Source organism: Arachidicoccus sp. BS20 (genome assembly GCF_001659705.1).
Taxonomy (GTDB): Bacteria; Bacteroidota; Bacteroidia; order Chitinophagales; family Chitinophagaceae; genus Arachidicoccus.
This window is the reverse complement of the sequence record NZ_CP015971.1, coordinates 1,669,851-1,785,193: the sequence shown is the minus strand read 5'-3', so window position 1 is coordinate 1,785,193 and position 115,343 is coordinate 1,669,851. Positions and strand designations below refer to the sequence as shown.

Annotated in this window: 99 protein-coding genes and 1 tRNA gene (2 of these 100 cut by a window edge); 66 read left to right on the top strand and 34 right to left on the bottom strand. The window is 39.2% G+C overall.

The window, feature by feature from the left end; genetic code table 11:
* A protein-coding gene (locus tag A9P82_RS07990) for an ATP-dependent helicase (RefSeq protein ID WP_066206447.1) crosses the window boundary here: on the top strand, positions 1 to 2,318 show its 3' portion. The gene continues 61 nt to the left of window position 1, outside the view; the window shows 2,318 of its 2,379 coding nt (coding positions 62-2,379); the start codon falls outside the window, past its left edge; it ends in the stop codon at positions 2,316 to 2,318.
* 7 nt (positions 2,319 to 2,325) lie between these two features.
* On the opposite strand, the gene A9P82_RS07985 is transcribed toward A9P82_RS07990, so the two are convergent.
* Positions 2,326 to 4,485, bottom strand: coding sequence for a hypothetical protein (locus A9P82_RS07985; protein WP_066206444.1), 2,160 nt, complete (start codon positions 4,483 to 4,485; stop codon positions 2,326 to 2,328).
* A 101-nt stretch (positions 4,486 to 4,586) separates the two neighbouring features.
* Positions 4,587 to 7,502 (bottom strand): triple tyrosine motif-containing protein, encoded by a 2,916-nt coding sequence (locus tag A9P82_RS07980; RefSeq protein ID WP_066209731.1) that lies wholly within the window; start codon positions 7,500 to 7,502, stop codon positions 4,587 to 4,589.
* 272 nt (positions 7,503 to 7,774) lie between these two features.
* Between A9P82_RS07980 and bglX the strand changes: the two genes are divergently transcribed.
* The 8 genes from bglX to A9P82_RS07940 all read left to right on the top strand — a co-directional run bounded on the left by bglX (position 7,775) and on the right by A9P82_RS07940 (position 21,397).
* The gene (bglX, locus tag A9P82_RS07975; protein WP_066206442.1) at positions 7,775 to 10,063 is read left to right on the top strand and encodes a beta-glucosidase BglX; all 2,289 of its coding nucleotides are present in this window, start codon (positions 7,775 to 7,777) and stop codon (positions 10,061 to 10,063) included.
* A gap of 85 nt (positions 10,064 to 10,148) precedes the next feature.
* Positions 10,149 to 13,379: a SusC/RagA family TonB-linked outer membrane protein gene (locus tag A9P82_RS07970; protein ID WP_082915276.1), complete on the top strand. Its 3,231-nt coding sequence runs from the start codon at positions 10,149 to 10,151 to the stop codon at positions 13,377 to 13,379.
* A gap of 27 nt (positions 13,380 to 13,406) precedes the next feature.
* Positions 13,407 to 14,966: a RagB/SusD family nutrient uptake outer membrane protein gene (locus A9P82_RS07965; RefSeq protein ID WP_066206439.1), complete on the top strand. Its 1,560-nt coding sequence runs from the start codon at positions 13,407 to 13,409 to the stop codon at positions 14,964 to 14,966.
* A gap of 49 nt (positions 14,967 to 15,015) precedes the next feature.
* Positions 15,016 to 16,068, top strand: a complete 1,053-nt coding sequence (locus A9P82_RS07960) for a hypothetical protein (RefSeq protein ID WP_066206436.1) — start codon at positions 15,016 to 15,018, stop codon at positions 16,066 to 16,068.
* Between the two features lie 188 nt (positions 16,069 to 16,256).
* Positions 16,257 to 17,639, top strand: a complete 1,383-nt coding sequence (locus A9P82_RS07955) for a hypothetical protein (protein ID WP_066206433.1) — start codon at positions 16,257 to 16,259, stop codon at positions 17,637 to 17,639.
* 30 nt (positions 17,640 to 17,669) lie between these two features.
* A complete protein-coding gene (locus A9P82_RS07950; protein WP_066206430.1) occupies positions 17,670 to 18,791 on the top strand; it encodes a glycoside hydrolase family 16 protein in 1,122 nt (373 codons plus the stop codon).
* A 25-nt stretch (positions 18,792 to 18,816) separates the two neighbouring features.
* Positions 18,817 to 20,565, top strand: a complete 1,749-nt coding sequence (locus tag A9P82_RS07945) for a glycoside hydrolase family 30 protein (protein WP_066206428.1) — start codon at positions 18,817 to 18,819, stop codon at positions 20,563 to 20,565.
* Positions 20,566 to 20,578: 13 nt separating this feature from the next.
* Positions 20,579 to 21,397 carry a glycoside hydrolase family 16 protein gene (locus tag A9P82_RS07940; protein ID WP_066206425.1) on the top strand — a complete coding sequence of 273 codons (819 nt, stop codon included), beginning with the start codon at positions 20,579 to 20,581 and terminating at the stop codon, positions 21,395 to 21,397.
* A gap of 78 nt (positions 21,398 to 21,475) precedes the next feature.
* Here the strand turns inward: A9P82_RS07940 and A9P82_RS07935 are convergent, their stop codons facing one another.
* Positions 21,476 to 24,025 carry a zinc-dependent metalloprotease gene (locus A9P82_RS07935; RefSeq protein WP_066206422.1) on the bottom strand — a complete coding sequence of 850 codons (2,550 nt, stop codon included), beginning with the start codon at positions 24,023 to 24,025 and terminating at the stop codon, positions 21,476 to 21,478.
* Positions 24,026 to 24,360: 335 nt separating this feature from the next.
* On the opposite strand from A9P82_RS07935, the gene A9P82_RS07930 reads away from it, so the two are divergent.
* From A9P82_RS07930 to A9P82_RS07895, 7 genes are all read left to right on the top strand, one after another.
* The gene (locus tag A9P82_RS07930; RefSeq protein ID WP_066209728.1) at positions 24,361 to 25,224 is read left to right on the top strand and encodes a MotA/TolQ/ExbB proton channel family protein; all 864 of its coding nucleotides are present in this window, start codon (positions 24,361 to 24,363) and stop codon (positions 25,222 to 25,224) included.
* A 114-nt stretch (positions 25,225 to 25,338) separates the two neighbouring features.
* Complete coding sequence (locus A9P82_RS07920) at positions 25,339 to 26,040, top strand: ExbD/TolR family protein (RefSeq protein WP_082915275.1); 702 nt, start codon at positions 25,339 to 25,341, stop codon at positions 26,038 to 26,040.
* Between the two features lie 34 nt (positions 26,041 to 26,074).
* Positions 26,075 to 26,620, top strand: a complete 546-nt coding sequence (locus tag A9P82_RS07915) for an ExbD/TolR family protein (RefSeq protein WP_066206410.1) — start codon at positions 26,075 to 26,077, stop codon at positions 26,618 to 26,620.
* 27 nt (positions 26,621 to 26,647) lie between these two features.
* On the top strand, positions 26,648 to 27,496 hold the full coding sequence (locus A9P82_RS07910; protein WP_066206408.1) for an energy transducer TonB: 849 nt from the start codon (positions 26,648 to 26,650) through the stop codon (positions 27,494 to 27,496).
* A 95-nt stretch (positions 27,497 to 27,591) separates the two neighbouring features.
* Positions 27,592 to 28,788, top strand: a complete 1,197-nt coding sequence (locus A9P82_RS07905; RefSeq protein WP_066206406.1) for a hypothetical protein — start codon at positions 27,592 to 27,594, stop codon at positions 28,786 to 28,788.
* A gap of 142 nt (positions 28,789 to 28,930) precedes the next feature.
* Positions 28,931 to 32,734, top strand: coding sequence for a DNA-directed RNA polymerase subunit beta (gene rpoB, locus A9P82_RS07900; protein ID WP_066206404.1), 3,804 nt, complete (start codon positions 28,931 to 28,933; stop codon positions 32,732 to 32,734).
* Between the two features lie 190 nt (positions 32,735 to 32,924).
* Positions 32,925 to 34,763: a glycoside hydrolase family 35 protein gene (locus A9P82_RS07895; RefSeq protein ID WP_231891123.1), complete on the top strand. Its 1,839-nt coding sequence runs from the start codon at positions 32,925 to 32,927 to the stop codon at positions 34,761 to 34,763.
* Between the two features lie 129 nt (positions 34,764 to 34,892).
* Here A9P82_RS07895 and A9P82_RS07890 read toward each other — a convergent pair.
* Positions 34,893 to 34,964 (bottom strand) — tRNA-Glu (locus tag A9P82_RS07890).
* A 189-nt stretch (positions 34,965 to 35,153) separates the two neighbouring features.
* On the opposite strand from A9P82_RS07890, the gene gap reads away from it, so the two are divergent.
* The 5 genes from gap (at position 35,154) to A9P82_RS07865 (ending at position 40,318) form a co-directional block, all read left to right on the top strand.
* Complete coding sequence (gap, locus tag A9P82_RS07885) at positions 35,154 to 36,167, top strand: type I glyceraldehyde-3-phosphate dehydrogenase (RefSeq protein ID WP_066206398.1); 1,014 nt, start codon at positions 35,154 to 35,156, stop codon at positions 36,165 to 36,167.
* A 165-nt stretch (positions 36,168 to 36,332) separates the two neighbouring features.
* Positions 36,333 to 37,181 (top strand): transketolase, encoded by an 849-nt coding sequence (locus tag A9P82_RS07880; RefSeq protein WP_066206395.1) that lies wholly within the window; start codon positions 36,333 to 36,335, stop codon positions 37,179 to 37,181.
* A 295-nt stretch (positions 37,182 to 37,476) separates the two neighbouring features.
* Positions 37,477 to 38,688 carry an S-adenosylmethionine:tRNA ribosyltransferase-isomerase gene (locus tag A9P82_RS07875; RefSeq protein WP_066206392.1) on the top strand — a complete coding sequence of 404 codons (1,212 nt, stop codon included), beginning with the start codon at positions 37,477 to 37,479 and terminating at the stop codon, positions 38,686 to 38,688.
* A gap of 90 nt (positions 38,689 to 38,778) precedes the next feature.
* A complete protein-coding gene (locus A9P82_RS07870) occupies positions 38,779 to 39,249 on the top strand; it encodes a hypothetical protein (RefSeq protein ID WP_066206390.1) in 471 nt (156 codons plus the stop codon).
* A gap of 73 nt (positions 39,250 to 39,322) precedes the next feature.
* Positions 39,323 to 40,318, top strand: a complete 996-nt coding sequence (locus A9P82_RS07865) for an endonuclease/exonuclease/phosphatase family protein (RefSeq protein WP_156522628.1) — start codon at positions 39,323 to 39,325, stop codon at positions 40,316 to 40,318.
* Between the two features lie 288 nt (positions 40,319 to 40,606).
* Here the strand turns inward: A9P82_RS07865 and A9P82_RS07860 are convergent, their stop codons facing one another.
* The gene (locus tag A9P82_RS07860) at positions 40,607 to 41,719 is read right to left on the bottom strand and encodes a TlpA disulfide reductase family protein (RefSeq protein WP_066206387.1); all 1,113 of its coding nucleotides are present in this window, start codon (positions 41,717 to 41,719) and stop codon (positions 40,607 to 40,609) included.
* Between the two features lie 126 nt (positions 41,720 to 41,845).
* Positions 41,846 to 42,406 carry a crossover junction endodeoxyribonuclease RuvC gene (gene ruvC / locus A9P82_RS07855; protein ID WP_066206384.1) on the bottom strand — a complete coding sequence of 187 codons (561 nt, stop codon included), beginning with the start codon at positions 42,404 to 42,406 and terminating at the stop codon, positions 41,846 to 41,848.
* 115 nt (positions 42,407 to 42,521) lie between these two features.
* On the opposite strand from ruvC, the gene A9P82_RS07850 reads away from it, so the two are divergent.
* Together A9P82_RS07850 and A9P82_RS07845 are read left to right on the top strand one after the other, a co-directional pair.
* Positions 42,522 to 42,914: an HIT family protein gene (locus A9P82_RS07850; protein WP_066206382.1), complete on the top strand. Its 393-nt coding sequence runs from the start codon at positions 42,522 to 42,524 to the stop codon at positions 42,912 to 42,914.
* Positions 42,915 to 42,919: 5 nt separating this feature from the next.
* Entirely contained in the window at positions 42,920 to 43,861 is a 942-nt protein-coding gene (locus A9P82_RS07845; protein ID WP_066206378.1) for an aldose 1-epimerase, read from the top strand.
* A 160-nt stretch (positions 43,862 to 44,021) separates the two neighbouring features.
* Here the strand turns inward: A9P82_RS07845 and A9P82_RS07840 are convergent, their stop codons facing one another.
* The 3 genes from A9P82_RS07840 to folP form a co-directional block, all read right to left on the bottom strand.
* On the bottom strand, positions 44,022 to 44,462 hold the full coding sequence (locus A9P82_RS07840; RefSeq protein ID WP_066206376.1) for a carboxymuconolactone decarboxylase family protein: 441 nt from the start codon (positions 44,460 to 44,462) through the stop codon (positions 44,022 to 44,024).
* A gap of 65 nt (positions 44,463 to 44,527) precedes the next feature.
* Positions 44,528 to 45,100 (bottom strand): Crp/Fnr family transcriptional regulator, encoded by a 573-nt coding sequence (locus A9P82_RS07835; RefSeq protein ID WP_066206373.1) that lies wholly within the window; start codon positions 45,098 to 45,100, stop codon positions 44,528 to 44,530.
* Positions 45,101 to 45,113: 13 nt separating this feature from the next.
* Positions 45,114 to 45,944: a dihydropteroate synthase gene (gene folP / locus A9P82_RS07830; RefSeq protein WP_066206367.1), complete on the bottom strand. Its 831-nt coding sequence runs from the start codon at positions 45,942 to 45,944 to the stop codon at positions 45,114 to 45,116.
* A 40-nt stretch (positions 45,945 to 45,984) separates the two neighbouring features.
* Between folP and A9P82_RS07825 the strand changes: the two genes are divergently transcribed.
* From A9P82_RS07825 to A9P82_RS07815, 3 genes are all read left to right on the top strand, one after another.
* The gene (locus A9P82_RS07825; RefSeq protein ID WP_066206365.1) at positions 45,985 to 46,521 is read left to right on the top strand and encodes a DUF1599 domain-containing protein; all 537 of its coding nucleotides are present in this window, start codon (positions 45,985 to 45,987) and stop codon (positions 46,519 to 46,521) included.
* A gap of 242 nt (positions 46,522 to 46,763) precedes the next feature.
* The gene (locus A9P82_RS07820) at positions 46,764 to 47,867 is read left to right on the top strand and encodes a BT_3928 family protein (RefSeq protein ID WP_066206362.1); all 1,104 of its coding nucleotides are present in this window, start codon (positions 46,764 to 46,766) and stop codon (positions 47,865 to 47,867) included.
* On the top strand, positions 47,867 to 48,277 hold the full coding sequence (locus A9P82_RS07815) for a thiol-disulfide oxidoreductase DCC family protein (RefSeq protein ID WP_066206359.1): 411 nt from the start codon (positions 47,867 to 47,869) through the stop codon (positions 48,275 to 48,277). The genes A9P82_RS07820 and A9P82_RS07815 overlap by 1 nt, the downstream gene beginning before the upstream one ends.
* Here the strand turns inward: A9P82_RS07815 and A9P82_RS07810 are convergent.
* From A9P82_RS07810 to A9P82_RS07790, 5 genes are read right to left on the bottom strand one after another with little or no spacing between them, the layout of a single operon-like run.
* Positions 48,274 to 48,831, bottom strand: a complete 558-nt coding sequence (locus tag A9P82_RS07810) for a hypothetical protein (RefSeq protein ID WP_066206356.1) — start codon at positions 48,829 to 48,831, stop codon at positions 48,274 to 48,276. The two genes, A9P82_RS07815 and A9P82_RS07810, sit on opposite strands and share 4 nt — an antisense overlap.
* Before the next feature lie 10 nt (positions 48,832 to 48,841).
* Entirely contained in the window at positions 48,842 to 49,633 is a 792-nt protein-coding gene (locus A9P82_RS07805; RefSeq protein WP_066206353.1) for a DUF3108 domain-containing protein, read from the bottom strand.
* Positions 49,634 to 49,650: 17 nt separating this feature from the next.
* Entirely contained in the window at positions 49,651 to 50,646 is a 996-nt protein-coding gene (locus A9P82_RS07800; protein ID WP_066206351.1) for a lysylphosphatidylglycerol synthase domain-containing protein, read from the bottom strand.
* 48 nt (positions 50,647 to 50,694) lie between these two features.
* Positions 50,695 to 51,921 (bottom strand): ABC transporter permease family protein, encoded by a 1,227-nt coding sequence (locus tag A9P82_RS07795; protein ID WP_066206349.1) that lies wholly within the window; start codon positions 51,919 to 51,921, stop codon positions 50,695 to 50,697.
* A 3-nt stretch (positions 51,922 to 51,924) separates the two neighbouring features.
* Positions 51,925 to 52,614 carry an ATP-binding cassette domain-containing protein gene (locus A9P82_RS07790; protein WP_156522627.1) on the bottom strand — a complete coding sequence of 230 codons (690 nt, stop codon included), beginning with the start codon at positions 52,612 to 52,614 and terminating at the stop codon, positions 51,925 to 51,927.
* A gap of 126 nt (positions 52,615 to 52,740) precedes the next feature.
* Here A9P82_RS07790 and A9P82_RS07785 point away from each other — a divergent pair, with 126 nt between their 5' ends.
* Both A9P82_RS07785 and A9P82_RS07780 read left to right on the top strand, forming a co-directional pair.
* Positions 52,741 to 53,790, top strand: a complete 1,050-nt coding sequence (locus A9P82_RS07785) for a DUF4271 domain-containing protein (protein WP_066206345.1) — start codon at positions 52,741 to 52,743, stop codon at positions 53,788 to 53,790.
* Positions 53,791 to 53,829: 39 nt separating this feature from the next.
* The gene (locus tag A9P82_RS07780; protein WP_066206343.1) at positions 53,830 to 54,648 is read left to right on the top strand and encodes a uroporphyrinogen-III synthase; all 819 of its coding nucleotides are present in this window, start codon (positions 53,830 to 53,832) and stop codon (positions 54,646 to 54,648) included.
* 68 nt (positions 54,649 to 54,716) lie between these two features.
* On the opposite strand, the gene A9P82_RS07775 is transcribed toward A9P82_RS07780, so the two are convergent.
* Entirely contained in the window at positions 54,717 to 55,667 is a 951-nt protein-coding gene (locus A9P82_RS07775; protein WP_066206340.1) for a class I SAM-dependent methyltransferase, read from the bottom strand.
* A gap of 62 nt (positions 55,668 to 55,729) precedes the next feature.
* On the opposite strand from A9P82_RS07775, the gene prmA reads away from it, so the two are divergent.
* From prmA to A9P82_RS07755, 4 genes are all read left to right on the top strand, one after another.
* Complete coding sequence (prmA, locus tag A9P82_RS07770) at positions 55,730 to 56,551, top strand: 50S ribosomal protein L11 methyltransferase (RefSeq protein ID WP_066206337.1); 822 nt, start codon at positions 55,730 to 55,732, stop codon at positions 56,549 to 56,551.
* A 78-nt stretch (positions 56,552 to 56,629) separates the two neighbouring features.
* Positions 56,630 to 57,295: a glycerol-3-phosphate 1-O-acyltransferase PlsY gene (plsY, locus tag A9P82_RS07765; RefSeq protein ID WP_066206334.1), complete on the top strand. Its 666-nt coding sequence runs from the start codon at positions 56,630 to 56,632 to the stop codon at positions 57,293 to 57,295.
* Between the two features lie 212 nt (positions 57,296 to 57,507).
* A complete protein-coding gene (locus A9P82_RS07760) occupies positions 57,508 to 58,185 on the top strand; it encodes a YdeI/OmpD-associated family protein (RefSeq protein ID WP_066206331.1) in 678 nt (225 codons plus the stop codon).
* A gap of 87 nt (positions 58,186 to 58,272) precedes the next feature.
* A complete protein-coding gene (locus A9P82_RS07755; protein WP_066206329.1) occupies positions 58,273 to 58,764 on the top strand; it encodes a SixA phosphatase family protein in 492 nt (163 codons plus the stop codon).
* 61 nt (positions 58,765 to 58,825) lie between these two features.
* On the opposite strand, the gene A9P82_RS07750 is transcribed toward A9P82_RS07755, so the two are convergent.
* The 6 genes from A9P82_RS07750 to A9P82_RS15635 all read right to left on the bottom strand — a co-directional run bounded on the left by A9P82_RS07750 (position 58,826) and on the right by A9P82_RS15635 (position 64,501).
* Positions 58,826 to 60,241: a TlpA family protein disulfide reductase gene (locus tag A9P82_RS07750; protein WP_197492272.1), complete on the bottom strand. Its 1,416-nt coding sequence runs from the start codon at positions 60,239 to 60,241 to the stop codon at positions 58,826 to 58,828.
* Positions 60,242 to 60,497: 256 nt separating this feature from the next.
* Positions 60,498 to 60,761 (bottom strand): hypothetical protein, encoded by a 264-nt coding sequence (locus A9P82_RS07745; protein ID WP_066206324.1) that lies wholly within the window; start codon positions 60,759 to 60,761, stop codon positions 60,498 to 60,500.
* Positions 60,762 to 60,905: 144 nt separating this feature from the next.
* Complete coding sequence (locus tag A9P82_RS07740; RefSeq protein WP_066206319.1) at positions 60,906 to 61,325, bottom strand: hypothetical protein; 420 nt, start codon at positions 61,323 to 61,325, stop codon at positions 60,906 to 60,908.
* Between the two features lie 136 nt (positions 61,326 to 61,461).
* Positions 61,462 to 63,711: a RelA/SpoT family protein gene (locus A9P82_RS07735; RefSeq protein WP_197492271.1), complete on the bottom strand. Its 2,250-nt coding sequence runs from the start codon at positions 63,709 to 63,711 to the stop codon at positions 61,462 to 61,464.
* A gap of 157 nt (positions 63,712 to 63,868) precedes the next feature.
* Entirely contained in the window at positions 63,869 to 64,276 is a 408-nt protein-coding gene (locus A9P82_RS15640) for a YdeI/OmpD-associated family protein (protein WP_197492270.1), read from the bottom strand.
* A gap of 39 nt (positions 64,277 to 64,315) precedes the next feature.
* Positions 64,316 to 64,501, bottom strand: a complete 186-nt coding sequence (locus A9P82_RS15635; RefSeq protein ID WP_197492269.1) for a DUF1801 domain-containing protein — start codon at positions 64,499 to 64,501, stop codon at positions 64,316 to 64,318.
* A 164-nt stretch (positions 64,502 to 64,665) separates the two neighbouring features.
* Between A9P82_RS15635 and A9P82_RS07725 the strand changes: the two genes are divergently transcribed.
* The 3 genes from A9P82_RS07725 to A9P82_RS07715 all read left to right on the top strand — a co-directional run bounded on the left by A9P82_RS07725 (position 64,666) and on the right by A9P82_RS07715 (position 67,861).
* Entirely contained in the window at positions 64,666 to 65,538 is an 873-nt protein-coding gene (locus A9P82_RS07725; protein ID WP_156522626.1) for a hypothetical protein, read from the top strand.
* Between the two features lie 85 nt (positions 65,539 to 65,623).
* Positions 65,624 to 66,454 carry a hypothetical protein gene (locus A9P82_RS07720; protein WP_066206314.1) on the top strand — a complete coding sequence of 277 codons (831 nt, stop codon included), beginning with the start codon at positions 65,624 to 65,626 and terminating at the stop codon, positions 66,452 to 66,454.
* Between the two features lie 117 nt (positions 66,455 to 66,571).
* On the top strand, positions 66,572 to 67,861 hold the full coding sequence (locus A9P82_RS07715; RefSeq protein ID WP_066206312.1) for a bifunctional folylpolyglutamate synthase/dihydrofolate synthase: 1,290 nt from the start codon (positions 66,572 to 66,574) through the stop codon (positions 67,859 to 67,861).
* A gap of 92 nt (positions 67,862 to 67,953) precedes the next feature.
* Here the strand turns inward: A9P82_RS07715 and tyrS are convergent, their stop codons facing one another.
* Entirely contained in the window at positions 67,954 to 69,225 is a 1,272-nt protein-coding gene (tyrS, locus tag A9P82_RS07710; RefSeq protein ID WP_066206305.1) for a tyrosine--tRNA ligase, read from the bottom strand.
* A gap of 120 nt (positions 69,226 to 69,345) precedes the next feature.
* Here tyrS and A9P82_RS07705 point away from each other — a divergent pair, with 120 nt between their 5' ends.
* The 9 genes from A9P82_RS07705 to A9P82_RS07660 all read left to right on the top strand — a co-directional run bounded on the left by A9P82_RS07705 (position 69,346) and on the right by A9P82_RS07660 (position 80,628).
* Positions 69,346 to 70,650, top strand: a complete 1,305-nt coding sequence (locus tag A9P82_RS07705) for a TolC family protein (protein WP_066206302.1) — start codon at positions 69,346 to 69,348, stop codon at positions 70,648 to 70,650.
* A 212-nt stretch (positions 70,651 to 70,862) separates the two neighbouring features.
* Entirely contained in the window at positions 70,863 to 71,951 is a 1,089-nt protein-coding gene (locus tag A9P82_RS07700) for an efflux RND transporter periplasmic adaptor subunit (RefSeq protein ID WP_066206300.1), read from the top strand.
* Between the two features lie 145 nt (positions 71,952 to 72,096).
* Positions 72,097 to 75,384, top strand: coding sequence for an efflux RND transporter permease subunit (locus A9P82_RS07695; protein WP_066206298.1), 3,288 nt, complete (start codon positions 72,097 to 72,099; stop codon positions 75,382 to 75,384).
* Positions 75,381 to 75,698 carry a hypothetical protein gene (locus tag A9P82_RS07690; protein WP_066206295.1) on the top strand — a complete coding sequence of 106 codons (318 nt, stop codon included), beginning with the start codon at positions 75,381 to 75,383 and terminating at the stop codon, positions 75,696 to 75,698. The genes A9P82_RS07695 and A9P82_RS07690 overlap by 4 nt, the downstream gene beginning before the upstream one ends.
* A 105-nt stretch (positions 75,699 to 75,803) precedes the next feature.
* Entirely contained in the window at positions 75,804 to 76,013 is a 210-nt protein-coding gene (locus tag A9P82_RS07685; RefSeq protein WP_066206293.1) for a YgaP family membrane protein, read from the top strand.
* Positions 76,014 to 76,702: 689 nt separating this feature from the next.
* A complete protein-coding gene (locus A9P82_RS07675; RefSeq protein WP_066206286.1) occupies positions 76,703 to 77,266 on the top strand; it encodes a TlpA family protein disulfide reductase in 564 nt (187 codons plus the stop codon).
* Positions 77,267 to 77,420: 154 nt separating this feature from the next.
* Positions 77,421 to 77,897, top strand: a complete 477-nt coding sequence (locus A9P82_RS07670) for a TlpA family protein disulfide reductase (RefSeq protein ID WP_082915272.1) — start codon at positions 77,421 to 77,423, stop codon at positions 77,895 to 77,897.
* 161 nt (positions 77,898 to 78,058) lie between these two features.
* Positions 78,059 to 78,697 (top strand): Crp/Fnr family transcriptional regulator, encoded by a 639-nt coding sequence (locus tag A9P82_RS07665; protein ID WP_066206282.1) that lies wholly within the window; start codon positions 78,059 to 78,061, stop codon positions 78,695 to 78,697.
* Between the two features lie 125 nt (positions 78,698 to 78,822).
* On the top strand, positions 78,823 to 80,628 hold the full coding sequence (locus A9P82_RS07660; protein ID WP_066206279.1) for a cytochrome c oxidase subunit I: 1,806 nt from the start codon (positions 78,823 to 78,825) through the stop codon (positions 80,626 to 80,628).
* A gap of 148 nt (positions 80,629 to 80,776) precedes the next feature.
* On the opposite strand, the gene A9P82_RS07655 is transcribed toward A9P82_RS07660, so the two are convergent.
* A complete protein-coding gene (locus A9P82_RS07655; RefSeq protein ID WP_066206276.1) occupies positions 80,777 to 81,655 on the bottom strand; it encodes a LysR family transcriptional regulator in 879 nt (292 codons plus the stop codon).
* 225 nt (positions 81,656 to 81,880) lie between these two features.
* Between A9P82_RS07655 and A9P82_RS07650 the strand changes: the two genes are divergently transcribed.
* From A9P82_RS07650 to A9P82_RS07640, 3 genes are read left to right on the top strand one after another with little or no spacing between them, the layout of a single operon-like run.
* Positions 81,881 to 83,068, top strand: coding sequence for a YbfB/YjiJ family MFS transporter (locus A9P82_RS07650; RefSeq protein WP_066206273.1), 1,188 nt, complete (start codon positions 81,881 to 81,883; stop codon positions 83,066 to 83,068).
* 40 nt (positions 83,069 to 83,108) lie between these two features.
* Positions 83,109 to 83,408, top strand: a complete 300-nt coding sequence (locus tag A9P82_RS07645; RefSeq protein WP_066206271.1) for a DUF4286 family protein — start codon at positions 83,109 to 83,111, stop codon at positions 83,406 to 83,408.
* 41 nt (positions 83,409 to 83,449) lie between these two features.
* Positions 83,450 to 84,415 carry an alpha/beta fold hydrolase gene (locus tag A9P82_RS07640; protein WP_156522625.1) on the top strand — a complete coding sequence of 322 codons (966 nt, stop codon included), beginning with the start codon at positions 83,450 to 83,452 and terminating at the stop codon, positions 84,413 to 84,415.
* A 78-nt stretch (positions 84,416 to 84,493) separates the two neighbouring features.
* Here the strand turns inward: A9P82_RS07640 and A9P82_RS07635 are convergent, their stop codons facing one another.
* The 3 genes from A9P82_RS07635 to atpD all read right to left on the bottom strand — a co-directional run bounded on the left by A9P82_RS07635 (position 84,494) and on the right by atpD (position 87,086).
* The gene (locus A9P82_RS07635; protein WP_066206268.1) at positions 84,494 to 85,138 is read right to left on the bottom strand and encodes a Crp/Fnr family transcriptional regulator; all 645 of its coding nucleotides are present in this window, start codon (positions 85,136 to 85,138) and stop codon (positions 84,494 to 84,496) included.
* Positions 85,139 to 85,229: 91 nt separating this feature from the next.
* Positions 85,230 to 85,487 (bottom strand): ATP synthase F1 subunit epsilon, encoded by a 258-nt coding sequence (gene atpC, locus A9P82_RS07630; RefSeq protein ID WP_066206266.1) that lies wholly within the window; start codon positions 85,485 to 85,487, stop codon positions 85,230 to 85,232.
* A gap of 93 nt (positions 85,488 to 85,580) precedes the next feature.
* Positions 85,581 to 87,086 carry a F0F1 ATP synthase subunit beta gene (atpD, locus tag A9P82_RS07625; RefSeq protein ID WP_066206263.1) on the bottom strand — a complete coding sequence of 502 codons (1,506 nt, stop codon included), beginning with the start codon at positions 87,084 to 87,086 and terminating at the stop codon, positions 85,581 to 85,583.
* 123 nt (positions 87,087 to 87,209) lie between these two features.
* Here atpD and A9P82_RS07620 point away from each other — a divergent pair, with 123 nt between their 5' ends.
* Genes A9P82_RS07620 through A9P82_RS07610 form a run of 3 tightly spaced genes read left to right on the top strand, consistent with a single transcriptional unit; the run spans position 87,210 to position 90,122 of the window.
* Positions 87,210 to 87,533: a hypothetical protein gene (locus A9P82_RS07620; protein ID WP_156522624.1), complete on the top strand. Its 324-nt coding sequence runs from the start codon at positions 87,210 to 87,212 to the stop codon at positions 87,531 to 87,533.
* Positions 87,534 to 88,190 carry an ATP-binding cassette domain-containing protein gene (locus tag A9P82_RS07615; protein ID WP_066206258.1) on the top strand — a complete coding sequence of 219 codons (657 nt, stop codon included), beginning with the start codon at positions 87,534 to 87,536 and terminating at the stop codon, positions 88,188 to 88,190. It abuts the gene before it with no gap.
* Between the two features lie 27 nt (positions 88,191 to 88,217).
* A complete protein-coding gene (locus A9P82_RS07610) occupies positions 88,218 to 90,122 on the top strand; it encodes a RecQ family ATP-dependent DNA helicase (protein ID WP_066206256.1) in 1,905 nt (634 codons plus the stop codon).
* Here the strand turns inward: A9P82_RS07610 and holA are convergent.
* Positions 90,119 to 91,114, bottom strand: a complete 996-nt coding sequence (gene holA / locus A9P82_RS07605; RefSeq protein WP_066206253.1) for a DNA polymerase III subunit delta — start codon at positions 91,112 to 91,114, stop codon at positions 90,119 to 90,121. The two genes, A9P82_RS07610 and holA, sit on opposite strands and share 4 nt — an antisense overlap.
* A gap of 120 nt (positions 91,115 to 91,234) precedes the next feature.
* Here holA and A9P82_RS07600 point away from each other — a divergent pair, with 120 nt between their 5' ends.
* The 6 genes from A9P82_RS07600 to A9P82_RS07575 all read left to right on the top strand — a co-directional run bounded on the left by A9P82_RS07600 (position 91,235) and on the right by A9P82_RS07575 (position 96,823).
* Complete coding sequence (locus A9P82_RS07600) at positions 91,235 to 91,852, top strand: DUF4294 domain-containing protein (RefSeq protein WP_066206250.1); 618 nt, start codon at positions 91,235 to 91,237, stop codon at positions 91,850 to 91,852.
* A gap of 117 nt (positions 91,853 to 91,969) precedes the next feature.
* The gene (bshB1, locus tag A9P82_RS07595; protein WP_066206247.1) at positions 91,970 to 92,689 is read left to right on the top strand and encodes a bacillithiol biosynthesis deacetylase BshB1; all 720 of its coding nucleotides are present in this window, start codon (positions 91,970 to 91,972) and stop codon (positions 92,687 to 92,689) included.
* A gap of 32 nt (positions 92,690 to 92,721) precedes the next feature.
* Positions 92,722 to 93,795, top strand: coding sequence for a fatty acid desaturase family protein (locus tag A9P82_RS07590; RefSeq protein WP_066206245.1), 1,074 nt, complete (start codon positions 92,722 to 92,724; stop codon positions 93,793 to 93,795).
* A 41-nt stretch (positions 93,796 to 93,836) separates the two neighbouring features.
* Positions 93,837 to 94,076 carry a Sec-independent protein translocase subunit TatA/TatB gene (locus A9P82_RS07585; RefSeq protein ID WP_066206242.1) on the top strand — a complete coding sequence of 80 codons (240 nt, stop codon included), beginning with the start codon at positions 93,837 to 93,839 and terminating at the stop codon, positions 94,074 to 94,076.
* Positions 94,077 to 94,110: 34 nt separating this feature from the next.
* On the top strand, positions 94,111 to 95,559 hold the full coding sequence (gene gatA / locus A9P82_RS07580) for an Asp-tRNA(Asn)/Glu-tRNA(Gln) amidotransferase subunit GatA (protein WP_066206239.1): 1,449 nt from the start codon (positions 94,111 to 94,113) through the stop codon (positions 95,557 to 95,559).
* 91 nt (positions 95,560 to 95,650) lie between these two features.
* Entirely contained in the window at positions 95,651 to 96,823 is a 1,173-nt protein-coding gene (locus tag A9P82_RS07575; RefSeq protein ID WP_066206237.1) for a lytic transglycosylase domain-containing protein, read from the top strand.
* A gap of 60 nt (positions 96,824 to 96,883) precedes the next feature.
* Here A9P82_RS07575 and A9P82_RS07570 read toward each other — a convergent pair whose 3' ends face one another.
* Genes A9P82_RS07570 through A9P82_RS07560 form a run of 3 tightly spaced genes read right to left on the bottom strand, consistent with a single transcriptional unit; the run spans position 96,884 to position 100,132 of the window.
* The gene (locus tag A9P82_RS07570; protein WP_066206233.1) at positions 96,884 to 98,740 is read right to left on the bottom strand and encodes a M1 family metallopeptidase; all 1,857 of its coding nucleotides are present in this window, start codon (positions 98,738 to 98,740) and stop codon (positions 96,884 to 96,886) included.
* Between the two features lie 58 nt (positions 98,741 to 98,798).
* The gene (locus tag A9P82_RS07565; protein WP_066206228.1) at positions 98,799 to 99,191 is read right to left on the bottom strand and encodes a DoxX family protein; all 393 of its coding nucleotides are present in this window, start codon (positions 99,189 to 99,191) and stop codon (positions 98,799 to 98,801) included.
* Positions 99,192 to 99,208: 17 nt separating this feature from the next.
* Entirely contained in the window at positions 99,209 to 100,132 is a 924-nt protein-coding gene (locus A9P82_RS07560; protein WP_231891226.1) for an MBL fold metallo-hydrolase, read from the bottom strand.
* Positions 100,133 to 100,382: 250 nt separating this feature from the next.
* Between A9P82_RS07560 and A9P82_RS07555 the strand changes: the two genes are divergently transcribed.
* On the top strand, positions 100,383 to 102,860 hold the full coding sequence (locus A9P82_RS07555; protein WP_066206222.1) for a M1 family metallopeptidase: 2,478 nt from the start codon (positions 100,383 to 100,385) through the stop codon (positions 102,858 to 102,860).
* 160 nt (positions 102,861 to 103,020) lie between these two features.
* On the opposite strand, the gene A9P82_RS07550 is transcribed toward A9P82_RS07555, so the two are convergent.
* Positions 103,021 to 103,779: an SDR family NAD(P)-dependent oxidoreductase gene (locus A9P82_RS07550; protein ID WP_066206220.1), complete on the bottom strand. Its 759-nt coding sequence runs from the start codon at positions 103,777 to 103,779 to the stop codon at positions 103,021 to 103,023.
* Between the two features lie 137 nt (positions 103,780 to 103,916).
* Between A9P82_RS07550 and A9P82_RS07545 the strand changes: the two genes are divergently transcribed.
* The 9 genes from A9P82_RS07545 to recF all read left to right on the top strand — a co-directional run bounded on the left by A9P82_RS07545 (position 103,917) and on the right by recF (position 113,130).
* Complete coding sequence (locus tag A9P82_RS07545) at positions 103,917 to 104,765, top strand: ABC transporter ATP-binding protein (RefSeq protein ID WP_066209718.1); 849 nt, start codon at positions 103,917 to 103,919, stop codon at positions 104,763 to 104,765.
* The gene (locus A9P82_RS07540; protein WP_066206217.1) at positions 104,765 to 105,571 is read left to right on the top strand and encodes a hypothetical protein; all 807 of its coding nucleotides are present in this window, start codon (positions 104,765 to 104,767) and stop codon (positions 105,569 to 105,571) included. Before A9P82_RS07545 ends, A9P82_RS07540 begins: the two co-directional genes overlap by 1 nt.
* A gap of 19 nt (positions 105,572 to 105,590) precedes the next feature.
* On the top strand, positions 105,591 to 105,965 hold the full coding sequence (locus tag A9P82_RS07535) for a GntR family transcriptional regulator (RefSeq protein WP_066206214.1): 375 nt from the start codon (positions 105,591 to 105,593) through the stop codon (positions 105,963 to 105,965).
* 3 nt (positions 105,966 to 105,968) lie between these two features.
* Positions 105,969 to 106,778: a hypothetical protein gene (locus A9P82_RS07530; RefSeq protein WP_066206209.1), complete on the top strand. Its 810-nt coding sequence runs from the start codon at positions 105,969 to 105,971 to the stop codon at positions 106,776 to 106,778.
* 41 nt (positions 106,779 to 106,819) lie between these two features.
* Positions 106,820 to 108,595, top strand: coding sequence for an ABC transporter ATP-binding protein (locus A9P82_RS07525; protein WP_066206206.1), 1,776 nt, complete (start codon positions 106,820 to 106,822; stop codon positions 108,593 to 108,595).
* 27 nt (positions 108,596 to 108,622) lie between these two features.
* Complete coding sequence (locus tag A9P82_RS07520) at positions 108,623 to 109,123, top strand: TlpA family protein disulfide reductase (protein WP_082915270.1); 501 nt, start codon at positions 108,623 to 108,625, stop codon at positions 109,121 to 109,123.
* Positions 109,124 to 109,332: 209 nt separating this feature from the next.
* A complete protein-coding gene (gene pfkA, locus A9P82_RS07515) occupies positions 109,333 to 110,316 on the top strand; it encodes a 6-phosphofructokinase (protein ID WP_197492268.1) in 984 nt (327 codons plus the stop codon).
* A gap of 93 nt (positions 110,317 to 110,409) precedes the next feature.
* Entirely contained in the window at positions 110,410 to 111,909 is a 1,500-nt protein-coding gene (pyk, locus tag A9P82_RS07510; RefSeq protein ID WP_066209713.1) for a pyruvate kinase, read from the top strand.
* Between the two features lie 138 nt (positions 111,910 to 112,047).
* Positions 112,048 to 113,130, top strand: coding sequence for a DNA replication/repair protein RecF (gene recF / locus A9P82_RS07505; protein WP_066206202.1), 1,083 nt, complete (start codon positions 112,048 to 112,050; stop codon positions 113,128 to 113,130).
* A 63-nt stretch (positions 113,131 to 113,193) separates the two neighbouring features.
* Here recF and rdgB read toward each other — a convergent pair whose 3' ends face one another.
* The 3 genes in view from rdgB to A9P82_RS07490 are tightly spaced (at most 31 nt apart) and all read right to left on the bottom strand, a layout consistent with a single transcriptional unit that may run on beyond the window.
* On the bottom strand, positions 113,194 to 113,787 hold the full coding sequence (gene rdgB / locus A9P82_RS07500; protein WP_231891224.1) for an RdgB/HAM1 family non-canonical purine NTP pyrophosphatase: 594 nt from the start codon (positions 113,785 to 113,787) through the stop codon (positions 113,194 to 113,196).
* Positions 113,788 to 113,818: 31 nt separating this feature from the next.
* Entirely contained in the window at positions 113,819 to 114,454 is a 636-nt protein-coding gene (locus A9P82_RS07495) for a hypothetical protein (protein WP_066209711.1), read from the bottom strand.
* Between the two features lie 16 nt (positions 114,455 to 114,470).
* On the bottom strand, positions 114,471 to 115,343 hold the 3' portion of the coding sequence (locus A9P82_RS07490; protein WP_066206194.1) for a M20 family metallo-hydrolase. Its footprint extends 249 nt past the window's final position; the window shows 873 of its 1,122 coding nt (coding positions 250-1,122); its start codon lies beyond the right edge, outside the window; it ends in the stop codon at positions 114,471 to 114,473.

Here is a 115,343-nt window from a genome sequence, read left to right as displayed (position 1 = left end):
GACCATTGATGATTGTCGCAGGAGCGGGTAGCGGCAAAACAAAAGTTTTAACTACACGCATTGCCCATTTGATGGCGCAGGGCGTGGATGCTTTCAATATTCTCGCGCTTACATTTACCAACAAAGCTGCGGCGGAAATGAAAGAGCGTATCGAAAAAATGTTGGGAAATCACGAAGCACGAAATTTATACATCGGTACGTTTCATAGTGTGTTTGCGCGCATTTTGCGTGGCGAAGCACATCGTTTGGGTTATCCGAACAGCTTTACAATTTACGATGGCGACGACAGTAAAAGCGTACTGAAAACCGTTATCAAAGAAATGGAACTGGACGAAAAACATTATAAGCCGAATATCGTTGCGAGCAGAATTTCCCAAGCAAAAAACTCATTAATCGGACCTTTGCAATACGCCGAAGATTATTACATTCAGCAGGAAGATATGCGCGCCAACCGTCCGGCGATTGCGAAAATTTACGAAGCTTACGCGAAGCGTTGCTTCAAAAACGGCGCAATGGATTTTGACGATTTATTGCTGAAAATGTATGAACTCCTGAACACGTTTCCCGAAGTGCTACACAAGTTTCAGCACAAGTTTAAATATGTATTGATTGATGAGTATCAGGACACAAATCCCGTGCAGTATCAAATTACGAAATTGCTGGCTGCGGCACACGAAAATATTTGCGTAGTGGGCGATGACGCGCAAAGCATTTACAGTTTTCGCGGGGCTACGATTGAAAATATTTTACAGTTCCAAAAAGATTATGACGATGTAAAAGTGGTAAAGCTGGAACAGAATTACCGCAGTACAAAAAGCATCTTGAATGTTGCGAACGCCGTGATTCAAAACAATAAAGGACAAATACCGAAAGCCTTGTGGACAGACAATTCCGACGGCGAAAAAATTTATCTCGTCCGCACAATGACTGACAATGATGAAGGTAAATTTGTCGCCTCAACCATTCAGGAACAAAAGCTTCGCAATCATTACAACAACAGCGATTTTTCTATTTTGTACAGAACCAATGCGCAAAGCCGCTCGTATGAAGAAAACCTGCGTCGAGCGGGTATTCCGTACAAAATTTACGGCGGCTTGAGCTTTTATCAACGAAAAGAAATCAAAGATTTTATTGCATACTTGCGCGTCATTGGCAACACGCGCGACGAGGAAGCGTTGAAAAGAATTATCAATTATCCTGTGCGCGGCATCGGCAAAACCACAATGGAAAAATTGCAAACCATTGCCAATGAAAGTAACATCACGCTTTGGGAAACGCTGGAACGCGCAGGCGAATTTGGCGCGAAAGGCGGCGGCTTGGAATCGATTAAAAACTTCGTTACCATGATTCGTTATTTTCAATCTTTATTAAAAGAAAAAAATGCCTTTGAAGTAGCAACGGAAATGGGCAAACATACAGGTTTGATAAAAGAATTGTTCAGCGATAAAACTACGGAAGGGTTGGCACGTTATGAGAACGTGCAGGAATTACTGAACTCTATTCGTGAGTGGGTTGATACGCAAGATTCGCTTTCGCAAATCGATGAAGACGGCATTTTGATTGATAATGTAAGTACCGAAGACACCAAGAACGCGCAATCGCTCGGCGTGTATTTGCAGCAAATTACTTTATTGACAGATGCCGATAAAGACGATGGGACAGGCGATGTTGTAAAACTGATGACGATACATGCAGCTAAAGGTTTGGAATTTCCTGTGGTGTTCGTTGGCGGGCTGGAAGAAACATTGTTTCCAAGCGGAATGAGCATCAATACGCGAGAGGAATTGGAAGAAGAACGCCGATTGTTTTATGTGGCTGTAACCCGTGCCAAATCAAAGCTCTGGCTCACGTATGCCAATACGCGCTATCGTTTTGGCAATCTTGTGCAGAACGACCCAAGCCGTTTTATAGATGAAATGCCCAAAGAATTAGTTGACAGGAAAAATGCAGGAGGCAGTGCTTATACGTCGAGCGGGTTGAACAATGGAAATGCTTTCGGCTTCCGCAATAACAGTGCAACCGAAGCGGAAAGAAGATACGGTCCGCCGCCGGTTCCTAAAACAAAAACTACATCTTCGTTGCCATCGCAGCCGCCTGTTGCACCAAGAGTAATTGAGCATAAACCGCAGGGCGAATTTGTCCCAAGCGATACAAGCGACTTAGCCGAAGGCGATAAAGTAGAACATCAAAAATTCGGTTTCGGAATAGTTGTAAAAATGGAAGGCGCCGCGCATAACAGAATTGCAACAGTTAATTTTAATTTGAACGGCGAAAAGAAAATTATGCTGAATTATGCAAAGCTGAAAATTATCAGGTAAAGCGCTTTTATTTTCTTGATAAAACTATTTCGGTCTCATTTTTATTCTCAGGTTTATCGACTATGAGTTGGAATAAATGTGTTGAATTATTGATTTGTAATGTTCCCTGGTTGGACTTGATATCGCTTTTGCAATAGCCTTGCAATACGACCTGTTTTTCGTTCGTTGCAAAAAGAACTTTTATTTTCAAATGCTTTCTTTTGGAAATGATAGATGCGATTCTCTTTTTGCCTGTTGCCGCAATTTTATTTTTATCGCCCAAAAACGCAATGCCCGATGAAGTTACCGGCGCGAAAATATAATAAGTATAATTTGACGAAGGAATTGAATCTGCAAATGTGGTTGTGCCGCTTGTGTGCATATCTGCAATCTTTCCTGTAAGCGGGTTATATACCACAATTTCTCCTTTCATGTGCACTTCGGAAGGAGAGACAGAAAATGTTCTAATGCTATTTCGCTTGTTGCAAAATGCAAATAGATAATTTGTTGTAATGTTTTGATGTTGTGTATAAGTATAAGCGAGCAGCGGCGTTTGCTGTTTTTTTGCCAATGCAATATAATCCTTATCCAAAGGAAGAATAGGAATATCGGGGCGAACCAACTGACCGTCTTCTCTGCACGCGAGAAAAATATTGTGCTTGTTTTCTTTGCCGATTGCATCGCCTGTTCCCACCGGACCGGACGATAACACAGAAAGTATCATATTGCCCAGTTCATTGCTTTTAAATACATCGCACCAAGGCATTGCACCTGTTTCGTAGGCAAGCTGTGATGTGAAAATAAAGGGATACCATTTGCCCGGATCAAAGCGGTCTTCACTGGTGCGTATGGTGGTAAGGTTATTGTATTTTAAACCTTGCAGAAAATAACGCGGCATTGCCATGCAGTATTGCAAATGTATGTCCAGCTTGTCTGCTTCGTTTGCCATGCCGTCGGTAAACAAATCGCCGACAGTTAAATCCGAAGCCATTTTAGGTGTTTTACTATAAATATAGTTTAACCAATCTTGTTCGTAGCAAACTACATTGGAAGCATGGATGTAGTTCATTATTTCTTTCCAATAATTTGTGTCGATTGCAGCAACGCCCGAAATCCTGAATCGTTGAATGTACGGGCTTGTAGCATCTATCCAACGGTTGTGCGTAGCCAGCGGTAAGCCAAGCTTTTGCTGAAAATCGGTTAAACCTTTCGGGAATAAAAAAGAATCTGTTTTATATTCCAGTAATCCGCCGTAGCGATTCCACGCACCGTAAGGAAGATTTTTGTTTTTGTGGTCGGCAATCGGTTGTCCGTCCGGGTCGTAAACAGATTTTTCATACCACCAACTGTCCAGTTGCATATAACCCAAAGGAATACCTTGCTGCTGATAGTATTTTTTTAGTTTCAGCAAAGTGTTTACATAGCCGATTGTTGTATCGTAATTGTAGTAATAGTCGGCGCCATTATCTGTCCAGTAGCCGAAATATTTTAAAAGAGAATCTTTATCATTATCCGGATATTTTCTGTGATACAAATTGCGCAGGGCAGTTCCCCAATTGTTCCAGCTTTTGCGGATGCCTGTATCTAATACCATAATAGTGGAATAACTAAATTCTTCGGGATATTGCTGTATTTCTTCGTTGAGTCCGCTTGCAATTTTATGAACACCGTCGCCTTTCATTTTGGCAACGATGAAATGCGATGCGGGAGAAATTATGCAAGCCCGGTTGGCATCGTCAAATAACAACCATGGAGTGGATGTGTGATTCAACAAAAAATTAGGCGCAGCAAAAACATCATCGTGATAGCTGAAATGATGCAATGAAGCAGGAAATGAATTGAAGTTCGGAAATTCTGGCAACGGAGCATTAGTGCCTTTTGGCAAAGTCAATGTAAAAATCACAACAGGCGATTGTTTGTAACGGCGGATTGTTCCTGCATAAAGACCATTATTCCATGTAAATTTATAGCTTTCATAAACGCCGACTTCGTCGCGACTTGTTGTTGTCTGGAGTTGCTGCAGTGCTTGTCCGACAGTTCCCGAAAATGTCCAATGTAATTTTTTTGAACTAATAGTATAGTTTCCCGAAGAAGCATCGACCCGAACTTCAACGTTGGCTTCGCGTTGCGCCATGCCGCGGGAAAATATAAACAGTAAACAACTTACTAAAAGCAATCCGTGTCTCATTATCGGAAAATTAAATTTGGAGAAATCAAAATCGCTCTAAGTTAAGAAATTGAAGTAAAAACCCGGCTGTAAAATTTGTGGGATAAAAACATTTACATCCATCACTTCGTTTCTACCAGAAAATCGTACAGGTTTACATTTGAGTCTGTAATGCTTAATTTTTTGCGCAGCCTGTACCGTGCAATCTCTACGCTTTTCAACGAAATATTTAGTAATTGCGCTATTTCTTTGGATGATAAATTCATTTTGAGATACGCACATATTCTTAAGTCGGCTTGTGTAAGATTGGGATATGCGTGTTTTAAATTTTGTAAAAAGTTGTTGTGGACATCATCGAAATGCACGGCAAACTGTTCCCAGTCATTGTCCTGCTTTTCTGCTTCGTTTAGCATTTTTATCAGCTTCATCAGCTCGCTCGACCTTTCTTTTGGCGGAATATCTTTTACGGAATCTACCAGTTCTTCTTTTATTTTGGAAAGTAATTTCCCTCGTTTGAACAGGTGCATGGTCGTAAGCGCAAGTTCTTTGTTTTTGTATGTTACCTCGTTTTCCAGTTTTTCTTTTTGCAGTTGAATAATTTCCCGTTCATTATGTTCCAGTTCCAGCTGATGCAGATATTGCAGTTGCTTTTGTTCTTCTTCATATTTGAGGCGCTGCTTGTCGAATTTGCGGGACTGATATTTTCCAAGTAATAAGACAAATACCACTGTCGCTGCGATGTATAACAAATAAGCAAGTATGGTTTGATACCAGTGCGGACTGATGATAAAAGTATATTCCTGTTCTTTCGATTCGTTGTTGAAATTGTCTTTTGCTTTTACCCGGAAAATGTATTTTCCATAAGGGAGATTGGTATAATCTTTTTCGCTTCGCGCATTCCATGTACTCCAGTTTCTGTCAAAGCCTTCGAGTAGAAAACTGTATTGCACGTTGTTATGCAAAGTATATTCCGGCGAAGTAAATTCAACATGAATGGAGCTGAACGATGCAGGCAATGTTGCGATATTGTTTTTTTGTTGTGTTTCATAAATACTGTCTCCGGTAGAAAAGTAGCCGTTGAATAATAAAGAATCTTTTTTGCCAATAGCAATAATTTTGTTGAATACAAGTCCCATGCCGTCGTGATGCTGCCGGTACTTTTCAAAATTGATATGAATCATTCCGTTGGAAGAACCTACGAAAATGTTTTGCTGGTTTAACGGGTAAACATATTCAAATCCTGCAATCAGTTTTCCTGTAACTTCCGGGAAATAGCGGATATGTCCGTCTTTCAGCGCAACGCCCAGCTTTTTTTTCGACACAAACCAAATATTGCCGCTATCGTCTTCCGTTACACTTCTTAGCGGCATATTGCCAAATATGTTTTGGTATTGTTTGTCTTTTACAAAATTATCGTATTGTGCATCATAGCGGTATAAGCCGCTGTCTGTACAAAAAACGATTTGCCGGTTTATCGAATAAACATAATTGTTCAGACTGTTTGGTAAGCCGTTTTTTTGTGTATATAATTTGGTTGAAATGACGGTATCCATACTGCTGTTCATGGATATTTTGTAAATGCCGTGATACGGATGCGCGCTCCACACAACATGATGAAGAGAATCTATTTCCAGAAAACGGAACGATTCGTTGATGCTGTTTTTCACTTGTCCTGAATCTGAAACCTGTTCGTTTATGTTGGTCAAACGATTCAGTCCAAAATAAGTTCCCGTTAAAAGATTATTTTCATGAGTGTTAGCTGAAGGCAGGTTTTTGAATAACCACGCGCCGGTTCCTTTGAAAATCGGAATTGCTTTATTGTTTTTGATGGTAAAAGCGCCATCGGTATGGCCCATCAGTAATTGATGCTTCGTATTGAAGAGGCTCCAAACCTGCCCGCCGGAATTTTCTACTCTTGAAAAATTCCCGTCCGAAAAACTCAGGTCTTCGTTTTCGGGCAGTGTGAGCGGAGAAGAATACAATCCGTCCGACGTGCCGATGTAAATTTTATGGTCGAAAATGCAAGCGGTGTAACAAGCGGCAGGCGCGCCGTCAACAGGCAATATTTTTTGTATGGCAGAGTTGATGCTTACTTTATTAATGCCTTTGTCTAATCCGAGCCATAAATTTTTGTCCTTGTCCAGAAACATGCTCAGGATATTGTTGTTCTGCAAACCGAGATTGTGCGACAGGTGTCGAGTCGTTTTTCCTTGATTATCAATAAAATAAACGCCGCCGGAAGTAGTTCCCAAAGCATATTCGTTGCTGTTTATTTTACAGGTTGTGTAAATATGGTCGCCGATAATTTTACTATCGACCGGCAGAGAAGATAATTGTCCTTTTTCGGAAAAAACGAAAGCGCCGTTTTTCAAGGTAGCGACAAGCAGATTGCCTGTGTTCATGGGCAAAACGCCGGTAATAATAGTATTGAGAACGGCGCGTGTTAACAATATCCATTGACCGTTGCGGTATTCGAGTAAACCGGCGCTTTGGTCTTGCGCATATATTTTCCCGTTCACATCCGCCATGTACAGCCAATGTGTAGATGATTTGAAAACTTCTGTTTTTTTATCCGGTCTGATATGAAAAATTTCATTTGCGCAGCGGATAAAAATATCTTTTCCTATTATCGAAATATTCCATACATCTCCGAAAGTTTGGTCTTCCGCGGGAAATAAATTGGTAAGAGAATGATAGGCGAGGTCGCCTTTTTTATCGGGAAAAAAATAACCAAACTCGTCCTGCCCGCCTACGTAAATTTTCCCGTCATTATCTATTTTTACGGAACGGATAAGCGTTTTGTTTGGCAAGGGATATATTTTCCATTCTTTTCCGTTGTAAGTTACCAGCCCGTCGGCATTGCCTAAATACATAATGCCAAACTTATCTTGTCCCATCATCCACGTTTGCGCACCTGCATTAAAATCTTCATTATCATAATAAATAATGTCCGGAGCGCCAATGATGTTTTGCCCAAACAATCTGAAGGGCAGCACGACCATCAAAAAAAGAAAATATAAAAAAACGTGAGGCTTCATAATTTTTTTGTGAATGCTTCCTGGGATTCCTATTTTATATGTTAAAGCTATAAAATAATTTCTCAAAATCGAAAATAAAATAACAATTGTTAATTGTTTGGTTATAAATAATTGATTATCAATTATAATATTTTAATTTGTAGTGGTAATGTAGTGCTTGTTAATTTGGATTAGGATAAATATTTCCGAAACTTTGCCTATCGTTTTAACAAACAATCTTTTGTAAGTGCTTCCGTTCGGCAAATAACGAACATTTAATTTTTAGTCATAAAATGAAAAAATCAATCGTAAAAATTTTTAGTATAGCTATTATTATTTTTTTGCACAACCCTCTGTTATTTGCGCAGCAGGAAAAAGAATTTATTGACAATCTTATGTCAAAAATGACTTTGGATGAGAAGATAGGACAATTAAATTTATCGGTTGTTTCCGGCGGGGCTGTTACGGGAAATGAAATCAGTAAAGATATTAATCAAAGAATTTCTTCCGGGGAAATGGGCGGTTTGTTTGGCATTTGGGATGTGAACCGGATAAAAAAACTACAGGACATCGCTGTGAAAAATTCCCGTTTACATATTCCGTTGATTTTCGGACTGGATGTCATTCACGGACACAAAACTATTTTCCCCGTTCCATTGGCACTTTCTGCAAGTTGGGATACTGCGCTGGTAAGACAGGTTGCAAGAATTGCTGCTATTGAGGCGTCTGCCGATGGCGTTAACTGGGTGTTCTCTCCAATGGTAGATATTTCCCGCGATGCCCGTTGGGGGCGCGTGGTTGAAGGCAGCGGCGAGGACCCTTTTCTCGGTTCTCAAATGGCGAAGGCAATGGTTGAGGGTTATCAGCAAAATTTCGGTTCGGACAATACTGTGATGGCATGTGTAAAACATTTTGCATTGTACGGTGCGGTTGTCGCGGGACGGGAATATAATAGCGTAGATATGAGTCCGCAACAAATGTATCAATATTATTTTCCTCCATACAAAGCCGCCGTGGATGCGGGCGTCGGCAGCGTGATGACTTCGTTCAACGATTTAAACGGGCTTCCTTCTTCTGCAAATAAATGGTTGCTGACGGATGTGCTACGCAAACAATGGAATTTTAAAGGGTTTACCGTGAGTGACTATTCTGCAGTAGGCGAACTGATGAATCACGGTCTCGGCGACGAGAAAACCATTTCGGCGCTTGCTATAAATGCAGGTACAAATATGGAAATGGTGGGCGAACATTATTTACATACTTTGAAACAATTAATAGGCGAAGGAAAAGTGTCCGAACAGACCGTTGATGATGCTTGCCGCGTTATACTGGAAGCCAAATATAAGCTGGGATTATTTCAAAATCCTTATTTATTCATCAATCCCGAAAGACCTGCTAAAGAGATTCTTACACAGGCAAACAAAAATTTCGCAAGAAAAGCGGCGGAACATTCTTTTGTCTTACTCAAAAACAACCAACAAACCTTGCCTTTACAAACCAAAGGTACAATTGCTGTTATTGGTCCGCTGGCAGATTCAAAAGAAAATATGCTGGGTGCATGGAATGTTGCAGGCGAAACTGCCGATGCCGTTTCTGTTTTAGACGGAATTAAAAGTCTGGTCGGAAGTAATGTAAATATCATTTATCAAAAAGGCGCAAACATTACGGACGATGCGCTGTTGAAAAAGAGGGTAAATGTTTTTAAAAACGAAATCTCTACCGACAAAAGAACGCCCGAGCAAATGATTGCGGATGCCGTAAAAGCAGCACAGCAATCCGATGTAATTGTTGCTGTTGTAGGCGAAGCAGCAGATATGACCGGCGAATCTGCAAGCCGTACGCACATCAATATTCCTGCAAGTCAGGAAAAATTATTAAAAGCGTTGAAGCAGACGGGTAAGCCGCTGGTAGCCGTTTTGTTCAACGGAAGACCGCTCACACTCAATTGGGAAAATGATAATTGCGATGCGATTCTTGATGTTTGGTTCGGCGGCACGGAAGCCGGAAATGCCGTTGCTGATGTGTTGTTCGGAAAATATAATCCTTCGGGTAAAATTACCATGTCGTTTCCGAAAGATGTAGGACAAGTGCCTATTTATTACAACCGAAAAAATACGGGAAGATATTATGACGAAATAAAAGACGGAGCAGGCACAAAATATAAATCCGATTATCTCGATGTGTCAAACGAGCCGCTGTATCCGTTCGGTTTTGGTTTGAGTTATACAACTTTTTCTTACGGAAAAATCAGGCTTTCCAATGCAAAACCTTCCGGCAATGAAACCGTGAAAGCGACGGTAACCATTACCAACACGGGAAAATTTGCAGGCGAAGAAACGGCACAACTTTACATTACCGACCCGGTTGCAAGAGTTACGCGCAGCGTGGAAGATTTGAAAGGCTTCCAAAAAGTTTTTCTCCAGCCGGGAGAAAGCAGAGATGTGACGTTCAACATTACGCCAAACGATTTGAAGTATTATGATTATGATTTAAAATACGATTGGGACGCAGGAGAATTTATCGTTCGCATCGGCAGTAATTCTCGCGATACACAATCAGCAGCTATTGATTGGAGCAAATAATTTATAAATATATCTTATTTGAACACACAGCTTTTAAGCATAAATATTTTGTAACAAACATTTTTCAAAATCCAAATTTGATAACATGCAAAAAATGAAACACACGATGTCGGTTATTCCGATTTTAGTTTTACTACTAATGTTTGTTCTTTTGTCGGGATGGGCAAAAGCGCGAATATTCAAATTCAATTATGTTGATAATTTTCAACAGCCTGTAACCGGACGAGTTGTTGACAGTTCCGGACAAGGACTCGGCGGCGTTTCTGTCCAAATAAAAGGAACAACAAAAGGTACATTAACAACAGATGACGGTAAATTTTCAATTGACGCTCAAACAGGCGATGTGCTGGTTATTTCATATACCGGCTATACTTCAAAAGAGATTACGGTAAGCGGCGCTACGCTGTCGGATATTCAATTACAAGCAGTAACAACCGAACTGAATGATATTGTAGTAATCGGTTACGGAACACAAAAGAAAAGTCTGGTAACGGGCGCTATTGCTCAGGTAACTGCGAAAGATATTGCCAATAAGCAGATTACCCGTTTTGATGATGCCTTGCGTGGGCAGGCAGCCGGCGTTATGGTAACACAAAGTTCCGGTGCTCCCGGCTCGGCACCAACTATCAGAATTAGAGGTACAACTACTATTAACAACAGCGACCCTCTCTATGTTGTGGACGGTGTTGTAATGAACGGGGGAATTGATTATCTGAATCCTAACGACATCGCTTCTATGGAAGTGTTAAAAGATGCCGCTTCGGGTGCTATTTATGGAAGCCGGGCTTCAAATGGAGTTGTTATTATTACTACGAAGAAAGGTGCTTTAAATGCTCCTATGCGTATTAATTACAGTGGGCAAATAGGTTGGCAACGTCCCATTACAAAAGTAAAAATGGCTAATGCTACGCAATATGCAGAGCTGAGAAATGAAGCTGCTATCAATGATGGTAATCCGGTTCCTTATCCTTCGCCTTCAATTTATGGTAGTGGTACTAATTGGCAGGATGAAATATTCAGCAATAATGCACTCTATCAGAATCATGATATCAATGTGAGTGGCGGTACTGAGAAATCCACCTATTTTCTGTCAGCGGGATATAGAGGAACGCAAGGTATCATTGCGCCGTCCATTGCTTATGATAAGCAATTCTCTCTTACTACTAATACCAGTTTTAAATTGAGTAAGTATGTACAAATTGGCGAAAACCTAAGTTATACTTATCAGAAAAATAATACCGGCTTGAATACTAATTCTGAATTTGGCGGTCCTTTAAGCGCAGCTTTAAATTTAGACCCCATTACACCGGTGTATGTGGATTCGGAGTTTGTTGCAGCAAATCCCGGAACGTACCCGACAAGGGTTATTCCTTATTTGGTAAAGGCGCCTAATGGAATGTATTATTCAATATCGCCCAATGTACAACAGGAAATGACCAATCCTTTGGCTTATATACAAACGCAGCGGGGTAATTATGGCTGGTCTAATAATTTTGTGGGGAATGCTTATATCAATGTCAATCCTATTGATGGCTTGAATTTGCGTTCACAAATCAATGTGAAAGGCGGATTCTGGGGTTCAGAATCCACTTCGTATATGCCCTATTATTATCTTAATACAACCAATGACAGAACGCCGCCCGGCGCTCAAAACTCGCAGTATCGCGATGCAGAACATAATTTAACTTGGAACTGGGATAATACTGCTTCATATAGCAAACAAATAGGCTTACATAACTTCGATGTTATGGTAGGAAGTAGCGCCACCAAGCAAACGGGCGAAGGCGTTAATGCTACACATTATGGAGAGCCGGTTAGCAATTATGAGGATGCATCATTCGGGTGGGATTTGCCCGATTCTTTAAAAGTTGGAAATGGCTATGAAAATCAGGTTTATACTTTAGAGTCATATTTTGGTCGTGTAAGTTACAATTATGACGAAAAGTATTTGTTCATGGGTATTATACGACGCGATGCTTCTTCAAAATTTGGTTCTAACAATCGGTGGGCTACTTTTCCTTCTGCACAGTTTGGTTGGGTTGCAACACGTGAAAAATTCTTCCCTAAAAATACACCGATAGACAATTTGAAAATCCGTGTATCTTATGGTAAGGTGGGCAATGAAATGTCATTGTCTCCATTCCAATACGTATCACTCATTCAAGGTGGTGGACTTAGAAACTATATTTTTGGGAACGATGGTCTTACAATCGGTTATGGACCTACCTCTCCGTCAAATCCTGATTTGAAATGGGAAAGTACTTCATCGTTTGATGCGGGCTTCGATGCCGTATTGCTGCATAATTTTACGGTAACCTTTGACTATTATAACAAAAAAACTACGGGGATGCTGCAAACAGTACAAATACCCGGCTTCGCAGGGTATTTGGGACAACCTTGGTCAAACGTAGGAGATATGAGCAACAAAGGTGTTGAACTGGAGCTGGGCTATCGAAAAAACTTTGGGCAGGATTTTCGTTTAAATGTAAGCGGCAATATTTCTTATAATAAAAATACAGTAACCTATTTGGGCGATGGTAAAGAATATTTGGATGGCGGTGCCACATGGCAGGCAAGTTTGTATCCTTTGACTCGTACGGCTGTCGGGCAACCAATAGGTGCGTTTTATGGGTTTAAAGAATTGGGCACTTTTAAATCACAAGCTGAAATTAATTCTTACGGTTATACCGATGCCGGCGGTACTTTTCAGCTTTATCAACCAAATGCCAAACCAGGCGATTTGAAATGGTGGAAAAATCCGAATAATCCGGACGGCGGAAAAGGTGTTATTAATAGTGATGACAGAACTTTTCTTGGCGACCCTAATCCGCATTGGATATACGGGTTTAATATTAATTTCTCATGGAAGAACTGGGATTTGCTCGCATTCGGACAAGGAGTTTGGGGCAATAAAATATTTCAGGCTTACCGCCGCAGAGATGTGGGTGTAGGCGGACCAACAGGCGGTGCAAACTATCAAATTGAAGCACTGGATGCGTGGACGGAATTGAATCCTAACAGTAATTACCCGCGCTTGACAGATGCTGACCCTAATAATAATTTTAGTAATCCATCCAGCTTTTATTTACAAAATGGTGCGTATTTCAGACTGAAAACTTTACAGTTGGGATACACTTTGCCGCAGTCATGGTTAAGCACTATAAAATTTCAGACGGTTCGGGTATTTGCAAGTGTTAGTAATGTTTTCACGCTTACCAAATATACGGGCTATGATCCGGAAATCAGCGGAGGAGTGGATAAAGGGCTTTATCCGCAGGCAAGAACATTCATTCTTGGTTTAAACGTAGGATTGTAAAAAAATAATTATATAAAATAGAAGATTATGAAACGAAATAAGATATCACTGGGCATCTTGATATTGATGGGTGCTTTAACCATAAATTCATGTTCCAAGTCTTTTCTGGAACCTGAACCAAAAGGAGAGACCTTGGAAAGTAATTATTATTCAAGTCCCGACCAGGCATTTGCTGGTTTGGTAGCTGCCTATGGTCCTATGGGTATTACTTACCATGACGGCTATTGTTCTCCTGAGGGACTTGCAAATGCGGCTTCGGACGAATGTTATTCCGGCGGAGCGAGTACAAATGATCAAGTAACATGGACTGCCATGAACGATATGAGTACACTAACCCCGGCTCTCATGCCTAATGGCTTATGGGATGTAGCTTTTCAGGGAGTTACCGCCAGCAATTTGTTGCTTTCAAAATTAGACGGCGTGCCGGGATTGGACGAAGCTACCAAAGCCCGTTATGTGGCAGAAGCTAAATTTTTGCGTGCTTATTATTATTTCCGTCTGGTACGTTGGTTTGGCAATGTGCCTTTGTTTACAACAGCCGCATCTTTAGACGAAGTGTATGCAGCAAAACAAGCGGCTCCGGCGGATGTATATACACAAATTGAGAAAGATTTGAATGATGCCATTCCTGACTTGCCTGTTACAGTTGATGCTTCGGATAATGGTCGCGCTACGCAAGGTGCCGGAAAAGCATTGCTGGGTAAAGTATATTTATATGATAAAAAATATACCGAAGCGGCTAATATGTTGAAAGATGTAAATGGAACACCGGGTGGTACCAGTCAATATGGATATCATTTAATGGCTAACTATGGCGATATTTTTACCCAGAAGTTTAACTCGGAAGCTATTTTGGAAATTCAACATTCAAACAGTCAAAAGTTTGGCGACTGGAGTGGAAATACCCTCACGGGAAATATGTATGCCGTTATGTGCGGTCCCAGAAATTACAGCTTTAAAAGCGCTCCGGCCCCCACGATAGTAACAGGTTGGGGATTTACACCCATTTCATACGATTTGTATGATGCTATGGTAACAAACGGAAAATATGACCCGCGCTATAAATATACCATTTACAATATAGATAGTTTTGCCAATGCCGGATTGTGTGCTTATTCCGCTACTCCATTTACATTAGGCTTTCCTTATACCGGGTACAACGTGGTAAAATATGCTCCCTTGCAGCAATATCTTGGTACAGGCGGCGACCCTTATTTAAACTATGGTGTTGATTATATTGAAATTCGTTTAGCAGACACTTATCTTATGGAAGCAGAAGCGCTGGTACAGGGCGGCGGCGATAAAAGCCGCGCTCAAGCCTTATTAGATGCAGTTCGTGCAAGAGTAGGATTATCTTCTGTGCCCATTACAATGGATGCTATTAAAAATGAACGTCATCTGGAACTGGCAACAGAAGGTCATCGTTTTTTTGACCTGGTTCGTTGGGGCGATGCAGATAAAGTATTGAACAATATGGAAAAAGGATTCTCTAAACATTTTACGGCAGGCAAAAATGAGATTTTACCTATTCCATTATCCGAATTCCCCAATACGCAAATGGTACAAAATCCGGGTTATAACCACTAAACTAATTTTATACGGTATCTCTAAAATTTTTTATTAAAAAGATATTATTATGAAAAATATTATAAAATCTGTCATTGCAGGAGGGCTGGCTATTGGCGCATTAAATTCGTGCTCAAAAAGTGAACCGACTTTAAATACTTCTGCGCCAGCGGCAAGTTTCACCTACAATATGCTGACACCGACAAGCGACTCGGCGGCTCAAAATCTTGAGTTGATTAACACCAGCACAAATTCAATGACCGGATATTGGAATGTTACAGACAACGAAGGCAAGTCTATTGGCACCTATACCGGTGATACTGTAAAACTTGCTATTGTATTTGCAGGTACTTACAATGTGAAAATGGCAGCTGCTGGTCCCGGCGGATTGTCCGATACTGTTCAGCAAACAGTAACCATAGACAAAGACAATCCGTTCGCAGTAGGCCCTACCACGTTATTAGGCATTTTAACCGGTTCCGGTATAGGCAAAACGCAAAGAGCATGGGTGCCTACCAGAGTTACTGCTACCGTTACATTGTTTGACAGTTATGCTGATGTATTAAGCGCAATGGATGCCGGCGGTGGCGGGGCATGGTATTATTTCGGGCAGTATGGCGAATTAGCTACTGACGGAACCGGTCGTGATGCATACTTTGATGATACAACTACTTTTGTATTTAACAAAGCAGGCAATCTCGCTTATAACGATGGTAATACCATATATGTAGACGGGAACGGTTCTCCATGGACGAGGGCTTTGAACCCGGCTTTAGGTGCAGGAAATTATAACTCCGCTACTTTTGCCGCTAATTATCCCGCAGATAAGGCTTGGACTTCGGGTAATTTTACTTATACAGTTGCTCCTGCTCCGGCAGGCGCTATGGGATTGGGAACAGTTACCGTAAATGGAATTGGCGCCCATTTAGGATTACCCGATAAATCCAATACTGTTGAGCAGGTAACGCCTACATTACCGTCTGTTACTTATGATGTGTTGAGAGTATCACTGAATCAAACTGATGCAGGTGGAACTTATGATGAAATTATCTTCGGAGTAGATGTAGCAGACGTAGGTGCTACTGGTAATTGGTGGGGATTCAAGTATAAATCTTATCGTTAGAGGTTAAAAACTAAAAGCTGTTTTTCTTATTGGGCGGTGTTTTCATCGTCCAATAAGAAATTATAAAATTGTACAAGCTATTGATATTGTATTTATTACAATTTATCACTATATTATTTGTGAGGACTTACACAAAGCAACCCATAAGAATCCGTTTGTATTATTAATTTTAATTTAAAATAAAAACTATGAAAAAAGTTAATTTTAAAAGGCTTACAGATAAAGTATTTATTTATAGCCTTTTGCTATCTGTTTTTCTTATTTCTTCTTGTAAAAAGGTTGTTGATGATAAGAATAATATGGTTGATGATGAGAATAATACAATTAACCCTGTTGTAAATACAATCAGCTCTGCGATACCCAAAGGATATGTTATGACTCCATCGGGAATTTTAATGAAAGCCGAAAATGTCCATCTTATAAAACAGGGATATCGCTTATTAATTAAGGGCGGTCATGCTTATAGAGTAGAAACAAAAACATCAGCAATTGTGGAAGATATTGGGAATATCTCGTCTGATACATCTCTAAGTGTTAATTCAACAAATAATAATCTGACTGCTCCCAGTGGTTCAGTTGATGGCGATAATTGGGTTACTTATTCACAGGCACAATTTACATCTCCTATAACGTACTTTGCTACAAATTGGACTGTGCCAGCTAACCCTACTAATAATCCGGGGGATGTAAATCACTTATTCTATTTATGGAATGGAATAAGCCCGTCTCCCACATCAGCGCCACTTATTCAGCCTGTTTTACAGTGGGGCAGCAATAATGTGTGGGGTGGTGCATATTGGACTATAGCAAATTGGTGTATATTGTCTAATAGTTCTGCAGCTTATAGTTCTCCAATAACAGTTCCTGTAGGAACTAATTTACAAGGTGTAATAAATCGCACAGGAGTTGCGTCTGATGGGTCAAATAATTACACTTGTGGATTTACTAATTATCCGAACATAACATTAAATATAGTAGAAGGAAATACCTCTAATGGAGGTCAATATCCTTATATCCCTAATATAATGGATGCTTATGAGGTCTTGGAAGACCCTAATCAGATTACTTCTACTACCCAATATCCAAATCAGTCTGTCTTGCAGATGAATAATATTTCATTAACTACCGAATCTAATACTCCTTCAACTATAAATTGGACACCAATATCATCATCTGGTGCAACATTGGGAGAATGTACTCAAATAATAAATAATAGTGCTTTAGGACAGGGAGAAGTAGGTATTCATTTCTATTCCACTACATCATCCACTCCTGACCCTTCAATTGACGGGAAAAGCTCGATTGTACTTGGTAGAGATGTTAGCCCAGCTGGAAGTTGGATTATAAAAGCACAGGATGGTCACTTAGTAAATGTTTCTGTAACATGTGTGGGTTCTGATAGTTACAATTTCAATATTAGCGGTGCTACTTTTACAGATGGTACCACATATATCCAAGGGACATCAACTTTAGCGAAATCATTTTATATGACCCAGGGAGCAACTGTACAGATTTATGGTAGTGCACAACTGAGCAGTAACTCAGTTGTTGTTATAGGAGTAACTTATTAGACATCTGATTAAATTTTAATTAAAAATAAAATGAAACGCATCAATCAATCAATATTATTCTGCCTGCCGGTTTTTTCTTTGCTGCTCGCTTGCGGCAAAGGCGGCAGTAACTATCAACCGCCCGCAACGCCAACCGATTTGTCGTACAATGCACAAATAGTAGGTGTTACGGATGCTACTCCAAACGGCGACGGCAGCGGTATGGTAAATCTTACTCTTTCCGGCAAAAACGTTACTTCTTACGTTGTAAGTTTACCTACAGAAAGTAAATCGTTTTCCGTGAATAGCGCCAGCGGAACAGTAAACTGTACGTTTGCATCTGCGCCGGGCACTACTACCAAATATCCCATAAATATTTCAGCGTATTGCAATACCGTAAAAAAAGATACGACCATCTATGTAACAGTATATTGTAAAGCAGCAACTGCGCCGGGAACTATTTTGTTATGGTCAGATGAATTTGACAGCACCGCGTTAAATACCAATATCTGGAATTACGAAAGCGGAAACAACAACGGTTGGGGAAATAATGAATTAGAATATTACACAAGCGATGCGGCAAATGTAAGCGAGAAGAACGGGTATCTGCAAATTACGGCACTTAGTTCTCCTAATTATAACAACAGCGGATTTAATTACACGTCTGCGAGAATAACTACTGCCAATAAATATTCTTTCCAGTATGGTAAAGTAGAAATAAAAGCAAAGCTTCCGGGCGATGCAGGTACTTGGCCTGCGCTTTGGCTGTTGGGAAATAACATCAATACTGGTGTGGCATGGCCTGCGTGTGGCGAAATCGATTTAATGGAAGCCGGAACAGTATGGGGCACAGATGTTGTGGGAAGCTCATTGCACTGGGGAACAAGTTCGAACAGACAGGATACTAATAAAAAACTAACTGTTTCTGGATTGAATAGCGATTTTCATTTATATCAAATGGACTGGAGAGCCGACCATATTGCTTTTTACGTGGACGGTGTAAAAGTTGATAGTGTCGCGAATAATTCGAATATGCCGTTCGGTCAGAATTTCTTCTTCATTTTCAATGTAGCGATAGGTGGGAGCTTAGGTAGCAAGGATAATACTCCCGGCTCGATCAATCTCGGTTCCAGTTCAACAATGTATGTGGATTATGTAAGGGTTTATAATTAATGTTTCTGAAATCAATTTTGTAGAAATGAATTGCGCAAAAAAAGGCAATCTGGTTTTGTTGTGTTTCGTGTTAATATTTTGCGGAACAGCCTGTTCAAAAAATGATATACCATCAACTTCAAATACACCTAAAGCTCCTACCGGTTTAAAAGTATCAGCGCAGGTAGTCGGTGCAACAAGCACATCGCCAAAGGGCGATGGAAGCGGCGGGGTTAATATTACCGTATCTGCTACTAATGCTACAAACTATCAGATTATTTTGCCCACAGAAAACAACAAAACTTTTACGTTAAATAATCCCGATGGCGGAACAGTAAGTTATGCTTTTACGGCTAACCCTGGAACTGTTACTACTTATCCTATACAAGTAACAGCATACAATGGCTCTTTGAAAAAAGATACAGTGTTGGGCATAGAAGTTTATTGCGCTTATGTGAAGACAGATGTAGCATTTTGGCTTACCACGCCCGATAAAACCGCTCTTTTTAAACAGCAAAATATTGCGTTGAATTTTTCCTCATCTTCAAATAGTAATGCAACCATTAATGTAGATGCAACCCGGCAATTCCAGAGCATTGACGGTTTCGGCTACGCGCTTACGGGCGGAAGCGCTTCGCTCATCAATGGCCTGGATGCTACAACAAAAGATGACTTGTTGAAAGAGCTTTTTCTGGCAGATTCTACACACATCGGCGTAAGCTATTTGCGGTTAAGCATCGGTGCATCGGATTTGAGTGCAACGGCTTTTACTTACGACGATACGCCGGGTGATTCAACCTTACAAAACTTCAGCATTGATAAAGAAAAAACGGATTTGATTCCTGTGCTGCAAAAGATTTTAGCCTTAAATCCAAATATTAAAATCATTGCTACACCTTGGAGCGCACCGGCATGGATGAAAACCAATAATAATCTTTACGGTGGCGGCGATAATCCGGGTATTTTGAAACCTGAATGTTACAGCATATATGCGAACTATTTTGTAAAATATATTCAGGCAATGAAAGCCGCAGGCATTACCATTGATGCAGTAACGCCGCAAAACGAACCGTTAAATGCGTACAACAATCCTTCGATGCTGATGCAGGATACCGATGAAGATAATTTTATCAAAAATTATTTAGTGCCTGCGTTTAAAGCAAACAGCATAACAACAAAGATTATTGTGTACGACCATAACTTAGACCATCCTGAATATGCTACCGATATTTTGAGCGACCCGGATACGTATAATCTTGTGGATGGCTCGGCGTTTCATTTGTACGCGGGAAATATTGGAACAATGTCATCGGTACACAATCAATTCCCGAATAAGAATTTATATTTTACGGAACAATACACTTCATCAACCGGCGACTTTGGCGGAGATTTACAATGGCATATTGAGAATGTAATTATAGGCGCCACTTCCAATTGGAGCAAAAATGCTTTGGAATGGAATTTGGCTTCTGACCCGAATCAGAATCCGCATTTAAGTGGCGGTTGTTCAGATTGTTTGGGCGCGGTTACTATCAGCGGAACTTCTATATTGAAACGGAATCAAAGCTATTATATCATTGCTCATGCGGCTAAATTTGTCCGCCCGGGTTCGGTAAGAATTGCTTCAACATCGGCAGCAAATTTGCCAAATGTGGCATTTAAAACGCCCGACGGAAAAAGAGTTTTGATTGTATTAAACAAAGCAACTACAAGTACCACTTTTAATATTCAATTTAACGGACAAACAGTTTCTCCAACGCTGCCTGCCGGCGCAGTCGGAACTTTTGTCTGGTAAAAAATTTATACAAATGAAAAAAATCATTCTTCCCTTCAGCATACTTTGTTATGCATTTGTCTTCAACAATGTTCATGCGCAGAATGTTGCATCTATCCCGCAATACCAAGGCTATACTTTAGCCTGGCACGATGAGTTTGATGAAAACAAGCTGAACGAAAAAGACTGGACATACGAATTGGGAAACAGAAACGGCTGGGGTAATCACGAGCTGGAATATTATACCTCAAGCCCGAAAAATATTTATACATCCAAGGGCAATCTGGTAATTGAAGCAAGAAGAGAAAAGAAGGACGATTTTGATTATACATCTGCTCGAATCGATACAAAAAATAAGCAAGAGTTTTTATACGGAAGAATTGATATGCGCGCCAAACTTCCCGTGGATAAAGGTTTGTGGCCGGCACTGTGGCTTCTTGGCAGCAATATTTCAACGGTGCCTTGGCCTAAATGCGGCGAAATTGATGTGATGGAATTAATCGGTAAAAACCCAAAAGAAGTTGTTGGCTCTTTTCATTGGAAGAAAGCCGACGGAACAGAAGGAACAATCAATAATAAATACGATTTAACCGATGAGGATTTCTCCAAAAATTTCCATGTATATAGTTTGATTTGGAGAAAAGATTCCATGCAAATATTGGTGGACAATTTTCCTTACGTAAAAGTTGCGCGGGAAGATTTTAATGATGGAACTTACCCTTTCGACAAACCATTCTTTCTTTTATTTAATGTCGCCGTAGGCGGCGATTGGCCCGGAAATCCTGATAACGCTACAAAATTTCCACAAAAAATGTTGGTCGATTATGTGCGGTATTACAAGTTGAACTACTGATATATTGAACTGTTTGTCGCAATAAAAAAACCTCGCTGAAATTTTACAACGAGGTTTTTAGTTTTATGAAATTATTATTTAGTTTTTGCTATTTAATGCTTTAGCAATTCTAAAATCCAGGTCTTGTAAATGGTATCTGCTCAAAGCATCCGGATAAGCGGCTGCTATCTTGTCTAATTGATTTTTTATTTTCAACAAATGTCCATAAGCCAAAGACGGGACATCACTATTTATATAGCTTGCGGCATTTCCGCCAAACGGAGATTGGTTCGCATTAGCTGCCGGGGAAGTGTTTGCGTCTTTTATCAATGCTTCGATATATGCTTTTTGCAAATTTCTGCGGAAATAACTGATAGCACTATTGCTTGTCCATTCACTAAAAATATCTTTTTCAATATCGTTCAGCAAATCTTCCGGCTGATAAACTTTGTCTGCTCCAAAACGGCTGCCGCACACATACAACCTGTTAAGCCTGTCGGATGAAACCAAACTATTGATAAGGCTTGTTTGCAGATTGATGAGATTGTCGTTGCCCGCCGGACGATTTGTTTTGTTGAGAATGCTTGTGTCCAGCAACCATTTAGGTGTTGTGAACAATTGCGTATTCAAAAATTCCAATGCACGTATCTGCTTGTCTTTTGGAGTGGGCGCATACACATCTCCGCTTTGCTCAATGCTTTTAGGCGTTGAATAGATGCCGCCAATGTTTTTCAATACATGACCAATATAACGTGCAAACTGTCCGAAAACCTGGTCATATAATTCAGAAAGATTGTCGTAGGTGTCGGCTGTTTCTTTTGTCCATTCCGGCAAACCTTTCAACACTCTTTGGAGGTTTAAAATACCGTATGTATTAGCTTTCATGGCATCATCGCCAAGGTCTTCGTTTTGCGAGCGGGGGTCGTAAGGGTCGGTTTCTGTTCCGAACCAAAGACGAGGATTTTTTGAGAGACTGTCAATTATCCATTTGTTGGTAATTTCATGGTCTTCTTTTTCTGTTTTAGCACCGCTGTATGAATAGCCCCATTGGATTGCCCATCTGTCGTATTCGCCGATGTGCGGGTATAAATCTTCTGCAGGGATTTTGTCTTCCGGTTGTGCTACATAGTCAAAGCGAGCATAGTCCATAATAGAAGGCGTATGTCCGTGTGCTTCCAGCCATTTTTTATTGCGCAGCATTTCTACGGGAACAGTACTGCTGCTGCCGAAATTATGGCGCAGTCCAAGCGTATGACCTATTTCGTGAGATGATACGAAACGGATAAGGTCGCCCATGAGTTTATCATCAAAGACCATTTTTCTGGCGCGTGGGTCGTTGGGCGCTGCCTGTATCATGTACCAATCGTGAACGAGTTTCATTACGTTGTGATACCAACCGATATGACTTTCGAGAATTTGACCGCTGCGCGGGTCGTGAACATTTGGTCCGTACGCGTTTTCAATATCGGATGCGAAATATCTGATAACGGAATAACGCGCGTCTTCCATACTCATGGTCGTATCGTTTACGGGCCAAGGTTTTGCAGTAATTGCATTTTTGAATCCTGCTTTTTCAAAGGCTTTATTCCAGTCTTCAATGCCTGCTATCAGGTAAGGAACCCATTGTTTTGGTGTTGCGGGATCGATGTAGTAAACCAATGGTTTTGCAGGTTCAACTAATTGTCCTCGTTTCCATTTGTCCATGTCTTCAGGCTTTGGTTGCAGGTTCCAGCGTACAATAAAATTATCGTCTTTTACACGTTGTTGGTTATCGCCATATTGTGTATAGCTATCTGCAAAATAGCCCACACGCGGGTCAAATTCTCTTTGCGCCATCGGCGTTTTAGGCAACAGTAAAAATGAATGATTGAAATGAAGTGTGACAACGCCTACCTGGCTGCCCGCGGTAAAGCCTCCGCGCCCGCGCCCTCTGCCGCCAAATTCAGTGGGCGGAGCCGGTGCTACAGAGTATGTTTTTACTGTTTTAATTTCAGTATTGATAGGGTAAGTATGAATACTTTCTATGTATGATCTGTCGGACATTAAGCCGCCGATGGATAAGCTCCTCTTTTGATAACTTGCAAAACTGAGCGCAGGGTTGTCGCCGGAAAAGAAACTATTTACATCAATCACAACGCTGTTATTTCCATAGGCTTTAATAGGAAATGCAGCTATATACGGATTCACATTGGAGTTTTGTACAGCCTTATAAATAGCGTTGGTTGAATCTGCTACGCTTATGGTAAGCATAAGCTGAAGAAAAACATTTTTATTCGGACCTTTAACCCAACGTACCATTTGCTGGTTCACAATTTCGCCGCCATATACACCTGCGCCGCCGGCTGCTTTATCATATCTTGTTACCACCAGAATGTCTCTGTTGAATAAGCTGTCGGGGATTTCAAACAGCCAGTTGTCATCTACTTTGTGAATGGTAAACAGCCCGCTTTTTGAATATGCGGAATCGGGAATAACTTCTTTGTAAGGCTTTATTTCATTGGGCTTTTTAGGATGCGCTGCAATTATTTTTTTAGCAGTATCTTTTGCAGCTATACTGTCTTTGTGATGTGGTATTGAGTCTTTGTGCTGTGCATAAGACACGTGAAGCAGGCATATCGATATTACAGCCAGCATTAGTTTCTTAATCATTGTACAATTTTGTTTGAAGTGATAAAAATGAATGCAAAAATAAGGTTATATATTGTTCAAACATCTGTTGGTATAAAACAGTGAGAATCGGTCAATATTTGTTATGAACGGTTATTAAAAAGGAGGGGTTGTGTAGTATATCGAATTCATAAAAATTATAAAAAAAGATATAAAAACTTGTTGGGTAAAATAAAATTTATAATTTGCTCGTCCATTGCTGAGATATAATTGTTAAAAATATAAATAAGAATTTCTTGTTTAATTTAAAAAATTTCTTAGCATTGTGGCATAAAAATCATTTAAACACAGTTATTCATTCAAAAAAAAATTTCATCATGGCTGAAATTAAACCAACTGCCCAAGCAGCAGTAAAGACAGTTTCAAATGTAAAACCTAAGAAGAGCTCGAATGCTATTTCGTGGATTGCGCCAATCTTGGCAATTGTATTAGGTTACATTATTTGGCGTTTCGCATTAGGTAGTTCTTCAAACTTCAACAAGCCGGATGCGGCGGGTGGTTTTTGGCCCCAACACGAAGACCCCAAAACACCAATTGCGCGTATGTATCAGGGCGGTATTCTTGTACCGGTATTGATTGGTTTGTTCCTGATCGTAATTACTTTCTCTATCGAAAGAGTACTTACAATTTCAAGAGCATTGGGTAAAGGTAATATTGGAGAATTTATCCGCAATGTTCAATATAATCTTGCAAACAAAGATGTAGATAAAGCCATTGCTTTGTGCGACAAACAAAAAGGAAGTGTTGGTAATGTAATGAAATCCGGTCTTTTGAAATACAAAGAAATGATTACAAATACAGAACTGGACACAGAACAAAAAGTATTAAACATTCAAAAAGAAATCGAAGAAGCAACGGCATTGGAATTGCCAATGTTGGAAAAGAACCTCGTGTTTTTATCAACTATTACTTCGGTAGCAACATTGACCGGATTGTTGGGAACGGTATTAGGTATGATTCGTTCGTTCGCATCTTTGGCAAGCAGCGAAGGTGGAAACGCATCTGCACAGTTGTCCCAAGGTATCTCGGAAGCGTTGTATAACACGGCGCTCGGTATCGGTACGTCTGCCATCGCGGTAGTTATGTACAACGTACTTACTACAAGAATCGATGGTATCACTTACGGTATTGACGAATCCGGCTTTACTTTAACGCAAAGTTTTGCTTCTAACTATAAATAATTGGTTCCGGGAGAAAATCTTAAAATTTTCTCCTGTCGAAAAAAAATCAGAAAAAATTTATGGAAAAAGAGATGTTTCTGCATCTTATTAATGAAGTAAAATAAATTAAAAACAATGGGAAGAGCCAAATTACCACGTAAAAGTACAGCAGTAGATATGACGCCGTTTTGTGATGTGGCATTTCTTTTGTTGACTTTCTTTATCTTAACGACTAAGTTTAAACCCGACCAGAAGATTCCTATTAATACGCCGAGTTCTGTTGCGCAAAAAGTAGCGCCGGAAAAGAACTTCATCATGATTTCTTTGAACAAAGACGGAAAAGCGTTTCTGAATTGCGACAGGCAGGATTTGATGGGAACTGTTTTGGACGATTTAAACTCGCAAAACAATTTGGGATTGACTCCGGGCGAAATTAATAAACTTGTTAAGTTGCCGCTGATTGGCGTTGGTTTGCAGGATTTGAAGTCCTACAGCCAGTACCAACCCAATCAAATAAATGAACAATTATCAGGAATTCCTATTCAGGACAGTGCCAATAATCAACTGACCCTATGGATGAAGGCATTTGTAAACGCAGTGGGTTCAATAGGTGGAGATGATACAGGCGCTTCCGGAGATGACGGCGGTAACAAAGAACCTACGGTAATTTTAAAAGGCGACAATCTTTCAAAATTCCCGCAGTTCAAAAATGTAATTGCCGCACTTACGGAAAACAACATTTTGAAGTTCCAAATGGTAACAAATCCTGAAGGTGTGCCTACGGGAAGCGAGTTGTGGAAGAAAGCACAAAGTGAACAATCTACGGTATCAAATTAGAAAACAACATTTTTAAACTTAAAAATATCCAATTATGGCAGAGATAGATACCTCGTCGGGCGGCGGTCATAAGAAAGGTCCGGGGGTCAAAAAAGGGAAGAAGTTATCTACGCGTGTGGATTTAACGCCAATGGTGGATTTAGGTTTTTTGTTGATTACATTCTTTATGTTTACAACAACAATGAGCCAGCCGAATGCCATGCACCTGAATATGCCCGATGATAATAAAAATACAACGGAGCAGAAAACACAGGAATCCGGCGCCTTAACTATTTGGTTGGGTAAAAATGATAATATTTACTATTATGAAGGGGAGTTGAAGGCAGATTTGTCTAATGTAAATCCTTCAAATTTTAAAGATATCAGGCAAGTGATTTTAAACAAAAAAAATACTACCGATACTTCTAAACTATTCATGATAGTAATGCCCGGCAACCAAAGCACTTACAAAAATATCATTGATATTCTTGATGAGTTCTCAATTGATATGGTAGACCGTTACGCATTAGTAAATAAGGTTGACCCGCAATACGAGAAAGATATTGACAATATGGACGCAAAATATGCTCCAGGAAATTAATATATTTTCTCATAAAAAATAATAGAAATGGATGCTAATAAAATTTTAAATTCAAGTGTGCTCGACATTATATTCGAGAACAGGAATAAGGCGTACGGAGCTTACGATTTAAGAACAACTTATGCCAGAAGAATAGTGATAGCGTTGGTTGCGACTTTAATTGTAATCGCTCTCTTCCTGGTAGGTTTTTACTTGAGTAAAAATAAACCGGAAGTGAAAAAGCCGGTAATGCATGTGGCGGATGTAAATATTCAGAAGTTCAACAAAGAGCCACCTCCGCCAAAAAAAGTTCAACCACCACCACCACCACCGGCAGCAGCGCCTCCTAAAATTGAGATGAAGAAATTTACGGTGCCGAAAGTGGTAAAAGACGACCAGGTAAAGCCTGATGAAACTCCTCCGAAACAAGACGAGAAGTTGACCATAGGACCGGTTACGCAGCATGGTTTGAAAGTAAACGGAGCTTTAGCCGCTCCGCCGGAAGTTCACGGTATTGGTGGTACAGGCAAAGGTCCGGGTACAGGAACCGGTACGGGAGATTATGACAAAGAATTTACTTCTGTTCAGGTTGAAGCGAAATTCCCCGGTGGAATGGAAGCTTGGCAACGTTATTTAAGAAGCAATTTGAGAGAAAATACGCCGTCTGATAATGGAGCACCTCCCGGAACCTATAAAGTAATTGTTTCTTTTCTCGTAAGCCGCGATGGTTCCATTTCTGAGGTAAAAGCCATTAGCGCGCCAAATCCTGATTACGGAACTGCCGCTGAAGCTGTACGTGTAATTGAACGTGGTCCTAAATGGATACCTGCAATTCAAAACGGAAGACAAGTAACATATCGCCAAAAACAAGGGATTGTGTTTAACATCTCTGAATAAAGGGCTATGTATATTTTTTCAAAACAGGTGTACAAGAAAGTTGTACGCCTGTTTTGTTTTTGTATATTCGGTTATTAAAACACTATTTACCAATTATGATAACTACAATCAGGAATGATTTCAACAATCATTTTTCCGAAGATAAATACAAAAATTATCTTGCTTATCTCGAAAAAGATTTTCCGGGTACATTGGATTTTAGAATTGCGGAAACTCCTGTTTTTGTCGATAAAGGGTTTAAAGAAAAAATGCTCTCCGCCGGCGAAGCTGTTATTGACAAAATATTGTCCCCCGAATTTAAGCAGCTTACACAGAATGCTATTCCCGGAAATATAAAAGTTGCAGGCGATGAACAACACCCGCATTTCCTGATTCTGGATTTCGGAATTTGTGAAAACGGAGCCGATGAATACGAGCCGATGCTGGTTGAGATGCAGGCTTTCCCTTCGTTATTTGCTTATCAATTGCATCAATACAAATCGGGAGATGTTGCATACAATTTCCCCAAAAACTTCACACCGTTTTTAAATGGATATAGTGAAGAAAAAGCAATTCATTTGTTGGAAAAAATATTGGTAGGAGATAACAATCCTGAGCATACAATTCTCTTAGAAATATTTCCCGACCAACAAAAAACCAGGATAGATTTTCTTTACACAAAAAAATATCTCGGTATAGAAACGGTATGTGTAACTGATTTGATAAAAGAAAACAGAGATTTATTTTATATCAAGGACGGAGATAAGATTAAAATTGAGCGTATATACAATCGTCTGATTTTTGATGAACTTCATCGGCAAGCGCCTGGTGTGCAGAGTAAAGCAAAAATTTTGTTTGACGATTTGGATGTCGAATGGATTACACATTCAAACTGGTTTTACCGCGTAAGTAAATATACATTACCGTTTTTGAAGCATCCGAACGTTCCCGAGACTTTCTTTCTAAAAGACTTGAAAGAAATCCCCGACGATTTGGAAAATTATGTGCTGAAGCCTTTGTTTTCATTTGCCGGCAACGGCGTTATTATTGATGTGAAAAAAGAGAATATTGATGAAATCTCTGATAAGGAAAATTATATTTTACAGAAAAAAGTAAAATACGCATCTGCTATTAAAACGCCCGACGAAAATGCCAAAGCCGAAATTCGCCTTTTTTATTTCTGGGAAAAAGGAGCTTCCCGCCCGGTAGCAGCTTACAATTTGGCACGCCTTACCAAAGGAAATATGATAAGTGTTGCATTAAATAAAAATAAAACATGGGTGGGCGGAAGTTTTGCTCTTTTTGAAGAATAAAATACTTTTTGCAGGTTTCAATACAATTTGTACCTTTGTTGCCCTTTAATCCAATCTGAATACAAAAAATATAGGAGAAACTGCGCAAATTTTTCGTATATTTTCAGATGGGTTTAATTCATAAAACCGGTTAAATACAGATATGTCATCAACAAAACTTCACAACAGGGTCAGCTTTGGTAAAACGAAACACCTTGCTGAAACACCTGATTTATTAGACATTCAGTTAGAATCTTTCCGCGAATTTTTCCAGTTAGAAACAACGCCCGACAAGCGTAACAACGAAGGTCTTTTCCGTGTATTCAAGGAAAATTTCCCTATCACGGACACGCGTAACATTTTCGTGCTGGAATTTTTGGACTATTTCGTTGACCCGCCGCGTTATTCCATTGAAGAATGTATGGAACGTGGTTTAACGTATGCAGTTCCTCTGAAAGCCAAGTTGCGCTTGAGCTGTAATGACGAAGAGCATATCGATTTCCAGACAATTGTACAGGACGTTTTCTTGGGAAATATTCCGTATATGACGCCGCGTGGTACATTCGTTATCAATGGTGCTGAACGTGTAATTGTTTCTCAGTTGCATCGTTCTCCCGGTGTATTCTTCGGACAATCAACGCATCCAAACGGAACAAAAATTTATTCTGCCCGCGTTATTCCTTTCAAAGGTGCGTGGATGGAATTTGCTACCGACATCAACAATGTGATGTACGCATACATCGACCGTAAGAAGAAATTCCCGGTTACTACTTTGCTGCGTTCTATTGGCTTCGAAACGGATAAAGATATTTTGACTTTGTTCGGTATGGCAACAGAAGTTCCTGCCGATAAAAAGGCTTTGGAAAAACACATCGGGCAAAAACTCGCTGCTCGTGTATTAAAAGCATGGGTAGAAGATTTTGTGGATGAAGATACCGGAGAAGTTGTGTCGCTCGAGCGTAATGAGGTTGTGTTGGAACGCGATACCATTTTGGACGAAGAGGCAATTCAGGTAATTGCCGATTTGGAAGTGAAAAGCGTGTTCATTCAGCGTGAAGATGTTGGCGGCGATTACGCAATCATCTACAACACATTGAATAAAGATACTACCAATTCTGAACTGGAAGCAGTTCAATTTATTTATCGTCAGTTGCGTGGTGCAGATGCGCCGGATAACGAAACCGCTCGCGGTATCATTGACAAATTGTTCTTTAGCGACAAGCGTTACGATTTAGGCGAAGTGGGTCGTTACAAAATCAACCGCAAGCTTGAAGTTAAGCAGAAATTAGGAACGAAAGTTCTTACCAAAGAAGATATTATTGAAATCATCAAATATTTGGTTCGCCTTACAAACGGTAAAGCCGAAATAGATGATATTGACCACTTGAGCAATCGTCGTGTACGTACAGTAGGCGAGCAGTTGTACGCTCAGTTTGGCGTAGGTTTAGCGCGTATGGCGCGTACCATTCGCGAGCGTATGAACGTGCGCGACAATGAAGTATTTACGCCGGTTGATTTGATTAATGCAAGAACATTATCTTCCGTTATCAATTCCTTCTTCGGAACTTCTCAGTTGTCGCAGTTTTTAGACCAAACCAATCCATTGTCGGAAATTACGCACAAGCGTCGTATCTCCGCGCTCGGACCGGGCGGTTTGAGCCGTGAACGTGCGGGCTTTGAAGTGCGCGACGTGCACTATTCCCACTATGGTCGTTTGTGTACGATTGAAACGCCGGAAGGACCGAACATCGGTTTGATTTCTACGCTTTGCGTTCATGCGAAAATCAACGATATGGGCTTTATCGAAACGCCTTATCACGAAGTGCATGATGGTAAAGTAGATTTGAAACATTTAAGATTCCTGAGTGCAGAAGAAGAAGATACTGCAAAAATTGCACAGAGCAGCGTGCCTTTGGACGATAAAGGTGTTTTCATAGAAGACAGAATCATTAGCCGCGAAACGGGCGATTTCCCTGTACTGGACAAAAGTGAAGTCGAATTCATGGACGTTGCGCCCAACCAAATTGTAGGTTTGTCCGCGTCTTTGATTCCGTTCCTCGAACATGACGATGCCAACCGTGCGCTAATGGGTTCAAATATGCAACGTCAGGCGGTTCCGTTATTGCTTCCGCAGGCGCCGATTGTAGGTACAGGTCTGGAGGGCAAAGCGGCTCGCGACGCACGTATCCAGATTCATGCAGAAGGCGATGGTGTTGTAGAATTTGTAGATGCACGTGAAGTTCACGTTCGTTATAATAGAAATGACGCTGACCGTTTGGTTTCTTTTGAAGATGATTTGGTGGTATACAGATTAACCAAATTTATCAAAACCAACCAGGCAACTTCCATCAACTTGCGCCCTGCTGTGAAGAAAGGACAAGTTGTAAAGAAAGGCGATTTCTTGACAGAAGGTTACGCTACAAAAGATGGCGAATTGGCTCTGGGTCGTAACTTACAGGTTGCGTTTATGCCGTGGAAAGGTTACAACTTTGAAGATGCGATTGTAATCAACGAAAAAGTTGTTCGTGAAGACTTGTTTACTTCTGTTCATATTGAAGAATATGAATTGGAAGTACGCGATACAAAACTCGGCGAAGAAGAATTGACATCCGATATTCCGAATATTTCCGAAGAAGCCACTAAAGATTTGGATGAGCACGGAATTATCCGCATCGGTGCAACAGTTCGTGAAGGCGATATTCTGATCGGTAAAATCACTCCGAAAGGAGAAAGTGACCCGACGCCGGAGGAAAAATTACTTCGCGCAATCTTTGGAGATAAAGCCGGCGATGCAAAAGATGCTTCTCTGAAAGCGCCAAACGGAACGGAAGGTGTGGTTATCGACAAGAAATTATTCCAACGCGCTAAGAAAGATAAAAACAGCAAAGTGCGTGAAAAAGCGCAATTGGAAAAAATAGAAAAAACGCATCAGGAAAATGCCGCGGCTGTAAAAGAATTGTTGTTGAGCAAATTGCAGAGTTTGTTGAAAGACAAAACTTCCACAGGTGTTAGCAATAACTTCGGCGAAGTATTAATCGGCAAGGGGGCTAAATTCAACAGCAAAAACCTGAATGGCGTTGATTATCAAAATGTAAATCCGTTGGGTTGGACCGGTGATGAAACGGTTGATAGTCAAATCAACATTTTGTTACACAACTATAATATCAAATACAACGAAGAACTTGGACGTTACAAGCGTGAAAAGTTCAACATATCTATCGGCGATGAATTGCCTGCCGGTGTGTTGAAACTTGCCAAAGTATATCTTGCTGTTAAGCGTAAGCTGAAAGTTGGCGATAAAATGGCAGGTCGCCACGGTAATAAAGGTATTGTTGCAAAAATTGTACGTGCAGAAGATATGCCGTTCCTTGAAGATGGAACTCCGGTTGATATTGTATTGAACCCGTTGGGTGTACCTTCGCGTATGAACCTTGGACAGATTTACGAAACCATTCTCGGATGGTGCGGTAAAAAACTGAACATGAAATTTGCTACGCCGATTTTCGACGGCGCTTCTCCTGAAGAAATTGCAAAATATTGCGAAGATGCAGGAATCCCGTCAATGGGTCATACCTACTTGTACGATGGAGAAACCGGCGAACGTTTTGACCAGAAAGCTACTGTGGGCGTTATCTACATGATTAAGCTGCACCACATGGTGGATGACAAAATGCACGCACGTTCTATTGGACCATACAGCTTGATTACGCAACAGCCTTTGGGCGGTAAAGCGCAATTCGGTGGTCAGCGTTTCGGGGAAATGGAAGTATGGGCGCTCGAAGCTTATGGCGCATCCAACATTTTGCAGGAATTGCTGACAATCAAGTCTGACGATATTATCGGTCGTGCGAAAACGTATGAAGCTATTGTGAAAGGCGATAATATTCCTCGTCCGAGCGTTCCTGAATCATTCAATGTATTGGTTCACGAGTTGCGCGGTTTAGGATTGGATTTAAGATTTGAATAGTTGTTTAGTTATTAAATAAAAGAGGAGAGAGGTTGATTTTATCAATCTCTCTTTTTTATGCTTGTTGTAAAAATTATAAAGAAACGTTTGCGTTGTTTTTCAATAGAAAAAGAGATTATCTTTATTTCATATCATTTTAATTCTATTAATCAAGTTAAGTATTATGGTAAAAAAATTATGCTTGTTGTTCTTGAGTATCAACGTTTTTCTCTTTTCAAAATCGTTTGCACAGCAGCACACGTTTGAGGTTAAAAACGGTTCATTTGTTTACGACGGTAAGCCGATACAGATTCATTCCGGGGAAATGCACTATTCGCGTGTGCCGCATGAGTATTGGCGCCAGCGCCTGAAAATGATAAAAGCAATGGGGATGAATACTGTAACTACTTATGTATTTTGGAATTTTCAGGAAACAGCTCCCGGCGTTTGGAATTTTTCCGGCGACAGAGATATTGCAAAATTTATCAAAACCGCACAGGATGTAGGATTGTTTGTGATACTTCGTCCCGGACCTTATGTGTGCGCCGAGTGGGAATTTGGCGGTTACCCATGGTGGTTGCAAAAAGTTCCCGGGATGCACGTCAGGACACTCAATCAGCCTTTTCTGGATAGTTGTAAAACATATATTCAGCATTTAGCTGCACAGATAAAGAACTTGCAGATTACGCATGGGGGACCAATCATTATGGTGCAGGCGGAAAATGAATTTGGTTCTTATGTGGCGCAGCGCAAAGATATTCCTCTTGAACAGCACAAAAAATATGCTTTAGCCATAAAAAATGAACTGGTACATAACGGTTTTGACGTGCCGTTTTTTACGGCAGATGCAACTTACTTGTTTAAAGGTGGAAGCGTTGAAGGTGCTTTACCTTGCGGTAACGGTGAAGACAATGTAGATACTTTAAAAAAACGTGTGAATGAATTTCACAATGGAGAAGGACCTTATATGGTCTCGGAATTTTATCCCGGTTGGCTCGATCATTGGGGCGAAAAATTCGTAAAAGTGGGAGCAAAAGGTGTGGTAAATCAAACGGAAAAATATTTAAAGAATGGCGTTTCATTCAGCTATTATATGATTTTTGGCGGAACAAATTTTGGTTTTACGAGTGGCGCTAATGATGGCGACAGCCCTATTCAGCCAGACCTTACGAGTTATGATTACGATGCACCGATTAGTGAAGCGGGTTGGGCAACACCGAAATTCGATTCTCTTCGTTCATTAATGAAAAAATACGTTACTTATCAAATTCCCGATGTTCCGGACGCTGTACTTGTTATTGCTATTAACGAAATTAAACTCAATAAAACTGTCGATTTGTTTAACGGGATTGTAAAAAATATTCAGCCTGTTGTAAGCGATACGCCTAAGACTTTTGAAGACTTGAATCAGGGCTTTGGTTACGTTTTATACCGGAAGAAATTTGACAATGCTATCAACGGAACGCTTGATTTAAAAGGGTTGCGCGACTATGCATTGGTTTATGTGAATGGTAAAAAAGTAGGCGAACTGAATCGTCAGGTAAAGAAATTTACCATCAACATTGATATTCCTGCGAACGCAACATTGGATATTTTGGTGGAAAATATGGGACGTATTAATTATGGTCCGAACATTGAGAAAAATTTGAAAGGGATTATTTCTCCTGTAATGATTAATGGCAAAATAATTACCGGTAATTGGAATATGTACAAGTTGCCTTTCGACCAAGTCCCTGATTTATCAAAACAAAAAAGTTCCTACGTTGCAGGTAATCCTGTGATTTATCAGGGAGCATTCAAACTTAAAAAAGTCGGCGATACATTTCTGGATATGAGCAATTGGGGCAAAGGAATTGTGTTTATCAACGGGCATAATCTTGGTCGGTACTGGAAAGTGGGACCGCAGCAAACGCTGTATTTGCCGGGCTGTTGGCTGAAAAAAGGCAAAAACACAATACAGATTTTTGAGCAGCAAAATGATGTGAAGAACGAAACTATTAGTTCTGTAACGAAACCTGTTTTAGATAAATTGAATTTACCGAAAGAATAAAGTCCGAAATATTTTGTAGAAAAAGGAAGCGATCGCATTCGCTTCCTTTTTCGTTATCAGGATTGTACAAAAAGAAACCCGACCTTCAATAAAGAAAATCGGGCTTGCAACTTTTAAACCTTTCCTTTGTAGAGCGTACGGGAATCGAACCCGTGATTCCTCCGTGAAAGGGAGGTGTCTTAACCCCTTGACCAACGCTCCGTTTTTGTTTGGGATTGCAAAGGTATATTTTTTTTTGAGCTGACCAAATTTTTCCTTAAAATATAGAGTAAAAATTTTAAACGACACTAACGCTTGTTTATTATAAAATAGTAAATTATTCTTTATTAATAAACTCATTATTGTAAATTCGCATCGCTAAAAATTAAACAAACAATAAAACATTTTGAAATGAGTTCAGTTAAAGTTGCGATTAACGGTTTCGGACGCATTGGTCGTCTTGTGTTCCGTCAAATCCACAATATGGAAGGTATCGAAGTAGTGGCAATCAACGACCTTACGAGTCCGGCAACATTGGCACACCTTTTAAAGTATGATAGTGCTCAAGGGCGTTTCGTTGGTAAGGTAAGTAGTACTGAAAAATCTATTATCGTAGATGACGAAGAAATAAACATCTATGCACAAAGAGACCCATCGCTGATTCCTTGGGGAGAACATGATGTAGATGTAGTAATTGAAAGCACAGGCTTCTTTGCAGATAAGGCTAAGGCTGAAGCACATTTAAAAGCCGGAGCTAAAAGAGTTGTAATTTCTGCGCCCGCAACCGGCGATTTGAAAACCATTGTTTACAATGTGAACCATGAAATATTGGATGGTAGCGAAACTATCATCAGTTGCGCATCCTGTACTACCAACTGTCTTGCGCCAATGGCAAAAGCATTGAATGATGCTTTTACAATTGAAGTGGGAAGCATGACGACAATCCACGCTTATACCAATGACCAAAATACATTAGACGCTCCGCACGCAAAAGGCGATTTGCGCCGCGCACGCGCTGCGGCTGCAAACATCGTTCCTAATTCATCGGGGGCGGCTAAAGCAATCGGCTTGGTATTGCCGGAACTAAAAGGAAAATTAGACGGCGGCGCGCAGCGCGTTCCAACCATCACAGGTTCCCTTACAGAATTGGTGGCGGTTGTTTCAAAGCCCGTAACCAATGATGAAGTGAATGCTGTAATGAAAGCTGTCAGCGACGAAAGTTTCGGTTATACCGAAGACCCTATCGTAAGCAGCGATATTATTGGAATGCACTACGGTTCTTTGTTTGACGCTACGCAAACAAAAGTAATAGGTACGGGCGATAAGCAACTTGTAAAAGTGGCAAGCTGGTACGACAATGAAATGAGCTATGTATCACAATTAGTACGCACGGTTCATCATTTCGCAAAGTTGATTTCAAAATAATTTTTGAAGAATGATTTATAAAAAGCTGCTTGCAAAACCGAAGCAGCTTTTTTGCTGAAAAGCGGGTCGAAAATATTAATTTTTCGTAGCGCAGTTCGTTTCTCGCGCGAAAATGAATTATCTTCGAGGCTCAAAAATTTATTACACAGATAAAGTTTAAGAAAAATGGCAGATATACAAGAATTGAAAGAGACTGCAACGCAAATCAGACGCGATATAGTAAGAATGGTTCATGCTGTACAAAGCGGGCATCCTGGTGGCTCTTTAGGTTGTACCGATTATTTTACAGCTTTGTATTTTAATGTAATGAACCGTAAGTCGGGTTTTGATATGGATGGCATTGGCGAAGACATTTTCTTCCTTTCCAACGGACATATTTCTCCTGTTTTTTATGCTACATTGGCACGTGCAGGATATTTTGATGTCAAAGAATTGGCAACATTCCGTAGGCTCAATTCACGTTTACAAGGTCATCCTACGACGCACGAACATTTGCCCGGCATCCGCATTGCAAGCGGTTCTTTGGGACAAGGCTTGAGCGTTGCTTTGGGTGCTGCACTTGCCAAAAAGCATAACGGCGACGACCATTTTGTTTATGTGCTTTGTGGCGACGGCGAACTGGAAGAAGGTCAAAACTGGGAAGCCATTATGGCTGCGCCGAATCTGGATGTTCAGCGTTTGATTGTAACGGTGGACTGGAACGGTCAGCAAATTGACGGTCCTACAAAAGAAGTAATGGACCTTGGCGATTTGAAAGCAAAATTTGAAGCATTCAAATGGCAGGTTATTGTGTTGGAAGAAGGCAATGATATTGAAGCTATCACTAAGACTTTGGAGAAAGCAAAATCTATTGCAGAACCCGGAAAACCTGTGGTAATATTGATGGAAAGCGTGATGGGTAAAGGCGTTGACTTTATGGAAGGTCATCATGAGTGGCACGGAAGTGCGCCAAACGATGAGCAACTGGCAAGTGCGCTTACTCAATTAGGCGAAACTTCGCTGGGCGATTATTAATACGTTCAAATATTGATTAACCGAATATTTTAGGGCAGTAACTAAAATATTCGGTTTTGTTATTTATTGAGTTCTGATGTTGCATAAAATAGTAAGAAGACGCTTGCGTGTCATTGCGAGGAGCGAGCGACGTGGCAATCTCAATGAGATTCCCGCCTGCGCTGGAATGACGACGGTCGTGTTCATTTATAAAAAACAATATTATTTTTATACTAACTCAATTTGTTCTATCTGTGCATCTGTGGCAATTACATTCTTCAAAATCCATTAAATCATAAATCCCTGTTCCGACAAAATGCATCCCAAACATCTTTCCATCAATGATTTTACATACGATTTGTCCGATGAAAAAATCGCGAAATTTCCTTTGCAAAAAAGGGACGAAAGCAAATTGTTGATTTATGAAAGCGGAAAGATTGAACAAAGCGTTTATAAAAATCTTCCTGAATTTTTGTCGGAAAATACTTTGCTTGTTTTCAACAATACAAAGGTTGTGGAAGCGCGTTTGCTTTTTAAAAATATCAATGGTGCAAACATTGAATTATTCTGTTTAGAACCTGCGGATGATTATTCAGATATTACAACAGCAATGTTGCAAAAGGGGAAAGTTTTTTGGAAATGTTTGGTAGGAAATGCGAAAAAATGGAAAGAAGATTTATTGGAAAAAACAATTTCATCCGGCGGCAAAAGTTTTATTCTTCAGGTAAGAAAAGTTGAAAAACAAAATGATTATTTCTTAATCGAATTTCTTTGGAATATTGATGAATACAGCTTTGCAGAGGTTTTACATTTTGCAGGACAAATTCCTTTGCCGCCGTATTTGCACCGCGAAGCGGAAGAAAAAGATAAGGAAACTTATCAAACAGTTTATGCAAAGCACGACGGTTCGGTTGCCGCGCCTACGGCTGGCTTGCACTTCACGGAAAATTTATTGCAGCAATTAAAAAACAAAAATATTCAGACAGATTTTGTAACGCTTCATGTGGGCGCGGGAACTTTCAAACCCGTGAAATCCGACACAATGGAAGCGCACGAAATGCACGCTGAATTTATAGATGTTTCGGTTGAGCTAATTAATTCGTTAATTGATAATTTATCGGGGAAAATTGTTTCGGTTGGTACAACTTCGTTGCGCACGTTGGAAAGTTTATATTGGCTTGGCGTAAAGGTTTTGAGCAATATTTTTCCGTTGGAAATTTCGCAATGGGAAGTGTATGATTTGCCGCAAAATATTTCGGCGAGCGATGCTTTGAATGCTTTGAAAAATTATCTTGGAAAAAATGAACAACAAAGATTATTGACCAAAACGCAAATCATTATTGCACCAAATTATGAATTGAGAATTGCAAATGGGTTGATTACCAATTTTCATCAGCCTAAATCTACATTATTGCTGTTGGTTGCAGCATTCATCGGCGATGATTGGAAGAATGTGTATGATTATGCTTTGCAAAACGACTTCCGGTTTTTGAGCTACGGCGACGGAAGTTTGCTGTGGCGAAAATAATTTTGTCTTGGTTTTGTCATAAAAAGTTTTTCGTATCCGCTTGGTTGCTTTATCTTTGGGCGGACTTTTAAAAAGGATAAATATACTGAAATGGAAAAGAAGTTTAAAAACGAAGTGATTTACGATTTTCAATCTTATCATACGCCTATGACAAAGTCAATGTATTTGGGCGTGTTCTTAGGTTTTATAACTGCGATTGTGTGTTTGGCGTTCTGGTCTTTTGCTGTGAATATTTTGCAATTAACCATGTCGTCTTATGTTGTAAATGTGCAGACAATTGCGTTTGGAACAATTATTCCATTGGTAGTCTTTGGTATTTTATACGCGGCGCTTACGCATTATCTGAAAAGTGCAGGAGCAATACTTGCTTCTGTAATATTTGCATTGGCTGACTTGTGGTTGATTCTTGTAATAGCTAAAGGAGATTACGGCGATACAGCGCAACATATTTATCAGTTTAAAGAATTGTTGATTCCTATTATTGCCATCATTGGAATTGTAGGCGCTGTTGTTTTCCCTATTTGTTACAAAAGCCAGAAAGTTGCAGATGCAGTTTTGTAAAATTGCAGGGTGTAGCTTTAATATTTGATATTTTTAGAGAGCGGTTTTTTCCGCTCTTTTTTATTTTTACCGAATGATAAAGTCTCTGAAATATATTCTCTTTTTGAGCCTGATGAATGCAATGATGTCTTGCAATTCGTGTAATAATACGAATCTTTCATCCATTAATCCTTCAAGTGATGCTATTGCTGTAAACGATAATGATTCTGTTTTAACGGTTGTGCATTGGAATATTGACTGGTTTGGCTCGGCAAAGAATGGCGTTGCAGATAAAGATTTGCAGCAGGCAAATGTGCTGAAAGTAATCAGGTTCTTGAATCCTGATATTATTGGCTTTGCAGAAGTGGTGGATACAGCCGGATTTCGGGCAATGGTAGATAGCTTGGGAAATGATAAGTACAGTTTTAAGGTGTCGCCGTATGCAAGCAGTGTTTCTCCGTTGCGGTCAAAATATTACACGAGTGCGCAGAAGCTGGCATTTATTTACAAAAAAGGAGAATTTAAGATTCGCTTTGTACGCGCTTATTTGTCAAAAAGCAACCGTGCCGGATATAATTTTTCCAATGGAAGATATCCGTATTTGCTCAACGCAGACGTTACAAAAAACGGCGTTACGAAGAATATTTCTTTCTTTTTGATTCATGCAAAGTCCGGCGCTGACCACACGAGTTATACGCGTCGTAAAGCAGCGTTTGAAGAGTTCAAAGATTCGCTGGATAAGCAATATTTCTATCAAAAAAATATGATAATTCTTGGCGATTTTAATGATGAGCTGCAAGGTTCAATTACTTATGGAGAATCGGTTTCGCCGTATCGAAATTTTGTACAGGATGAGCATTATAATTGCATTACTTTGCCTTTGAATAAAAAAGGTGTCGCATCTATGATTGCTGAGCCGTCGGTTGTGGACCAGCAAATTATTTCCTCGGTTTTCGCAAAAAAATACATATCCCATTCTGCCAAAATACGTACGGATGTAACAACAATTATTCCCGGTTACGAAAGAAGACAAACATCTGACCATTATCCGGTTTCATCGCAGTATGTGTTTCGCAGGCAAGTCAATTAATTGACTGGCAAAGAAATAAGTTATAATAAAAAATCCGCCAGAAAATTGTCTCTGACGGATTTTTAGCTTATGAACTTGTTTAAACTTTTTAAACCGGAACCACATAGCGACATAGAAATCGGAAAATCCGGAGAAAAAGTGATATACAGAACCACAAAGGCTTTTCATCGAAGATGAAAAACTATGTTTTCCTTAATGATGCGTGTTTTTTTCTACCCAATTCTATGTAACTGATGTGATTCTATGTGGTTAAAAAATAAGTTTAAACAGGTTCTATCTGTAAAAATGTTATTTCAATACTTCTGCCAATTTCTTTTCCAACGCTTCGCCTCTTAAATTGTGCCCGATGATAATTCCGTTCGGGTCGATTAAGAAGTTTGCCGGAATTGCCTGTACACCATAAGCTACAGCAGCTTCGTTTTTCCAAAATTTCAAATCGGAAACCTCTGTCCATGTAAGATTATCTTTTGCAATTGCTTCTTTCCATTTGTCTCCGTTTTGGTCAAGCGAAACACCAAGGATTGTAAAGTTTTTGTCTTTATACTTGTTGTATGCTTTTACTACATTCGGATTTTCGGCGCGGCAAGGTCCACACCAGCTTGCCCAAAAATCAACCAACACATATTTTCCTTTGAAGTCGGAAAGGCTTACTGCTTTTCCGGTTACATCGTTTTGTGTAAAAGCAATAGCCGGTTTTCCGTCGGCAGTTTTTTCCATGATTGCCAGGTGGTCAGCAATTTTCTTTCCATTGGGCGAATTTTTAAGTGATTCGTCTAAGCCTGAAAATAACTTATTCAGTTCCGCATAATCGGAAGAGTATGCCAAGTTCTGCACTTGTTCAAGACTTACTGCGCTTTTTGGATGAGTGGTAATAAATTGTTTTAGACGTTCTGTGGCTAGGTTTTGGAGACTGTCGGCTCGCTTTACAATAGCTGCAACAGCCGCCGTATCTTTATTTTGCTGAGCTTCCTGATACTTTGAATAAAGCCCGTTTTCTTGTGCTGAAATGTCTTTGATAGAAGTAATGTATGCTTCATAATCGTCCTGCGTTTTGGAACCGGTAATTTTTACATCTTTTAATGCACCGGCATCTCCCGTAACTTGGATAGCACTGTTTTCAATATAAACAGGAAATACTTTGCCGCGTTGCGGCTGTTCCGTTAAGGCTATAATTGCCTGAAACGGAAATTCTGCGTTGCCTTTGAAAGTGAAACTCCCGTTGCTGACTAATGCAGAATCCATCTTTTGACCGTTTGTGTGCTCCAGATAGACATACTTGGAGTCGAGGTTGGAAAGTTTGCCGTTGATGGTATAGCCGGCGCTTTGTGCATTCGATGCGCTGATGGCGAAAATGCTTGCGCCCATCATAGGTAAAACTTGTAATAAATTTTTCTTTTTCATTGTACTTTGTTTAAACACGAAATATTTTAGGAACGTAAATATACAGATTTCAGAAAAATTCTTTTAAGGGCAATCGAAAAAATTAGCTAATTGTTTGCGAATTTGATTAATTATACTTTTTCTTTACTATATTAATCTTTCAGGGTTTTTTGCCAGAAAATCTTCCCAGCCTTTCAAGCCTTTGGATAATTTTCCAAGAGGAGAATTTGTTTGATAATGATGACAAAGTGCCACCGCCAACGCATCCGACGCATCAAAATATTTCGGTTCTTCTTTGATGGAAAAAAGCTGCTGCAACATTTTCCAAACCTGCTCCTTGCTGGCGTTTCCGTTGCCTGTAACAGATTGTTTTACTTTCTTGGGCGAATATTCAGTAACCGAAATATTGTGCTGCATCGCCGCCGCAATTGCCACACCTTGAGCTCTGCCGAGTTTGAGCATACTTTGCACATTCTTGCCGAAGAACGGGGCTTCAATCGCAAACGTGCTTGGAGCGTGCATTTCAATCAATTCGACAACCGTAGCGTGGATTTTTTGCAATCGTACATACACATCTTTATGCGACGAAAGCAACAAAGTTCCCATTGATAAAAGCTGTAATTTTTTATCGGAAAATTGTACGATGGCGTAACCCATTTTGATAGTTCCCGGGTCAATGGCTAATATGACTGGATTGGACTTTTTCATTCAAAACAAAAGTAGTGTTTAATGTGTAACTATGAATGTGTAATGATTATTCATTGTTAATTATCAATTGCCAATTACAAAATGTTTTATCTTGCTCATCGAAATTTTTTTTACCATGACAATCTTTTCAAAAATAATTGCAGGCGAAATTCCGAGCTATAAAATTGCGGAAGACGAAAATTTCTATGCTTTTCTTGATATATTTCCTTTGGTAAAAGGTCATGTTTTGATTGTTCCGAAAATCGAAACAGATAAGTTTTTTGACTTGGACGATGACTATTTGACTAAGATATTAGTTTTTGCAAAACCCATTGCTAAAGCTATTGAAAGGAGTTTCGATTGCAATCGCTGTGCCTTGTCGGTCGTGGGTTTAGAAGTGCCACACGCACATTTGCATTTGCTGCCAATCAATGAAGTTGATGATACAAATTTCACAAGGGGAAAGCTGAAATTGTCGGACGACGAATTGAAAGGAATACAGGAGAAAATTATTAATGCTTTAAAATAAACTAAATGAAATTTGAAATCAGTTCTGTTGGCGACGGGCAAATTTTTTTATTAAGAAACAAAGAAAACGGCACAGAAGCCGAAATATATACGCTTGGCGCATTGCTGAATAAATTTTGCATTCGCAAAGACGGCGAATGCGTAAATGTTGTGGACGGCTATGCTTCAATGGAAGACGCAAAACAAAATATTCCGCCTGTTTTCAGAAGCGCAAAATTGAGTCCGTTTGTGTGTCGCCTGGCTGAAGGCGAATATATTTTTGAAGACACAAAATACAAGATTGATAAATATTACATGGGCAGTTCTGCCATTCACGGATTGCTCTACGATGTAGTGTTTTCGGCGGTTTCCACGCACGTGGACGATAAAAAAGCAACCTTGATTTTGCATTACAAATATGAAAATACACAACAAGGTTTCCCTTTCACATATTCGATTGAAGTGAGCTATAAATTGAATGAAAATAATCAACTCACGGTTGATACGGAAGTTACTAATTTGAGTCAAACCAATATGCCTTTGAACGACGGTTGGCATCCATATTTTAAAATCGGAAAAACGATTGATACCGCTGAAATAAAATTCAACAGCAAAGAATTGGTAGAGTTTGATGAAACTTTATTGCCCAATGGAAAGACGAGTGTTTACAACCATTTCAACGATTTCAAAGTTTTTGGCGATACGTTTTTGGATAACTGTTTTACGCTCAACAATTTTACTGCTCCGGCTTTTCAAATGCGCGACAAAAGTGTAGGTGTTCAGTTGAACATTTATCCTGCCGAATCGTATCCTTATTTACAGATTTACACGCCGCCGTCAAGAGAAAGCATTGCGGTGGAAAATCTTTCAAGCATTCCTGATTCGTTCAACAACAAAACAGATTTAATTGTACTGAAACCCAATGAGAGCAGGCATCTCAGCACGGTGTATGAGTTGGTTTTATTATAGAGGCTGTTCGGGATTTGCAATACCGAACACTTATCTTTCCATTTGTAATGGATGTTGTTGTGCGGATTTAAAATCCGCCGATATGACTTCGGCATTACAAATGCCGAAGAGCAAGAATGATAAAAAGTTGCAGATTTCTATTCGCTGCAACTTTTATTTTTTATTCCGGCAAAGGCAGCAATGTAGAAATTCCAATCCTGTTCCACGCATTAATAGCAATAATCGCCACAATGATTTGTGCTGTTCTTTGTTTCCCGAAAATTGTAATTGCTTTTTGATAAGTTTCCGGCGAAACACCATGTTGATGAATCAACGTAACCTCTTCTGTCAACGCAAGCAGCGCTTGTTCTTCTTCTGTAAATAAATCTGTTTCTCGCCATGCGCTCAGTACAAAAATCCTGCGCGGGTTTTCGCCGTATTTCAGCGCATCTTTGGTGTGCATATCCAGACAAAAAGCACAGCCGTTGATTTGCGAAGCACGGATTTTGATAAGCTCTTTCTGAATTTTTGTAAGCTCAATTCCCTGCGCAAATTTTTCCAAAGCGAATAGTGATTTGTAACCTTCCGGCTCTATCTGACCGATGTTAATTCTCTTTTCCATTTTGTGTTATTTTTTTTTACGACACAAAATTAGAAAACCTGTTTGTCTCAACTTCTTAAACCCGTTTAAGAAATTAATTTCCTGCGTAATTCGCTTAAATATTCCGGTGTAAAGCCGAGATAAGATGCCAGCAAATATTGCGGAATGCGTTGTATAAATTCAGGAAATAACGTGCTGAAATGTATGTATGCTTCCTCTCTTGAAAGCTCGCGGAAATACCGCAAACGCATTTGCACAGCGGCAATTCTTCTTTGGTAAATAATTCTGAAATAGCGTTCCACCGCAGGATGTAGCGTAAATAATTGTTCCAGCTTTTCTTTAGAAATAACTAATAAAGTTGAGCGCTCAACAGCCTGAATATTGTACGATGAAATTTTATTGCTGTCGAATGCCGCAAAATCCGTAAGCCACCAGTTTTCAATAGCAAAATCTGTGGTTTGTTCTACGCCTTTTTCATCAACAAAATACAAGCGAAGCAGACCTTTTACAACAAAATAAATAGCGGAACAATATTGACCTTCTTTCAATAAAAAATCTTTTCTACGAATATCAACTTCCTCAAAAAAAGACAGAATGGATGCTTCGTCTTCCGCATCAATTTTGACAAATCTTTTTATGTGAGCGATAAGGTTATTCATAAAGATTATTTTATTAAAATGCTTCTAATTTCTCTAACAATGTAACTGCTTCCATCGCTTCTTTTACATCGTGAACGCGGATAATATTGGCGCCGTTTTGCAAAGCAACCGTATTTAAAACCGTTGTTCCGTTTAACGCATTTTCGGGCGTTGTGTGCAGTGTTTTATAAATAGTCGATTTGCGCGAAACGCCCACCAATAAGGGCTTTTCGAGCATTTTAAAAATGGATAAATTTTTCATCAACTCAAAGTTTTGTGCAATGTTTTTCGCAAAACCAAAGCCTACATCAACAATCACATCTTTAATGCCGGCTTTGTTACATTCATCAATTTTTTTAATAAAATAATCCAACACTTCGCGCGTAACATTTTCGTATTGCGACAAATTTTTCATGGTTTGAGGTGTTCCTTTCATGTGCATCGCAATAAACGGAACATCCAGCGCAGCAACGGTTTCCAGCATTTGGTTGTCCAGGTCGCCGGCACTAATATCGTTCACTATTTTTGCGCCTGCGTTTACGGCGGCTTTCGCCACTTCGGCATAAAAAGTATCTATTGAAATTATGGTTTCGGGAAACTCTTTTATAATCGCTTCAATCGTGGGAACAACTCTTTCCAATTCTTCAAATGCGGTTGCAGCAAGGCTTTCAGGGCTGGTGCTTTGTCCGCCAACGTCGAGAAATGTTGCGCCTTCTTCAAGCATTTTTTTTGCCGTGTTCAAAGCGTCGTCGATGGAAGCGTGCCTGCTGTTTTTGAAAAAAGAATTATTATTAACATTTATAATGCCCATTACCGCAGGTCTATCCAGTGTTAAAAGCGTTCCTTTGCAATTGAGCGTAAACATATTTTTCTATTATTTTTGTAGCTAAACGATTTTTTATTTTATGAGCGATACCGCACAGCAGTTTGACTGCGTGATAAATGTATGCAAAGATATTTTTTTAAAGAAAGCAAAAGATTACGGCGCTTCGTGGCGCGTGCTGCGCACGATTTCCGTGATTGACCAGATTTTTATCAAAGCCTTGCGCATCCGCAATTTACAGGAGCTGAAAACGCAAAAAGTGGCGGACGATATTCCTTCGGAATTTATGGGAATTATTAATTATTCGGTCATCGGTTTAATTCAATTGGAGTTAAAACCTACGATTGATGCGGATTTGAGCGCAAATGAGATTGAAAAACTGTATAACGAAAAAATTAGTTTTGCAAAAGAAACCATGCTTTCAAAAAATCACGATTACGGCGAAGCGTGGCGCGAAATGAGCATGGAAAGTTTTGTGGATTTGATTATTCAAAAGTTGTTGCGCATGAAAAGTATTTTGCAAAACGAAGAAAAATTATTGGTAAGCGAAGGGCTTGATGCGAATTATGTGGACATATTGAATTATGCTGCGTTCGCGTTGATATTGTTAGAATCATGATTTGTGAGATTTGAAAGATTTATTTGAACCACAAAGTCACAACGACACAAAGGAACACAAAGAAGAAATAAGAACGCGCTTGGACGTCATGCCGAACTTGTTTCGGCATCTCCTGACAAAAAATTATTACGCACGAAAAGAGATTCCCGCCTGTGCGGGAATGACGTGCAAAGGTTTTCAATATTTTTCACATCGTTACTTATAAAATAATTCGTGTAATTCGATAAAATTTGTGTAATAAAATGAAGAAACTTATTTTAATCATTCGTTGGATTGTTGGCTTGTTGTTCATCTTTTCAGGACTCATCAAAGCCAATGATACGTTGGGTTTGAGCTACAAAATGCAGGAATTTTTTGAAGCGTGGGGGATGCAATCTTTCGACAACTTCACATTCGCTTTGTCGTTTTTGATGAATTTGTTTGAGATAGTTTTGGGCGTTGCCATGATTGTCGGTTTTTGCATGGAATTATTTGCATGGCTGATTTTGTTGCTCACGATTTTTTTCGCGTTTCTCACGGGCTACGCGGCTTTGAGCGGCAAATTCAGAACCTGCGGATGCTTCGGCGATTGTCTTCCATTGTCGCCCGTCCAGTCTTTTATGAAAGACATTGCGTTAATAATCTTGATATTAATTATCTTTTCTTACCGGAAAAAAATTCAGCCTTTATTCAAAAATAAAAATATTTCTATTACAATCATCGTTGTTGGAATACTGATTGGCATTGGGTTCCAGGCTTATACATTAAAACATTTACCTGTGCTGGATTGTCTTCCTTATAAAAAAGGAAATCATTTGTTAGAAGAAATGAAAGTACCACCGGGCGCAATTCCCGACAGCACAGTTGTTACTTTTAAGTATAAAAAGAACGGACAGGTTGTAGAGTTTGATGCGGAACATTTTCCGGCTGATTTTGATTCGACTTATGAATATGTGGACAGGTATGACAAGATTATTCGCAAAGGAAATGCCGAGCCTCCGATTGCGGATTTTGCTTTGCAAACTTTAGAAGGTGCAGATACAACGCAGGAAATTTTGCAGCAGCAAAGCAAATATATTTTAGTATTGGCAAAGGATTTTGATGACTGGAATATGCAAAAAGCAGATTTTGATAATGTGCTGAAAGCTGCAGCAGGAAAGAGCTTGAAAGTATTTGTTGCTTCGCCTGCGGCAGAAGGCGCACAAAAATTATTTCCGCAGGATGTTACATTATTACGGTTGGATGCAGTTGTTGAGAAAACGGCTGCGCGTTGTAATCCTACTTATTTTTTGATGCAAGGCGACCATATTTTGGACAAAAAAAGTTACGCGGATGTTGAAAGTTTAATTAAAGAAATTGAACATTAATGAATCGGCTGTCGTACGATATTGTTTTATTCGACGGCGTTTGCAATTTGTGCAACGGCGCGGTGCAATTTATCATCAGGCACGATAAAAGGAATGTGTACAAATTCGCTTCGTTGCAATCGGGTTTTGCAAAAGAATTTTTGACAAAACATGATATAAAAATTGCCGAGCCGCCACAGAGTATTTTATTAATTCGTGACGATAAAATTTATAAAGAATCTTCCGCCGCATTGCACATTGCACAAAAGCTGAACGGCGCGTGGCGACTGCTTTCCGCGTTTTTAATCGTACCTAAATTTATTCGTGATAGTGTTTATCGTTTTATTGCGCGTAACCGTTATAAATGGTTTGGAAAGCGAGAAAGTTGCATGATTCCTACAAAGGAATTGAGAGAGAGGTTTTTGGATTAATATTTCTTTACAAGCATTGTGTCTGAATTTTGCCAAAACATTGTATCGTTTTTTATTATTCCGATTTGAGGGAATTTAGACATAACATTTTTATAGTTGGAACTGATAATGTGTATTGTATCTTTAGTTTTGAAATATGTTCCATGAAAAATTGTTTCGCCTAACCGGCTGTCTTCTACTAAACGAAAGTGTCCATTATTCTTAAATTCAAAATCCCAAACGTTATTTGCACCTGCTTTGTTTTCTATTTCCAAAATAGTCTGAAATTTATCAATTGACTGAATATACAAATATCTAAATGTAGTAATTGTGCAAAAAAGAAAGCCGATAATGCTGATTGTAAATTGATAATATTTCTTATTGAGATTAAAATAACTTTTGTCTAAAATAAAAGCTAATATCGTAAAAACGATAATTAAAATAAAAGGTACATATAATATTTCACGAAATAACCCTAAGTCTTGTGGCGCAAAACTTATTTTAATCGACATTACGCCAAAAATTAGAATACCAATTCCAATAATCAGTCGCATGACAATTTTTACAATTTTCATAAAACAGAATTTACTTCACTTGCGAACTCAACGCATACCTCAATCCTTTATATCCCGTCATATCCACTTTGATGGAACCTACTGTTATCGGGCTTTCCACGCGAAGCGGAATATGATTGGCATCGTCGCTTACCCAGAGTGTCATTTTTTCGCCGCCTTTAAACATTTCGCCTTTAATCAAAAGCGGTTTCAGTTTTATGGCGTTGAAAGTACCGAAGCGTGTTTTTACTTTTTCTTTGCCCATATATCGGACGTAAAGATTGTAGACCTGATTGTCCAGAAACATTTTAAAAGGAATCCGGTCGTTAATTTTATATCTTGAATAATCAACATTACGCGCATTGAACACAGCACTTATTACATCCTGTATACATTCAGGTGTTTTATATACGCCTTTGTTGGTAACGGTTGTATTGGTTTCCCGGTTGAATGCAACATCTTCATTTTTCTTATAACTTCCTTCATGAATTTGACGGATAAACTTCAACGATTGCATGGTTGCCGTATCAATATAACTTTCGTACCGGTCGCGCACTTTGAAAATCCAGTCGTATGACGAGCCGGATTTTCCCAAACACAAAATATGATATACAGGTTTATTGTTGAAAGTGCCGAGCGATGTACTTACGGTTGCCGTACCGGCGCTCACATAAATTCCTGCAACGGAATAATAAACCGTGAGCGTAAAAGATTCGCCGGCTTTAAAAGAAGTATTTTCCATACCGCATAAGGCATCATCCGTTTGTGAGAACGCCGCGCAGTGCCATGCAGATAACAATATTATCAAAATATATTTCTTCATGCTATTGTTCACTTATTTTAATTCCTGTTTTTAAATATCCTCAAACTTAATACAAACAAACTTCCCGCCAATGACGGTATGATAATATTTAACAACCATATAAAACCCGTTGCGCTGATGATGCCCAGCGTATTCTGCGCAAGGGCGCCAAAAACCCGGATGCTGATTTCTCCACGCACGCCCAGTTCTGCAATCGGAACAGTTGGCACAATTGCCAGCAAAAGAAAGAATACGCTTGCCGAACCGATTGCCCAAAACAAAGGCATGGATACATTGAACAAATAAAACATCAACACATATTGCGCTATAAAAATCGTGTACCGGAAAAAAGACAGTAACAGAATACGCAATAATAAATGCTTATGAAAACTCTCTAAACTGTTTATTAAAACTCTGTGCTTGTAAACAAACGGAATTTTTTCGAACCATGTTACAAACAAAGAAATTTTAAAATATAATAACAAAAAGAAAACAATAAAAATATATACGGCATACAATAAAGCCTTCAGCCAGAATTTATTCAGTCCGATAATGTCCGCGCCAAATGCCGGAACATTTGCCAATAAATAGTGTAACCCGATTACGCCAACAATCAGCGTGACTAATAATTGACTGAGGCTTCCTACAAAACTGACAGCGACAGAGCGCAGCCGGTTGCCTTCGCTCATATACAACATACGACCAAGATATTCGCCTGCGCCGTTAGGAATAAATAAAGAAAGCGAAAGCCCGGAGAGAACTGCTTTAAAGCCTGTAAACAAACTTACGCGCTGCACAGGACGAATCAGCAATTGCCATTTGCGCGCTTCAATTGTCCAGTTGATGAACATCAGCGCAATCATCAGCGCAAGCAAGTAATAATGGCGCGCAATGGTTTCGCGTATCGATTGCCATGATTCTTTGAGGTGAGGTTGCTTTACAATTTTGTGATAAATAGAAAAAGCTAATATCACGAATAGTACGGGACCAACAACGTAGTTGAGTATTTTTTTGTATCTCGGATTCAGATTCATTCAGCAAAAATTCAAAAGCTAAAGTGGCATAACGAAAATATTGTGCCACTAATTCTTTATTTGTTTCCCGATTGTTCGCACATGAACAATCCACAGAATCAACAGCACTATCAGTGCCGACAATAAAGTCCATAAAGAAATAAGCGGACTAATCATCATGCTTTGCCCAAGTAAAAATTTGTGTAACAAAAATTGCAATAAACTGATGATGATTAACACTACAATCATAATAACGATGTTAGACGGAAACAATTGTTTCATCATAAAATTTTTCAACTGCTTTGGCGCAGAGCCAAGTGTGATTAAGAGTTTGATTTCTTCTTTGCTGCTCGCAATTGTAAGCTCAATAAACAAGCTGAAAACCAGCAATGCAAATAATAACATGGCAACGCCGGTAAACCATGAAATGCTCACGACAAATGAAACAATTTTCCGGTATTTGCTGAATCGCGTTTTCTCTGTATCGGTTGTAAGATTATGTTGTTTCAAATAATCCGTAAGTTGCGGATTGCTTGGGTCTTTTGTGCGGATGACTACGCGCGACGCACCTTTGGGAGCTTCGGTAGCAAAATTTTCATTCGCCCAATCCATAAAACTCTGCGGTACAAGAATAGATGAAATTCTGTCACTGAAACCAACAATTTTTGCATAATAATTTTTCACGCCGCTTGGCGCTTGAATACTTAACCGGATGGGAATGTTTTTAATCAAATCCTGTGAAAGCTGCGGCAAACCTTGCGAAGCAGCAAAACCGAAATTATATAAATCGAGAAAAGCATTCGGTATCACAACCGGAATAAACTGCGATTGGTCGTTCCATTGCCAGCCGGGATTATTTATATCGAGAAAATCGTTTGGTACGCTTTCAAAAAACATTTCGGTATAAAAAGGAAGCGTGTTTCCGCCTGTTGCCGAAACCTTGAATCGCGCAGGCGTAACTATGCCAACCGCATCGATGAAAGGTTGCTTTTTCAAATCATCAATTTCGTCATCCGAAAGTTGTGTGTTACCGCGCGTTTGCGACGAAACAATTTTGTTTACAACTAAAAAATTAGCAATGCTGTCCTGCGAATTATTGCCGTGAAGCAATTGGTAATAATTTGCCTGCAATTGAATAGCTGCCAAAATCAATAATAGCGCCACGCTCAAACCAATCATTGCCAACACATAACGCACGCGACCCGCGCCGGATTTGATAATTTTTTTTAATAAATTGTTCAGCATAAAATCGTGAGTTTCGTGAATCGTGAGATATGAACCAAACTTGCCGTTCACGATTTATAAATTAAGTAAAGTTGTGTAGTTGAAAAAAGTATCATCGTCCAAATCTGTGAGAACGAAGCCTGCATTGCGTTTCGTACATTCTTCGTCAATCAGCTGTGCAGCTTTCTCTGAATTTTTTTTGTCAAGATGGCTGAAAGGTTCGTCCATAATTAACATAGAAAAGGGTTGAATCAATGCGCGGATAATGGCAATCCGTTGTTGCTCGCCGTAACTGCAAATGCCTGCACGCTGGTTTAAAATATGCGGTACGCCAAGTTTTTCAGCCATTTCGTCAATCTTGGACGATTCGCAAAAAGGCTTTTGCAACACGCGGTTCAGCTCGATGTTTTCCCGCGCCGTGAGATTTTCAAACAGACGCAAATCCTGAAAAATTACGCTGATGTTTTGTTGGCGATTGCCTGCAAGTTCATCGCCGGAAATTTGACGCACGTCTTTATTTCCCCACAATACATTTCCCTCATAATCTGTCCGCAGCTTGTAGATGTAATGAATGAGCGTAGTTTTTCCTGTGCCGCTTGGCGCTTTAATTTTTATACGACTTCCTTGTTCAAATTCCACTTGATTGTGCCATACATCCGACGGACGTTTACTTAGATTTTCCTTGAGCGGAATGGGAATTAAATTTTTCAGCGTTATTTGCATAGAAACAAAGATAGGAAAGTTGCTGCCAAGAATTATTTTCAAAACCTCAAAGTAATTTTTTACGAAAAACCAAGCATCTTTGCAGCATTGATGAAATGAGCTATAAGAATCTTGTACATTTAAAGCGATGATTATTTTAGCGAAACGGAGTTCGGCGAAGCCAATTCTATGTGGCAATTAACAAACAATAAAATTAAACACATAAAAAAAATCTTTTTGATATTGTCGTTGTTTATCGGTTTGGGATTGAATGCTCAAACGAAAGACAGTGCGCAGAAATCTGTGACAACAGCCGATTCTGCAAAAAAAGATTCTCCAAAACATCACATTGCTGTCATTCCAAAAAATGTTTCCCGGAATGATAGCAATGTCCAAAAAAAAGATGCTGCTTCCGCAAATGTTGCGACTGTAAAAGATAATAACGAAAAAAATATTTCTACTGAAAGCCCCTCTGTAACGCCGGTTCATCATAAAAATTTGTTGGGAAAAATTTTCCCGCAATGGTTTTATAAAACCGGCGGAAAAAGTTCAGAGGCAGACACAATCAATCTTCATCCGCAGTCGGATGCGCCGGATTTGTTGTTCTTTATATTTCTGGCAATTGTATTGCTTGTCGGGGTTATCAGGGTGGGTTTTCCAAAATATTTTACACAGGTTTTTCAGTTTATTTTACAGCCGCGCATTCGCAAAAAAAATCAGAGAGAAAGTAACAGTGCAGAGAATGTCGCGCCTGCATTGCTGCTCAATTTTTTGTTTGTGGTTACGGTAAGCCTTTGCGTGGTACAGCTTTCAGAAAAAGATTTTTCTCTCATTGCAGCATGGAAATACTGGTTGTATGGCGCAGTTGCAATAAGTATCATTTACCTGGTAAAATATCTTGTTATAAAATTATCCGGCTGGATGTTTGGTGAGGTTCAGGCTGCATCGACTTACAATTATGTTGTGTTTTCGATTAATAAAATTGTAGGTGTGTTGCTTGTGCCGATTGTGGTTTTTGTGGCTTACGGAAGCCCGCAAGTTGTATCGGTTATTTATTCGGCATTTAGTGTTATTGTTGTTTGTTTACTGGCATACCGTTATATCGCATCATTTATTTTGATGCGTGGAAATCTGAAAATAAGCGCTTTTCACTTTTTTTTATACCTTTGCGCGATTGAAATTATACCCTTGCTGATTGTGTACAAGGTATTGTGGTTGAATTTCGGAAAAATTATTTAGAAAGAATTAGTTTATAAACCCGGAGTTGGAAATTTGAATATGGTAAAAAGTGTCGGCAACAGCTTGGTTCCTGCTAAAACAGAATTGACTATTTTAATTACGCAACCGGCTCCAAGCTCTGAGAAATCGCCTTACTACGACGTCGCCCGAAAACATAATGCAATGCTGGTTTTTCATCCATTCATTAAGTTGGAAGGTCTTTCGGCAAAAGAATTTCGCAAGCAAAAGATAGATATTTTATCATTTACGGCAGTAATATTTACCAGCCGGAATGCTATTGACCATTTCTTTCGTATGTGCGAAGAGATGAAAATCTCCGTAGGACAGGACACGAAATATTTTTGTATTACGGAAGCGGTGGCACTTTATCTGCAAAAATTTATTTTGTACAGGAAACGCAAAGTTTTCTTTGGTGCGGACGGTACAAACAAAAGCCTTTTTGATGTGATGAACAAACATAAAGAGAATGAGAAATTTCTTTATGTATGTAGTGAAAATCAGCAGGATAGCGATATTGTAAGCTGGCTGAAAAATAATAAATGCGAATTTGAACTTGCATTTATGTACCGAACCGTAAGCAATGATGTGAAAAGCGTGATGGAAAAATATCCAATTGATATTATTTGTTTTTTTACGCCAAGCGGCTTGAAATCTTTACTGGATGTGTATCCTGATTTCCCGAAGTCAAAAATTGTTTGTGGTGCATTTGGCAGCGGTACAGAAAAAGCCTGCATTGATGCCGGAGTAAAACTGCAAATTGTGGGACCTACTAAAGATATTCCCAACATGGCAGTAGCGCTGGATTTATTTCTTGGTAAAAAACCGTCCGCCGAAAAAAAGAAAGCTGCGAAAGCCTGATTTTTCAGCTGAATAATATTTTAAAAGAGGCAGTCTATTTTTGATTGCCTCTTTTGTTTTATATCGATTTATTTCAAAATTTTATAACACCATCTTTTCAATTTTCCTTCAAAGTCAAAAGGCGTTGTGGCTTTGGTAATGTCTTTTATTTGTGAAGCCTTGATTTGCTTTTCGTCTAGAATGAATTTGGTGTAATTGGTACTGAAATACAAAATGCCATTTGGCGATGCTGCGTTCAGTACATCGTTAATCAATTCAACATGGTCTTGCTGAATGTCGAGAATATCTTTCATGCGTTTGCTGTTGCTGAACGTTGGCGGATCCATAATAATTAAATCAAAACTATTCGGTTTCAGCGTTTTTAAATATTGTTTTACATCTGCATGAACGAAATGATATTTCTTTTTGTCGCGCAACTTATTGATGTTGAAATTGTCTTCCGCCCAACTCAAATACGTTTTAGACAAATCCACCGAAGTAACGCTCAAAGCTCCACCGTTCGCGGCATACACAGAAAATGAACCTGTGTAGCAAAACAAATTCAGCACACGCAAATCTTTACTTTCGTCGCGCACCATACCGCGTGTAATGCGATGGTCGAGAAACAGACCTGTGTCCAAATAATCGGTCAGATTTACACGGAATTTCAAGCCCGATTCTTCTACATTAAAGAAATGACTTTCTGTATCCAACTTTTCGTATTGCGCGCCTGAACTGCGATGCGACATTTTTTTTCGCTGGCGCACAAATATTTTTTCTTTATCAATTTCAATTATTGTAGAAATTACATCCAGGCATTCATCCAGCCACAATTCATGTTTATCATCTTCCATACCATGACGGCGCAGATATTCGGCTACATAAATTTTATCGCCATACAACTCGATGGAAAAAGGAAATTCCGGCAAATCATGGTCGTACACACGATAGCACGAAATATTTTGCCTGCGGGCGAGCTTGCTTTTGTGTTTGAACACTTTGGTCAGGCGATTTTCAAACATTTGAAATTTGGCATCCATTTTTCAAAAATAATCAAAGAAAATAGAATGTCTTTGACTTACTTTGCCTATCAATCTTACAAATGAAAAGTTACACAGAAATAATTATCGAAAATATTTCAGCCGAGCAATCCGCAGTATTGATTGCTTTGCTTTCCGAAGACGGATTTGAGGGTTTTGAGGAAGCCGACAATTCGCTTAAAGCATTCATTAATAAAGAAAATTTTGACGAAGCGTTTTTGCAAGAATTATCGAAGGAATATCAATTTAATTATTCAACTAAAAATATAGAAGAACAGAATTGGAATGCTTTATGGGAATCCAATTTTGAACCTGTTGTGGTGGACGATTTTGTAACTGTGCGTGCGCATTTTCATGCGTCTATGCAAGGCACACAACATGAAATATTGATAACGCCTAAAATGAGTTTCGGTACAGGACATCATGCTACAACTTATATGATGATGCAACAAATGCGTGCCTTGGATTTTGCAGGAAAATCTGTTTTTGATTTTGGTACGGGCACGGGTGTTTTGGCAATTCTGGCGGAAAAGCTTGGCGCGCAAAATATTTTCGCCGTGGACAACGACGATTGGTCAGTCGAGAATGCTATTGAAAATGTAAACAATAATGCAGGCAAAAACATTGTTGTAGAAAAAGCATTTGATGCTTCGGCGAAAAATGAACAATATGATATAGTGCTTGCAAATATTAATAAAAATGTGATTTTGGTAAATGCGCAAACTTTAAATGACGTGCTTAGTAACAATGGGTATTTATTGTTAAGCGGCTTGCTGAAAGAAGATGAAATGGATATTATTTCAATTTTTTCTGCGTTTGGATTACAGCACTTAAACACGCAACAGCGGGCACAATGGATTTCATTGCTGTGGCGCAAAAGTTAACGTTTTGACCATTTTGTAATATAATTTCTACAAAACCCCTATTTTTGTTGCTCTTTTACTGTTTACGAAAAGAATTTGATGCAAGAACTGTTATTACTTATTATAGCTTATTTGTTGGGTTCAATTCCTACATCCGTTTGGGTAAGCAAGCATTTTTTCGGTATTGATATTCGCGATTACGGCAGCGGAAATGCAGGTGCTACTAATACTTTCCGGGTATTGGGACAAAAGTGGGGTATTTTTGTAATGGCGGTAGATATTGCAAAAGGTGCGGCGGCAGGGCTACTGGTTTTTACTTTGCAGAAATATGCTTCGCACGATACTTTGCAACGTACCAACCTGATGATTGGTTTGGGGCTTGCTGCTGTACTCGGACATATATTTCCCATTTTCGCGAACTTCAAAGGCGGTAAAGGCGTGGCAACTCTGTTTGGAGCTATTATTGCTTTGCAGCCGGCTGTTGCCGGTTGTTGCGTAGGCGTGTTTTTGCTGGTCTTGTATTTGACGCGATTTGTGTCGCTTAGTTCCATTTTTTCGGGAATTGCTTTTGCTGTTCTGATTCTGTTTATTTTCAACGACAATTCTACTTTTTACCGCATATTTTCCATCGCCGTTGCTTTGATGCTGGTATTGACACATCAAAAAAATATTAACCGCCTGCTTAAAGGCACGGAAAATAAAGTACCAATTCTGAAATTTCGAGACAAGCGAAAAAGACGCAAAAGAAAAAATACCGACGAATAAATCTTTCTTTTTTTCTATGAAAGTTTGAGCATTTTATGTAGTGATTTAAACGAAAATGTGTTTTCGGAGAGCAATCTATTGCCCAATATTTTAAATAAAAAGTTAATATGGCAATAAAATATGCTGTTTTACTGCTATGGTGTTGAAAAATCCACTAATATAGTGTAACTTTGCACAAGTTTTTTTTCTTAACCTTAAAATAATTTTAAGGAATGTCCAACCAAGATATTTTGGAAAAGCTTCAGTTTAGCAACGAAAAGAACATTTTAATTCAGGGTTTACCTTCATCCATCGAGAAACAATTTGCAAAAGTTTCATTCAGTAAAAACGTAACGCCGCTTTTAAAAATCAAGAAAATAGATTTTGCTTTGCTGTTTGCGATTAATCACAACCAGCTTTGTACTATTTTGAAAGACGTTTTTCCGGCTTTGCATGAAAAAAGCAAATTGTGGATTGCCTATCCGAAGTCTACAAGTAAAATTGTGAGCGACCTCAACCGCAATTGCAGTTGGGACGTGTGTATCAAGAATAGTTTGGAAAATCACGAGGAAGTAGAACTCGATACAGTATGGAGCGCAATTAATTTTAAAAAGTGTGCATCGCAGCAAGTTGAAATTTGTTGTGAAGAAGAAGCCGAAGTTGTGGAAGCTGTGCCTAAATCGCGTGCAAAGACTTTCGGTAAGAAGTTATCTATTATTCCGGATGAGCTGGATTCATTATTTGTAAAACATAAGAAAGCAAAGGAATTTTTCTCTTCTTTACCATCGTCCAATCAAAAGGAATTTGTTACCTGGATTGAAGGCGCTAAGCGTGCAGATACCAAGCAAAAACGCTTAACATCTACGTTGGAGAAATTGTTGGCAGGAAAAACCAACCCGACAGAAAAATAGTTTTTTCATGGTTTCTAATATTTAAACTTTCGCTGAATTTATTCAGCGAAAGTTTTTTATTTTACAGCAAAATTTGAAATATTCTATATGAAAGAATTGTTGGTAATTCGCCATGCAAAAAGCAGTTGGGACAGTCCGTTTCTGGAAGATAGTGAAAGACCTCTGAATGCGCGCGGCTTGCGCGACGCGCCTATGATGGCTGAAAGGATTGCGCATAGAAATATTGCCTTAGATTTATTGCTTACAAGCGATGCGAAACGAGCGTATGCCACGTGTATGTTTTTTGCCAAGGAATTTCCCAATGCAAAAGTTGAAATAGAATCGAACCTGTATGAAGCCTTGCCGAAAGATTTTTACGAAGTGATTGAAGATATCGATAACCGCTATACATCTGTTGCCGTATTCTCGCACAATTCCGGCATTACCGATTTTGTGAATGAGTTGACCAATGTGCATGTAGATGTTGTTCCTACTTGCGGCGTTTTTGCCGTAAAAATCGATGTTGACGATTGGAAAAATTTCCGCAAGGGCAAGAAGGCTTTCTGGTTTTTTGACTATCCGAAGAATTTGATAAAGTGAGAAAAAATGCCACAGATGCATGAATGATTTTTGTCCGTGTTGTGTATTGATTATTAGTTCATTATCGGTTCAAGTATTTTAACAGTATTGTTTTAAATTTTCCGCTACTTGGTCTATCAAGACTCTCAACAACAACATTGCCTTCATTGTCAAAAACAATGTAACGCGGAATTGTATTTATTTGGAGGAGCGATGTTAACGGTGATCGCTGATAATTCTCCAAGCGATATTGAAGAGTATCATTCAAACCATGCGCTTTGGCGGCAGCAATCCATTTACCTGCATCTTCTTTTGTATCAATGCTTATACCAACAAACTTAATCGACTGGTTTTTTAGTTCGTTTTTAATCTTTAAATATTCAGGAGTTTCTTTTAAACAAGGTTCGCACCAGCTTGCCCAGAAATCAACCACTGTTAATTTATAATTTTTGTCTTTGACAACCTGCTGAAAATCTTGTGTTGAGCTATTAAAATTATCAAGTACAACATTTACCAAACTATTGATGTTCTTTTTCTCGTGATTGGCTTTATAGTCATCTTCAAAAAGATAATCATATTTCCCGTTATCAAAATTATTTAAGTCTTCTTTTGCCAAGGCATAATTTGTTTTTGTTTCGAGAAGAATGTTAGTGAATTTTATTAATGAATCTTTCAGGTTGCCACTATCTTTATTTGCCGATAAAGATTGATGAATTGATTGCAACGATGGAATAGAAAATTCGTTGTGCTTTCCATCAAAGTTATTAAAAAAGCTACCTATGATTTTTAAAAAGGTATAATATTTATAAAAATGAAATTGCTTGATATTATTATCAGTTTTGGTAAAATAATTCCAGAAATTGCCAAGATTTGCACCGTTTTTTCTTGCTGAAATTTGAATCATGTTTTCAATAATTGCATAAGCATTAGGCGAGTTGATGCTGAAGATACTTGAATCTCTCAGTACAGCATTATTCACACTGTCCATAATTCTTAATTCATTTTCTTTCAAATTACCAACATTAATCATGTTATATATTTGAAAATATTTTTCCAATAAATTAATTTTATTCAAGGCATCTTTGGATTGGTTATTCAAATTAGCATTTGCAATTTTTTTTGTATTGAAATTGTATATTTTATCGGTAGTATCTAATAAACTTTTTAATCCTTTACGATAAGGATTGTCTTTTCTTTGCGGATTTGACAGTAAATTAGCATAGGAGGGAATTTGCATTATACTATTGATATAGGGTGTGCCATTAGTTGAATATGCGATGTTTTTTTGTATTTTATCTATGCAAATACTGTCACCGGGGAAAATTAAAATGTATCTGAAATTAAGAACAGGCTTTCCTTTTGTATCAAGCGAATCATCCAAATAAAAAAACTCGGTTATTTTATTAAGATTGATATATGCTGTTATAATAGTATCATCTTTGGACTTGTTGTCAAAGCGTATGTGTGCAGGTGGGACAGGGGTAATATAATTAAGCAAGAATATGTTATTTGATGGCAACTTAACTGAAATGCTTGTAGTTTTTTCTATGAATTTCTCTTGCTTTGGGAATGTCCGGTTATGACAAGAAAAAATAAAAATAGAACATATAAAAAAATAATACTTCATGACAAAAGTTTAGAGATATAGAAGATGATAGTTTTACATCTGATGCATTTAATATTACTACGTTGTATTTTTTATAATAAATAGATTGGCTTGCATTTACAAACCAATCTATAAGCAATATCGCAGGCTATACTCCATCGCAATCAGTATCATAATGGACATTTGTATAGTGACCACTTTCAACTTTTGCATCCGCTGCCGCTGCACAATCTGCCTGTGATGAAACTTGAATTGGGTCAAATTCCATTACAATATTGGAGGAGCCGATATTACCTCTAATACAACAAGAATGGCTTGCTGGCATATTGCCACCCTTTACTTGTTTCATCTCTTCTCTTGAGAGTACTTGAACACCTTCTAATTCTTGAAGGTTTAATCTTAACTTATGCATGATTAAATAATTTTAAAAATGAATTTAATTTTTACTTGAGCCTTTCCGCCTTTTCGGGAAGATTTTACAGCGTTAAAAAATTAGTTTACGCCGTAAAATTTCAAGTCCCCATGCTTATATAATCAGTATAAGGTATTTTTTCAATTATTTAACACAAGGTTGAAAAATCATCGTTGGGGAATAGCAAAGGTTGTTGATGTCGTAGCTAAGAGAAATAGTACTGCTTGTTACTTTTTTAGCTTCTTCTCTTGAAAGAATGTGTACATCTTCAGAATTGTTCAGGTTAAGTTTTCTTGTTTTCGCTTTCTTATCCGGCGTTTCTTCTTCGTCATAATTGATGAAAAATGATTTTACCATTTCGCCGTCTTTTTCATAATAATAAGTGTGCAGGTTTCTATCGTATTTTATAGGGAAGCCCATTTCTTTCATTTCTTTGAGCGTAAGTTCCATGTGGCTTTTGCTCAAACCGTTTTTGTTGGCAAAGGTTTGCAAGTCGCCTGTTGCTTTTCTTTTTACGAGATAATCAATAAACACAAGACGATTGAGATAGCGCAGAATAGACATAATATTGAATTTTAGATTATCGAAATAATTATTCTACTAATAAGATGCAATTCCTTCTCATTTTCCATAAAGGACAGACAATGTTTTGCCTATCTCTGACGGCTTTAAACATCATCCGTGCATCTGTGGCAAAAAACTATTTCTCTTCCGTATCAAATCGTTCCACCTGCTGAATGCCGTTCAATTTTTTTAATCGTAAAACCAGCTCGTCCAGCTCTTCTTTGTCGTGGACAAACACTTTTACTTTTCCCATAAAAATACCTTCCTGCGATTCAATCGTAAGCGCTGCAATATTAATTTTCAGGTCTCCGCTGATGATGTTGGTAATCTTGTGAATTACGCCCACATCGTCCATTCCGGTAATTTGCAAGCCGGTAAGGAAAGATATTTCTTTATTTTTCGCCCACTTGGTTTTTACTATTCTATGTCCCTGATTTGCCATTAGCTGCGCGGCATTCGGGCAGTTGGTACGATGAATAATCAAACCTTTTCCTACGCTCACAAAACCAAACACATCATCGCCGGGAATGGGATGACAACAATTTGCCAGCGTGTACATTACTTTGTCGCTGCTTTCGCCAAAGATGATAAGCTCAGAATCCTTTTTGGAAAAAGTTTTTGTTGTTCCACTTTCGTGTGCAGCCTTTTCAACTTTTTCAATGTGTGGATATTCCAGCTTGTCACCATTAACTACAAATTCGTCTTTCAGCTCTTTAAGGTCGATTTTTTTAATGGCGATATTGTAATACAAATCGAGATGAGAAGACAATTTATAGAAGTTCATCAATTCGTCCACATTGTAGGAAGATGCAGGCACACCGAGGTTTTCCAGCTTTCTCGAAAGTGTGTATTTTCCGTCTTCGGCAATGGCGCGTTTTTCTTCCTTTAGCGCGTCTTTAATGCGGTTACGCGCTTTTGCGGTAACTACAAAATTCAACCAGTCTTCACTCGGTTTTTGCTTGTTACTTGTGATGATTTCGACCTGGTCGCCGCTGCGCAATTTATGGCTGATGGGAACGAGCTTGTGATTGACCTTTGCGCCGATACACCTTTGCCCGATAGCCGAATGAATACTAAACGCAAAATCCAGCGCTGTTGAACCGGTCGGCAACATTTTTACATCGCCTTTTGGTGTATAAACATAAATTTCCTCTGCGAGAAAACTTGTTTTAAAATCCTGCAAAAAGTCGATGCTGTCCGTACCTTGCGTGCTAATCATTTCACGTATTTGCCCGAACCATTTATCAAAGCGGTCTTCATCGCTTGCACCTTCTTTGTATTTCCAATGCGCCGCCAAACCTTTTTCCGCAATTTCGTTCATACGTTTTGTGCGAATCTGCACTTCCACCCAGCGACCTTGCGGTCCCATAACTGTTGTGTGTAAAGCCTCATAACCATTGCTTTTTGGGTTGCTCAGCCAGTCGCGCAAGCGTTCCGGCGAGGGCGTGTAAGAATCCGTAATCATGGAATACACTTTCCAGCAATCTTCTTTTTCTCTTTCAGGCGGAGAATCAAGAATTACACGAATGGCAAATAAATCATACACTTCCTCAAAGCTCACGCTTTTCTTTTTCATTTTATTCCAAATGGAATGAATGCTTTTCGGTCGCCCGTAAATATCAAAGTTAAAATGCGAAGCTTGAAGTTTTTCTTTAATTGGTTTTATAAATTCGTTGATAAAGCGCGTACGCTCACGTTTTGTTTCAGATAGTTTACGAGCAATGTCGCGGTATTCCTGCGGCTCAAGATATTTCATCGCAAGGTCTTCCATTTCCGTTTTAATCGCGTACAATCCCATACGATGCGCGAGCGGTGCATATACCCAAACGGTTTCGCTGGCAATCTTCAATTGCTTTTCCGGCTTCATCCAGTCGAGGGTACGCATATTATGCAAGCGGTCTGCCAGCTTGATAAGGATTACACGTGGGTCGTCCGTCAGCGTGAGTAAAATCTTCTTAAAATTTTCTGCTTGTTGCGAAGTGCTGGCATCTACAACAGTCGCGATTTTGGTAAGTCCATCAACAATTTTTGCAATTTCATTTCCAAATTCCCTTGCTACATCTTCGATAGTAATATCGGTATCTTCCACAGTATCGTGGAGCAACGCGCAAATGGTGCTACGCACACCAAGCCCGATTTCTTCCACGCAAATCATTGCCACAGCAATCGGATGAAAAATATACGGTTCGCCGCTTTTGCGCCGCATGGTTTTGTGCGCTTCGGCAGACATTTCAAACGCATGACGCACAAGTTCTTTGTCGCCCTTTTTGAATTTGGGACGAAGTACCTTAAGGAGCGCGCGGTAACGTCTGAGAATTTCTTTCTTTTCCTGTTCTGCGTCTAAGGTATATTTGGTCAGTTCTTTTTCTAAAGTTTCCGTAGTCAAGAGTTTTTATAAATTAGATGAATTGATAAACCGATAAACAGCTTTACTACAAGGCTACTACGAATTTAATCGTTTTTTGTGTAGAAATAAAATTTATTTTCTTTCATCTGTTGATTCTTGTTGATTTTTAATTGCCAGATGGAATGAACCAAAATAGTCATTGTTTCGGGTATGTAAAGTTCTTATGGCTCATTTCATATTTCCAGTTTCTCGCTTTGCCTTCGGCAATCCGTTCGACAGATGTTTCGATTCTTTTTGTACGTGTGGCTTCAGTTTTGGCTTCCGTAATCCATTCGATATATTCTTTCTTTTTTGACGGAGAAAAATTTTTAAAGTTTGTAAACGCATTTTTATTTTTCTTCAAGGCAGTTCCAAAATCTTTCGGAACTTCAATAGCTAAATTTTTGGTTGCAGGCTTGCGTTGTATCGTTTTTCCCTCTTCCGTCAAAGTCATTGCTTGTTGAATGAGTTGGATAATTTTTTCATCCGAAGGTAAATTTTCCAATGAAGTTATTTTACCGAGAATGCCCATGCCGCCTGTGTCTTCGGACGCTTTGTTTGTCATCCCTAAATGACTCGCAAGCCACAAGTTAAATGAGCAATGTTACTTGAACGCAGCCATGCTGCACAATATTTTTCCCCGGTAATCAAAATTCGGAAAACTCCATTTAATGGTTTCAGTTGCTTGCGGGCAAGCTTTATGAATCAGCTTTCGTAAATGTTTTAAAACCGGCTGCGCGAATGGTTTGGCTTTTGCAATGTATTCATCAACGCGAACATCTTTTTTCATCTGTTTATATTTTTATTGCTTTTAATGGTCAGATGGAATTCGCCTGTTGGCTCATTTCATGGCTCGATATTTTTCATAAACTTAGAATAATTGTTTTACTTTAACGGAGCATGAAAAGCATATTTTTTTGATTTTTATTAATTTTGTCAAAATACATTTTGGTTTTGAGTAATAACGAACAAACAAAAAATTTAAAAGCGGCAGGTTATACATTCGCAACTTGCGCAATACTTATCAGCATTTTGCTGTTGGTTAGCTGGACGTTGCCGCCAACGCCGCAGCCGCCTGTGGATAATGGTATTGAAGTAAATCTCGGCAATAGCGACCAAGGTTTTGGCGATGTTGCACCGCAATTGCCCGGCGAACCTTCGCAAGACGATAAGCAAACTGATAATCCGCCGCCTACTGTGGCTTCGCACGATGAGCCGCAGACATACAAAGAAGTTGCGGAAAACAATGATAATGACGTTCCGGTAATTAAAACTTCGCCGAAACCAAAAGTTGTAAAAGAGAAGCCGAAAGCAATTGAAAAATCGGTGGAGAAAAAAACGGAGAGCAAAGTGATTAATAAAACACCTGCGCCACCAACACCAAAAGCAGTTTACAAAGGCGGAACTAACAAAGGCACCGGCGGCAATAACGCAGATAGTTACAATGGTGTACGCAATCAGGGAATCGCAGGTGGAAACGGCGACCAGGGAAAAACCAACGGCGACCCAAACTCCGATAATTATAATGGAAACGGCGGCACGGGTACAAGCGGAGTAAGCATTCGAAGCGGCTTAGGTGGAAGACGATTTACAGGTGGAACAACTTTTCAGGATAAATTCAATGAGAATGCAAAAGTGGCTGTGGACATTGTTGTAAACGCGGCGGGACAAGTAACTTCTGCGACGATTAATCCACGCGGAACTACAACGACTAATTCTAATATCTTAAACATTGCAAAGCGCAAAGCACGTCAGTTGAAATTCAATAAAAGCAAAGTGGAGACACAAACAGGGACGATTGTTTTTAATTTTAAATTGAACGGATAATTTTCCTTGAGGTTTGGTGCAGCAGTTATTGCAATAAAAGGAAATGTTTTTTATTTATATTTTTTAACCACTCAAAAATAAAACCGTGAAAAAAAAATTTATTTCTATTATTACACTTTCTCTTTCCGTATTAATTGTATCCTTCGCCAATGCACAATTTTTAAGTCACTTAAAAAACAAAATCGAGCAGAAAGCAAACGATGCCGTTGATAAAGTCCTTGATAAAAATAGCAATACTACAACAAGCACAACAGCGGTAAGCAACCCCAAGAAATTTTTTGAAGATGCTGCAAAAACTTATGATTTCCACGCAGGCACGACAAACGTATTTCAAGATAATTTTGAAGAAGACTCTTTAGGCGCGATGGCGCAATACTGGAAAACAAGCGGCTCCGGTTCCATCCGGCAATTTCCCGATGAAAACGGCAAATGGCTATCATTCAAAGAATTTACAAGCTATAAATTAAAAAGCGACAAACCTTTGCCGCAAAACTTTACGATAGAATTTGACATCGCTACGCACAGTAATACAAGCGCAAGTGATTTAGAGTCATTGTCGTTCGGTTTTGCCCATGACAATAATATCAGCGAATATATCAGCGACGCATATAACGAAAAAGCAATTACATCTACCGAAATACAATATGGAAATGAAGCAGTAGTTAGTTCAAGTAGCGACACAAAAATATACAATACCACATCTTTCCCTTTGGCGCAATATGCGGTAGGAAAAATGCACGTTGCCATCGCAGTAAATGGGAATAATATGCGCGTGTATCTTGACAAAGTAAAAGTATTGGATACACAAATGTTTTTGAGCAGTTCCAAAAACAAATATTTCTACTTCAGTACCAGCACACAACTTGACAACGGAGCGAAAATCGGTATCGGCAATTTCAAGATAGATTCTATGTAAGCACAAAATTTTTCTGAAAAAAAACAAAAAACGAGTTCGATTACGGACTCGTTTTTTTGTTGAATAAATTTTGAAAATGCTTTTCAATTTATAGTTCCGGAAGATTAGCTTTGCACCATGAATTACCAGGAAACACTTGACTTTCTGTACGCCCAACTGCCCATGTTCAGCCGTATTGGTGCAAAAGCAATGAAAGCCGATTTGACGAATACTTTAGCTTTATGCGATGCACTCGGCAATCCGCAAAACAAATTCAAATCTATTCATATTGCAGGTACAAACGGTAAAGGTTCATCGAGCCATATTATTGCTGCAATACTGCAACAAAGCGGTTACAAAACAGGCTTATATACATCGCCGCATTTGTATGATTTTCGCGAACGTATCAAAGTGAACGGCGAGCTTTGCACGCAGGAGTTTGTGATAAATTTTGTTAAAAAAATAAAGCCGCAGCTTGAAATTATTCAGCCTTCGTTTTTCGAGCTGACTGTTGCAATGGCATTTGAATATTTTGCGCAGCAAAATATTGATGTTGCCGTAATAGAAACGGGGCTTGGCGGGCGTTTGGACAGTACGAATGTAATTTTGCCCGAAGTAAGTTTGATTACCAATATCGGTAAAGACCACATGGATATTCTGGGCGATACATTGGAAAAAATTGCCTTTGAAAAAGCAGGAATTATCAAGCAAAATATACCTGTTGTTGTGTCGGAAATTTTGCCTGAAACAAAACCTGTTTTTGAAAAAGTTGCGAAAGAAAGAAACGCGCCGTTGATTTTTGCGCAGGAAGTCTTTAAAGTAGTTGATTACGATTATCAATTAAAAGGTTTGACGATTAATATTGAAGAAATCGCAAGCAATGAAACGAAAAAATACGAGTTGGATTTGACGGGAATTTATCAGACAAAAAATATAGTGGGCGTATTGGCGACTGTTCAACAACTTCAACAAAAAGGCTGGAATATTGATGAACAAAGTATTTCAATCGCTTTAAAAAATGTAAAAGCATTGACAGGCTTGCATGGTCGTTGGGAATTATTAAATGAAAATCCAACCATCATTGCCGATGTGGGACACAACGAAGACGGCGTTAAACAAATCGTTCAACAACTGCAACAGATTCAATATAATCATTTGCATATTGTACTGGGATTTGTAAAAGATAAAGATGTCTCCGCAGCGTTGAATCTTTTGCCCAAAAATGCAACGTATTATTTTACCAAAGCGCAAATTCCGCGCGCGTTGAATGAAACTGAATTGGCAAAGCTTGCACACGAAAAAAACTTGCAAGGAAGAGCCTTTGAAAATATAGATGCAGCCTTGCTTTCAGCGAAATCGAATTATCAAAATGATGATTTGATTTTAATTTGCGGAAGCGTGTTTTTGGTAGCAGAAGTGAAGGTATGACACCACAAAGGCTTCAAGCCGCACGAAGAAACACAAAGGCACATAAAGAAAATCTTTGTGTGCCTTTGTGTTTTAGTGTCTTTGCGGCAAAATCATTTCACTTCAATCAAGTAATAATTCTTCTTTCCTTTTTGCGCGAGCAAATATTTATTGTGCAGCAAAAACTCAGGCGTAATCAACATTTGCGCATCATCCATCTTTTTACGATTAATACTGATGCCGCCGTTTTGCAGCATTTTTCTTGCTTCGCCTTTACTTGGGAAAATTTTTATTTCTGCTAAAAAAGTAATCACATCCACATTCAACTGTGATGAACTGATTCCAATTTTCTGCACGCCTTGCATTGTTTCCAAATCTTCAACGGAAAGACTTTCCGCAGGCGCGGTTTGATTGGCAAATAATTTTTCCGTTACTTCAATCGCATTTTTATAAGCGTCTTCTCCATGCACAAAAGTTGTAATCTCCTGCGCCAAACGCTTTTGCAGCAAGCGTTTTGAAGCATCGGCTTTGTGCCGTGCAATTAAATTTTCGATTTCGTCTTTCTGTAAAAAAGTAAAAATCTTAATCCAGTTTTCCGAATCCTCATCCGAAGCATTCAACCAAAACTGGTAGAATTGATAAGGTGAAGTTTTTTCTGCATCCAGCCAAACATTGCCGCTTTCTGTTTTTCCAAACTTCGTTCCATCAGCTTTTTTAATCAGCGGGCAAGTGAATGCAAATGCTTCTCCGCCGAGTTTTCGACGAATGAGTTCCGTGCCTGTCGTAATGTTTCCCCATTGGTCGCTGCCGCCCATTTGCAGCTTGCAATTTTCATTTTTACACAAATGATAAAAATCATAACCCTGCATTAATTGATATGCAAATTCGGTGTAAGAAATGCCCGCATCGCCTTCAATGCGTTTCTTCACACTATCCTTTGCCATCATATAATTCACGGTAATATGTTTGCCTGTATCGCGCAAAAATTCTATAAAAGAAATGCCTTTGAACCAATCATAATTATTGACCAAAACTGCCGCGTTATCAGCGTTTGAGCTAAAGTCTAAAAATTTTGAAAGTTGTTTTTTTATCCCTTCAACATTTATATTAAGTTGTTCTTCATTCAACAAATTCCTTTCGGCACTTTTGCCGCTCGGGTCGCCAATCATGCCGGTTGCGCCGCCAACCAAAGCATAAGGTTTGTGTCCTGCACGTTGCAAATGCACGAGCAATAAAATCGGTACAAGGCTTCCGATGTGCAAGCTGTCCGCCGTCGGGTCAAAACCAATATAACCCGAAGTTTTTTCCTTCAACAATTGTTCTTCCGTTCCGGGCATTATATCCTGCAACATTCCGCGCCAGCGCAATTCTTCAATCAAATTCATTCAAAATAATTTTTGCAAATGTAACAGAACAAGAGGAATAAAAATTGAAAAGCCTTGTGTGATATTGGTTACAAAACTTTTTTTTATATCAAAATAGCTTTGCACTGAAAATAATGAATAATGAATTTTCAACGAACTATTTTGATTTTTTTATGGGTGCTTTGTGCCAAAAGTTTATGGGCGCAAACGCAAACTTTGCAATTAAAAGATGCCATTGCTTCGGCTTGCGAAAACAACAAGCAGGTTGTATTGGTAAATAATGATGAACAAATTGCAACGGCAAAATACAAGCAAACCGACGCCATATTTCTTCCGCAGGTTGGCGTGTCTTACACGGCTTTGACGACCAACAATCCCTTGAATGCGTTCGGCTTTAAGCTGCAACAGCAAAGCATTGCGCAGAGCGACTTTCAGCCTGATTTGCTGAATCATCCGGGCAATACTTCCAACTTCTCGGCGCAGGCAATGTTGCAGCAACCGATTTTCAATCCTGATTTATTGTACCAAAGAAAAGCGGCAAAGATGCAAATCGAAATCAGCGGTTTGCAAAAAGCACGCACGCAGGATTTTATCAAATGGCAAACGCAAAATGAGTTTATGCAATTGCAGTTGGCGTATGAAGTGGTGAAAGTGTTGGAAGAAGCATTGACTACAACCAAAGCGATTTACAAATTTACCAATGACCGTTACCAGCAAGGCTATCTGCAAAAGTCCGATTTGCTGAATGTGGACGTGCGCATAAAATCTATTGAAACGCAGTTGGCATCGGCGCGCAGCGCTATTCAAAATCATTCCGACAACCTGAGTTTATTGATGGGAAAACCTGCGGGAACTATTTATATGGTGGACAGTTTGCAGGCTTTGCTTTTGCCCGCAGAAATTTCATTGCCCGAAAACCGTTCCGATTTTCAGGCGATGAGCAAGGCTTCTTCGTCTTACGATTTAATGATGAAAAGTACGAAGATGAGCGCGCTGCCGAAGCTCAACGGTTTTGCAAGTTACCAACTGAACGATGCGAATGCCTTTGGTTTTCACAGCGGTTCTTATCTCGCTGGCTTGCAACTGACGTGGAATATTTTTCAGGGAAATAAAGTACACAGCACGATTAATGAGCAAAAATTGCAACAGCGAAAAATCAACACGGAGCTGTTGCAAATGAAAGATAAAAATCAAAATGAATTGAATGCGGCGCAGCGAAATCTTTCTGATGCAGCTTATCAAATCATGCAAACAAAAGCATCTGTGCAACAAGCGCAGGAAGTGTTGAATATTTTGCAAAACCGCTACAAGCAAGGATTGGCGGGCATTACAGATGTTTTGTTAGCGCAATCGCAATTGTCGCAACAACAGCTCGCTTATCAGCAAGCCATCTTAATGCAGAATGTAGCAGTTGTATATATCCAATTTTTAACGGCGGATAATTAAGGAAATGTTTGAGATTTATAAAGATGAAAATGAGATTTCTCCTGTCGTCGAAATGACAAGTGTAGGTGTCTTCATTTTTATTCAAGACTGATGATGATTTAAAGAAAAAGAAAACCTATCCCGTCATTCCGAACGAGGTACGAGTGAGGAATCTCATTACAATAATTCTAATTGAAACTATTAAACAGACTCTAATTTTTAAAAGAATTTTTATGAATAAAATCAAACAAATTTTTCCGGCTGCATTGCTTGGAATTTTTCTTTACTCGTGCAATAGCAATTCATCTACGAACGACGATTTTTCTGATAAGTCAATAAACGTAACGCTCGCAAAGCCTTTCAGCGGAAACAACGGCAACAGCATTTACGCGAGCGGAACGGTGGAAGCCGTACAATCCGCGCAAATCGGCACGCGGATGATGGGAACGATTACCAAAGTGTATGTGCAAATCGGCGACCATGTGCAGAAAGGACAATTATTATTTACCGTAAATGCTTCGGACATCGAAGCCAAAAGCGGGCAGGTTACGGCAAACATTGCGCAGGCGGAAGCGGCTTTGGCAAATGCCAAAAAAGATTACGACCGCTTCACGGTTTTGTATAAACAAAACAGCGCGACTGCGAAAGAATTGGACAATGCAACCCTTCAATATAAATCCGCGCAGGCGCAATTAAATGCGGCAAAACAGATGAAGAACGAAGTAAATGCGAATATGGATTACGCCCGTGTTACTGCACCTTTCAGCGGAATTATTACCCAAAAAATGATGGACGCCGGCAGCCTTGCGAGTCCCGGAATGCCGGTGCTGGCAATGGAACAACCGGGCGATTTACAAGTTGTTGCCACCATTTCTGAAAATGATATTGACAACATTCACAACGGTGCTGTTGCCGATGTACACATTGCTTCGGCGGACAAAGAGGTGCAGGGAACAGTTACGCAAATCAGTCCTTCTTCCGCGCAAACAGGCGGACAGTTTGTGGTAAAAATCGCTTTGCCGGAAAATGAACAGCAAGGTATTTTATCGGGTATGTATGCAAATGTTTCTTTTGCAGGAAAAACAAAAATGAGTAACACCGATTCGCAAATAATGATTCCGTTGAATGCACTTGTACATAAGGATGAATTGTCGGGCATTTACACAATTTCATCCAACAATACGGCTTTGCTGCGCTGGATTCGCACGGGAAAAATTTACGGCGATAAAGTGGAAGTATTAAGTGGTTTGCAAGCGGATGAAAAATTTATTGCGCAGGCAGACGGAAGATTGTATAACGGCGCGCCGGTGAAAGTGAAATGATTGTTTATCGTGATTTGGTTTAACCGCAAAGTTCGCAAAGCATATCGCAAAGCACACGGAGCAGCCTTTGCAAACTTTGCATAAAACTTATCGCTCTTTGCGGTTTTATAACTCATCAATCAAAAATTCTTTTTGAATAAAAATTATGGAAAACGGAATTGCAGGAAAAATAGCGAAGTCATTCATTCGTTCCAGGCTCACAATATTGTTGATGATTGCAGGTTTGTTGTTGGGTGCGTACAGCATTATGATGATTCCGCGCGAAGAAGAGCCGCAGATAAAAGTACCGATGATAGATATTTTTATCGGCTATCCCGGCGCAACACCCAAAGAAGTGGAAACAAAAGTAACCGCGCCTATGGAAAAAATTATTTCCAATATTAAAGATGTCAAACATATTTATTCTACTTCGCTGAACGGACAGGCTTCGTTTATCGTACAGTTTGTCGTAGGCGAAGATATTGAACAATCCGAAGTAAAGCTGTACAGCGAGTTGCTGAAACATCAGGATGAAATGCCGGCGGGCGTTACGCAGCCTTTGCTCAAGTTGCGCAGCATCGACGATGTGCCGGTGTATGCACTCACGTTGTGGAGCAAAAATTACAGCAATGGGCAACTGAAAAAAATAGGCGATTATGTAAGCGATGCTTTCAAAAAAGTGGAGAATGTGGCTTCCGTAAAAATCATAGGCGGACGCAGCCGCGAGATAAAAGTGTTGCTGGACAAAGATAAAATGACTGCGCTGCACGTGGACGCGCTTTCTGTTGTGCAGCAATTGCAAGCGCAAAATATACAATTGCCCGGCGGTGTTTTGCGTACCAACGATACGGCGCTTTGGGTACGCACCGGAAATTTCCTGACTTCGGCAGAAGACGTTCGTAATTTGATTGTCGGAACGAATGGACAGCAACCTGTTTTTCTTTCTCAGATAGCGACTGTTGAAAACGGTTTGCAATCGCCTTCGCAATATGTAACTTTCGGTTACGGCAAAGGTTCGGCAGTACAGGCAAAAAATTTTCCATCTGATTATCCTGCGGTTACTTTGGCGGTTTGTAAGAAAAGCGGCAGCGACGCAATGGCGCTTACAAAAGAAATTGATGCGCGTTTAAAGAGCTTAAAGAAAACATTGATTCCGTCCGATGTACACGCAACTATCACACGCAACTCGGGCGAAACCGCTTCGGATAAAGTGTCGGAATTATTGTTGCATTTAGCCATAGCCATTGTTGCCGTTACCGGTTTTGTAATGCTCGCGATGGGCTGGCGCGGCGGGCTTGTGGTGTTTCTTTCCGTGCCGGTTACTTTCGCGCTCACGCTGATGGCGTATTATTTTCTGCATTACACACTCAACAGAATCACGCTGTTTGCCTTGGTATTTATCGTAGGAATTGTGGTGGACGATTCTATCATTATTGCGGAAAATATGCACCGTCATTTCAAACTGCGAAAATTACCTTTTTTACAAGCGGCGATTTTCTCGATTAACGAAGTGGGCAACCCAACCATTCTTGCCACATTTACCGTGATGGCAGCCGTGTTGCCGATGGCTTTTGTAAGTGGAATGATGGGTCCGTATATGAGCCCGATGCCGATTGGTGCAGCAGTTGCAATGTTGCTTTCGCTAATTGTGGCGCTCACGCTCACGCCTTATCTCGGTTATATTTTTTTAAGAGAAACGGAGCATGGGAAAATATTTTCAAACAAGAATATGCGGAGTTCCATCCGACAATTAAATAACAATAAAAAAGATACGGATGAAAAAGAAAAGCAAAAAGAGCCGAAACCTTTGGTAATAGAGCAAACACGCTTGTATAAAATTTACTACAAAATTATTTATCCTTTATTGAATAACCGCGCCAAACGCTGGACGTTTATGCTAGCAACGGCGGCGTTGTTATTGTTGTCTTGTTCGTTCTTTTATTTCAACCGGGTAAAAGTAAAAATGCTGCCTTTTGATAATAAAAATGAATTTCAGATTGTAGTCGATATGCCCGAAGGCACAACGCTGGAACGCACGCAGGCTGCGGTGATGGACATTGCTTCTTATTTGTCGAAACAACCATTAATCAAAAATTATCAAACCTATACAGGCACAGCTTCGCCCATCACTTTCAGCGGTTTGGTAAGGCATTACGATTTGCGGCGTGGTGATAATATGGCGGATATCCAGGTAAATATTCTGGATAAAAAAGACCGCAGTATGCAAAGCCACGAGATTACGGAAATAATGCGCGCACCTATTCAGCAAATTGCGAAGAAATACAATGCCAATGTAAAACTCGTGGAAGTGTCGCCCGGTCCGCCGGTGATGTCCACGCTGGTGGCAGAGATTTACGGACCGGATGATTCCGTGCGGTTACATTTAGCAAAGCAAATAAAAACAATGTTGTCCCAAACCCGCGATGTGGTGGATTTAGATTGGAGCGTGGAAGCCAATCAGCCTGAATATACTTTTGTAATTGACAAAGAAAAAGCGATGCGCAAAGGCGTTGCGCCCGCGCAGATTACGGAAACCGTAAGCGGATTGCTTTCGGGAATGAACGCAGGCGTGCTGCATAATCCTGAAACATATAATCAAACGCCGGTTGTTTTACAACTGCCCGATGAAAGCAAAGACAGAATATATGCTTTGAACAATATCACGATTCGCAACCAATTTGGCAATATGATTCCGTTGAATGATTTGGGTTATTGGCAAAGATGCATTCGCCCGAAAAGCATTGCACGCAAAGACCAGAAGCAAGTGATTTATTTGTTAGCCGATATGGCTGGAAAATTTGAAAGCCCGGTTTATGCGATGAACGCGATGTCCGACAAGCTGAAAAATATTCATTTGCCCAAAGGTTATCATCTTAATATAAACAATACACACGAACCGGAAAATACGGACAACTACACGTTGAAATGGGACGGCGAATGGCAGATAACTTTTGAAGTGTTCCGCGACTTAGGATTGGCTTTCGGCGCGGTCATTATATTAATTTATATATTGATTGTGGGTTGGTTCCAGGATTTCAAAGTGCCGGTTGTAATGCTTGCTGCGATACCGTTATCCCTTATTGGAATTATTCTCGGGCATTGGATTTTGGGCGCGTATTTTACGGCGACTTCGATGATTGGTTTCATTGCATTAGCGGGCGTAATGGTGCGTAATTCCATTTTGCTGATTGACTTCATCAACATCCGGTTAAAAGAAGGCGAAACCTTGCAACAAGCCATCATAGAAGCAGGCGCGGTAAGGACTACGCCGATTTTATTAACGGCAGGCGCGGTAGTTTTAGGTGCAGTAATCATTCTGTTTGACCCGGTGTTTCAAGGATTGGCAATATCGTTGATTGGCGGCACGCTTACTTCTACATTTTTGACGCTGATTGTAGTGCCGTTGCTTTATTTTAAAATGCTGAAGAAAAAATATAAAAACGTTGAGCTATGAAACTATTAATTGTAACTGCGATAAAAGAATGCCGCAAAGATGTAGCGGAAATTTTTGCAAAGAACGGAATCAACGCATACAGCGTTACCAATATTCACGGCGTGCGCAACGATGAAAAAAATGATATGACGGATAATTGGTTCGGCAGCGATTGGGAAGAAGATTATGAATCTATTATGCTGTTCAGTTTTACGGATAATGATGTTGCAGGAAAAATATTAACCGCGATTGAGGCTTTTAATAAAAATAAAAACAGCCGATTTCCCGTGAAGGCAATTGTAGTTCCTGTGGAAAAGACGGTAGGATTTTTTTGAATAAATTTCGCACAACGTTCGCAAAGATACAAAGGCGCAAAGGAGTATTTATTCTGTATTAAAACTCATAAGCGAATTATTCTTTCATTTTAAAAACAAAAAATCATGTGTAAAGAAAACATTGTCCGTGCGGTTGCCGGCACACTTGTATTGATTGGAAGTTTGTTGGCAATCTTTGTAAACAAAGACTGGCTATGGCTTTCTGCGTTTGTAGGATTGAATTTATTACAATCATCCTTCACAAAATTTTGCCCGCTGGAAAAAATTCTTGAGCATTACCATATTGGAGAAAGCCAGCAAAAAAATAAGTTATAAATACCTTCAAGTCGTACATTTTATTTACGAGATGAATATGATTTGTGTGTGTTTTGCACAACAATGATTGAGTACTGAGCTGAAATTTCCAATTATTTGTCACAAATAAAATTAAAGCTACCTTTGTTCAAGTAATGACTAACGAATCGATACATAAAATCAAAAAAATAAGCTTTCGCTTACTTTCCTTCATGTCAATAATGTTGGTTTTGATTGCTAACTGTATCGTAAAGAATGCCATTAAAAATTCAATTGGAGTACCAAGTACATCCATCCATTTTTTAGGTAATAAAACACCGCTGCAGACAGACAATAATATTAACCAAAGTTGTCATTATCTTATTACAAACAATGATTGGAAAATTACTACTCACTCTGACAAATCTACATTTCCAACTGACGTACAAATCTTATTGTTTTTAAGATTTCCAATAAACATCTCCGGCAAACAGGAGAATAATTTTTATTGTACCAACTTTAAATACAGAGATATGCTTCCGTTGTTTCTCCGACAACGAAAGCTACTTATATAATACCGTTTCGCAAGCTATACAAACCTTTAATATAATGATGATTTCTTTATTATCCTATAAAGAAATATAATGTATTGAGCACAAATCATTATAAAACAAATCCATTATTACACTCAAATAAATGTAGCTGAAACTACATTGTCAAAATATTTAAAAATGAAATTAAAAACTTCCATAGCAGCAATGCTATTCATCATAATCGTTGGCACTTCGTCGGCATGCTCATTCAACAGTAACAGTAAAAATAACAATAATAGTACAAAAGATACATCTTTCAATACTCAATCAGTAGCCAATAAAAATGATGCATCGGATATCGTTTTTCGGGATACAAAAGGTAAAGAAATTTCTTTGAGTTCATTAAAAGGAAAAGTTGTGTTCATCAATTTTTGGGCAACTTGGTGTCCGCCATGTAAAAGAGAAATTCCGTCTATTAATCAGTTGAAAAAATCGTTTGAAGGCAATGACAACATTGTATTTCTAATGGTAGATGTGGACAAGAATCTAACTAAGTCGTCTAAATATATGAAAAATCATGATTACGACTTAAGTGTATATGCAGCGCAAAGCCAAATACCTCCGACATTTTTGGAAAATGCTATTCCTACAACTGTCATCATTGATAAAAGTGGTAAAATGGTTGGCAGAGTAGAAGGTGCCGCAGATTATTCGGCACCGCAAGTACACAAAAAATTAGAAGACTTGATACAAAACTCATAAAAATATAAGCTTGTTACCTCTCAATAAATATAGAAGAGATAAGGTGCCAAATTGGAAATACATTAAGAAAAACATTTGGAATATCTTAGCTGTGCTTCTACTGATAGTTTTTATTTTCAGTTCAAAAGCAAAGACTTGGACCTTAAGACAGCTCATGAATACAGGGTTGTTTAATGCGGATATTGCGAATGGACATTCCGAAAAAAAGGAGAAAAACAAGCCTGAAGATTTTTATTTTAAAGATGCAAATAGCCAATTGATGAACACGTCTTCTTTGAGGGGTAAAGTAGTGTTCATCAATTTCTGGGCTTCGTGGTGTCCGCCATGCAGAGCAGAGCTGCCTTCAATAATGGCTTTTTACAAGCAATTTAAAAATGATAAAAACATTTATTTTTTGTTTCTTAATGAAGATACAGATATAAAATCGGCAATTCATTTTTTAAACAGCAACGGATATCAAGTGCCTTTTTATACACAAGAAGGACAAATTTCCGAACAAATATTTACAGGCAGTTTACCCACCACAGTACTCTTAGACAAAAAAGGAAATATGATATATTATCATACCGGAGTCGCAAAATATGACAGTAAAAGTTTTATCAAACAAATTGAGCAATTAATCGAAGAGTAAGCTAAAAAATAGTGGCTATTGCGCATTGTAATAATACTTAAAACATAACAACAATTACTTCACGTTATGAAACATCACCAATGTTTATCATTATTTACAACCCGCTATCAGGAATTTTGTACCGATCAATTGTAAAAAACTTTATTTAATATATTCAGATTATGGAAAATTTTTCATCAAGTAACAGCTTTCTATCTGACAAGTTGTTACAAGAAATAATAGCAGTTGGAACGGTGAAAGAACTTAAAAAAGAAGATGTTTTTTTAGAAAGAAACCGTTACGTAAACATTTTGCCGATTGTATTACACGGATCCTTGACGGGAATGATTACCGATTCTGAAAATAAAGAAATTTCAATGACTCATATAAAAGAAGGAGAAACCTGTGTTATGTTGTATTTGTCAGGAATGTACAGAGAAAAAACAAAGGTTAAAATTATAGCAGAAGTAGATTCTGAAATCGTTGTATTATCTATTGAGAATGCCTTAAAACTGAACAATGATTCTCCCGAATGGGCTACATACCTTTTAAACCTGTATCACCAAAAATTCAACAGGCTTCTCAATACAATTCAATCTATTGCATTTAAAAAAATGGATGAACGAGTGTTGGAATTTCTCCGAGAAAAAGAAAAATTATACAACCGGGGATATATCAATCTTTCGCATGCGCAAATTGCATATGAATTAGGCTCTTCAAGAGTTGTAATATCAAGAACTTTGAAACAATTGGCAGAAGCAGGCGAATTGAAATTGGCCCGGCACAGAATATATTTTTTGAAAAAAAATAATACAATGTAACATAGGTTACCAAATTTATCGCTTATTCATACAAACTTTGTACAAGAACAGAAGATAAAATCTTTAGCAGACTTCTTTCAAGCACTCTATTCAGTGCAATATACAATGTAAGAAAATATATCGATATGAATACGCTCACTTTAAGCAAGGAGCATGATGCGAAAGCTGCAACTCATGCGTTACCTCATCACAAAGAAACTTTTATTACAAAGTACATTTTCAGCCAAGACCACAAAATGATTGGTAAGCAATTTCTACTTACAGGGATTGTTTGGGCATTGTTGGGAGGTTTTATGTCAGTACTGTTTCGTATTCAATTGGCTTATCCTGCATCTTCATTTCCATGGTTGGAAACAATTTTAGGAAGATATGCTCCGGGAGGTCATATTTCGCCCGAAGCATATTATTCTTTGGTAACGATTCACGGAACCGTCATGTTGTTTTTTGTATTGACGGGCGGCCTCAGCGGCACTTTTGCCAATTTTCTTATTCCTTTACAGATAGGGGCAAGGGACATGGCTTCACCTTTGATGAATATGCTCAGTTACTGGTTTTTCTTTGCCGGCAGCGTAGTGATGCTTTCTTCATTTTTTGTAGCCTCAGGTCCATCAGGCAACGGATGGACAAGTTATCCTCCATTGAGTGCATTGGCACAAGCATCGACCGGTTCGGGCAGTGGGATGGATTTGTGGCTGGCATCTATTATTTTGTTTGTGGTATCGCAATTATTAGGTGGTATCAATTATATATCAACGGTATTAAATATGCGTACAAAAGGCATGAGCATGACCAGACTTCCTTTAACCGTTTGGGGATTGTTTTTACAGGCGGTATTAGGCGTATTGTCTTTTCCCGTTTTGTTTGCGGGATACATTCTGCTGATATTTGACCGTCACTTCGGTACAAGTTTTTTCTTATCTGATATATATATTGGTGGCCAGGCTCTGGCACATGAAGGAGGCAACGCAATTTTATACCAACATTTATTCTGGTTCTTAGGACACCCGGAAGTATATATTGTGATTTTACCGGCAATGGGCATTGTGTCGGAAGTAATGTCCGTAAATACGCGTAAACCAATATTCGGTTATTCCGCAATGGTTATGTCTATGTTTGCCATTGTGATACTTGCGTTTCTTGTATGGGCACATCATATGTTTGTAACGGGACTCAATCCTTTCTTGGGATCGGTTTTTGTGTTATTGACCTTGCTGATTGCCGTTCCTTCGGCGATTAAAGTATTTAACTGGCTTACTACTTTGTGGCGCGGAAATATCAGGTTTACTCCGGGAATGCTCTTTGCAATCGGTTTTGTGAGCGTATTCATATCGGGCGGACTGACGGGTATTTACTTGGGAAACTCTGCCATCGACATACATATTCACGATACTTATTTTTTGATTGCACATTTTCATTTAGTCATGGCAGTTGCAGGATTTTTCGGTATGTTCTGCGGTATTTATCACTGGTTTCCCAAGATGTTCGGCAGATTTATGAACACCACTTTAGGATCTGTTCATTTCTGGGTAACGCTTATAGGCTGTTATCTTATTTTTTGGCCGATGTACTACGAAGGATTGGCGGGATTACCGCGCAGGTATTATGATTACAGCGGGTGGGAAAGTTTTAAACAGTTTCTTCCGTTAAACAGATTTATTACCGTTGTAACTATTATAACATTTATCGCACAGTTTTTATTTCTGTTCAACTTTTTTTATTCTATATTTAAAGGAAGAAAGGTTTCCGGAAAAAATCCATGGAAAGCCAATACACTGGAGTGGACAACCCCGATTAATGTATCGCACGGTAACTGGCCGGGCGATATTCCAGAAGTTCACCGTTGGGCATACGACTACGGAAAAGACGGAATTGATTATACACCACAAACAACGCCTATTGGGCAGGAAAATAAATCGCAAGCAGGAATTTAATAAATTATCCTTTACCAAATTTTGTCCGCAGGAAAAGATTCTGGAACATTACCATATTGAAGAGGGCAAGTGCTGATTGTAATGTGTAAGCATTTGTACGCAATAACGGAATATAATAATTCAACATTATTTAATCCATTCCTGAAAGCTATACCGAATAACCGTCTTTAACGGATTTCAAAAACATGGCGTATCCATCGCTCATTGGGAAGTCTTTTCGTTTGATGAAATGAGTGGTGCATTTGGCTTTTCGTTTGGGCAGGGAAAATGTATGCAGACTTCTGTACGAATAATTTTTGCGGATAAGTTCCGCCGGCAGTAAAGTAATGCCGATACCTGTTTCAACGGAATTGATAATGCCGTCCAAAGTATCCATCTCTATAAATTTATACGTTTCAATACCTTTACCATTTAATATTTCGCATAGCCTTTCGCGATAGGCGCAGCCTTTGCTGAATACTATTAATTTAACAGGATTGGAATGACTTAAAGCTTCTTCCAACGTGCTGTTCAAAGACGATGATATAATAGAAAGCTCTTCCGTAAATACGGGTTCAATGTCCAATGCCGCGTTGTTTACCTTGCCTGAAACAAAAGCCCCGTCTAATTTAAAAGATAAAACGTCTTTTATCAAACTTGATGTAGTGCCTGTTTTTAACCTGAATTCCATATCGGGATAACGTTTGGTGAAATTACCGAGAATGCCCGGCGCTCTTAAGGCTGCCGTAGAATGTATGCAGCCGATTTTCACAATACCGCTTGGCGGTAAATTGCTTTTGCTTACGGAAGAAATTGTTTTGTCAATCAACAATTGCATTTCCTTAGCAGCCTTTAAAACCTGCAAACCCTCATCGGTCAATTCAATTCTACGGGTGGTGCGTGTCAATAGTTTCGCCCGAAAAAAATCTTCTAAATACTTAACCCTTGCCGTTACGTTTGACTGAACGGTATTGGCTACCGCCGCCGCTTTGGTAAAGCTTCCGTATTCGGCAACAGCTTGAAATATTTTAAGGTCATTAATATTCATAGCTTACCTTTTAATCATAATAAATGATAAGTAATTATCTTATTTTATCGTTTGTAGTATCACAAAAATAGGAAGAATTTTGCATCAACAAAATATCATTTGTGATGAATTTGAAAGTTGGTCAGGGCAATCCATTCATCTGTTCTCATTCGCTTCTACGGGTGATATTATTAAGGAGCTTATTGAATCTGTTCAGGCATATTAATTATCTGTAAAAGAAAAAACGTGAAAACATCTTTTGATAAACGGAACTATTTTGTAACGGCATTTACGGGATTATCGGCGTTGCTTATCGGTATTGGCTTAGGACGCTTCGGTTATCCGCCGTTGATTCCCGCGCTGATTAATCATAAATGGTTTACCGTAGCGCAGGCAGATTATTTAGGCGCAGCCAATTTAACGGGATATATTTTCGGTTCGGTCGTAGCCACACTGCTGAACAGGTACATACCATCAGTTACTCTCATCAAGTCAATGCTTATTATTACGCTTATTACCTTTTTGGGTTGCGCTTATCCTTTACCATTTATTCTTTATTTCGTTTTACGGTTGATAGCGGGCGTCACAGGCGGCGTATTAATGGTAGTAACCGCGCCTACACTTTTCAAACATGCGGCAAAAGAAAGAAAGGGTGTAATAGGCGGATTGATTTTTTCGGGTGTCGGTATCGGCATTGCGCTGGCAGGCACTATCATTCCTTTATTGGTAACAAACGGAATCCGTCAAACCTGGTTTGCTTTTGCTATTGCGGCAGCCATTTTAATTATCGTTACCTGGAAAGGCTGGCCCAATGGCAGTAACGAAAAGCATCTGCCATTGGTGGAGAAGCATTCGGGCAAGCACAAAAAGATTGCCAACCGAACCGTTTTATTGTTGCTGGTTTCGTACGCTTGCAACGCTATTGGCTTTGTGCCACACACGGTTTTTTGGGTGGATTTTATCAGCCGCGGGTTGCATTTGGGTATAGATAAGGGCACACAGTTTTGGGTATTGTTAGGATTGGCGGCAGCTATCGGTCCGTTGTTTACAGGCTACATTGCAGACAAAGTGGGCTTTGCAAAAAGCATCCGTATCAGCCTTGCGGTAAAAGCAATCGGCGTAATACTTCCTTTAGTTTCTACCGCTACCTGGAGCCTTGCCGTGTCCGGCATTTTTGTGGGCAGCCTGGCATTAGGCATCAGTTCCTTAGCTGCGGGAAGAACGGCAGAACTGGTTTTGCCCGCACATCAGAAAAAAGCGTGGAGCTATATGACTATCACTTACTCTGTTTCGCACGCGTTGACGGCGTACATACTCACTTATATTTTTTCCATTTATCATTCCTATTATTTGCTGTTTGTCATTGGTGCCGTGGCGCTGATTATAGGAAGTGTTACGGACTATTGGAGTTCCATATCCGTTCGACAGCATTAAAAAAATATGTTTTCATAAATCAGTTTTTCAAATAAAAATTATGGTGTCATACAATGTTTTTATAAAAACGGAAAAAGAAATTGAAAATGATTTTGCGCAATGGTTTCGCAAAGAGCATATTCCGCAAATAATTGCTACAGGCTGTTTTGAGGGCTTTATACTAAGCAGGCAAATTGAACCTATTGATAATGGAAACAAAGTACTGGTATGCCGATTTTTCTGTAAGAGCTTTGCAGAATATCAACATTATATAAATGATTTCAGTAAAAAAATGAGAGATGATTTTCCCGAACGATTTCTGAATAAATATAAAATAAGCAGAACCGTAGAGCAACGCTAACGGGCAATTACGAATAACTAAAAACAATAAATATCAGGCAAATGAAAAAAATAATAAACGGATTATTCCTTGTAATGGCAGCAATGTTCCTGATTAAAAACAATATTATGGCACAGACTTCTACTTCAAAAAAAACAGCAAACAATGCATCCACTATCTTGTACAAAACCGTTAGAATAAACGGACAAAATATTTTTTACAGAGAAGCCGGGCAAGCCGACAAGCCTGTAATCCTTTTCCTGCACGGCTTTCCGTCATCGTCCCGCATGTGGCAACCCTTGCTGGAAAATTTATCGGATAATTACCATGTAATAGCGCCAGACTATATCGGGTTCGGACACAGCAGCCAGCCACCCGCAGATAGCTTTGACTATACATTTGATAACCTTGCCGCCTACATGATTAAGTTTATCAATCGGTTGGTGCTAAAGAAATTTGTGCTGGTAGTACAGGATTACGGCGGTCCGATAGGAATGCGCATAGCGGAAAAATATCCCGAAAAAATTCAGGCAATCGTTGTTCAGAATGCCGTTTGCCATAAAGAAGGGCTTTCGCCTTTATGGCAAACCCGGAAAGCTTTTTGGGCAAATAAGCAAAGATATTACGATGCCGTAAAGAAGAATTTTATAAGTCTGGAAGCCACTAAGCAAAGACATATCGGCAACACGCCCACGCCCGAAAAAATTGACCCCGATACTTATACGGATGAATATTTATTTCTGAACAAGCCCGGTATGGCAGACATTCAGCTGAATCTTTTTTACGACTATCAAAACAACGTGAAGCACTATCCCGAATGGCAGGAATGGCTGAAAAAACATCAACCCAAAATGCTGGTTGTTTGGGGAAAATACGACCCCTCATTTACGGTGGAAGGCGCGTGGAAATACAAGGATGATGTACCCACCGCCGAAGTACATATCGTCAATGGTGGTCATTTCGCGCTGGATGAAGCCGAACCTGAAATACTACACATGATGCGAGATTTTTTGAAAAGGGCTTTATAGCTGAAGGCTAAAATTTACAACTTTGTGTCTTTGCAGCTTTACGAGAAATTATTATTGTGTAATTGAAGGATAGTAATTTCAGTGCATCGTAATGGCATTGCGTTGAATGGTAAGCATTCCTTTTTGTTCCATTTTTTTCAATAATCTGGAAATAACTTCTCTTGTGGAATGCAGGTCGTCTGCTATTTGCTGATGTGTTAGTTCCAGCGGGCGACCATCATTTTTTTGCCATTGCGTTTGCAAATATTCTTCCAGCCGTTCATCTAATTTTTTAAACACTACGCTGTCAAAAGCCGAAAGCAAATCGTCGAAACGATAACGATATGTTTCGACTACAAACCTGTACCACGATTTGTTGCTGCGCATCAAAGTTTCCATCGCTTGTACAGGCACTAAAATTATCGTGCTGTCTTTTTGCGCTTTAATCATCACTTTGCTGATTTCCCTCTTAGACGCACATACGAGTGAGAATGCACAAGCATTTCCCGGTTCGAGATAATACAAAAATATTTCGCCCTCATCTTCGCCTTCGCGGTACACTTTCATTTCGCCGTCAGCTACGAGTGTAATGTATTTCAGGTGTTTGCCCGAGCGAAGGATTAATGTTCCGGCTTTTATTTCTTCTGCAATGCCGTGTTCACAAATGAAGTCCTTGACGGTATTGTCAAAAAACGGAAAATGTTCTGAGAGTAATGTTTTGATATAGTCTTTATCGTTATTCATTGCTATGTCGTAAAGATAATATCATTTCAATAAAAAAACCTTTCGTCATTTTCGACGAAAGGTTTTATATATTTTTTAGTGCGATGCTTTGTTAATTCAATTCGGTAGCACCTTCGACCAAAACGGTGGCTTTGTTGTTGAGCACTTCCACAAATCCGCTTGTGATAGCAAAATTTCTATCATTGCTATTGGCGGAGCGCAGCACTTTTACATTGCCTTTGCCCAAAGCGCTTACTAACGGTGCGTGCTTGTCTAATACTTCAAACAAACCTTCTACGCCCGGCAATTGTACGCCATAGACTTCGCCGCTGTATATTCTTTTTTCGGGAGTTAATATTTCTAATAACATAATTTGAAAATTTGTGCATTTGAAAATTTGAAAATGGTTTTCAGTATGAATACTAATTTTCAAATTAGTTCATCTTCAAATTTTCAAATTGATTTAACCTTGCGCTTGCGCCAATAGTTTTTTACCTTTTTCAATTGCATCTTCCAAAGTTCCTACAAGGTTGAAAGCAGCTTCAGGATAATCATCCACTTCGCCGTCCATAATGGAATTGAATGCGCGGATTGTATCATCAATGTTTACAAATACACCTTTCAAACCTGTAAACTGTTCTGCAACGTGGAATGGTTGCGATAAGAAACGTTGAACTTTACGCGCACGCGCAACAGTCAGTTTATCTTCGTCGCTGAGTTCGTCCATACCCAAAATCGCGATGATGTCCTGCAATTCTTTATAGCGTTGTAAAATCAATTTTACTCTGTTTGCACAGTCGTAATGTTTGTCGCCCACGATTGCCGGCGTCAAAATTCTTGAAGTAGAATCCAACGGGTCAACTGCAGGATAAATACCCAAATCCGCAATTTTACGGCTCAATACAGTCGTCGCATCCAAGTGAGCAAATGTTGTTGCAGGAGCAGGGTCGGTCAAGTCATCCGCAGGTACATATACCGCCTGTACGGAAGTGATTGAACCATTTTTTGTTGAAGTAATTCTTTCCTGCATCAAACCCATTTCCGTAGCCAAAGTAGGCTGGTAACCCACGGCTGATGGCATACGTCCCAACAATGCCGAAACTTCAGAGCCTGCCTGTGTAAAACGGAAGATATTATCTACGAAAAACAAGATGTCTTTACCTTTACCTGTGCCGTCGCCGTCGCGAAAATATTCTGCAATGGTCAATCCACTCAAAGCTACGCGCGCGCGCGCTCCGGGCGGTTCGTTCATTTGACCGAATACGAATGTTGCTCTTGATTCTTTCAAGCCTTCCAAATCCACAGCGCTCAAATCCCATCCGCCTTCTTCCATCGAATGTTGGAATTTGTCGCCATATTTCATAATGCCGGCTTCAATCATTTCGCGGAGCAAATCGTTTCCTTCGCGGGTACGTTCGCCTACGCCTGCAAATACAGACAGACCTCCGTAGCCTTTTGCAATATTGTTAATCAGTTCCTGAATCAATACGGTTTTCCCTACACCCGCACCACCGAACAAACCAATTTTACCGCCTTTTGCGTAAGGTTCAATCAAGTCGATAACTTTGATACCTGTAAACAATACTTCTGTTGCAGTATTCAGGTCTTCAAATGCAGGCGGCTGGTTGTGAATAGGACGACCATTTTCTTTTGAAACGGCAGGCAAGCCGTCAATCGGGTCGCCGGTAACGTTAAACAAGCGACCATTGATTTTGTCGCCTACGGGCATAGTGATGGGTTTTCCCGTGTCGGTTACTTCCATACCACGTACAAGACCTTCGGTACCTTCCATTGAAATGGTACGCACGCTGTCTTCGCCGAGGTGCTGTTGTACTTCGAGAACCAGCTTGTCGCCGTTTTCTTTTACCAGTTCCAATGAATTGTAGATTTCGGGCAACTGCTGCTCGTTGGGGAAATGAACATCGACTACCGCGCCGATAATTTGCTTAATTTTACCTTTGTTCGCCATAAATGACAAGAAATTTAATTTCTTTTAAATGAAAATGACAGTCGCAAAATGCGGCTATTTTGAAATTTCGGCAAAGGTAAGGGAATGGAACTTTTTTCGGGAAAAAAAGAGAAAATTAATTTAATGATGATAAATGTCGTGAAATTTTTGAGCAAACTCAAACACATTCTTTTCTTTTATCGTTCTTTTTGGCTCGCATCTGCCATTATTAATACTGGCTGCGGCATTGCAGTTTTCAAATTTGGATTAGAAGAAGTTGCGCCGTGTTTATGGCTGAAAATATTTTCCTGTACGATTATTTATTTTCTTGTAAATGAATACAAGAAAAACGAATATTATTATTACCTGAATGTAGGTATCGGAAAAAGATTGTTGTGGAGCGTGGTTTTCGTTTTTGATTTTCTGTTTTCATTTTTGTTTCTGTTCATTATTTACAAAATCCGATAGATGCTTCATTCATTGAAAATAGACAGCGTGCGTTTGTCTTTTGACGGAAAACTTGTGTTATCGTCCGCATATATAAATAGTGAAACGGGAAAAATCTCTGCTTTGCTCGGACGAAACGGTACGGGAAAATCCTGTTTGTTCAGAGTTGCAATTGGCGTATTGAAAACAGAAGATGTTTCGGTATCGATTGACAGCGCATCTTATTTTTATGCAAAAGAAAAAAGCAGGTTAATCACTTATTTGCCACAATTTAATTTTATTCCAAGGCGATTAACTTTAGAAAGAATACTTAAAAATTTTGACATTCCCAAAGAGAAATTACTATCAAACTTTCCGCATTTTTCAGCATCTCTTGGTAAAAAAATGTTTGATTTTTCGGGCGGAGAAAGAAGACTGATTGAAGTTTTTGTTATTATATTTTCCAATAGTTTGTTTTCCATTCTGGATGAACCTTTTTCCGAACTGATGCCTTTGCATATCGAAAAAATAAAAGAAATCTTATTGAATGAAAAACAGCGTAAAGGTTTTATCGTTACCGACCATTTGTATAAACAAGTGATGGATATAAGCGACGACGTTTATGTGTTGTCGAATCATAATGTTTATAAAATAAGGGAGGTGGAAGAAATTGAAAAATTGGGTTATGCGAGATTATGATTTTAATTTAGCCCTCAAATAAAATTTTTGCCTACACCGATCGACATATTAAAAACTTATTGGGGCTTTTCCGCTTTTCGCGGCGAGCAGGAAAATATTATCCGCGCGGTTTTGCAAAAGAAAGATGTGCTTGCGCTGTTGCCCACCGGCGGTGGAAAATCTGTCTGTTTCCAAATTCCCGCGATGATGAGCGACGGCGTTTGCCTCATCATCACACCATTGATTGCGTTGATGAAAGACCAAGCCGAAAATCTCAAAAACAAAGGCATTTCTGCCTGCGCCATTCATTCAGGTTTGAGCAACGATGAAGTCTCGGACGAATTGGAAAATGCCGTGCGCGGCGATTATAAATTTTTATACATTTCTCCCGAACGTATTGATACGTCTGCGTTTCAGCGAGTTGTCGAGGTGCTAAATGTGAACTTAATTGCTGTTGATGAAGCACATTGTATTTCACAATGGGGCTACGATTTTCGTCCGTCGTATTTGCGGATTGTGGAGTTGAAAAAATATTTTCCCGGTGTTCCGATGCTTGCTTTGACGGCTTCTGCAACGCCAAATGTTCAAAAAGATATTGTCGAAAAATTGTTGTTCAAAAACTACGAAGTTTTTCGTAGCTCGTTTCAGAGACCGAATATTTCTTACGAAGTAATTTTTTGCGATAACAAAATTGACAAGCTCTCAAAAATTTTATTGCAACAAAACGGCAGCGCCATTGTTTATTGCAAAACACGAAGACTTACGCAAGACGTAAGTAAATTATTACGAATAAAAAACATTGATGCGGATTTTTACCACGCGGGACTTTCGCAGGAAATTCGTGATGCGAAACAACAAAACTGGATGCAAAATAAAACGCGCGTGATTGTTTGCACCAACGCTTTCGGCATGGGCATAGACAAGCCGGATGTAAGAATTGTAGCACATTACGATGCGCCCGACTGCCTGGAAAATTATTATCAGGAAGCAGGACGCGCGGGGCGCGACGGCAAAGCTGCAAGAGCCATTTTGCTGTATCAAAATCGCGACATAAAAGACCTGAAATCCTTGCCGGATGTGCGTTTTCCGAAGTTTGATGAAATTAAAAAAGCGTATCAGCATCTTTGTGATTTTTTGCAAATTCCCATTGGCATTGGCGAAGGAAATTTTTACGATTTCGATTTTAATACGTTCATCAAAAACTTTAAGCTCGATGCTGTGCAAACCATTTATTGCATCAAGGCTTTGGAGCAGGCAGGCTTTATTTCGTTTAATGAAAATATTTTTCTTCCGTCGAAAGTTGGCTTTACGATTGACAAGGAAAGTCTGTTTGATTTTGAAAATAATTATCCCGCATACGAACCTTTAATTAAAGTATTATTGCGCAGTTACGACAGTATTTTTTCTTACCGCGTTTCTGTTTTTGAAAAGCAATTGGCGAGGTTGCTATGCATTTCCGGAGAAGCAGTAACGCAGCAACTGCAAGCATTACAGCGATTTGGCGTGCTTGAATATTTACCGAAAAAAGAAACGCCGCAAATATTTTTTCTTACCAATCGTGCGCCCGCGGAATTTCTTTTGTTCAACCACGAAGATTATTTAAAGCGGAAAAAAATATTTGTCAATCGTGTTGAAAAAATGCTGCAATATATTCACACCAATACTTGCAGAAGCGTTTTTATTGCGCAATACTTTGGCGATGAAAATACGCAGCGTTGCGGTGTTTGTGACAATTGCACAGAGTCGAAAAATGAAAAATTATCTGCGAAAGAATTTGCGTCAATCACTTCGGAAATTTTGCATTTATTGAAGCAAAAATCTTCTCTCGATACGAAAGGTTTGATAAATGAATTGAATAATTTTTCTTCCGAAAAAGTGAAAGAGACTTTGCGCTATTTGCGGAGTGAGCGAAAAATTAAAATGGACGTTGTGGGGAATTTTTCATTACATTAATACATCATCTTTACCATCATTTCCTTCATCAAATCCGCATCGCTTGTACCCGCATCATTAATGCCGATGCTGCGCAGATTGTATTTGTGTAGCAACAACAAAATATTTTCAACACCTTGAGCACCGTAGTTTTTAGCGGCTTGCACATAATCTTTTACAAAGTAAGGATTCACGCCAATCGCAGATGCCACGGCACTTTCGCCGCCGCTCACGCCAAAGACCATCGCCGTTTTACTGAAGAAATTATACAACGTTGGCAGTATCACTTGAATAGGTGCGGCTTTCGGGTTTTGTTCAAAATATTGGACAATGCGTACAGCTTTCGACAAATTTTTCTGCGCAATGGCAAGCTGCAATTCAAACGCATTAAACTCCTTGCTGATGCCCACATAAGTTTCAATATCTTCTTCCGTAATGTTCTTTCTGTCGCGCAGGTTTACGAGTATTTTGTTCACTTCATTTTCGATGCGCGAAAGGTCGTTGCCAATATGGTCTACCAACAACAATACGGCTTTTTGATTAATAGTGTAGCCATGTTGCTGTACCATTTGCTGCGTCCATTCAGGCAGCTTGGAATCGTATATTTTTTTCGTAGAAAAAAGTTCGCCTTTTTGCTTTACGGTTTTTGCCAGCTTGGTGCGCGCATCCAATTTTTTTTCTTTGTAGCCAACTACTAAAACCGTTGAAGGCTGCGGCTGCTCAAAATATGTTTCCAGCTTCGCAATGTCTTTCATGTATTGCGCTTCTTTGAGCAATACCACTTGCCGCTCGGCAAACATGGGAAATCGTTTGCACGCATTCAGCACTTCCGTCCATTCCGCATCGCGCCCGTAAAATACCGTGAGGTTAAAGCCCGCTTCGGCTTCGGATAAAATGTGATGCTCGGCGTAGTCCATTATTTTATCTATATAATAATTTTCTTCGCCTTCGAGCCAATAAAAAGGTTTGTAAATATTTTTCTTCCAGTCCGAAATAATTTGTTCTGCCGACATACGGCAAATGTAGCGGAATATAACGTTTCTTTGACGGCGGATTTAACGTTTTGCAAAAAGGAATTAATTTTTATCAATTTATTTTTGTCGGCTTGATAATTCCTTTATTTTTATCCATTCATGAACGGATTTAAGGACATAGTAATTCTTTCTGCTGTTTTGTTTTTATCCTTTATTTCGGTACAGGCAAAATCCCAGCTCATTATAGGACGGTATGATACGATAAGAGTTGAAGTTACCATTACCGACGAAGGCGAAAAAGTGCCTACCGGAGAATTAGACCCGTTGTTCCTGTATGCCAGAGCCAATGCAAAAATGCGTAAGATGTACGAAGCATGGACAAGGCTGCGCAATGCCGTGTACGTTACCTATCCGTATGCGAAAACGGCTTCGCGTGTTATCAACGAGATAAACCGCGAATTAGTAGGCGTTACCAACAGGAAAAAACGCAAAGCGATTATCAAATCACATGAAAAAGAGTTGCGTACGCAATTTACAAGTAAGATTAAAAACCTGTCTGTTTATCAGGGAAAGGTGCTAATGAAACTGATTTGCCGTGAAACAGGCAGCAGTTGTTACGAAATTCTTGATGAATATAAGGGCGATTTTAATGCGTTTGTATATCAAGGCGTGGCAAAACTTTTTGGTTCGAGTCTCAAACAAACTTACGACCCCAACGGCGAAGACCGTTCCATAGAAATATTGGTACAGCAGGCACAGGCATATTACAGGTTTTAAGAAACATCGGCAAAGCAACATCATTGTTATTTATCCTTTAACTTTTGGCGTTTCCGGATTCTTCCGACTTTTTAACCTACTTTTGCCCGCGACTATAAAGATTGATATTTTTAATAAATGAAAGTTGATATATTGGTTTTTGGCGCGCATCCGGACGATGCGGAATTGTGTTGTGGCGGAACAATACTGGCAGCAGTGAAACAGGGAAAAAGTGTGGCTGTGGTTGATTTAACACGTGGCGAACTGGGCACGCGGGGAACGGCTGAAACACGTGATAATGAAACGGTTACAGCTACTAAAATTTTGGGACTGAGCGCGCGTGAAAACCTGCAAATGCGCGATGGCTTTTTTCAGATTAATGAAGCAAATTTGCTGAAAGTAATCGTAGCAATTAGAAAATATCAGCCGGAAATATTGCTTTGCACTTCGCCCGAAGACCGCCATCCCGACCACGGAAGAGCCTCAAAATTGGTAAAAGAAGCGGCTTTTCTTTCGGGATTAATTAAGATTGAAACGGTGGATGGAAATGGACAATCGCAAGCGGCTTGGCGACCAAAGCAAGTTTTTCACTATATACAGGACAATTATCTTGAGCCGGATTTTATTTTTGATATATCCGAAACGTTTGACGATAAAATAAAAGCATTGCTCAGCTACGAAACGCAGTTCAATGCTACGGACGATGGACCTAAAACCTATATTTCTTCGCCGGAGTTTATTAAATTTGTAGAAGCGCGTGCGCTTATTTTTGGCAAGAGAATTGGTGTAAAATACGGCGAAGGTTTTATTTCGGACAAAGCTTTGGGCATTTCATCTTTTAACAATTTGGTTTTATAATTTTTTTACTTGGCGATATTTAATATTTTTTAATGCTTACACCTAAATTCGCGAAAGCGACCAACTCCTTTCACGTAGAGTTAAAACACAGAATCAATAATTATTTTGAATCTACCGGAAAGCCCACCACCGGAGGGTTCAGGCTGTTTTCCAAAGCAGTTTTTTTGGAGGCGGCTTTGGTCGTATTGTATATTTCCGCAGTATTTTTTACGCCCGAAAAAACTTGGGTGGATATTTTGTTGTGCGTTCTTATGGGTATCGTAATTGCGGGTATTGGCTTTAATATAATGCACGATGGCGGACATGGCAGTTTCAGCAAACATCCGTTGATGAACAGGATTGCTGCATATTCTACCGAGCTTGTCGGCGCAAGCCAGTTTATGTGGAATATGAAGCACAATGTAATTCATCATGCTTATACCAATATCGATGGTGTTGATGACGATATTGATGCAAAGCCATTTCTTCGCATGGCAACTACGCAAAAGAAATATAAAATGCATCGTTTTCAGCATTTATATTTTTGGATATTGTACGCTGTATTATACTTGTATTGGGTGTTGATGAACGATTATACAAAATATTTTAAGCGTAAAGTGGGCGATATTCCATTGAAAAAAATGCGCACCAAAGACCATATCTTGTTTTGGGCTTTTAAAGTAGTGTATTGCGCTATATTTATTGTGATTCCTATGGCAAGGTTGGGTTTTGTAGATTGGCTCGTGGGTTATTTGGCGGTATGTTGTACTACTGGTTTGATTTTAAGTGTTGTGTTTCAATTGGCGCACACGGTAGAGCATACACAATTTCCGATGCCGGACAAAGCTACCGGAAAAATGGAAGACGAGTGGGCAGTGCATCAGTTGAAAACAACGGCGAATTTTGCTACGAAAAACAAATTGATTTCTTGGTACGTAGGCGGACTGAACTTTCAGGTAGAGCACCATTTATTCCCGAAAATTTCGCATATTCATTATCCTGCGATTAATAAAATAGTAAAGCAGGCTTGCAAAGAATATAATGTTACGTATATAGAGTACAAATACATGGCAAGCGCCTTTGTTTCGCACGTTCATTTTTTAAGAGAAATGGGTAAGTCGGCGTAGGATTTTTATTTATTTTTGTGGTTGATTAAAATCGAAAAATCATGGGAGATATTGGGTTTTCAGAAATATTGTTAATAGCCGTAGTAGTATTGGTTTTGTTCGGCGGCAATAAAATTCCCGAATTCATGCGCGGCTTGGGTAAAGGCGTACGTGAATTTAACGATGCAAAAGACAGCGTGCGACGAGAATTGGAAAACGGTTTGAAAGAAAAAGATAACCAGCCTAAAACTAAAGTAGAACAGAGTACTGCAAATAATTCTTCCGTAACACCGCAGGTTTAATTTTGTTCTTTCAACGTCTCAATCCGATTTTATTTTGTCAGAGTTTTCTTTCGTTTCCATTAAAGATTATCAAACAGCTTTGTTGAATAACCAAACTACTTGTGTGGCTGTGGTTGAATATTATTTGTCGCGCATTGAGGCAAATAAACACCTCAACGCTTTTCTTGAAGTTTATTCCGAAGAAGCGCTTGAACGTGCAAAGCAATTAGATGAAGAACGCCTTGCAGGTAAATCTTTAGGAAAATTACATGGTGTAGTTGTCGGACTGAAGGATGTAATCAGTTATAAAAATCACAAGCTCTCTGCTGCATCCAAAATCCTCGAAAATTATACGGCGGTTTATAATGCAACGGCGGTTGAAAAATTATTAGCCGATGGCGCCATAATCATCGGCAGGCAGAACTGCGACGAGTTTGCTATGGGCAGCAGCAACGAAAATTCTGCGTTCGGAAAAGTGCTGAACGCTGCGGATAATTCGCGCGTTCCGGGTGGCTCTTCCGGCGGCTCGGCGGTGGCAGTTCAAGCGGGCTTGTGTATGATTAGTTTAGGCAGCGATACAGGCGGTTCTGTTCGTCAGCCGGCAGATTTTTGCGGTGTAATCGGGTTAAAGCCTTCTTATGGAAGAATTTCCCGATACGGGTTAATCGCTTACGCTTCGTCATTTGACCAAATTGGAATTTTTTCCAAAACGGTAGAAGATGCAGCTTTGGTATTAGAAGTAATTGCCGGTACAGATGGTTATGACAGCACAGTGAGCGAATCGCCGGTGGAAAATTATTTAGCTTCACTAACTGATGATAAAAAATACAAGATTGCTTATATAAAACAAACTTTGGAACATCCATCGTTGAATGAAGAAATTAAGAATGCCATTTTTCAATTTATAGAGCAACTGAAAAGTGCAGGTCATTCGGTTGAGGCGATTGATTTTGAATATCTCGATTATATTGTACCGACTTATTATGTGCTTACGACAGCGGAAGCCTCGACCAACCTTTCTCGTTATGATGGCGTTCGTTTTGGCTATCAGTCCAAATCGCCCGAAAATGATTTAACGGAATTTTACAAGAACAACAGGAGTGAGGCGTTTGGCAAAGAGGTAAAACGTCGCATTATGCTTGGTACATTTGTATTAAGTGCTTTGTATTACGATTCTTATTTTACTAAGGCACAGCAAGTTAGACGTATTGTGTCTGACAGAGCCAATGAAATATTTGCGGAATATGATGCGCTTATTTCTCCAAATTCTCCCATTCCCGCATTCAAAGTCGGCGAGAAGAGTAATGATGCTACGGAAATGTATTTAGCTGATATCTACACTGTGTTCGCAAATCTGGCTGGCATTCCGGGAATTTCCTTACCTTTGTTCGATTCTGCATTTGGCATACCTTTTGGTATTCAGATAATGACAGATAAAATGAAAGAATCTCAATTATTGAATCTTTCAAAACAAATGGTGCAAATCGCCGGGAAGAACTTTTAATCTCTACATCGCGATTCATTTTTTCATTAATTCCCTCGAAGCGCCGGATATTATCAGAATAATATCTTCATTTATTAACGAAAAAATTGGAATGAAGCGGAAGTTTTTTTATCGTAGAAAGGAAAGTGTTTTTACCCGTTTAGGCGTAAAACACGTTTCAAGATTGCTGTTATTTGTTTCTTTTGCCATATTTGCTATGTCATTTACAACCGTTAAAAATGTAAATGCTCCCGGCGAAGACAAGAAAAAATCCACAACAAAAAGTAAAGTAGGACCTAAAGGTTTTGTTACTCTATTGCCTACAACCCAACCTGTAACGCTCGATCCGAATACGCAAGGTGTTGCAGCTAAGAAAGTTGACATTTCCGATGCGAAAGTAGCACTGAATCCTAAAGTGGAAGATTTTGCGGACCACTATATTCATCACGAGCTGACAGACCTTACCAGAATGAAAAGCTGGGCAAAACCCATTTTCAAACTGATGGACGGAATTTTGGAAGAACACAATTTGCCTACGCAATTAAAATATTTGGCTGTAATTGAAAGTTCCTTGCAAAAAAATATGCGCATGAGTTCCGGGGCAACAGGACCTTGGCAATTGATGCACGACGAAGGTATTCGTTACGGATTGATTAAAAACGGGCACGATTACAGAACGGATTATGCAAAAAGTACAGAAGCTGCGGCTAAATTATTAACATCCTTGCATAACCATTATCACGATTGGTTGTTGACAATTGCAGCATATAATGCGGGCATCGGTCGCGTGGACAGAGCTATTCGCGACGCAGGCTCTTCCGATTTTTGGAAAGTGCAATCCTACCTTCCTACGGAAACGCGCAATCATGTGAAAAAATTCATCAGTACGCATTATTTCTTTGAAGGTAGCGGCGGCATTACAACTATGAGTGCTAAAGAAACGAAGAAGTACAAAGAACAACTTGGGCAAGACAATAATGGCAGTGACGAAGTGGAAATTAATTCGTCTGACAACAATACGATTCGCATTCGCGGTATTTATAATGAAGACGCGATTTGTGATGTGTTAGGCATTGATAAAGCAGTATTTGAAAAGTCAAATCCTAATTTTAATAAAGCAGTTGCAGACGGACAGTTTTATGATTTGCATCTTCCCGATGGAAAAGCAAAAGAATTTGTTGATAAGAAAAATGATATTCTCCAGCAATCGTTTAACCAATTGCTCGACGGAACCAATAAATCAACAGATGATTTACCAAAAGGAAGAACAAGCATTGACAGATAATTCATTTCTTCTCAATAAATACAAAAAGCCCACGAGACCAGTCTCGTGGGCTTTTTGTATTTATTGTACTTTCCACACATTATTTGTTCTGTCCACATCCGCCATGCGTTGCGAGTGGTCAATTTCAACGGATTGAACTTCGTTCAAAGGCTTAGATAATTCCAAATCATAAGTCGGGCTTGTCCAAAACCATTCCGGCGCAAAAATCCATTTGTAATAATTGTTTTCCGCAGGCTTGTGTCCGTACATCATGTTGCAAGGAATATTGTACATTTCATACGAGCCGTCTTTATAAGTTACCAAGACATCCAAAGGCATTGGCATTAAACCGATTCTTTGCAACGTAACAACAGCATGATTGTCTTTCGATGAAACACTATTAATGCCGTAATCAATGGTTTTGGTTGAATAAATCCAATATTGCTTGTACCATTCAAGTTCCAGACCGCTTACTTTTTCCGCTACGCGAATCAAATCATTTGCGTTTGGATGTTTGAATTTCCATATGTTGAAATAAGCAAGTAAAAATTTATCCATGTTCGCATTGCCGATGATATAAGAAAGCTGTTCGTAGAAAGTTGCACCTTTGCTGTATGCAGCTTCCTCGTAGGCATAATTTGTATTATAGTGGTCGGCGTGCGTGCTCATTGGCTCTTCCAGTCTGCTTTTTACAAGATTGAAATAACCTTTCAGGCTTTTCAAATACCAAAGACTATCGCGGTGCAGCCAGCCTGTGGTGCGGGTTTCAAAATAAGTAGCACCTCCTTCGTCCATCCATGGGAAAAGACTTTCGTTGCTTCCCAAAACACCCTGATACCAACTGTGTCCGAACTCGTGCAAAGCTGTTCCCCGGCTTCCGCTTTTAATTAATGTTGCCATCGGATATTCCATGCCGCCGTCGCCGCCCTGAATAAAGGAATAATTTTTATAAGGATATGCGCCAAATGTTTTTGCAATAAAATTTTTGTACGCATAAGCAACGCTGTCCGCGGTTTTATTCCATAGACTATCCTGTGCGGCGTCTTTCTTTTTGTAAACAAAATAAAATAATGGTCCGGTTGGAATTTGTCTTTTTAATAAAATGTAACCGGTGTCGGCAGCCCACACAAAATCATGAACATTATGCGCAGCAAAATGCCAGGTAGTTGTCGCAGAAGGTTTTTGCGGAACGCCCTGAACTTTGCCATAACCAAAACCCACTTCATCTGGATTTTGGATAGTGCCTGTTCCCGCAAGCATATAGTGTTTGTCTGTTGTGATGTTCACATCAAAATCGCCCCAAACGCCATAAAACTCACGTGCGATGTACGGATTAACATTCCATCCTTCATAATCATACTCTGCAATTTTCGGATACCATTGGCTCATACTGTAACGTACGCCTTCTGCATTGTCGCGCCCGCTACGCCTGATTTGTACGGGTACCTGCGCTTCAAACGGAAGCGAAACAGTATTTTGTGAATGAGGTAAAATAGGTTTGCTCAAATCTACTTCCAATACGGTTTCATGTTGCGTTAACGAAGTTTTTAGTCCGTTTACTAAAACATTATTCACGTGTTGGTAGCCTATCTCGCCCGGCTTCAGATTTTCGATTCTGTCGCGCACACGTGAATCCCAATCGCGCACTTGTTTACCGGTACGTGTGTAGCCAAGGATTTTCTTGCCTAATTCTCTGGAGCGGACGTCCATCATACTGCCGGGCTGAAAAGCATTCCAATACAGAAAAATAAAAATGCGATGCAATGTGTCAGGTGAATTATTCCAGTAAATAATATTTTCTTTTCCTGTGATAATATTCGTCTGCACATTCAAAGATGCGTCAATGGTATAATTCACTTTTTGTTGCCAGCGTTCAGGCTGCGCATTAGTTGCGATTGTAAATGAAATACATAATGCGGCGAGTAAATATTTCTTCATATTTTTTTTAGAATAGTTTTGTTTAAAGATATTTTATTTTTTTAAAATGCAATGTTCATCAACGTTTGCGAAGATTGTCCAACGCGCAACTGTTGCTTTGTATGAACTGAACAATGAATACAAAAAAGACGATGTGCAATAACTGAGACGGAATTATACTCCAGTTTTCAATCATTGAACTGCCAAAAACCAAGATGAACATGACGATTGAACCGGCAATCGCCGCTTGTTTGGTAAACCAACCGAGGATTAATAAAATGCCAATAAAAAATTCTGCGAAAGGCAGCACGTAAGCGAATGGCGTAACTATAAAATTGGGCAACATGGATTTTTCAAATTCTTTAATCATGCCGCCGGCAAAAATTGACAGTTTAAATAATCGAACAAATCCGTGTCCGAACATACTGATGCCAATAGCAAGTCGCGTAAGTAAATAAGCTGTTTTGTTCATAATTCAAATTTTTTAGTTTATAAATTAATTTTTTCTCCCTGTTTCGGAAAAATCAGTTTCACGTTCAGTGTATTTTCTTTTTCCAGTTCTTCGTGAATCAATGTTTCATTATCGCCGTCAGGTTTAATATGTGCGATAATGACAGGGAAATTTTGCAAAGAATTTTTACCTGCTAAATTTTCTAATTCTTTCAGATTTTTGAACAATAAATCCGGTTTCAGATGTCCGAATAATTGTTTGTCATTTTGTTCATCGGGATAAGAACATTCAATGGAAATTCCTTTTAGTTTTTTTGCTGGAAGCAGTGGTGCAACTGCATTCCAGACGATTTTTAAGTTATTGCTCTGTTCAATGGCATCGTCGCCCGTGTCGCCAAAATAAAGAAAATAATCATCATTGTTTCTGATTAAAAACGCCGTACTTTTTCCCGGTGCAGAGTGGCTTAACAAAAATGGTTTGACGAACAGCGAAGTATTTTCAATTAGTGTTTCTTTGGATGTGTCTAAATAGTTGTAGGTATATTTTTTCAATGCAGGTTGCTCGCCCTCGTTGGCAAAATTTGCCCAACTCGTCCATGTGAAATATTTTGTCTTCAAAATGTCGATGCAGAAAGGTAACGCATAAATATTCTTCTTCACATCATTTGGCGAGTTGATAATCATTCCTGCAACATGGTCGAGATGCCCGTGGGAAATAAGATACGCTTTGATGTTTTCTTTGAAAAAATCAGCTTCATTCTTTTTGATGAAGCCCTTGCTGTGTGCAGCTTTCAAGCCATCATATATTGTTCCTGCATCCAGGCAAATATAATTTTGCGAATCTCTCGGTGCGAGCAGATAAGCGGATAAATTACTCTCGTCGCTGCCGCCGTAAACGCCCAACGGAAGAATGGTAAACGAACTTTGTGCATTGGAATATTGGACAATTATGCAAAAAAACAAAAAGAAAAATTTTTTCATTTTCAAATGTATAAAATAATGAAACACGCTTGCACGTCATTGCGAGCGCAGCAATCTTTGAATGTCTATTTGAGATTGCCACGTCGCTTCCCGAAACAAGTTCGGGACAGGCTCTAATGCCTCGTTTCTCGCAATGACGATAGGTGCTATTTACCACTCATCAAAATAACAAAAATTATCATATACGATTTCGTTGAATAATTTACTTTTACGCCTCGAAAAAATATTCTAAATGAAAAAATTATTTCTTCCGTTGTGCCTGCTGTCGTTCGTTTTTGTAAAGGCACAATCCGGCAGTGATACAACATGGAAACACGAATACCGCGCAAGCGCAACAAAAATTAATGATGTGGTCAATACCAAACTTGCAGTTAAGTTTGATTATGACAAAAGTTATATGTACGGCAAAGCGTGGATTACCTTGCAGCCGCATTTTTATCCTACGGATTCTTTAACGCTCGATGCAAAAGGCATGGATATTAAAGAGATTGCTATGCTCAATGGTACGAAAAAAACGCCTTTGAAATATACGTATAATGATAGTTTGCAATTGCATATTCAATTGGGTAAAACATTTAAAGGCGGCGAAAAATATACGGTTTATATCGACTATGTTTCCAAGCCCGATGAGCGTAAAACGCACGGCAGTGCTGCCATTACAGACGATAAAGGTTTGTACTTCATCAACCCGAAAGGTTTGGTAAAAGATAAACCGATTCAAATATGGACACAGGGCGAAACAGAAAGCAACAGCGTTTGGTTTCCTACAATTGACAAGCCTGACCAGAAATCCACCGAAGAAATTGCGATGACCGTTCCTGCAAAATATGTAACGCTTTCCAATGGCTTGCTCGTTTCGCAAAAGAAAAACAGCGATGGCACACGCACCGATACATGGAAGCAGGATTTGCCTATTGCGCCTTATTTGTTTTTTATGGGTGTGGGCGATTATGCGATTGTGAAAGACAGCTACGAAGGAAAGCCCGTTGAATATTATGTAGAGCATGAGTACGAGTCGGTGGCAAGAAGAATTTTCGGGCATACGCCGGAGATGATTGGTTTCTATTCTAAAATTCTGGGCATTGATTATCCCTGGGCAAAATACGATCAAATTGTAGGACGTGATTATGTGAGCGGCGCAATGGAAAATGTAACGGCTACGCTGCATCAGGAATCTGCACAGCAAAATGCACGTCAGCTTACTGACGGCAATGTGTGGGAAGATGATATTGCGCACGAACTGTTTCATCACTGGTTTGGCGATTTGGTTACCTGTGAAAGCTGGAGCAATATTACCGTGAACGAAAGTTTTGCCAATTACAGTGAATATCTCTGGGAAAATTATAAGTACGGAAAAGATGCCGGCGATGCCGAAAATTATGAGCAAATGCAGGAGTATCTCAACTCCGCCAACAGCAGAAATAAAAACCTGGTAAGATATTATTATAAAGATAAAGAAGATGTATTCGACCTGGTAAGCTATCAGAAAGGCGGACGTATTCTCCATATGCTGCGGCATATTATTGGAGATTCTGCATTCTTCAAATCATTGAATCTTTATCTGAATCAAAATAAATTCGGTACAGGCTCTGCTACCAAATTGCGTTTGGCATTTGAACAAATAACGGGCGAAGACTGGAATTGGTATTGGAATCAATGGTATTTTGGCGCAGGCAATCCTGTATTGGACATTACTTATGCGTATGATTCTGCTGCAAAAACTTCTACTGTAACTATTGAACAAACACAAAAGAACGAACAGATTTTTAAACTACCGATTGATATAGATATTTATCATGGGAAAAATAAAATTCGCCATTCTGTTTGGATGACACAGCAAAAACAATCATATACATTTAATGTAGGCGACAAGCCCGATTTGATTAATGTGGACGGAGATAAAATTTTATTGGCAGAAAAGAATGACCATAAAACTTTGAAGGAGTTCATTAACCAATACAACCTTGCGGGTAATTATGTGGATAGAGAAGAAGCGGTTGCTTACGCAATCAATCATCTGGATGAAGACGGTGCAAAAGATTTTTTAGTCAATACTGCGCTTAATGATAAGTTTCATGGCATTCGTAAAGATGTGTTGCAGGCAGTAAATCCTACGGTTTATTCGGCAGCTGATTTTGAGAAGATTGCCGGCATCGCAAAAAATGACCCGTACAGGCTGGTGCGTGCAGCGGCAATTGATGCGCTCACTTTTTCGAGAGACAGTGCTTACAAGCCCATTTACCTTGCAGGTGTTTATGATTCATCATACAGTGTTGCAGGTTCTTCGTTGCAGGCTTTAGCAACATTGGATAAGGATAAAGCTGTAAGTATGGCTGCTGAACTACAGAAAGATGCGCGTGGCAGATTGGCAAGTGTGGTTCAGCGATTGACCATTTCTACAAAATCCGATGCAGACTTTGATAACCTGTACGACAGTTATACTTCTTTACCATTAGGACAAGAAAAAGTAACACAGACATTTGATATGATTACATATTTAGGCAATCTGCACGATACGGAACATTTCAAAAGATTGACCGATGCAATTATTGAGACGCGAGACAAAGTGGTGCCTTACGTTCCACAATATAAAGACGCCGTGAACAAGCGATTAGAAACGATATTAAGCAATAAAAAAACACAGCTTAATAATGCAGCAAATAAAGATGATGAACAGGCGCAGATTAATTATCTGCAAAGTAGATTATAATGTTAACTGATAATGTAAAAAGCCGAAAACAACACACGTTTTCGGCTTTTGTGTTTATAGCTGTGAAAAAATTATTCCTGTAAATAAAAAATGAATTTGCCGGTGTGGCTGTTCGGGATTTGCAATCCCGACTAACATTTTCTATTTCTGACCAACATTTTCATCCCTTATAAGTAAAAAACGAATTAGCCTGCGCCGTACATGTTACTACCAAATCATTAATACAAACGTGCTGTGGTAATGTGGCGCAATAATAAATCACATCGGCTATATCGACCGCGTGAAGCGCTTCGTAGCCTTCATATACTGCTTTGCTTTTTTCTTTGTCTCCCTTAAAACGCACATCGGAAAACTCCGTTTCCGCCGCGCCGGGATGGACTGCTGTAACTTTTATTTTGTGTTGCAACAGTTCAATTCTTTGTGATTGTGAAATAGAATCTACTGCGTGTTTAGTGGCGCAATACACATTGCCTTGCGGATACACATCTTTTGCGGCAGTAGAACCAATATTGATGATATGCCCTTTTTTATTTTCTATGAAATAAGGCACAATTGCTTTCGACACATACAGCAAGCCTTTCACATTCGTATCAATCATTGTGTCCCAATCGTCCATATTTGCTTCGTCAAAATTTTCTCTTCCCAATGCCAAGCCTGCATTATTAACTAGTACATCAATTTGTTTCCATTCGTCCGGCAGATTAGATAAATTTTCAAAAACGGCTTCTCTGTTTCTCACATCAAAAACCAGCGGAAGAATTTTTACATTGTTTTTTTCTGATAAATTTTTTGCAATCTCATTTAGTCTTTCAGCTCTTCTTCCTGTGATAATGCAGTTCCAGCCTTCGGCTGAAAACCGCTCTGCTATTGCTTTTCCGAAGCCTGATGTTGCGCCTGTGATAAGTATTGTGTTTGCCATAAAATAAAATTTTGTGTAAAGCTAAAGGCAATGAGGAAAATGCGCGCATAAAAAATTCTATAAAAAAATTTGGCTGTTTAAAAATTCTTTTTCATTTTTGTAGTGTACTACTAAAATAGTACACTAAAACAATGATTATGGTTGATATAAAAAATCTGCATTTCTCTTACAAAAAGAAAAAGGTTTACGACAGTATCGGTCTTACTTTCCAGACGGGATATGTTTACGGATTGCTGGGTAAAAACGGAACGGGAAAATCAACATTGCTGCGCACCGTTTGCGGATTGCTTTTTCCTGACAAAGGTTCTGTAAATGTTTTAGGATTCAATCCATCTGAAAGAAAACCTGCGTTTTTACAAGAAGTGTTTATGGTTCCTGAAGAGTTTTACTTGCCCGATGTTTCTATTCAGAAATACGTTTGTTGCAATGCGCCGTTTTATCCGAAATTCAGTCAACCGGAATTTGAAAACTATTTGAAAGAGTTTGAAGTGCCTGTTGATAATACGTTGCAGGAAATGAGTTACGGACAAAAAAAGAAAGTGCTGATTGCTTTTGCACTGGCTTGCAATACTTCGCTCTTGCTGATGGACGAGCCGTCGAACGGATTGGATATTTTGAGTAAAACGCAATTCAGAAAAGTACTGGCGGGCGCAGTTAATGAAAACAAATGTATCATCATCAGCACGCATCAGGTAAAGGATTTAGAAACGCTGATAGATTTTGTAACAATTGTAGATGAAGGTAAAATTTTGTTCAATCATTCTATGGATGAAGTATCATCAAAGTTGGCTTTTAAATTTTCACAGGATAAAAATAATGTGTCTTCGATTTTATATGAAGAACAAACGCTTTCGGGTTCGGCATTGGTAATTCCTAATTATGACGATGAAAGCACGAAGGTGGATTTGGAACTGCTGTACAAAACTGTGGTAACCAATCCGCAGGCTGTTCGGCAAATATTTAATCACTCAAAAATTGACTTATAATGAATAACCGTTTCAGTTTTAAAAGATTGCTGTTGCTGATACAAAAGCAGTTTTCGGAGAATGTAAAGTTGTATCTGTATGGTACTTTGGCTTTGCTTGGGTTGCTGGCGATTGTTATGTTCTTGTGGGTTTTATTTGGCGGCAATTCTTACAGCGGAAATACTTTGTTTGAATTTTATTTAATGGGACTTTTCATATTAGGCGCAATATTCGCGAGCTTTTCGTTCAGTATGTTGAGCAGCAAAGACAAAGGTATTTATTGGCTCACACTTCCTGCAAGTCATGGAGAAAAGTTAGCGTGTGCATTGTTTTACAACGTGCTTGTTTTTACGGTTGTTTATACGCTTTGTTATTTGTTAGTTGCAAAAGGAGCTGCCGAGTACGTGTCGGAATTGGTGTGCAAGCATCCTGAAAAATATCATTTTTATCATATCAATTGGAGTAAACCGAAAGGCAGTAGTTGGGAAGAGCTGAGATGTGTTTTATATGCTTTCTTTGCCGTGCAAGCCTTGTATTTATTGGGGTCTGTTTATTTTAAAAAATATTCTTTTGTATTCACAACGGCTGTCGGTGCGTTGTTGATTATCGCTTTTATTTTTTTTATAAAATCGTTGTCTGCATCATTTAATAAATATGGAGCAACTTTCGATATTGTGAACGCACATGGCACTGCAAATGGTGTGTGGCAAAAGGAATATTTTTTTAATCACACGGTTTCGGGCATTATTATTTTTCTGGCAAAGTTTATATGGGCGCCGTTCTTTTGGCTGGTTACGTGGTTCAGATTAAGGGAAAAAGAAATTTAAGAATAAAGAAATTACAATTATGCAATTTAATAATAATGGTCAAGCCATTTACCTGCAAATAGCCGATTATATCTGCGAGCGGCTGTTGCTGAAAGAATGGAAAGCCGAAGATAAAATACCAAGCGTGCGGGAAATGGCGGTTCAGCTGGAAGTGAATCCCAACACGGTTGCGCGCACGTACGATTTTTTGAAGCAACAGGAAATTATCTACGACAAGCGCGGTATTGGTTACTTCATTTCGCCCGACGGATTAAAGAATGCCGTTGCTTATCGCAAGCAGGAATTTACCGATAAAGAATTGCCCAATATTTTCAGAACGATGTTTATGCTGGGCGTGGAAGTGGACGATTTAAAAACGAAGTATGAAAAATTTAAAAAACAATACAACTCATAAAAAATGAAAACAAGCAATAAACTTTTATTAGGCTTTTTGATTGTGGTTTTTCTTGTTCCGTTGTTTACGTCTTTTGCGTTGCGCAGTGTTGTGAAACAAGGAAAATACACGATTGGCTTATATCCGTCAGAAGAATCTTTTCAGCAAGGCGCTATCGGCAAATACAAAGCGGTAAAGATTATAAATCATCCTTTTCCCGGCGGCAATGATTTTATTTGTACCATTCATCCGTCGCCTTCGGGAAAATATTTGTTTTACGATTATTCATATGATCAAAGTCTTTTCGACAGTATTGGTGTGGAAATCAAAAATGATACATTATATATTCAACGGTTTACAATTCACTCGCCGGGCATGCAAGCTACGCACAACGTTGCCGATGCGTGGGCAAATCGCAACATAGATTTGTTTCTGCCGTCATTAGATAATATTACGGCAGAAAGAACGGAGGTTAAAATAGATTCTTCCACAAACACTCCTATAAACATTCATCTCATTGACAACTCATTGTTGAAATTAGGAAATATAAATCAAGAAGTTAAGGTTGTTGACAGCAAACCGATTCAGAATGATTTTGATAATCCGAAAGTCAAAAGCAGTTTCAAAAATATAACCGTCAATGCTATGCAGTCATCTGTGATATTTGGTACAAATGTTTCTACCGACAGCCTTTGGTTATATGCGGACAGTAAATCTAAAATCTCTTTTTTAGACAGCAGTAATGTTCGCGTGCTGAACGGCTCGATAGATAAGCAAAGTATCAATAATCCCGATTCGGCAACGATAAAAAGATTAATGCCTTTGGTAAAATAATGGATTTCGAAGCCTGAAAATTTTCTTATATTTACCAAAGTATGAAAACCCTTTGGAAATATCTCAAGCCGCACAAAACCTTAATCATCTGGTCGCTCGTTCTTGCAACCATTGCGCAATTACTGAGTTTGGTTGACCCTGTGATTTTCGGGAAAATTATCGATAAATATGCAACAAATGTAGATAAGAATATAACGGAGCAACAATTGGTCAGAGGCGTTTTGTTTTGGTTGATGATTGCCATTGGCGTAGCGTTACTTTCGCGATTGGCAAAAGCGTGGCAGGATTATACAACGCGGTTAGCTGTTGCAAAATTCGGCGAGCAGATTTTTAACGACGGACTGAAACAAACGCTGCGCCTGAATTTCCAGGAATTTGAAGAAAGCCGCAGCGGCGAAACTTTGTCCGTTTTGCAAAAAGTAAAAACTGATACGGAACGTTTTGTAACATCATTCATCAACATTTTATTTTCATCTGCTATCGGCGTCGGTTTTTTAATTTATTATTCAGTTACCAAAAACTGGATGTTGATTCCCGTGTTTGTGATTGGCATTATTGTGCTTGGTTCGCTTACAGGATTATTGTCGAAAAAAATAAAAACCATCCAACGAAGCATCAATCGCGAAACCAATTTAATGTCCGGCGTTATCACGGAAAGCCTTAGAAATATTGAGTTGGTAAAAAGTCTCGGCTTGACTTTTCCTGAAATAAGAAGGCTCAAAAAACTCACGGAACGCATCTTTGATATGGAAATGATTAAAGTGAAAAAAACGCGCACCCTCACTTTTTTGCAAGGCACATCGCTCAACGTGTTGAAGCAATCTATTTTATTTATTTTGCTTTGGTTAATCTTTAGAAAAGTATTGACGACAGGCGAACTGATTGCAATGCAATTTATCTCCACCACTATTTTCGGACCGTTGCAAGACTTAGGAAATATCATTTTGCAATATCGCGAAGTGGATGCATCCATTCACACATTCGACAAGCTGATGCAAAAACCGATTGAAACACGCCCCGACGAACCTATGGATTTCGGTTTATTGGTAGATTTGCAGTTTGACAGCGTAGTTTTTCGTCATAAAACGGCAAAAGACAATTCCATTGATCATATTTCTTTTGAAGTGAAAACGGGTGAAACGATTGCCTTTGTTGGTCCTTCGGGTTCTGGAAAATCCACGTTGGTAAAATTGCTCGTCGGTTTGTATTATCCGAAAGAAGGACATATTTTATTCAATCAAATCGATTCCACAGATATTCGATATAATCAATTGCGCAGGCAAATCGGTTTTGTAACGCAGGATACGCAACTATTTGCAGGAACCATTAAAGACAATATGCTCTTTGTAAAACCCGATGCAACCGATGAAGAAATTCTTGCAGCATTGCGCAAAGCCGCAGCAGACAAGCTTCTTGAAAAATCGCCGCAAGGCATCAACACAGTTTTGGGCGAAAACGGTATGAAACTTTCCGGCGGCGAAAAGCAGCGCATTTCCATCGCGCGCGCATTGCTGCGCAATCCGCGATTATTGATTTTTGATGAAGCTACTTCTGCGCTCGATTCCTTGACGGAAGAAAGTATTACAAACACCATCAGAGAAATTTCTTTGGATAAGCAGCAAATTACGATTCTCATTGCACATCGGTTATCAACTATCATGCATGCCGATACGATTTATGTTTTGGAAAAAGGCAAGATTGTAGAACAAGGCAAACACGATGTTTTGTTGGAACAAAAAGGATTGTATTATGCTTTGTGGCGGCAGCAAATAGGAGAGAGGAATAAGGATATTTATAACAATTTTGTTGAAGTATAAATATTATTTTTGATTTTTAATTATAGAATGATGAAATATCTATTATCTTTTTTTGCATTTATATTGTTTGCGACTGTGGGCAAAGCGCAGGATTATGACAGTATTCCACCTTACCAGAAAGATTCGTCGATGCCGCATTTTTTGTTGCTTCGGGAAGACAGTTCGTGGTTAAATACAGCGCAGTTACCCAAAAAACAACCAGTGGTATTTATCTTTTTCAATCCGGATTGCGAGCATTGCCAGCACGAGGCGCAGGAATTGGTAAAGAATATCGATAAGTTGAAAAAAATCAATTTCATTTGGGCTACTTATAGTCCTACTTTTGAGGAAATAGATGCTTTTGCAAAGCAATATCATTTGTCCGATTACAAAAATATGCAATTTGTGAAAGATGTGAATTATGAGTTGCCGAGTTTTTACCGCTTGCAAATGACGCCTTATGTGGCGGCTTATAACAAGCGTGGCATTCTGGTAAAAACATGGGCGTTTGGCGCAAAGCCGGAAGAATTGGCACAGTTACTCAAATAATTTCTTCCCGAATAAATTATTTTAAGACAAAGCAGCAAATGCTTTGTCTTTTTTTACTGTTCTATACACTGTGAAGGTTACAATTTCTTTATATTTTGTTAGAAAAAATATCCAATACAGCTTTCTGCATTTTTATTTTCAATTTTGTACATTCGCAACGCGGTAAAAAGCATATTGTATGCGTGTTTACCAAGATTTAAAAATTCAGTATGCCCAATAAAATAAACAAGTTAGCAGTTCTTACTTCGGGTGGCGATTCGCCCGGAATGAATGCTGCATTAAGAGCAGTTGTAAGAACGGCAAATTATTTTGGATTGGACATTTTCGGCATCAGGCGTGGTTACAGCGGCATGGTGGACGATGATATTTTTCAAATGGATTCGCAATCGGTTGCCAATATTATTCAGCGTGGGGGAACGGTATTGAAGTCGGCTCGTTGTAAAGAATTTTACACAGCCGAAGGACGTCAAAAAGCGTATGCCAATTTGCAAAAACATGGTATTGACGGATTAATTGTCATTGGCGGCGACGGTAGTTTTACGGGAGGCATGAAGCTGCAACAGGAATTTGGCTTGCCTGTTATCGGGTTGCCGGGAACTATTGATAAAGATTTATACGGAACGGATTATACGATTGGTTTTGATACCGCTTGCAACACGGCTTTGGACGCGATTGATAAAATACGTGATACCGCCGATGCACATGACAGACTGTTTATTGTAGAAGTGATGGGACGCCATGCGGGTTACATTGCATTGCACAGTGGCATTGCCGCAGGTGCGGAAAATATTCTGATACCCGAAGCTTCAACCAATATTGAAGATGTGGTGGATGCGCTTTCTGAAAAAGAAAAAAGAAAAAAACTGGTCAATATCATTGTGGTTGCCGAAGGCGATGCATTTGGCGGTGCAAATGAAGTGGCTAAAATTATCCGCGAACGGCTGCCTAATTTCGATACGAAAGTTTCTATTTTGGGACACATACAGCGCGGCGGCTCGCCCAGTTGCCAGGACAGGTTAATAGCAAGCCGCATGGGTTATCATGCTGTAGAAGCCTTGCTGAACGATACTTCCGGCGTAATGGTCGGCATTATTAATAATCAAATAGTATATACGCCTTTGGAAATTGCCATTCGCGAAAAGCATACAGTCGATGAGGGCTGGCTGCGGATGGTAAAAATACTGGCAAGCTAAAAATAGCGATGGGGAAAGAATACAGTTGAATAATTTGTATTCTTTCTTTTTTAATTTATAATATTGAACTCTTATACAAAAACGAAAGATAAAATGTCTGAAAGCGTAGAAAAATATTTGCATAAAGAAATGGATGCAGATACAGGTATTCAGCACAATTTTCACAGAACTAAAATTGTGGCAACAGTTGGACCCGCTTGTGAGAAATATGAACAGCTACTGGATTTAGCAAAAGTCGGCGTAAACGTTTTTCGCCTGAACTTTTCTCACGGAACGCACGAAAATAAAGCGGAAATCATCGATAATATCCGTAGAATTAATAAAGAAGAACCTTTTAATATAGCTATTCTTGGCGATTTGCAGGGACCTAAATTGCGGGTTGGAAAACTGGAAAACGACAAGTTGCACATTGAACCGGGCGATATACTTACGTTTACATCTACCGAAAAAGTAATTGGTACAAAAGAAAAAATTTACGTTTCCTATCCCAATCTTCATAATGATGTTGCCGTAGGCGAAAAGATTTTGATTGACGACGGAAAGCTTGAAGTGGTGGTTACGGAAGTTGATAAGACATCCGGTAATGTAAAAGTGCGCGTAACTTACGGCGGCGATTTGCTGCCCAATAAAGGCGTGAATCTTCCCGATACGAATATTTCGTTGCCGGCTATGACGGAAAAAGATTTGATTGATTTGGAATTCATATTAGAACAGGACCTCGATTGGGTTGCCTTATCTTTCGTGCGCAAAGCCGAAGATATGATTAACCTGAGAAAACTTGTGGATGAAAAGGGTAGTAAAATAAAAATCATGTCCAAGATTGAGATGCCGTCTGCAATGGAAGATTTAAAAAACATTGTGAACGAATCCGATGGTGTGATGGTTGCCCGAGGCGATTTAGGCGTAGAGCTTCCTGTCGAGAAGATTCCTTTGGCACAAAAAGAAATTATCCGCAAATGTCTGCATCGTTCTAAACCAGTGATTGTTGCTACGCAAATGATGGAAAGCATGATTGACCGCATTAAACCTAACCGCAGCGAGATTACAGACGTTGCCAACGCTGTGCTGGAAGGTGCAGATGCCGTGATGTTGAGCGGCGAAACTGCAACAGGAAAACATCCGACTTTGGTAGTTGAAACGATGCGTAAAATAATCATGGAAGTGGAGAAAACCGACTATCGTTACGATAGAGGGAGCGAACTGAAAGTGTTGGCGCATTCGCCCACAGTGTTGAGCGATGCACTTTGTTACAACGCTTGCAAAATTGCACAGGAAGTAAATGCCGCGGCGTTAATCGGTATGACGCAATCAGGCTATACGGCATTCAGAATCAGCAGTTACAGACCGAAAGTGCCATTGTATATTTTTACAAAAGAGAAGCAATTAGTTAATCAACTAAGTTTATCGTGGGGTGTACGCGCATTTTTCTATGAAGAAGAAATCAGCTTGGATAATATCATTAACGATGAAATAAATATTTTGCACGAACGGCAATTTATTAAAGATGGTGACGTGGTAGTAAATACTGCGAGCACGCCGGTACAAGACCATTTGCCAACAAATATTCTGAAGATTACAAGAGTAGGAAAATAGTTTTTCTTGAATAATATTTCATGAAACGGCATTCGTAAGAGTGTCGTTTTTATTTTTTGTAATTCTCTGAAAGGCGCGTATCATCAATGTTTCATTAATTATTAATTTATAATTATGAATTATTAATTACTTTGCGCCATGCCGTTTTTTACAAAAATTTCTTTGGTACAATTCAGGAATTATATGTCGCAATCTTTTAATTTCAATAAGAAGATTGTGGGTATTTGCGGCGCAAACGGAAGCGGCAAAACCAATTTGCTTGATGCAATTTATTACCTGTGCTTTACCAAAAGTTATTTTTCCAAGCCAGATGCAAAAAACGCAATGCACGGTTTGCAAGGCTTTCGGATTGACGGAATAGTTGACGATAGCAACAAAGAACAGTATCTCACTTGCATTTTACGCGAAACCGGAAAAAAAGAATTTTATGTGGATGATGATGTTGTAAAAAAATTTTCATCGCACATTGGTCGCTTTCCTTGCGTGTTCATTGCACCGGATGATTCCACTTTAATCACAGGCGGAAGTGAGGAAAGACGCAAGTTTTTGGATACGATTTTGTCGCAGTTATTCCCTGATTATTTGCAGGAACTGATTGATTACAATAAACTTTTATTGCAACGAAATAGTTGTTTGAAAAACTTGCACGAGCAGCAATCGAATAATTTTGATTTGCTCGATGTGTTGGATGAGCAGCTTGCAAATGCAGGACAAAAAATTTTTTCTTGTAGAAAAGAATTTCTGGAAACCCTTATTCCGATTGCGTTACAACAATATGAAGCGATTGCAGATAAGGATGAAAATGTTGTTATGAATTACCAATCGCAGTTATTGGACAAGTCCTTGTTACAATTATTAAAAGATAACCGGCAGCGCGATTTGTATTTACAAAGAACGACCGCCGGCATTCATAAAGACGATTTGACTTTGTTGATGGACAACGAACCTTTCAAGCAACTGGCTTCGCAGGGACAAAGGAAAAGTTTATTGTTTGCTTTAAAATTGGCTGAATATTTTTCGATAAAAAACGTCAAAAAACATTCGCCTGTTTTGTTATTGGACGATGTGTTTGAGAAACTGGACGAAGACAGAATGTTGAATTTATTGAACAAAGTTTGTAACGATACCGATGCGCAAATTTTTATAACCGATACGCACAAACAAAGACTTGACATGGCTTTCAGCGAATTGAAACAAGATTGGCAGATGATTGAGTTGTAGAAGATATTTTAATTTCATGCAAAGTGCGCTAAGAAAACAACGAGACAACATTGCGCTCTTTGTTTACTTTGTTTCGTTGCGTGAAACAGAATTCAAAAATTCAGTCAATTTGCTTACAGCTTTTTTTCGATGACTGAACTGATTTTTTTCTTCCAAATTCATTTGTGCAAAAGTCTTATCGCTTCCGTTCGGAACAAAAACAGGGTCATAACCAAAACCGTTTTCGCCAAGTTTTTCATCAATAATTTTTCCTTCGCAAACGCCTTCAAAAAAATATTCTTCTTCATTCCAAATCAAAGAGACAACTGTTCTGAAACGCGCGCTGCTATTGGGTTTCGGGCTTAATTCGTTTAATAATTTTTCAATATTTTTTTCATCATTGGCAGGTTCACCTGCATAGCGTGCGCTCTTCACACCGGGCGCGCCGTTAAGCACATCAACTTCCAAACCTGTATCTTCGCTAAAACAGTTTTGATGCGTGAGCTTAAAAATCGTTCTTGATTTTTCAGAAGCGTTTTCTTTCAATGTTTCATGTGGTTCGGGAATGTCAATGTTGATGCCTGCATCTTTCAAAGATTTTACTTCAATAGTTGAAGGCAATATGCTTGCAATTTCTTTTACTTTGTTTTGATTATTAGTAGCGAAAATGAGCTGCACTGTTTTTTTGTTCTTATTTTTTAAAAATAGTTTATCTAAGAAAGCCATTCTGCCTTAGTTGTTTGTGTATTTGTTCAATATTGTCAGGAATGTTGCCCGACAAAAGCCAGTTTGTATCCAAACCGTTGTGTATGGCTGTGCGCAGCAAAAAAGGATTATTGCCGATGAGTTTTCCTAAAGTTTCCAAATCGGTTTTAAATTCAATAAAATAATCTTCGTGCATTTTTTTGATGAGTAATAAAATTTTAAATGTTCTGGCAATTACGGCTGTGCAAAATTTAACTGCCTTGTCGTATGTAGAAGAGGATATGTTGGTATTGTTTTGAGCGAGCAACTTGTTCAGTAAAAACAGGTTTAAAGAAATCTCTCCGTATTTATCTTTTGTAATGCTTACGTGTTCGTTTATAGTTCCGCTCATTTCACGCACGTCCCAATTAAGATAACCCGGCGAATAAAAATTTTGTGTAACTATGTCTATGCGACCGGCAAGACGTTTTTTTACTTTCTCCCTTTGTTCTTCTACTGTATCGGTATTTACGAGTTCAAACGAAAGCCGGTTTGCTAATACTAAATCTTTTTTCAGCAATCGGAAAATCAATTTATCTTTTTCTGCTGAGGATAGGTTGCTTATAGCTGTCTTAAATTCTTTAGGAAACAATGATGACATATTTTTATAATCTTTTTTAAATAACAATGCTCTCAATCATTTTGATATATGTTTCGATGCCATCTTTTATTTCATCCAAGAAAATAAATTCGTCGGCAGTATGGCTTCTTCCGCTAAAGCCCGGACCACATTTTAAAGCCGGAAAAGGAATCAATGCTTTGTCTGAACAAGTAGGCGAACCGTAAGGTTTTTTACCCAACGCAATACCCGATTTTACCAATGGATGTTCTACTTCAATTCGCGTAGAACGCAGGCGCACACTCCGTTCTTTAAAATCACTCTGAATATTTTCTTTAATAATATGGATAATTTCTTCGTGCGTATAACAATCGGGAATGCGTATATCCACTACAAATTTGCAAGTTGCAGGAACAACATTGTGTGCCTTATTTTCTGTTTCAATAACGGTAACGGTTTGCTTCACTTCGCCCAGCCATTCCGAAACTTTCGGGTACTTGAATGTCTCAAACCAGTGAATATCTTTTACAGCTTTGTACAAAGCATTGTCGCCCTCGTTGCGTGCCGCGTGTCCTGCAACGCCTTGCGCCGTTGCATCGATGACCATTAAACCTTTTTCGGCAACGGCAAGTTCCATTTGTGTGGGTTCGCCTACGATTGCCCCCCATCCCCCGAAGGGGGAGTTTGCAAAACCTGTTGAAGAAAGAAAGGTTTCGTTTTTCAACAACGCTTCAATGCCGTTTTTTCCTGTAATTTCTTCTTCCGCCGTTGCAGCAATTACGATATTAAAGGGCAAATTTTCTTTATCAAAAAAATATACAAACGCAGCAATCAACGAAACTAAACAACCGCCTGCATCATTGCTTCCCAAGCCATAAAGCTTGCCGTCTTCTTCAATCGGTTCAAAAGGATTTTTGGTATACTTCGCATT

Coding starts and splice junctions, on each gene's coding strand:
- A9P82_RS07985 (WP_066206444.1), bottom strand. CDS start 4,485: ATGAGACACGGATTGCTTTTAGTAAGTTGTTTACTGTTTATATTTTCC.
- A9P82_RS07980 (WP_066209731.1), bottom strand. CDS start 7,502: ATGAAGCCTCACGTTTTTTTATATTTTCTTTTTTTGATGGTCGTGCTG.
- bglX (WP_066206442.1), top strand. CDS start 7,775: ATGAAAAAATCAATCGTAAAAATTTTTAGTATAGCTATTATTATTTTT.
- A9P82_RS07970 (WP_082915276.1), top strand. CDS start 10,149: ATGCAAAAAATGAAACACACGATGTCGGTTATTCCGATTTTAGTTTTA.
- A9P82_RS07965 (WP_066206439.1), top strand. CDS start 13,407: ATGAAACGAAATAAGATATCACTGGGCATCTTGATATTGATGGGTGCT.
- A9P82_RS07960 (WP_066206436.1), top strand. CDS start 15,016: ATGAAAAATATTATAAAATCTGTCATTGCAGGAGGGCTGGCTATTGGC.
- A9P82_RS07955 (WP_066206433.1), top strand. CDS start 16,257: ATGAAAAAAGTTAATTTTAAAAGGCTTACAGATAAAGTATTTATTTAT.
- A9P82_RS07950 (WP_066206430.1), top strand. CDS start 17,670: ATGAAACGCATCAATCAATCAATATTATTCTGCCTGCCGGTTTTTTCT.
- A9P82_RS07945 (WP_066206428.1), top strand. CDS start 18,817: ATGAATTGCGCAAAAAAAGGCAATCTGGTTTTGTTGTGTTTCGTGTTA.
- A9P82_RS07940 (WP_066206425.1), top strand. CDS start 20,579: ATGAAAAAAATCATTCTTCCCTTCAGCATACTTTGTTATGCATTTGTC.
- A9P82_RS07935 (WP_066206422.1), bottom strand. CDS start 24,025: ATGATTAAGAAACTAATGCTGGCTGTAATATCGATATGCCTGCTTCAC.
- A9P82_RS07930 (WP_066209728.1), top strand. CDS start 24,361: ATGGCTGAAATTAAACCAACTGCCCAAGCAGCAGTAAAGACAGTTTCA.
- A9P82_RS07920 (WP_082915275.1), top strand. CDS start 25,339: ATGGGAAGAGCCAAATTACCACGTAAAAGTACAGCAGTAGATATGACG.
- A9P82_RS07915 (WP_066206410.1), top strand. CDS start 26,075: ATGGCAGAGATAGATACCTCGTCGGGCGGCGGTCATAAGAAAGGTCCG.
- A9P82_RS07910 (WP_066206408.1), top strand. CDS start 26,648: ATGGATGCTAATAAAATTTTAAATTCAAGTGTGCTCGACATTATATTC.
- A9P82_RS07905 (WP_066206406.1), top strand. CDS start 27,592: ATGATAACTACAATCAGGAATGATTTCAACAATCATTTTTCCGAAGAT.
- rpoB (WP_066206404.1), top strand. CDS start 28,931: ATGTCATCAACAAAACTTCACAACAGGGTCAGCTTTGGTAAAACGAAA.
- gap (WP_066206398.1), top strand. CDS start 35,154: ATGAGTTCAGTTAAAGTTGCGATTAACGGTTTCGGACGCATTGGTCGT.
- A9P82_RS07880 (WP_066206395.1), top strand. CDS start 36,333: ATGGCAGATATACAAGAATTGAAAGAGACTGCAACGCAAATCAGACGC.
- A9P82_RS07875 (WP_066206392.1), top strand. CDS start 37,477: ATGCATCCCAAACATCTTTCCATCAATGATTTTACATACGATTTGTCC.
- A9P82_RS07870 (WP_066206390.1), top strand. CDS start 38,779: ATGGAAAAGAAGTTTAAAAACGAAGTGATTTACGATTTTCAATCTTAT.
- A9P82_RS07865 (WP_156522628.1), top strand. CDS start 39,323: ATGATAAAGTCTCTGAAATATATTCTCTTTTTGAGCCTGATGAATGCA.
- A9P82_RS07860 (WP_066206387.1), bottom strand. CDS start 41,719: ATGAAAAAGAAAAATTTATTACAAGTTTTACCTATGATGGGCGCAAGC.
- ruvC (WP_066206384.1), bottom strand. CDS start 42,406: ATGAAAAAGTCCAATCCAGTCATATTAGCCATTGACCCGGGAACTATC.
- A9P82_RS07850 (WP_066206382.1), top strand. CDS start 42,522: ATGACAATCTTTTCAAAAATAATTGCAGGCGAAATTCCGAGCTATAAA.
- A9P82_RS07845 (WP_066206378.1), top strand. CDS start 42,920: ATGAAATTTGAAATCAGTTCTGTTGGCGACGGGCAAATTTTTTTATTA.
- A9P82_RS07840 (WP_066206376.1), bottom strand. CDS start 44,462: ATGGAAAAGAGAATTAACATCGGTCAGATAGAGCCGGAAGGTTACAAA.
- A9P82_RS07835 (WP_066206373.1), bottom strand. CDS start 45,100: ATGAATAACCTTATCGCTCACATAAAAAGATTTGTCAAAATTGATGCG.
- folP (WP_066206367.1), bottom strand. CDS start 45,944: ATGTTTACGCTCAATTGCAAAGGAACGCTTTTAACACTGGATAGACCT.
- A9P82_RS07825 (WP_066206365.1), top strand. CDS start 45,985: ATGAGCGATACCGCACAGCAGTTTGACTGCGTGATAAATGTATGCAAA.
- A9P82_RS07820 (WP_066206362.1), top strand. CDS start 46,764: ATGAAGAAACTTATTTTAATCATTCGTTGGATTGTTGGCTTGTTGTTC.
- A9P82_RS07815 (WP_066206359.1), top strand. CDS start 47,867: ATGAATCGGCTGTCGTACGATATTGTTTTATTCGACGGCGTTTGCAAT.
- A9P82_RS07810 (WP_066206356.1), bottom strand. CDS start 48,831: ATGAAAATTGTAAAAATTGTCATGCGACTGATTATTGGAATTGGTATT.
- A9P82_RS07805 (WP_066206353.1), bottom strand. CDS start 49,633: ATGAAGAAATATATTTTGATAATATTGTTATCTGCATGGCACTGCGCG.
- A9P82_RS07800 (WP_066206351.1), bottom strand. CDS start 50,646: ATGAATCTGAATCCGAGATACAAAAAAATACTCAACTACGTTGTTGGT.
- A9P82_RS07785 (WP_066206345.1), top strand. CDS start 52,741: ATGTGGCAATTAACAAACAATAAAATTAAACACATAAAAAAAATCTTT.
- A9P82_RS07780 (WP_066206343.1), top strand. CDS start 53,830: ATGGTAAAAAGTGTCGGCAACAGCTTGGTTCCTGCTAAAACAGAATTG.
- A9P82_RS07775 (WP_066206340.1), bottom strand. CDS start 55,667: ATGGATGCCAAATTTCAAATGTTTGAAAATCGCCTGACCAAAGTGTTC.
- prmA (WP_066206337.1), top strand. CDS start 55,730: ATGAAAAGTTACACAGAAATAATTATCGAAAATATTTCAGCCGAGCAA.
- plsY (WP_066206334.1), top strand. CDS start 56,630: ATGCAAGAACTGTTATTACTTATTATAGCTTATTTGTTGGGTTCAATT.
- A9P82_RS07760 (WP_066206331.1), top strand. CDS start 57,508: ATGTCCAACCAAGATATTTTGGAAAAGCTTCAGTTTAGCAACGAAAAG.
- A9P82_RS07755 (WP_066206329.1), top strand. CDS start 58,273: ATGAAAGAATTGTTGGTAATTCGCCATGCAAAAAGCAGTTGGGACAGT.
- A9P82_RS07745 (WP_066206324.1), bottom strand. CDS start 60,761: ATGCATAAGTTAAGATTAAACCTTCAAGAATTAGAAGGTGTTCAAGTA.
- A9P82_RS07740 (WP_066206319.1), bottom strand. CDS start 61,325: ATGTCTATTCTGCGCTATCTCAATCGTCTTGTGTTTATTGATTATCTC.
- A9P82_RS15640 (WP_197492270.1), bottom strand. CDS start 64,276: ATGACAAACAAAGCGTCCGAAGACACAGGCGGCATGGGCATTCTCGGT.
- A9P82_RS15635 (WP_197492269.1), bottom strand. CDS start 64,501: ATGAAAAAAGATGTTCGCGTTGATGAATACATTGCAAAAGCCAAACCA.
- A9P82_RS07715 (WP_066206312.1), top strand. CDS start 66,572: ATGAATTACCAGGAAACACTTGACTTTCTGTACGCCCAACTGCCCATG.
- tyrS (WP_066206305.1), bottom strand. CDS start 69,225: ATGAATTTGATTGAAGAATTGCGCTGGCGCGGAATGTTGCAGGATATA.
- A9P82_RS07705 (WP_066206302.1), top strand. CDS start 69,346: ATGAATTTTCAACGAACTATTTTGATTTTTTTATGGGTGCTTTGTGCC.
- A9P82_RS07700 (WP_066206300.1), top strand. CDS start 70,863: ATGAATAAAATCAAACAAATTTTTCCGGCTGCATTGCTTGGAATTTTT.
- A9P82_RS07695 (WP_066206298.1), top strand. CDS start 72,097: ATGGAAAACGGAATTGCAGGAAAAATAGCGAAGTCATTCATTCGTTCC.
- A9P82_RS07690 (WP_066206295.1), top strand. CDS start 75,381: ATGAAACTATTAATTGTAACTGCGATAAAAGAATGCCGCAAAGATGTA.
- A9P82_RS07685 (WP_066206293.1), top strand. CDS start 75,804: ATGTGTAAAGAAAACATTGTCCGTGCGGTTGCCGGCACACTTGTATTG.
- A9P82_RS07675 (WP_066206286.1), top strand. CDS start 76,703: ATGAAATTAAAAACTTCCATAGCAGCAATGCTATTCATCATAATCGTT.
- A9P82_RS07670 (WP_082915272.1), top strand. CDS start 77,421: ATGAATACAGGGTTGTTTAATGCGGATATTGCGAATGGACATTCCGAA.
- A9P82_RS07665 (WP_066206282.1), top strand. CDS start 78,059: ATGGAAAATTTTTCATCAAGTAACAGCTTTCTATCTGACAAGTTGTTA.
- A9P82_RS07660 (WP_066206279.1), top strand. CDS start 78,823: ATGAATACGCTCACTTTAAGCAAGGAGCATGATGCGAAAGCTGCAACT.
- A9P82_RS07655 (WP_066206276.1), bottom strand. CDS start 81,655: ATGAATATTAATGACCTTAAAATATTTCAAGCTGTTGCCGAATACGGA.
- A9P82_RS07645 (WP_066206271.1), top strand. CDS start 83,109: ATGGTGTCATACAATGTTTTTATAAAAACGGAAAAAGAAATTGAAAAT.
- A9P82_RS07640 (WP_156522625.1), top strand. CDS start 83,450: ATGAAAAAAATAATAAACGGATTATTCCTTGTAATGGCAGCAATGTTC.
- A9P82_RS07635 (WP_066206268.1), bottom strand. CDS start 85,138: ATGAATAACGATAAAGACTATATCAAAACATTACTCTCAGAACATTTT.
- atpC (WP_066206266.1), bottom strand. CDS start 85,487: ATGTTATTAGAAATATTAACTCCCGAAAAAAGAATATACAGCGGCGAA.
- atpD (WP_066206263.1), bottom strand. CDS start 87,086: ATGGCGAACAAAGGTAAAATTAAGCAAATTATCGGCGCGGTAGTCGAT.
- A9P82_RS07620 (WP_156522624.1), top strand. CDS start 87,210: ATGATGATAAATGTCGTGAAATTTTTGAGCAAACTCAAACACATTCTT.
- A9P82_RS07615 (WP_066206258.1), top strand. CDS start 87,534: ATGCTTCATTCATTGAAAATAGACAGCGTGCGTTTGTCTTTTGACGGA.
- holA (WP_066206253.1), bottom strand. CDS start 91,114: ATGTCGGCAGAACAAATTATTTCGGACTGGAAGAAAAATATTTACAAA.
- A9P82_RS07600 (WP_066206250.1), top strand. CDS start 91,235: ATGAACGGATTTAAGGACATAGTAATTCTTTCTGCTGTTTTGTTTTTA.
- bshB1 (WP_066206247.1), top strand. CDS start 91,970: ATGAAAGTTGATATATTGGTTTTTGGCGCGCATCCGGACGATGCGGAA.
- A9P82_RS07590 (WP_066206245.1), top strand. CDS start 92,722: ATGCTTACACCTAAATTCGCGAAAGCGACCAACTCCTTTCACGTAGAG.
- A9P82_RS07585 (WP_066206242.1), top strand. CDS start 93,837: ATGGGAGATATTGGGTTTTCAGAAATATTGTTAATAGCCGTAGTAGTA.
- A9P82_RS07575 (WP_066206237.1), top strand. CDS start 95,651: ATGAAGCGGAAGTTTTTTTATCGTAGAAAGGAAAGTGTTTTTACCCGT.
- A9P82_RS07570 (WP_066206233.1), bottom strand. CDS start 98,740: ATGAAGAAATATTTACTCGCCGCATTATGTATTTCATTTACAATCGCA.
- A9P82_RS07565 (WP_066206228.1), bottom strand. CDS start 99,191: ATGAACAAAACAGCTTATTTACTTACGCGACTTGCTATTGGCATCAGT.
- A9P82_RS07555 (WP_066206222.1), top strand. CDS start 100,383: ATGAAAAAATTATTTCTTCCGTTGTGCCTGCTGTCGTTCGTTTTTGTA.
- A9P82_RS07550 (WP_066206220.1), bottom strand. CDS start 103,779: ATGGCAAACACAATACTTATCACAGGCGCAACATCAGGCTTCGGAAAA.
- A9P82_RS07545 (WP_066209718.1), top strand. CDS start 103,917: ATGGTTGATATAAAAAATCTGCATTTCTCTTACAAAAAGAAAAAGGTT.
- A9P82_RS07540 (WP_066206217.1), top strand. CDS start 104,765: ATGAATAACCGTTTCAGTTTTAAAAGATTGCTGTTGCTGATACAAAAG.
- A9P82_RS07535 (WP_066206214.1), top strand. CDS start 105,591: ATGCAATTTAATAATAATGGTCAAGCCATTTACCTGCAAATAGCCGAT.
- A9P82_RS07530 (WP_066206209.1), top strand. CDS start 105,969: ATGAAAACAAGCAATAAACTTTTATTAGGCTTTTTGATTGTGGTTTTT.
- A9P82_RS07525 (WP_066206206.1), top strand. CDS start 106,820: ATGAAAACCCTTTGGAAATATCTCAAGCCGCACAAAACCTTAATCATC.
- A9P82_RS07520 (WP_082915270.1), top strand. CDS start 108,623: ATGATGAAATATCTATTATCTTTTTTTGCATTTATATTGTTTGCGACT.
- pfkA (WP_197492268.1), top strand. CDS start 109,333: ATGCCCAATAAAATAAACAAGTTAGCAGTTCTTACTTCGGGTGGCGAT.
- pyk (WP_066209713.1), top strand. CDS start 110,410: ATGTCTGAAAGCGTAGAAAAATATTTGCATAAAGAAATGGATGCAGAT.
- recF (WP_066206202.1), top strand. CDS start 112,048: ATGCCGTTTTTTACAAAAATTTCTTTGGTACAATTCAGGAATTATATG.
- A9P82_RS07495 (WP_066209711.1), bottom strand. CDS start 114,454: ATGTCATCATTGTTTCCTAAAGAATTTAAGACAGCTATAAGCAACCTA.